This is a genomic window from Curtobacterium sp. VKM Ac-2889, from assembly GCF_015350855.1.
GTDB classification, from domain to species: Bacteria; Actinomycetota; Actinomycetes; order Actinomycetales; family Microbacteriaceae; genus Curtobacterium; species Curtobacterium poinsettiae.
Window position 1 is genome coordinate 458,747 of the sequence record NZ_JADKSC010000003.1, and the last position, 114,870, is coordinate 573,616.

The 114,870-nt window shown below is 71.2% G+C and carries 105 protein-coding genes, 1 pseudogene and 1 riboswitch (2 of these 107 only partly in view); of the genes and pseudogenes, 23 read left to right on the forward strand and 83 right to left on the reverse strand.

Going from position 1 to position 114,870, the window contains the following annotated elements; genetic code table 11:
- The 8 genes in view from era to hrcA are tightly spaced (at most 38 nt apart) and all read right to left on the reverse strand, a layout consistent with a single transcriptional unit that may run on beyond the window.
- Positions 1-220, reverse strand: partial view of a GTPase Era gene (gene era / locus ITJ50_RS12345; RefSeq protein ID WP_042540163.1) — the beginning only. Its footprint begins 719 nt before the window's first position; only the first 220 of its 939 coding nucleotides appear in the window; it begins with the start codon at positions 218-220; its stop codon lies off the left edge, out of view.
- Positions 217-1,539 (reverse strand): hemolysin family protein, encoded by a 1,323-nt coding sequence (locus ITJ50_RS12350; protein ID WP_017886676.1) that lies wholly within the window; start codon positions 1,537-1,539, stop codon positions 217-219. The genes era and ITJ50_RS12350 overlap by 4 nt, the downstream gene beginning before the upstream one ends.
- A 3-nt stretch (positions 1,540-1,542) precedes the next feature.
- A complete protein-coding gene (ybeY, locus tag ITJ50_RS12355) occupies positions 1,543-2,004 on the reverse strand; it encodes an rRNA maturation RNase YbeY (RefSeq protein ID WP_017886675.1) in 462 nt (153 codons plus the stop codon).
- Positions 2,001-3,143, reverse strand: a complete 1,143-nt coding sequence (locus tag ITJ50_RS12360; RefSeq protein ID WP_042540165.1) for a PhoH family protein — start codon at positions 3,141-3,143, stop codon at positions 2,001-2,003. The genes ybeY and ITJ50_RS12360 overlap by 4 nt, the downstream gene beginning before the upstream one ends.
- On the reverse strand, positions 3,133-3,486 hold the full coding sequence (locus ITJ50_RS12365) for a histidine triad nucleotide-binding protein (RefSeq protein WP_017886673.1): 354 nt from the start codon (positions 3,484-3,486) through the stop codon (positions 3,133-3,135). Before ITJ50_RS12365 ends, ITJ50_RS12360 begins: the two co-directional genes overlap by 11 nt.
- Positions 3,487-3,524: 38 nt before the next feature.
- Positions 3,525-4,259 (reverse strand): 16S rRNA (uracil(1498)-N(3))-methyltransferase, encoded by a 735-nt coding sequence (locus ITJ50_RS12370; protein ID WP_194590604.1) that lies wholly within the window; start codon positions 4,257-4,259, stop codon positions 3,525-3,527.
- A complete protein-coding gene (gene dnaJ, locus ITJ50_RS12375; protein ID WP_017886671.1) occupies positions 4,259-5,371 on the reverse strand; it encodes a molecular chaperone DnaJ in 1,113 nt (370 codons plus the stop codon). The genes ITJ50_RS12370 and dnaJ overlap by 1 nt, the downstream gene beginning before the upstream one ends.
- Before the next feature lie 33 nt (positions 5,372-5,404).
- Positions 5,405-6,424: a heat-inducible transcriptional repressor HrcA gene (gene hrcA, locus ITJ50_RS12380; protein WP_017886670.1), complete on the reverse strand. Its 1,020-nt coding sequence runs from the start codon at positions 6,422-6,424 to the stop codon at positions 5,405-5,407.
- Between the two features lie 109 nt (positions 6,425-6,533).
- Here hrcA and ITJ50_RS17940 point away from each other — a divergent pair, with 109 nt between their 5' ends.
- Positions 6,534-7,079 (forward strand): DUF4870 domain-containing protein, encoded by a 546-nt coding sequence (locus tag ITJ50_RS17940; RefSeq protein ID WP_307359225.1) that lies wholly within the window; start codon positions 6,534-6,536, stop codon positions 7,077-7,079.
- A gap of 37 nt (positions 7,080-7,116) precedes the next feature.
- Here the strand turns inward: ITJ50_RS17940 and hemW are convergent, their stop codons facing one another.
- A complete protein-coding gene (hemW, locus tag ITJ50_RS12390; protein WP_031259452.1) occupies positions 7,117-8,370 on the reverse strand; it encodes a radical SAM family heme chaperone HemW in 1,254 nt (417 codons plus the stop codon).
- A 29-nt stretch (positions 8,371-8,399) separates the two neighbouring features.
- Between hemW and ITJ50_RS12395 the strand changes: the two genes are divergently transcribed.
- Positions 8,400-9,092, forward strand: coding sequence for an HAD family hydrolase (locus ITJ50_RS12395; protein WP_052481883.1), 693 nt, complete (start codon positions 8,400-8,402; stop codon positions 9,090-9,092).
- 83 nt (positions 9,093-9,175) lie between these two features.
- Here the strand turns inward: ITJ50_RS12395 and ITJ50_RS12400 are convergent, their stop codons facing one another.
- Positions 9,176-9,823 (reverse strand): DUF1990 family protein, encoded by a 648-nt coding sequence (locus ITJ50_RS12400; RefSeq protein ID WP_017886666.1) that lies wholly within the window; start codon positions 9,821-9,823, stop codon positions 9,176-9,178.
- Between the two features lie 131 nt (positions 9,824-9,954).
- On the opposite strand from ITJ50_RS12400, the gene ITJ50_RS12405 reads away from it, so the two are divergent.
- Complete coding sequence (locus tag ITJ50_RS12405; RefSeq protein ID WP_194590605.1) at positions 9,955-10,452, forward strand: hypothetical protein; 498 nt, start codon at positions 9,955-9,957, stop codon at positions 10,450-10,452.
- A gap of 7 nt (positions 10,453-10,459) precedes the next feature.
- Here ITJ50_RS12405 and lepA read toward each other — a convergent pair whose 3' ends face one another.
- Positions 10,460-12,307, reverse strand: coding sequence for a translation elongation factor 4 (lepA, locus tag ITJ50_RS12410; protein ID WP_056068283.1), 1,848 nt, complete (start codon positions 12,305-12,307; stop codon positions 10,460-10,462).
- A gap of 289 nt (positions 12,308-12,596) precedes the next feature.
- The gene (locus ITJ50_RS12415; protein ID WP_071251390.1) at positions 12,597-13,763 is read right to left on the reverse strand and encodes a pyridoxal phosphate-dependent aminotransferase; all 1,167 of its coding nucleotides are present in this window, start codon (positions 13,761-13,763) and stop codon (positions 12,597-12,599) included.
- A 222-nt stretch (positions 13,764-13,985) separates the two neighbouring features.
- On the opposite strand from ITJ50_RS12415, the gene rpsT reads away from it, so the two are divergent.
- Positions 13,986-14,246: a 30S ribosomal protein S20 gene (gene rpsT, locus ITJ50_RS12420; protein ID WP_017886662.1), complete on the forward strand. Its 261-nt coding sequence runs from the start codon at positions 13,986-13,988 to the stop codon at positions 14,244-14,246.
- A gap of 211 nt (positions 14,247-14,457) precedes the next feature.
- On the opposite strand, the gene holA is transcribed toward rpsT, so the two are convergent.
- The 13 genes and pseudogenes from holA to ITJ50_RS12490 all read right to left on the reverse strand — a co-directional run bounded on the left by holA (position 14,458) and on the right by ITJ50_RS12490 (position 31,518).
- A complete protein-coding gene (gene holA / locus ITJ50_RS12425; RefSeq protein WP_194590670.1) occupies positions 14,458-15,477 on the reverse strand; it encodes a DNA polymerase III subunit delta in 1,020 nt (339 codons plus the stop codon).
- A gap of 547 nt (positions 15,478-16,024) precedes the next feature.
- Positions 16,025-17,935, reverse strand: a pseudogene (locus ITJ50_RS18000) (ComEC/Rec2 family competence protein); the annotation flags it as partial.
- A complete protein-coding gene (locus ITJ50_RS12440) occupies positions 17,892-18,644 on the reverse strand; it encodes a ComEA family DNA-binding protein (RefSeq protein ID WP_082509344.1) in 753 nt (250 codons plus the stop codon). The pseudogene ITJ50_RS18000 and the gene ITJ50_RS12440, both read right to left, overlap by 44 nt.
- 107 nt (positions 18,645-18,751) lie before the next feature.
- On the reverse strand, positions 18,752-21,313 hold the full coding sequence (gene leuS, locus ITJ50_RS12445) for a leucine--tRNA ligase (protein ID WP_139179704.1): 2,562 nt from the start codon (positions 21,311-21,313) through the stop codon (positions 18,752-18,754).
- Positions 21,314-21,363: 50 nt separating this feature from the next.
- The gene (gene cydC, locus ITJ50_RS12450; protein WP_194590606.1) at positions 21,364-23,052 is read right to left on the reverse strand and encodes a thiol reductant ABC exporter subunit CydC; all 1,689 of its coding nucleotides are present in this window, start codon (positions 23,050-23,052) and stop codon (positions 21,364-21,366) included.
- Positions 23,049-24,755 (reverse strand): thiol reductant ABC exporter subunit CydD, encoded by a 1,707-nt coding sequence (gene cydD, locus ITJ50_RS12455; RefSeq protein ID WP_194590607.1) that lies wholly within the window; start codon positions 24,753-24,755, stop codon positions 23,049-23,051. The genes cydC and cydD overlap by 4 nt, the downstream gene beginning before the upstream one ends.
- Positions 24,756-24,765: 10 nt before the next feature.
- Entirely contained in the window at positions 24,766-25,770 is a 1,005-nt protein-coding gene (gene cydB, locus ITJ50_RS12460) for a cytochrome d ubiquinol oxidase subunit II (protein WP_017886655.1), read from the reverse strand.
- A gap of 16 nt (positions 25,771-25,786) precedes the next feature.
- Complete coding sequence (locus ITJ50_RS12465; RefSeq protein ID WP_017886654.1) at positions 25,787-27,199, reverse strand: cytochrome ubiquinol oxidase subunit I; 1,413 nt, start codon at positions 27,197-27,199, stop codon at positions 25,787-25,789.
- Positions 27,200-27,472: 273 nt separating this feature from the next.
- The gene (locus ITJ50_RS12470; RefSeq protein WP_017886653.1) at positions 27,473-28,396 is read right to left on the reverse strand and encodes an ABC transporter substrate-binding protein; all 924 of its coding nucleotides are present in this window, start codon (positions 28,394-28,396) and stop codon (positions 27,473-27,475) included.
- Positions 28,393-29,121, reverse strand: a complete 729-nt coding sequence (locus tag ITJ50_RS12475) for an ABC transporter permease (RefSeq protein ID WP_017886652.1) — start codon at positions 29,119-29,121, stop codon at positions 28,393-28,395. The genes ITJ50_RS12470 and ITJ50_RS12475 overlap by 4 nt, the downstream gene beginning before the upstream one ends.
- Entirely contained in the window at positions 29,118-29,834 is a 717-nt protein-coding gene (locus ITJ50_RS12480) for an ABC transporter permease (RefSeq protein ID WP_017886651.1), read from the reverse strand. Before ITJ50_RS12480 ends, ITJ50_RS12475 begins: the two co-directional genes overlap by 4 nt.
- Positions 29,831-30,757 (reverse strand): ABC transporter ATP-binding protein, encoded by a 927-nt coding sequence (locus ITJ50_RS12485; RefSeq protein ID WP_017886650.1) that lies wholly within the window; start codon positions 30,755-30,757, stop codon positions 29,831-29,833. The genes ITJ50_RS12480 and ITJ50_RS12485 overlap by 4 nt, the downstream gene beginning before the upstream one ends.
- Before the next feature lie 230 nt (positions 30,758-30,987).
- Positions 30,988-31,518 carry a TetR/AcrR family transcriptional regulator gene (locus tag ITJ50_RS12490; RefSeq protein WP_052481628.1) on the reverse strand — a complete coding sequence of 177 codons (531 nt, stop codon included), beginning with the start codon at positions 31,516-31,518 and terminating at the stop codon, positions 30,988-30,990.
- A 270-nt stretch (positions 31,519-31,788) separates the two neighbouring features.
- On the opposite strand from ITJ50_RS12490, the gene ITJ50_RS12495 reads away from it, so the two are divergent.
- On the forward strand, positions 31,789-32,853 hold the full coding sequence (locus ITJ50_RS12495) for an App1 family protein (RefSeq protein ID WP_194590608.1): 1,065 nt from the start codon (positions 31,789-31,791) through the stop codon (positions 32,851-32,853).
- Between the two features lie 78 nt (positions 32,854-32,931).
- The gene (locus ITJ50_RS12500; protein ID WP_017886647.1) at positions 32,932-34,833 is read left to right on the forward strand and encodes a glycoside hydrolase family 15 protein; all 1,902 of its coding nucleotides are present in this window, start codon (positions 32,932-32,934) and stop codon (positions 34,831-34,833) included.
- A gap of 210 nt (positions 34,834-35,043) precedes the next feature.
- Here ITJ50_RS12500 and ITJ50_RS12505 read toward each other — a convergent pair whose 3' ends face one another.
- The 6 genes from ITJ50_RS12505 to ITJ50_RS12530 all read right to left on the reverse strand — a co-directional run bounded on the left by ITJ50_RS12505 (position 35,044) and on the right by ITJ50_RS12530 (position 41,819).
- Entirely contained in the window at positions 35,044-36,417 is a 1,374-nt protein-coding gene (locus ITJ50_RS12505; RefSeq protein ID WP_017886646.1) for a glucose-6-phosphate dehydrogenase, read from the reverse strand.
- 158 nt (positions 36,418-36,575) lie between these two features.
- Positions 36,576-36,992 (reverse strand): cytochrome c oxidase subunit 4, encoded by a 417-nt coding sequence (locus ITJ50_RS12510; RefSeq protein ID WP_017886645.1) that lies wholly within the window; start codon positions 36,990-36,992, stop codon positions 36,576-36,578.
- 4 nt (positions 36,993-36,996) lie between these two features.
- Positions 36,997-38,733: a cytochrome c oxidase subunit I gene (ctaD, locus tag ITJ50_RS12515; RefSeq protein ID WP_017886644.1), complete on the reverse strand. Its 1,737-nt coding sequence runs from the start codon at positions 38,731-38,733 to the stop codon at positions 36,997-36,999.
- Between the two features lie 11 nt (positions 38,734-38,744).
- Positions 38,745-39,647, reverse strand: coding sequence for a cytochrome c oxidase subunit II (gene coxB / locus ITJ50_RS12520; RefSeq protein WP_031259441.1), 903 nt, complete (start codon positions 39,645-39,647; stop codon positions 38,745-38,747).
- 293 nt (positions 39,648-39,940) lie between these two features.
- Entirely contained in the window at positions 39,941-40,309 is a 369-nt protein-coding gene (locus tag ITJ50_RS12525) for a HesB/IscA family protein (RefSeq protein ID WP_017886642.1), read from the reverse strand.
- 58 nt (positions 40,310-40,367) lie between these two features.
- Positions 40,368-41,819, reverse strand: coding sequence for a dipeptidase (locus ITJ50_RS12530; protein WP_017886641.1), 1,452 nt, complete (start codon positions 41,817-41,819; stop codon positions 40,368-40,370).
- A 52-nt stretch (positions 41,820-41,871) separates the two neighbouring features.
- On the opposite strand from ITJ50_RS12530, the gene ITJ50_RS12535 reads away from it, so the two are divergent.
- Complete coding sequence (locus ITJ50_RS12535) at positions 41,872-42,447, forward strand: DUF3043 domain-containing protein (protein ID WP_140447944.1); 576 nt, start codon at positions 41,872-41,874, stop codon at positions 42,445-42,447.
- A gap of 233 nt (positions 42,448-42,680) precedes the next feature.
- On the opposite strand, the gene ITJ50_RS12540 is transcribed toward ITJ50_RS12535, so the two are convergent.
- From ITJ50_RS12540 to ITJ50_RS12660, 25 genes are all read right to left on the reverse strand, one after another.
- Positions 42,681-43,757: a quinone-dependent dihydroorotate dehydrogenase gene (locus tag ITJ50_RS12540; protein WP_082509342.1), complete on the reverse strand. Its 1,077-nt coding sequence runs from the start codon at positions 43,755-43,757 to the stop codon at positions 42,681-42,683.
- Positions 43,754-44,254, reverse strand: a complete 501-nt coding sequence (nrdR, locus tag ITJ50_RS12545; RefSeq protein ID WP_017886638.1) for a transcriptional regulator NrdR — start codon at positions 44,252-44,254, stop codon at positions 43,754-43,756. The genes ITJ50_RS12540 and nrdR overlap by 4 nt, the downstream gene beginning before the upstream one ends.
- Before the next feature lie 13 nt (positions 44,255-44,267).
- Complete coding sequence (hisD, locus tag ITJ50_RS12550) at positions 44,268-45,575, reverse strand: histidinol dehydrogenase (protein WP_194590609.1); 1,308 nt, start codon at positions 45,573-45,575, stop codon at positions 44,268-44,270.
- The gene (locus tag ITJ50_RS12555; protein WP_056068265.1) at positions 45,572-46,414 is read right to left on the reverse strand and encodes a hypothetical protein; all 843 of its coding nucleotides are present in this window, start codon (positions 46,412-46,414) and stop codon (positions 45,572-45,574) included. The genes hisD and ITJ50_RS12555 overlap by 4 nt, the downstream gene beginning before the upstream one ends.
- A 10-nt stretch (positions 46,415-46,424) precedes the next feature.
- Entirely contained in the window at positions 46,425-49,904 is a 3,480-nt protein-coding gene (dnaE, locus tag ITJ50_RS12560) for a DNA polymerase III subunit alpha (protein ID WP_042537439.1), read from the reverse strand.
- A 687-nt stretch (positions 49,905-50,591) separates the two neighbouring features.
- The gene (locus ITJ50_RS12565) at positions 50,592-51,521 is read right to left on the reverse strand and encodes an RluA family pseudouridine synthase (protein ID WP_031259437.1); all 930 of its coding nucleotides are present in this window, start codon (positions 51,519-51,521) and stop codon (positions 50,592-50,594) included.
- Positions 51,518-52,204 (reverse strand): signal peptidase II, encoded by a 687-nt coding sequence (lspA, locus tag ITJ50_RS12570; protein WP_228500353.1) that lies wholly within the window; start codon positions 52,202-52,204, stop codon positions 51,518-51,520. Before lspA ends, ITJ50_RS12565 begins: the two co-directional genes overlap by 4 nt.
- 2 nt (positions 52,205-52,206) lie before the next feature.
- The gene (locus ITJ50_RS12575; RefSeq protein WP_031259434.1) at positions 52,207-52,887 is read right to left on the reverse strand and encodes a DivIVA domain-containing protein; all 681 of its coding nucleotides are present in this window, start codon (positions 52,885-52,887) and stop codon (positions 52,207-52,209) included.
- A 185-nt stretch (positions 52,888-53,072) separates the two neighbouring features.
- Complete coding sequence (locus ITJ50_RS12580; RefSeq protein WP_017886631.1) at positions 53,073-53,369, reverse strand: YggT family protein; 297 nt, start codon at positions 53,367-53,369, stop codon at positions 53,073-53,075.
- Between the two features lie 68 nt (positions 53,370-53,437).
- Positions 53,438-54,022 (reverse strand): cell division protein SepF, encoded by a 585-nt coding sequence (locus ITJ50_RS12585; RefSeq protein WP_056068260.1) that lies wholly within the window; start codon positions 54,020-54,022, stop codon positions 53,438-53,440.
- A 41-nt stretch (positions 54,023-54,063) separates the two neighbouring features.
- On the reverse strand, positions 54,064-54,786 hold the full coding sequence (locus tag ITJ50_RS12590) for a YggS family pyridoxal phosphate-dependent enzyme (RefSeq protein ID WP_194590610.1): 723 nt from the start codon (positions 54,784-54,786) through the stop codon (positions 54,064-54,066).
- A 7-nt stretch (positions 54,787-54,793) separates the two neighbouring features.
- Positions 54,794-55,954, reverse strand: a complete 1,161-nt coding sequence (gene ftsZ / locus ITJ50_RS12595) for a cell division protein FtsZ (RefSeq protein WP_017886628.1) — start codon at positions 55,952-55,954, stop codon at positions 54,794-54,796.
- 145 nt (positions 55,955-56,099) lie between these two features.
- Positions 56,100-57,488 carry an FtsQ-type POTRA domain-containing protein gene (locus tag ITJ50_RS17945; protein WP_194590611.1) on the reverse strand — a complete coding sequence of 463 codons (1,389 nt, stop codon included), beginning with the start codon at positions 57,486-57,488 and terminating at the stop codon, positions 56,100-56,102.
- Positions 57,485-58,906, reverse strand: coding sequence for a UDP-N-acetylmuramate--L-alanine ligase (gene murC / locus ITJ50_RS12605; RefSeq protein WP_017886626.1), 1,422 nt, complete (start codon positions 58,904-58,906; stop codon positions 57,485-57,487). The genes ITJ50_RS17945 and murC overlap by 4 nt, the downstream gene beginning before the upstream one ends.
- Positions 58,903-60,000: an undecaprenyldiphospho-muramoylpentapeptide beta-N-acetylglucosaminyltransferase gene (murG, locus tag ITJ50_RS12610; RefSeq protein ID WP_194590612.1), complete on the reverse strand. Its 1,098-nt coding sequence runs from the start codon at positions 59,998-60,000 to the stop codon at positions 58,903-58,905. Before murG ends, murC begins: the two co-directional genes overlap by 4 nt.
- The gene (gene ftsW, locus ITJ50_RS12615) at positions 59,997-61,262 is read right to left on the reverse strand and encodes a putative lipid II flippase FtsW (RefSeq protein WP_017886624.1); all 1,266 of its coding nucleotides are present in this window, start codon (positions 61,260-61,262) and stop codon (positions 59,997-59,999) included. Before ftsW ends, murG begins: the two co-directional genes overlap by 4 nt.
- Positions 61,225-62,772, reverse strand: coding sequence for a UDP-N-acetylmuramoyl-L-alanine--D-glutamate ligase (gene murD, locus ITJ50_RS12620; protein ID WP_228500354.1), 1,548 nt, complete (start codon positions 62,770-62,772; stop codon positions 61,225-61,227). Before murD ends, ftsW begins: the two co-directional genes overlap by 38 nt.
- Positions 62,765-63,868: a phospho-N-acetylmuramoyl-pentapeptide-transferase gene (gene mraY, locus ITJ50_RS12625; RefSeq protein ID WP_017886622.1), complete on the reverse strand. Its 1,104-nt coding sequence runs from the start codon at positions 63,866-63,868 to the stop codon at positions 62,765-62,767. The genes murD and mraY overlap by 8 nt, the downstream gene beginning before the upstream one ends.
- Positions 63,865-65,373: a UDP-N-acetylmuramoyl-tripeptide--D-alanyl-D-alanine ligase gene (locus ITJ50_RS12630; protein ID WP_194590613.1), complete on the reverse strand. Its 1,509-nt coding sequence runs from the start codon at positions 65,371-65,373 to the stop codon at positions 63,865-63,867. The genes mraY and ITJ50_RS12630 overlap by 4 nt, the downstream gene beginning before the upstream one ends.
- The gene (locus ITJ50_RS12635) at positions 65,370-67,022 is read right to left on the reverse strand and encodes a Mur ligase family protein (RefSeq protein WP_194590614.1); all 1,653 of its coding nucleotides are present in this window, start codon (positions 67,020-67,022) and stop codon (positions 65,370-65,372) included. Before ITJ50_RS12635 ends, ITJ50_RS12630 begins: the two co-directional genes overlap by 4 nt.
- 14 nt (positions 67,023-67,036) lie before the next feature.
- A complete protein-coding gene (locus ITJ50_RS12640; RefSeq protein WP_052481631.1) occupies positions 67,037-68,806 on the reverse strand; it encodes a peptidoglycan D,D-transpeptidase FtsI family protein in 1,770 nt (589 codons plus the stop codon).
- A 49-nt stretch (positions 68,807-68,855) separates the two neighbouring features.
- On the reverse strand, positions 68,856-69,548 hold the full coding sequence (locus tag ITJ50_RS12645) for a hypothetical protein (protein WP_017886618.1): 693 nt from the start codon (positions 69,546-69,548) through the stop codon (positions 68,856-68,858).
- 1 nt (position 69,549) lies between these two features.
- The gene (gene rsmH / locus ITJ50_RS12650) at positions 69,550-70,515 is read right to left on the reverse strand and encodes a 16S rRNA (cytosine(1402)-N(4))-methyltransferase RsmH (RefSeq protein WP_017886617.1); all 966 of its coding nucleotides are present in this window, start codon (positions 70,513-70,515) and stop codon (positions 69,550-69,552) included.
- Between the two features lie 106 nt (positions 70,516-70,621).
- A complete protein-coding gene (gene mraZ / locus ITJ50_RS12655; RefSeq protein ID WP_017886616.1) occupies positions 70,622-71,053 on the reverse strand; it encodes a division/cell wall cluster transcriptional repressor MraZ in 432 nt (143 codons plus the stop codon).
- An 813-nt stretch (positions 71,054-71,866) separates the two neighbouring features.
- Positions 71,867-72,271 (reverse strand): DUF3040 domain-containing protein, encoded by a 405-nt coding sequence (locus tag ITJ50_RS12660; RefSeq protein WP_031259427.1) that lies wholly within the window; start codon positions 72,269-72,271, stop codon positions 71,867-71,869.
- A gap of 96 nt (positions 72,272-72,367) precedes the next feature.
- Here ITJ50_RS12660 and ITJ50_RS12665 point away from each other — a divergent pair, with 96 nt between their 5' ends.
- A complete protein-coding gene (locus ITJ50_RS12665) occupies positions 72,368-73,486 on the forward strand; it encodes a polyprenyl synthetase family protein (protein WP_159556499.1) in 1,119 nt (372 codons plus the stop codon).
- Positions 73,487-73,556: 70 nt separating this feature from the next.
- Here the strand turns inward: ITJ50_RS12665 and ITJ50_RS12670 are convergent, their stop codons facing one another.
- Positions 73,557-73,913, reverse strand: a complete 357-nt coding sequence (locus ITJ50_RS12670; protein ID WP_017886613.1) for an Rv2175c family DNA-binding protein — start codon at positions 73,911-73,913, stop codon at positions 73,557-73,559.
- Positions 73,914-74,085: 172 nt separating this feature from the next.
- On the opposite strand from ITJ50_RS12670, the gene ITJ50_RS12675 reads away from it, so the two are divergent.
- A complete protein-coding gene (locus ITJ50_RS12675; RefSeq protein WP_259496078.1) occupies positions 74,086-75,372 on the forward strand; it encodes a LysM peptidoglycan-binding domain-containing protein in 1,287 nt (428 codons plus the stop codon).
- An 82-nt stretch (positions 75,373-75,454) separates the two neighbouring features.
- Positions 75,455-77,530: a Stk1 family PASTA domain-containing Ser/Thr kinase gene (pknB, locus tag ITJ50_RS12680; protein ID WP_194590615.1), complete on the forward strand. Its 2,076-nt coding sequence runs from the start codon at positions 75,455-75,457 to the stop codon at positions 77,528-77,530.
- A 229-nt stretch (positions 77,531-77,759) separates the two neighbouring features.
- Here the strand turns inward: pknB and ITJ50_RS12685 are convergent, their stop codons facing one another.
- The 3 genes from ITJ50_RS12685 to ITJ50_RS12695 form a co-directional block, all read right to left on the reverse strand.
- Positions 77,760-79,145, reverse strand: coding sequence for a class II 3-deoxy-7-phosphoheptulonate synthase (locus ITJ50_RS12685; protein WP_194590616.1), 1,386 nt, complete (start codon positions 79,143-79,145; stop codon positions 77,760-77,762).
- Between the two features lie 104 nt (positions 79,146-79,249).
- Positions 79,250-79,975, reverse strand: coding sequence for a lysophospholipid acyltransferase family protein (locus ITJ50_RS12690; RefSeq protein ID WP_017886609.1), 726 nt, complete (start codon positions 79,973-79,975; stop codon positions 79,250-79,252).
- 111 nt (positions 79,976-80,086) lie between these two features.
- Positions 80,087-81,040 carry an ROK family glucokinase gene (locus tag ITJ50_RS12695; RefSeq protein ID WP_017886608.1) on the reverse strand — a complete coding sequence of 318 codons (954 nt, stop codon included), beginning with the start codon at positions 81,038-81,040 and terminating at the stop codon, positions 80,087-80,089.
- Positions 81,041-81,161: 121 nt separating this feature from the next.
- On the opposite strand from ITJ50_RS12695, the gene ITJ50_RS12700 reads away from it, so the two are divergent.
- A complete protein-coding gene (locus ITJ50_RS12700; RefSeq protein WP_194590617.1) occupies positions 81,162-83,099 on the forward strand; it encodes an AMP-dependent synthetase/ligase in 1,938 nt (645 codons plus the stop codon).
- A 178-nt stretch (positions 83,100-83,277) separates the two neighbouring features.
- Here the strand turns inward: ITJ50_RS12700 and ITJ50_RS17665 are convergent, their stop codons facing one another.
- The 3 genes from ITJ50_RS17665 to ITJ50_RS12710 all read right to left on the reverse strand — a co-directional run bounded on the left by ITJ50_RS17665 (position 83,278) and on the right by ITJ50_RS12710 (position 87,468).
- Positions 83,278-83,409 (reverse strand): hypothetical protein, encoded by a 132-nt coding sequence (locus tag ITJ50_RS17665; RefSeq protein WP_017886606.1) that lies wholly within the window; start codon positions 83,407-83,409, stop codon positions 83,278-83,280.
- 143 nt (positions 83,410-83,552) lie between these two features.
- Complete coding sequence (locus ITJ50_RS12705; RefSeq protein ID WP_194590618.1) at positions 83,553-84,056, reverse strand: peptide deformylase; 504 nt, start codon at positions 84,054-84,056, stop codon at positions 83,553-83,555.
- A gap of 1 nt (position 84,057) precedes the next feature.
- Complete coding sequence (locus tag ITJ50_RS12710) at positions 84,058-87,468, reverse strand: pyruvate carboxylase (RefSeq protein WP_194590619.1); 3,411 nt, start codon at positions 87,466-87,468, stop codon at positions 84,058-84,060.
- Between the two features lie 60 nt (positions 87,469-87,528).
- Between ITJ50_RS12710 and ITJ50_RS12715 the strand changes: the two genes are divergently transcribed.
- Positions 87,529-88,341: a ParA family protein gene (locus ITJ50_RS12715; RefSeq protein ID WP_027465232.1), complete on the forward strand. Its 813-nt coding sequence runs from the start codon at positions 87,529-87,531 to the stop codon at positions 88,339-88,341.
- 501 nt (positions 88,342-88,842) lie between these two features.
- On the opposite strand, the gene ITJ50_RS12720 is transcribed toward ITJ50_RS12715, so the two are convergent.
- The 5 genes from ITJ50_RS12720 to ITJ50_RS12740 all read right to left on the reverse strand — a co-directional run bounded on the left by ITJ50_RS12720 (position 88,843) and on the right by ITJ50_RS12740 (position 92,982).
- Positions 88,843-89,403 carry a MerR family transcriptional regulator gene (locus ITJ50_RS12720; RefSeq protein WP_027465231.1) on the reverse strand — a complete coding sequence of 187 codons (561 nt, stop codon included), beginning with the start codon at positions 89,401-89,403 and terminating at the stop codon, positions 88,843-88,845.
- 184 nt (positions 89,404-89,587) lie between these two features.
- A complete protein-coding gene (locus tag ITJ50_RS12725; RefSeq protein WP_017886601.1) occupies positions 89,588-90,292 on the reverse strand; it encodes a MerR family transcriptional regulator in 705 nt (234 codons plus the stop codon).
- Positions 90,292-90,771 carry an FHA domain-containing protein gene (locus tag ITJ50_RS12730; protein ID WP_042537353.1) on the reverse strand — a complete coding sequence of 160 codons (480 nt, stop codon included), beginning with the start codon at positions 90,769-90,771 and terminating at the stop codon, positions 90,292-90,294. Before ITJ50_RS12730 ends, ITJ50_RS12725 begins: the two co-directional genes overlap by 1 nt.
- 181 nt (positions 90,772-90,952) lie before the next feature.
- On the reverse strand, positions 90,953-91,951 hold the full coding sequence (locus ITJ50_RS12735; protein WP_083389272.1) for a FecCD family ABC transporter permease: 999 nt from the start codon (positions 91,949-91,951) through the stop codon (positions 90,953-90,955).
- A complete protein-coding gene (locus ITJ50_RS12740; RefSeq protein ID WP_017886598.1) occupies positions 91,948-92,982 on the reverse strand; it encodes a FecCD family ABC transporter permease in 1,035 nt (344 codons plus the stop codon). The genes ITJ50_RS12735 and ITJ50_RS12740 overlap by 4 nt, the downstream gene beginning before the upstream one ends.
- A 159-nt stretch (positions 92,983-93,141) precedes the next feature.
- On the opposite strand from ITJ50_RS12740, the gene ITJ50_RS12745 reads away from it, so the two are divergent.
- On the forward strand, positions 93,142-94,635 hold the full coding sequence (locus ITJ50_RS12745; RefSeq protein ID WP_228500360.1) for a trypsin-like peptidase domain-containing protein: 1,494 nt from the start codon (positions 93,142-93,144) through the stop codon (positions 94,633-94,635).
- Between the two features lie 19 nt (positions 94,636-94,654).
- On the opposite strand, the gene ITJ50_RS12750 is transcribed toward ITJ50_RS12745, so the two are convergent.
- Both ITJ50_RS12750 and ITJ50_RS12755 read right to left on the reverse strand, forming a co-directional pair.
- Entirely contained in the window at positions 94,655-95,812 is a 1,158-nt protein-coding gene (locus tag ITJ50_RS12750; RefSeq protein ID WP_140447936.1) for a hypothetical protein, read from the reverse strand.
- A 567-nt stretch (positions 95,813-96,379) separates the two neighbouring features.
- Entirely contained in the window at positions 96,380-96,637 is a 258-nt protein-coding gene (locus ITJ50_RS12755) for a hypothetical protein (RefSeq protein ID WP_017886595.1), read from the reverse strand.
- A 33-nt stretch (positions 96,638-96,670) separates the two neighbouring features.
- Here ITJ50_RS12755 and ITJ50_RS12760 point away from each other — a divergent pair, with 33 nt between their 5' ends.
- A complete protein-coding gene (locus tag ITJ50_RS12760) occupies positions 96,671-97,033 on the forward strand; it encodes an RNA-binding S4 domain-containing protein (RefSeq protein WP_017886594.1) in 363 nt (120 codons plus the stop codon).
- Here the strand turns inward: ITJ50_RS12760 and ITJ50_RS12765 are convergent.
- The 4 genes from ITJ50_RS12765 to ITJ50_RS12780 form a co-directional block, all read right to left on the reverse strand.
- Positions 97,027-97,404 carry a hypothetical protein gene (locus ITJ50_RS12765; RefSeq protein WP_017886593.1) on the reverse strand — a complete coding sequence of 126 codons (378 nt, stop codon included), beginning with the start codon at positions 97,402-97,404 and terminating at the stop codon, positions 97,027-97,029. The genes ITJ50_RS12760 and ITJ50_RS12765 overlap by 7 nt on opposite strands.
- A gap of 66 nt (positions 97,405-97,470) precedes the next feature.
- Complete coding sequence (locus ITJ50_RS12770; protein ID WP_017886592.1) at positions 97,471-98,409, reverse strand: J domain-containing protein; 939 nt, start codon at positions 98,407-98,409, stop codon at positions 97,471-97,473.
- 119 nt (positions 98,410-98,528) lie between these two features.
- Positions 98,529-99,275, reverse strand: a complete 747-nt coding sequence (locus tag ITJ50_RS12775) for a phosphotransferase enzyme family protein (protein ID WP_194590620.1) — start codon at positions 99,273-99,275, stop codon at positions 98,529-98,531.
- A gap of 118 nt (positions 99,276-99,393) precedes the next feature.
- Positions 99,394-100,317 (reverse strand): NUDIX domain-containing protein, encoded by a 924-nt coding sequence (locus tag ITJ50_RS12780; protein WP_056068226.1) that lies wholly within the window; start codon positions 100,315-100,317, stop codon positions 99,394-99,396.
- Between the two features lie 68 nt (positions 100,318-100,385).
- A riboswitch (TPP riboswitch) is annotated at positions 100,386-100,481 on the forward strand.
- Here ITJ50_RS12780 and thiM point away from each other — a divergent pair.
- From thiM to thiD, 3 genes are all read left to right on the forward strand, one after another.
- Positions 100,470-101,336: a hydroxyethylthiazole kinase gene (gene thiM, locus ITJ50_RS12785; protein ID WP_194590621.1), complete on the forward strand. Its 867-nt coding sequence runs from the start codon at positions 100,470-100,472 to the stop codon at positions 101,334-101,336. Its footprint overlaps the riboswitch before it by 12 nt.
- The gene (thiE, locus tag ITJ50_RS12790; RefSeq protein ID WP_194590622.1) at positions 101,333-102,079 is read left to right on the forward strand and encodes a thiamine phosphate synthase; all 747 of its coding nucleotides are present in this window, start codon (positions 101,333-101,335) and stop codon (positions 102,077-102,079) included. The genes thiM and thiE overlap by 4 nt, the downstream gene beginning before the upstream one ends.
- Entirely contained in the window at positions 102,076-103,557 is a 1,482-nt protein-coding gene (gene thiD, locus ITJ50_RS12795; RefSeq protein ID WP_194590623.1) for a bifunctional hydroxymethylpyrimidine kinase/phosphomethylpyrimidine kinase, read from the forward strand. The genes thiE and thiD overlap by 4 nt, the downstream gene beginning before the upstream one ends.
- A gap of 59 nt (positions 103,558-103,616) precedes the next feature.
- Here the strand turns inward: thiD and ITJ50_RS12800 are convergent, their stop codons facing one another.
- The 4 genes from ITJ50_RS12800 to ITJ50_RS12815 form a co-directional block, all read right to left on the reverse strand.
- Positions 103,617-104,126 carry a metallophosphoesterase family protein gene (locus tag ITJ50_RS12800; protein WP_071251594.1) on the reverse strand — a complete coding sequence of 170 codons (510 nt, stop codon included), beginning with the start codon at positions 104,124-104,126 and terminating at the stop codon, positions 103,617-103,619.
- Positions 104,123-104,593: a MarR family winged helix-turn-helix transcriptional regulator gene (locus ITJ50_RS12805; protein WP_017886585.1), complete on the reverse strand. Its 471-nt coding sequence runs from the start codon at positions 104,591-104,593 to the stop codon at positions 104,123-104,125. The genes ITJ50_RS12800 and ITJ50_RS12805 overlap by 4 nt, the downstream gene beginning before the upstream one ends.
- An 83-nt stretch (positions 104,594-104,676) precedes the next feature.
- Positions 104,677-105,138, reverse strand: coding sequence for a VOC family protein (locus tag ITJ50_RS12810; protein ID WP_194590624.1), 462 nt, complete (start codon positions 105,136-105,138; stop codon positions 104,677-104,679).
- A 22-nt stretch (positions 105,139-105,160) separates the two neighbouring features.
- Positions 105,161-105,457 carry a GNAT family N-acetyltransferase gene (locus ITJ50_RS12815; RefSeq protein WP_042537463.1) on the reverse strand — a complete coding sequence of 99 codons (297 nt, stop codon included), beginning with the start codon at positions 105,455-105,457 and terminating at the stop codon, positions 105,161-105,163.
- Positions 105,458-105,534: 77 nt separating this feature from the next.
- Between ITJ50_RS12815 and ITJ50_RS12820 the strand changes: the two genes are divergently transcribed.
- Positions 105,535-106,170: an NADPH-dependent F420 reductase gene (locus ITJ50_RS12820; protein WP_017886582.1), complete on the forward strand. Its 636-nt coding sequence runs from the start codon at positions 105,535-105,537 to the stop codon at positions 106,168-106,170.
- A gap of 172 nt (positions 106,171-106,342) precedes the next feature.
- On the opposite strand, the gene ITJ50_RS12825 is transcribed toward ITJ50_RS12820, so the two are convergent.
- Positions 106,343-107,311 carry an aldo/keto reductase gene (locus ITJ50_RS12825; RefSeq protein ID WP_194590625.1) on the reverse strand — a complete coding sequence of 323 codons (969 nt, stop codon included), beginning with the start codon at positions 107,309-107,311 and terminating at the stop codon, positions 106,343-106,345.
- A 385-nt stretch (positions 107,312-107,696) separates the two neighbouring features.
- Between ITJ50_RS12825 and ITJ50_RS12830 the strand changes: the two genes are divergently transcribed.
- Positions 107,697-108,209, forward strand: coding sequence for a hypothetical protein (locus tag ITJ50_RS12830; protein ID WP_194590626.1), 513 nt, complete (start codon positions 107,697-107,699; stop codon positions 108,207-108,209).
- A gap of 179 nt (positions 108,210-108,388) precedes the next feature.
- Here ITJ50_RS12830 and ITJ50_RS12835 read toward each other — a convergent pair whose 3' ends face one another.
- Positions 108,389-109,246 carry a LysR substrate-binding domain-containing protein gene (locus ITJ50_RS12835; protein ID WP_017886578.1) on the reverse strand — a complete coding sequence of 286 codons (858 nt, stop codon included), beginning with the start codon at positions 109,244-109,246 and terminating at the stop codon, positions 108,389-108,391.
- 184 nt (positions 109,247-109,430) lie between these two features.
- Here ITJ50_RS12835 and ITJ50_RS12840 point away from each other — a divergent pair, with 184 nt between their 5' ends.
- Positions 109,431-110,753, forward strand: a complete 1,323-nt coding sequence (locus ITJ50_RS12840) for an MFS transporter (protein ID WP_017886577.1) — start codon at positions 109,431-109,433, stop codon at positions 110,751-110,753.
- A 177-nt stretch (positions 110,754-110,930) separates the two neighbouring features.
- Here the strand turns inward: ITJ50_RS12840 and ITJ50_RS12845 are convergent, their stop codons facing one another.
- On the reverse strand, positions 110,931-111,578 hold the full coding sequence (locus ITJ50_RS12845) for an NAD(P)-dependent oxidoreductase (protein WP_194590627.1): 648 nt from the start codon (positions 111,576-111,578) through the stop codon (positions 110,931-110,933).
- Positions 111,579-111,686: 108 nt separating this feature from the next.
- Here ITJ50_RS12845 and ITJ50_RS12850 point away from each other — a divergent pair, with 108 nt between their 5' ends.
- The gene (locus ITJ50_RS12850) at positions 111,687-112,049 is read left to right on the forward strand and encodes a winged helix-turn-helix transcriptional regulator (protein WP_017886575.1); all 363 of its coding nucleotides are present in this window, start codon (positions 111,687-111,689) and stop codon (positions 112,047-112,049) included.
- 67 nt (positions 112,050-112,116) lie between these two features.
- Complete coding sequence (locus ITJ50_RS12855) at positions 112,117-113,148, forward strand: NADPH:quinone reductase (protein ID WP_159556519.1); 1,032 nt, start codon at positions 112,117-112,119, stop codon at positions 113,146-113,148.
- 103 nt (positions 113,149-113,251) lie between these two features.
- Here ITJ50_RS12855 and ITJ50_RS12860 read toward each other — a convergent pair whose 3' ends face one another.
- Both ITJ50_RS12860 and ITJ50_RS12865 read right to left on the reverse strand, forming a co-directional pair.
- The gene (locus tag ITJ50_RS12860) at positions 113,252-113,437 is read right to left on the reverse strand and encodes a hypothetical protein (RefSeq protein WP_017886573.1); all 186 of its coding nucleotides are present in this window, start codon (positions 113,435-113,437) and stop codon (positions 113,252-113,254) included.
- A 41-nt stretch (positions 113,438-113,478) separates the two neighbouring features.
- Positions 113,479-114,288, reverse strand: a complete 810-nt coding sequence (locus ITJ50_RS12865) for a GAF domain-containing protein (RefSeq protein ID WP_140447925.1) — start codon at positions 114,286-114,288, stop codon at positions 113,479-113,481.
- A 113-nt stretch (positions 114,289-114,401) separates the two neighbouring features.
- Here ITJ50_RS12865 and ITJ50_RS12870 point away from each other — a divergent pair, with 113 nt between their 5' ends.
- A protein-coding gene (locus tag ITJ50_RS12870; protein WP_071251586.1) for a patatin-like phospholipase family protein crosses the window boundary here: on the forward strand, positions 114,402-114,870 show its 5' portion. 428 nt of this gene lie beyond the right edge of the window; 469 of the gene's 897 nt are visible here — the first part of the coding sequence; its start codon is at positions 114,402-114,404; its stop codon lies beyond the right edge, outside the window.

The window sequence follows — 114,870 nt, forward strand, 5'->3', positions numbered from 1 at the left end:
CCGGCGTGTCCACGATGATGACCTGCCCGTCGGGCCGGTGCACGATCCCGCGGATGGCACGCCTGGTGGTCTGCGGCTTCGACGACGTGATCGCGACCTTCTCGCCCACCAGGGCGTTGGTCAGCGTCGACTTGCCGACGTTCGGACGGCCGACGAACGAGACGAAGCCCGCGCGGTAGGGCTTGTCCGAGCCGGCTGGGGTGGTGTCGGGGTCGGTCATGCGTGCGTGGTTCCCGTCGTGGTGGTTTCGGCGTCGTCGAAGGCGTCCTCGACGTCGGCCAGGGCATGGGTGCGCTCGGCGAGCACGGTGATCAGGTGGCGGCGCTTGCCCTCGACACGGTCGGCGGTCAGGACGACGCCGGACACGGTGACGGTCTCACCGGAGACGGCCAGGTGTCCGAGCTCCTTGGTGAGCAGCCCACCGGCGGTGTCGACGTCGTCGTCGTCGAGCTCGATGCCGAACAGGTCGCCGAGCTCGTCGACCGGCAGTCGTGCGGAGATCCGCCACACACCCGGCTCGACCTCGGTGCGGTCGACGACGGCGCGGTCGTACTCGTCGGAGATGTCGCCGACGAGCTCCTCGATGAGGTCCTCCATGGTCACGAGTCCGGCGACTCCGCCGTACTCGTCGACCACCAGCACCAGGTGGTTCTTGGCGAGCTGCATGTGCCGCAGGGTGTCGTCGGCGTGCTTCGACTCCGGCACGAACTCGGCGGGGCGGAGCAGCCGGCTGACCCGCTCACCACGGGACGCGGGCCGCTCGTACAGCGACCGCGCGACGTCGCGGAGGTACAGGACACCGCGCACGTCGTCGCTGTCCTTGCCCGTGACCGGCATGCGGGAGACACCGGCGGCGAGGAACTGCTCCATGGCCACACCGAGGGTGTCCGCGCCGTCGACGGTGAGCATGTCCGTCCGCGGCACCATGACCTCACGCACCAGGGTGTCGCTGAACTCGAACACCGAGTGGATGAGCTCGCGGTCCTCGTCCTCGAGCACGTTGCTCTCGGTGGCCTCGTCGACCAGGGAGAGCAGCTGTTCCTCGCTCGACACCGTGGACGCGCTCCGGCCGCGGCCGGGGGTGACCCGGTCGCCGATGTGGACGAGCAGCCCGGCGAGCGGTCCGAGCACGATGCGCACCCCGCGGACGATGCCGCCGGTGGCACCGATGAGCCGCTCGGCGTGGGCCCGCCCGACACTCCGCGGGCTCGACCCGACCAGCACGAACGACACCGCGGTCATGATCGCGGCGGAGACGACGAGCGCCACCCACCAGCTGTCGAAGGCACGCACCAGGGCGATCGTGACGAGCACAGCAGCGGCCGTCTCGGCCAGCACCCGGAAGAAGTTCAGCGCGTTCACGTGCGCGCCGACGTCGTCCGCGATCGCCTCGATCGACCGACGGCGCTTGTTGCCCCTGGCGATCTCCTCGAGGTCGGCACGGGACACCACGGAGAGCGCGGCGTCGCTCGCGGCGAGGAGCCCGCCGAGCACGACGAGCCCCAGCGCCACCGCGAGGAGTCCGGCGACGACGACCATCGGCTACCGCCCTCGGTGCTGGGCGGCGAACGCGGTCAGGATCTCGCCCTGGATGCCGAACATCTCGGCCTTCTCGTCGGGTTCGGCGTGGTCGAAGCCGAGCAGGTGCAGGATGCCGTGGCAGGTGAGCAGGAGCATCTCGTCGGTGCTCGAGTGCCCGGCGGTCTTCGCCTGCTCCTCGGCCACCTGCGGGCAGAGCACGATGTCGCCGAGCAGTCCGGCCGGCGTCGGGTCGTCCTCGGTGCCGGGCCGCAGTTCGTCCATCGGGAAGCTCAGGACGTCCGTCGGGCCGGGCTCGTCCATCCACCGCACGTGCAACTGCTCCATCGCGCCCTCGTCGACCAGCACGATCGCGAGCTCCGCGTCGGCGTGGACGTGCATGGCGTCCAGGGCGAACGCGGCGAGCCGCTGGATCGCGGCCTCGTCCACCTCGACGCCGGACTCGTTGTTGAGCTCGATGCTCACCGGTTGCCTCCTCGGGCGTCGTTCTGGGGGTACGGGGGCCGTGCACGGTCCTGCGGCGGGCGCCCACGACGCTCGGCGCGGTTGGCGCCGTCGGGGTTGCCGACCGGAGCGGTTCCGCGGCCGCCGGGGCGCTGGCCGGCCTGCTCGGCGAGCCGCTCTTCGTCGTAGACCGTGTAGGCGTCGACGATCCGACCGACGAGGGTGTGGCGGACCACGTCCTCGCTGCCGAGACGGGCGAAGTGGATGTCCTCGACCTGGTCGAGGATGCGGGTCACGAGCCGGAGACCGGACACGTTGCCCGGCAGGTCGACCTGGGTGATGTCACCCGTGATGACCATCTTCGAACCGAACCCGAGACGGGTCAGGAACATCTTCATCTGCTCGGGCGTGGTGTTCTGCGCCTCGTCGAGCACGACGAACGAGTCGTTCAGGGTCCGACCACGCATGTACGCCAGCGGGGCGACCTCGACGGTGCCGGCCGCCAGGAGCTTCGGGACGAGCTCCGGGTCCATCATCTCGTTCAGGGCATCGTAGAGCGGCCGCAGGTACGGGTCGATCTTGTCGGTGAGCGTGCCCGGCAGGAAGCCGAGCCGCTCGCCGGCCTCGACCGCGGGACGCGTCAGGATGATCCGGTTGACCTCGCGCCGCTGCAGCGCCTGCACGGCCTTCGCCATCGCCAGGTAGGTCTTGCCGGTCCCGGCCGGGCCGATGCCGAACGTGATCGTGTGCTCGTCGATGGCGTCGACGTAGGCACGCTGCCCGTCGGTCTTCGGCCGGACGGACTTGCCGCGGCTCGAGACGATGGGGGTGCCGAAGGTGTCGGACGGCTTGCGGTCGTCGTCGAGGATCCGTGCGGACATCGGGATGTCGGACGGGCCGATCTCCTGCCCGCGCTTGACCATGCCGACGAGCTCGTCGACGAGCGCCTTCGCGCGGGCGACGTCGCGTTCGGGGCCGGTCAGCGTGACCTCGTTGCCACGGACGACCACCCGGACACCCGGGTACTGGCGCTCGACGGTCTTGAGCAGTCGGTCCTGGGGGCCGAGCAGCTGCACCATGGCGATGCCGTCGACCTGGAGCGAGACGGAGACGGGCTGTTCGTCGGCGGCGGTGGGCTGTGCTGGTTCGTTATCCGGCAAGGGTGCCTTCCTGCAGTTCACCTGCGAGTACGTGCGCGTGCACGTGGAACACGGTCTGACCGGCGGCTTCGCCGGTGTTGAAGACGAGTCGGAACTGGCCGTCGGCGCGCTCGTCGGCGATGCGCTGCGCCGTGGCGACCACGTGGGCCAGGAGGTCGGGGTCCCCCGCGGCGAGCTCCGCGACGTTCGCGTACTGCTCCGTCTTGGGCACGACGAGCACGTGGACGGGGGCCTTGGGCGCGATGTCCTCGATCGCGATGACACGGTCGTCCTCGGCGACGATGGTCGCCGGGATCTCGCGCGCGATGATCTTGGAGAAGACGCTGGGCGTGCTGGTGCTCATGGCTCCATCGTAGGACGCGTCCGACGGCGGGGTCCGGCTCACCAGCGGCCCAGTCGCGCCTGCAGGACAGCGAGTGCCGCCGGTCCTGCGGTGGAGGTGCGGAGCACGCTGTCGCCGAGTCGGACACGCACCGCACCGGCGGCCTCGAGCCGGTCGAGCTCGGCACCGTCGATGCCGCCTTCGGGTCCGACGACGAGCGCGATGTCCTCGGCGTCCGTCGGTGGTTCCCAGGTGGCGAGCCGCACGGTCGCGGTGGGGTCGAGCACGACGAGTGCGGTCCCTGCTCCGAGAGCCGACACGAGCTGGCCCGTCGTCGCGAGCGGTGCCACCACAGGGACGCGCGGACGGATCGCCTGCTTCGCCGCCTCGTGCGCGATGGCGGCCCACCGCGCACGACCCTTCTCGACCTTCGCGCCGTCCCACCGGGACACACTGCGCGCAGCCGACCACGGCACCACCCGGTCGACACCGATCTCGGTCGCCGCCTGCACGGCCATCTCGTCGCGGCCGCCCTTCGCCAGTGCCTGCACCAGCGTCAGCGACGGACGCGGTGCGTCGTGGCGCTCGAGGGTCTCGACCGCGAGCTCCAGCGTGTCCTTGCCGAGTGCCGTGACCGGCCCGGACACCACGGTGCCCCGACCGTCGGCGATCCGCAGGACCTCGCCGACCCGGACCCGCGCGACGGAGACCGCGTGCCGGCCCTCGGCGCCGTCGAGCGACACCGTGTCGCCGACGACGACGTCGAGCGAGTCGACGAGGTACAGCGACGCCATCAGTGGTTGAAGAACCGGTCGCGGAGCTTGCCGAACATGCCCTGCTGGAACCGGGCGAGCTGCGGAGCCGTCGTCTTGTGCGACTTCGCCAGCTGCTCGACCAGCTGCCGTTCCTTGTGGGACAGCTTGGTCGGGGTGACGACCTGCACGCCGACCCGCAGGTCGCCGCGCCCGTTCCCGCGCAGCTTCGTGATGCCGCGGTCCTTGATGACGAGGACGTCGGCGCTCTGCACACCGGGTCGGATCTCGAGCTCGACCGGACCGTCGAGGCCGTCGATGGTGGTGGTCGTGCCGAGGACGGCGTCGGTCATGCCGACCTCGAGCGTGGCCAGCAGGTCGTCACCGTCGCGGCTGAAGACGTCGTCGTGGCGCACGCGGATCTCGAGGTACAGGTCACCGGACGGGCCACCGGCCGGACCGACCTCGCCCTGGCCCGGCATCTGCAGCCGCAGTCCGGAGTCGACGCCGGCGGGGACGTCCACCGGCACGGTGCGACGGGCGCGGACGCGGCCCTGGCCCTGGCAGGTCGGGCAGGGGCTCGGGATGACGGTGCCGTACCCGCGGCAGGTGCCGCACGGGGCGCTCGTCACGACGTTGCCGAGGAGCGACCGGACCTGGCGCTGGATGTGCCCGGAACCGCCGCAGATGTCGCACGTGCGCGGGCTGGTGCCCGGTGCGCAGCAGGAGCCGTGGCACGTCTCGCACAGCACGGCCGTGTCGACCTCGACGTCCTTGTGGGTGCCGAAGACGACCTCGTCGAGGTCGACCTCGATGCGGAGCAGGGCGTCCTGCCCCCGTTCGGCACGGCTGCGGGGGCCGGAGCCACGTCCGCCGCCACCGCCACCACCGAAGAAGGCGTCGAAGATGTCGCTGAAGCCGCCAGCACCGCCTCCGAAGGGGCTGTCGGCCTGCGGTCCGGCGTCGTACCGGCGTCGCTGCTCGGGGTCGCTCAGCACGTCGTACGCGTGCGTCACGTCCTTGAAGCGCTCGGCGGCGTCGGGTGCCGGGTTCACGTCCGGGTGGAGCTCACGCGCCAGGCGGCGGTAGGCCTTCTTGATGTCGGCATCGGAGGCGTCTCGCTGGACGCCGAGGACGTCGTAGTGGTCTGCCACGTATCCCTCAGTCGGTTGGGTTCGGTCGGTTGGTCAATGTTCGCCCAGGAGTTTGGACAGGTACCGGGCGACGGCCCGGACGGCCGCCATGTTCGTGCCGTAGTCCATCCGGGTCGGTCCGAGGACGCCCAGTCGGGCCACCTCGCCACCGGCCAGGTAGCCGCCGGCGACGATGCTCGTGGCGTCGAGCCCGTACTCGGCGTTCTCGACGCCGATGCTGGCCGCCACCGCGATGTCGTCCACCTGCATCTCCCCGAACAAGCGGAGCAGGGTGACTTGTTCCTCGATCGCTTCGAGCACGGGGAAGAGGCCGCCGGAGAAGTCCTGCTCGCTCTTCGCCAGGTTCGCCGCACCGGCCATCAGCAGGCGGTCCTGCCGGTTCGCAGCGACCTGCTCGATGAGCGTGGCGACGACGACCCCGCCGAGCGTCTGGGCGTCGGGGCGGAGCTGCTGCGGCACGGCCCGGAGTGCGGTCGGGACGTCCTGCAGCAGGAGCCCCACCGTCGCGCCGTTCACCACGGTGCGGAGTTCGCCCAGCGAGTCCTCGTCGAGCGCGACGTCGGTCTCGACCACGCGCTGCTCGACCCGGGCGGTGTCGGTGATGAGCACCACCATCAGCCGGGCGTCACCGAGCCGCACCAGCTCGACGTGCTGCACCCGGGCGCGCACCATCGACGGGTACTGCACCAGGGCGACCTGGTTCGTGAGCTGGCTGAGCAACCGGACGGTGCGCCCGAGGACTTCGTCGAGGTCGTTCGGGGCGCCGAGGAAGGTCTCGATGGCGTGCCGCTGCGCGCTGGAGAGCGGACGGGCACCGGCGAGGTGGTCCACGAAGAGGCGGTAGCCCTTGTCGGTCGGCACGCGACCGGACGAGGTGTGCGGGGCCGCGATGAGCTGTTCGTCCTCGAGCAGGGCCATGTCGTTGCGGATCGTCGCGGCGCTGACCCCGAAGGCGTGCCGCTCGACGATGGTCTTCGACCCGACGGGTTCACGCGACGCCACGTAGTCGCGCACGATGGCCTTGAGGACCTCGAGGCTGCGTTCACTGACCACGAGCGTCTCCTTCCCGATCGACCTGGCACTCGGACGTGTCGACTGCTGATCCTACGCCCGACCACTGACGGCCCGGGACTTCCGGGCGGTCGGCCGATACGCTTCCGCCATGACCTACGGACAGCAGCCCGGCGGCCCTTCCGACCAGCAGCCCGGCGGGCCGCAGCAGCCCGGCGGGCCCCAGCAGCCCGGCGGGCCCCAGCAGCCAAGTGGCCCCCAGCAGCCCGGGGGCCAGTACGGCCCCGGCCCCGGCGGGCCGCAGCAGCCCGGCGGCCCCCAGTACCCCGGCGGGCCCCAGTACCCCTCCGGGTACACCCCGCCCCAGCCGATGAGCCCCGAGGACCAGCGCCTCTGGGCGACGCTGACGCACATCGGCGGCATCTTCTTCACCGTGGTCGCACCGCTGGTGGCCTACCTGGTCCTGCGCGACCGCGGCGGCTTCATCCGCGAGCACACCCGGGTCGCCCTGAACTTCCACATCACGATGGCGATCGCCTACGTGGTCGGTTCCCTCACCTCGGTGTTCGGGGTCGGGCTCCTGATCATCTTCGCCGCGGGCATCGTGTCGCTGATCTTCAGCATCATGGCCGCGATCGCCGCGAACCAGGGCCAGTTCTACCGCTACCCGCTCTCGATCGAGTTCATCAAGCAGTAAGCGGCACGCACTCGGCAGCAAGCAGTGCGAACGCCGCTCAGTCGAGCAGCTCCCGCACCACCGCGTCGGCGAGCAGCCGACCCTGCAGGGTCAGGTCGATGCGTCCCCGCACCGCGGCCGACCCGTCCACGAGCCCGCGTGCGATGAGGCCGGCGACCCGGCCACGGGCCTCCTGGCGGATCTCGCTCGTGGCGAGCTCCCCGCGGACCCGCGCGGCGAGCAGCAGGCGCTCGACGTACCGCGTCTCGTCGTCGATGGTCTCGCGGCCGGCGGCCGGCGACTCCCCCGACAGCACCCGGTTCGCGTAGGCGGCCGGGTGCTTGACGTTCCACCAGCGGGTACCGGCGACGGCGGAGTGCGCACCGGGGCCGACGCCCCACCAGTCGTGGCCCTTCCAGTAGGACAGGTTGTGGCGACTCGCGTGCCCGTCGCCGCGCGCCCAGTTCGACACCTCGTACCAGGAGTAGCCGGCGTCACCGAGCACCTGGTCGGCGAGCTCGTACATGTCGGCGGCCAGGTCGTCGTCGGGGGCGGGGAGCTCACCGCGGGCGACCATGCGGCCCATCGCGGTGCCGTCCTCGACGATGAGCGAGTAGGCCGACACGTGGTCGGGCTCGCACGCGATCGCGGCGTCGAGCGAGGTCCGCCAGTCGGCGAGCGACTCCCCCGGCGTGGAGTAGATCAGGTCGAGCGAGACGTCGAGCCCCTGCTGCTTCGCGAGGTCGACGACGACGGGGACCCGCAGGGGGTCGTGCGTGCGGTCGAGCGTGGCGAGCACGTGCGGCACCGCGGACTGCATCCCGTAGCTGATCCGGTTGAACCCGCCGGCCCGCAGCGTCTCGAGCGACGCCGCGTCGACGGAGTCGGGGTTCGCCTCGGTGGTGACCTCGGCCCCGGGCAGGATGCCCCACGTGTCGTCGATCGCCCGCAGGATCATCGCCAGGTCGGACGCCGGCAGCATGGTCGGGGTCCCGCCGCCGAAGAACACGGTCGACACCGGGCGCCGCGGCACGCCGGAACGGTCGAGCACGGTCGCGGCCCACTCGATCTCGCGCACGGCGTGGCCGGCGTAGTCGTCGCGACGGACGCCGCGGAGCTCGGAGGCCGTGTAGGTGTTGAAGTCGCAGTAGCCACAGCGCACACGGCAGAACGGGACGTGCACGTAGACGCCGAACGGGACGTCACCGGCGGCGGGAGCAGCGCCGGGGCCGGTGGCGGGGCCCGCTGCCGCCCACGGCGTGATCAGGCCGTCCGCGGGTGCTGGATCGGCGATCGGGAGAGCACTCGGCATGGAGTCCATTGTCCGTCATGATGGGAGCCATGGAGCACCATCCCGTCCCCACCACGGTCTTGTGGGACATCGACGGCACCCTCGTGATGAACGCGTCGTCCCCGGGCAACCTCTACCACCTGGCCCTCGAGCGGGCGGTGGGCCGCGACCTCACCCTGCGGGTGGGGCACCAGCACGGCCGGACCGACGCCGGACTCATCGCCGAGCACGTGCGCGCCCACGCGTTCGAGGACACCCTGATCCCCACGGTCAGTCGGCACCTGCACGACCTGACCGCCGAACGGCACGCCTCCGGCGACCACCGCAGCCCCGTCCCCGGAGCGAAGGCGCTCCTGACCCGGTTCGCCGAGCTCGGGTGGCGCAACGGGCTGCTCACCGGCAACTCGGAGTACCGCGCCCGGGTGAAGCTCACCGGCGCCGGGTTCGACCCCGACGGCTTCGACTGGGAGCACTCGTACTTCGGCGACACCGAGGTCGAGCGGGCGGGGGTCACCCACCGTGCCGCCGCCGACCTGGTCGGCACCCGGGCGGTGATCGTCGGCGACACCCCGCGTGACGGCGAGGCAGCCGACGCCGCCGGCATCCCGTTCCTCGCCGTGGCGACCGGCATCTACGACGTCGACGCGCTCCGGCACACGAACGCCGTGACGGTCGCGCGCGACTGCCAGCAGGACGCGGCGCTCATCGAGGACGCGATCGCCGCGCTCCCGCCGCTGCGCTGAGCAGTGGCCGGACGCGCCCGGCGCGACGGCCACGACCCCCGCGCGACAGGCGCGGCCCCGGCGCGACAGGCGCGCCCCGGCGCCTAGTCGCCCCGCAGTGCCGCCAGGTACTTCTCCGCCATGACCTTCTGCTGCCGGCGTACGAACGGCGCGACGAAACGCCACTTCGCGCTCGACGGCTGCGAGAACTGCCGGATCTGCAGCCACACCGAGCCGTCCTGGGTGCGCTCGACGACGAACGACTCCTCGCCGGAGAGCGGATGCCCCTCGAGCGTGCCGTACGCGAAGCCCTTGCGGTCGTGCTCGTCGATGATCGACACAACCCGCACCGGTGCCAGCACGGTCTGCCCGAAGGCGTGGATCGTCAGGGTCGCGCTCGTGCCCGCCGTCAGCAGCGGTGTGCCGTCCGGTGCGAACTTCTCGACCCGGGGCGTCCCGATGGACGCCGGAGCGATCGGCACGCCGTCGTCGTCGAAGGTCACCGGGTTGTACCGGACCTCGTCGTCGTCGGGCTGCTCCTCGACGCGGACCCGCACGCCGCTGCGCTCCTGGATCTGCCACGTCAGTGCCTGCACCACGGCGGTCTCGAACCGCTGGTCGCCGTGTCCGATCCGCGCGCGCGACTCGGCCGGGGTGAAGCCCTCGGGCGGGTAGGTCATGAGGTCCGACGCCTGGGTCGCCCCCACCGCGCCGTACGTCAGGGCGGTCCGGTAGCTCCCGCGGATGCTCATGCCGCCATGCTACTTGGGCGGGCCGCCCCGGATCGAACCGATCCCCTCTCAGCTCCGCCCGACCGGCGCGGCGCCGGTGCGCCCCGAACTGGAGGCCCGACAAGCGCCCGCCACGCGGCTATCGTCAGCAGGTGCCCCACACCACCCCCGCCCGCCCGCGGTCCGTCGACCGCCGGACCGCTGCCCTCGCCGTGCTCACGCTCGTCGCGTTCGGCCTGGCGGCCGCCGCCCGGGTGCTGGTGGACGTGACGACCTCGGCTGCGGCGTCCCCCGCCCGGTACGCCGCCGTCGCACTCGCCCCCGAGGCGTGGACCGGCTTCGACACCGCGAACGTCATCGCCGCCGTCGGGGCCAGCTGTGCCGGCGCCGGGGTGCTGCTGTTCGGTGCCGCACTGGTGTCCGCGGTGCGTCGTCACCCGGGCCGACGGCTCCCGCTCGCCCTCGCGGTGGTGACCCTCGCGATGGTGGTCGGCGCCGTGGCCGCCGGGGTCACCTCGGGCCGACAGACCGACTTCGACGCGGCTGCCCACTGGGCCATCCTGCGGACCGCACTGGCGGGACTGGCCGCGGCGAGCCTCCCGGCCCTCGGCCTGGCCGCCCTGCGGGCCCGCGCCCGCCGCACCGGCTGAACCGGCGCTACTTCTTCTTCTCTTCGACGTCGCCGGAGAGCGCCGCGATGAAGGCTTCCTGCGGGACCTCGACCCGACCGATGGTCTTCATGCGCTTCTTGCCCTCCTTCTGCTTCTCGAGGAGCTTGCGCTTGCGGGTGATGTCACCGCCGTAGCACTTGGCCAGGACGTCCTTGCGCATGGCGCGGATGCTCTCGCGGGCGATGATGCGGGCGCCGATGGCGGCCTGGATCGGCACCTCGAACTGCTGGCGCGGGATGAGCTTGCGCAGCCGCTCGGTCATGAGCGTGCCGTAGGCGTACGCCTTGTCGCGGTGCACGATCGCACTGAACGCGTCGACCTGGTCGCCCTGCAGCAGGATGTCGACCTTGACGAGGTCGGCGGCCTGGTCGCCGGTGGGCTCGTAGTCGAGCGATGCGTACCCCTGCGTCTTGCTCTTCAGCTGGTCGAAGAAGTCGAAGACGATCTCGCCGAGGGGCATCTCGTAGCGGATCTCGACGCGGTCCTCGCCGAGGTACTCCATGCCGAGCAGGGAGCCACGGCGCTGCTGGCAGAGCTCCATGATCGCGCCGACGTAGTCCTTCGGCGCCAGGATCGCGGCGCGGACCATCGGCTCGCGGACCTCGACGATGCGCCCGGTCGGGAACTCCGAGGGGTTCGTGACCTCGGTCACGGCGTTGTCCTCGGTCGTGACCTCGTAGATCACGCTCGGGGCGGTGGTGATGAGGTCGAGGCCGAACTCGCGGGACAGCCGCTCGGTGATGATCTCGAGGTGCAGCAGCCCGAGGAACCCGCAGCGGAACCCGAAGCCGAGCGCGACCGAGGTCTCCGGCTCGTAGACCAGTGCGGCGTCGGAGAGCTTGAGCTTGTCGAGCGCTTCACGGAGCACCGGGTAGTCGCTGCCGTCGATCGGGTACAGGCCCGAGAAGACCATCGGCTTCGGGTCGGTGTAGCCGGGCAGTGCCTGGGTCGCGGGCTTCTGCGCGCTGGTGACGGTGTCGCCGACCTTCGACTGGCGGACGTCCTTCACGCCGGTGATCAGGTAGCCGACCTCGCCGACCGACAGGCCCTTGGTGGGCTTCGGCTCCGGGCTCGAGACCCCGATCTCCAGGATCTCGTGCGTCGACTTGGTCGACATCATCTGGACCTTCTCGCGAGGCGAGATGGTGCCGTCGATCATGCGGACGTAGGTGACGACACCGCGGTAGCTGTCGTAGACCGAGTCGAAGATCATCGCGCGGGGCGCGGCCTCGGCGTCGCCGACGGGGGCCGGCACGCGGCGGACCACCAGGTCGAGGAGCTCGGACACGCCGACGCCCGTCTTGCCGGAGACCCGGAGGACGTCCTCGGGCTTGCCACCGATGAGCTGCGCGAGCTCGGCGGCGTACTTGTCCGGCTCGGCCGCGGGCAGGTCGATCTTGTTGAGGACCGGGATGATCTCGAGGTCGTTCTCGAGCGCCAGGTACAGGTTCGCGAGCGTCTGCGCCTCGATGCCCTGCGCGGCGTCGACGAGCAGGATCGCGCCCTCGCACGCCGCCAGGGACCGCGAGACCTCGTACGAGAAGTCGACGTGCCCCGGGGTGTCGATCATGTTCAACGCGAAGGTCTCACCGTCGAGTTCCCACGGCATGCGGACGGCCTGCGACTTGATCGTGATGCCGCGCTCGCGCTCGATGTCCATGCGGTCGAGGTACTGCGCACGCATCGCGCGGTCCTCGACGATGCCGGTGATCGACAGCATGCGGTCGGCCAGCGTCGACTTGCCGTGGTCGATGTGCGCGATGATGCAGAAGTTGCGGATCGCGTCGGCCGGGGTCGCTGCGGGCTCCAGCGGAGCGGATGCTTGTGGGCTCACGGTTCCTCAGGTGGGTCGGACGGTCGCAACAGTCTCCCACGCTTCACCCGCCCTGGAGGCACGGCGCGCATCCGCCACGCACGGTGCGCGGTTGATCCGCTTCCGGTGCGCTCTCGCGTCGGCGTGCTGGACCCCGCACGGTGCGAGGTCGGCGGGTCCGTGCGCCGTTGACCCCCCGGTGACCGGATGCTGCTCGGCACGGGGCGAGCAGCCTCGCACCAGGTGGAGGACTGCGTTCCGTGCGCCGTCCTGCCGACCGGCACCGGGCCTCCCCGCCGTGTGGACCGCGTCAGACGGCCGCGCGCGCCGGAGCCGGCAGCGCGCCCAGGCCGCGCCGCAGGTCGTCCGCGGTGGCTGCGAGGCAGACGCGGATCCACCCCTCGCCGGAGCGTCCGAAGGCGCTGCCCGGCGCGACGGCGACCCGTTCACGCTGCAGGAACCCGAGCGCCCACTCGGCGATGTCGCCGTCGGAAGCGTGCGACATGTCGATCCACAGGTAGAACGCCCCGCGCGGGTCGAGGTACCGGATGCCGGCGGCGTCGAGCGTCTCCTTCGCGACCTCGAGGTTCGCGCGGTAGTGCTCCCGGGCGTCGCGCACCGCGGAGTGGTCCCCCACGATCGCCGCGAGGGCCGCGTACTGGTCGGGTTCGGCGACGCAGCTGATCATCGCCTCCTGCGTGGTCCGCATCGTCGCACCGAGCCCCTTCGGCGTGACGAGGTACCCGACACGGACACCGGTCATCGCGTACGTCTTGCTGAGCGAGAACGCCGAGAACACGCGGTCGTCCTCGTCGAGCGCGGCCAGGCTGACGTGGCGGGTGCCGTAGGTGAAGTACTCGTAGACCTCGTCGCTGATCACCCAGAGGTCGTGCCGCTTCGCGAAGGCGAGGAGCGCACGGAGGGTCTCCTCGCCGAACACCGAACCGAGCGGGTTCGACGGCGAGTTCACGACGAGCACCCGGGTGCGTTCGGTGACGCTCGCCTCGAGGGCCGGCAGGTCGGGCTCGAACCCGTGCTGCGGCTCCAGCCGGTACGGCACCGGCGTCGCCCCGATGATGTGGGCGTTCATCGTGAACGTCGTGTAGCCGGGGTCCGGCACGAGCACCTCGTCACCCGGGCTCAGGGTCAGCGTCATCGCCTGGAACAGCGCCTGCGTCGCGCCGATCGTCATCCAGATCTGCTCGAGGTCGGCCTCGATCCGGTTCTCACGGCGGAGCTTGTCGCGGACGGCCTCGCGGAGCGGCGCGATCCCGCCGTTCGGGGTGTACCCGGTGCGGTCCTCGGTCCACGCACGACGGGCCGCCTCGCCGATGTGCGGCGCCACCGGGACGTCCGGCTCGCCGATCACGAGCATCGTGACGTCGGTGCCGCTCGACTGCAGCAGGGCCGCCTGCTCGAAGACCCTCCGGATGCCGGAGGCGGGCACGGTGTCGATGCGCGGTGCGAGGGAGGGCATGTCCGTCACGCTATCCGCTGCGTGTTGCCACGGCGTTTCGGCGCGGTCGGCCGCGGGCTTCCGCCGATCCGGCGGTGTTTCGTGCTTTGGTGGCGGCCCCGCGGCCTGGTAGTGTTGGTGGCTGGCTTCCGCGTTCCCCGCCCACGGGTGGAACGCGATGCGACCAAGGGCCCCTCTACCCTGCGGTCGCGCCCACCCGTACGAGACGAGCAGGAGCAATTCATGGCGAACATCAAGTCGCAGATCAAGCGCATCAAGACCAACCTCAAGGCCACCGAGCGCAACAAGGCGTACAAGTCGGAGCTCAAGACGCACATCCGTCGTGCCAACGACGCCGTCGCCGCCGGTGACAAGGACAAGGCCGTCGCGGCCCTGGCCCTGGCGTCGAAGAAGCTCGACAAGGCCGTGAGCAAGGGTGTCATCCACAAGAACCAGGCCGCGAACCGCAAGTCGGCCATCGCGAAGAAGGTCTCGTCGCTCTGACGCCCTGACCCTTCTGGTCCGAAGGCCCCGCACCGTTGGTGCGGGGCCTTCGTCGTGCGTGGGGCGCTGTGCGTTGGGTGCGTGCGCGGTGTGGGGTGCGTTGGGTTCGTTTCGTGAGCAGAAAGGGTCGGGTCGCGATGACGGACCCGACCCTTTCTGCTCACGAAACGCCGGCCGATCGGCGCGGGAAATCCGGGAGGCGCGACTCGCCTCAGCGGGGCTCGCCGCGTCGGGCGATGGTGCGGACCATGACCTCGAGCGCGTAGTGCGCGTCGCGCGAGCCGCCCTTCACCGCGGTGTCCGCCTCGGCGATGCTGATGATCGCGTTCGCCAACCCGGACTCGCTCCAGCCGGCGACGTCACGCTGTGCGCGCTGCACCTGCCACGGCGCCATGCCGAGCGCCGAGGCCGCCTGCCCGCTCGGGCCCCGGAACGCGCTGACCTTCGCCATCGTGCGGATCTTGCTCGCGAACGCGGCGACGATCGGCACGGGGGCTTCGCCGGTGGCCAGGGCGTGGCGCAGCTCGACGATCGCAGGTGCCGACCGACCCGCGAGCGCGATGTCGGCGACCTTGAACGCGTTCGTCTCGACGCGGCCGCCGTAGTACTTGTCGACGACCTTGTCGGTGATCTCATCGGCCTCGTCCGCCAGGAGCTGCCGGCACGCCGCGGCCAGTTCGGCGAGGTCGTCGGCGAACGCGGTCACCAGGGTACGGACGGCGGACGGGGCGATCCGGCGTCGTGCGGCCCGGAACTCGGCGTTCACGAAGTCGATGCGGTCGGTCTCGCGCTTGAGCTCGTCGCAGAGCACCTCGACCCCGCCGCCGACGCCGCTGCGGATCGTGTCGAGGAGCTTCTTGCCGCGCATGCCGCCGCCGTGCCGGAGCACCAGGGTGACGTCGTCGGCGGGGGCCTGCAGGTACGAGATCGTCTCGGTGATGAAGGCGTCGGTGCACTTCTCGACGTTGGTCACCTGCACCAGTCGCGGCTCGCCGAACAGCGACGGGCTGGCGAGGGTGGCGAGCAGCCCGGGGGCGTACTGGTCGGCTTCGAGGTCGTGCACCTCGAGCGCGGGGTCCTCGCCCTGCAGCAGGTCCTTCAGCACACCGCGGGCGCGGTCGGCGAGGAACGCTTCGGGCCCGGTGATGAGCACGACGGGCGCCGGACGGATCCCCGACCAGGGCACCTGGTCGATCTTCGCCGCGGCGCGCGCGGGCTTCTTGGCGGCCATGTGGTCCTTCCGGTGGTGCCGGCCCGGACGGTGCCGGGTCGAGTGGTGCACCGTCGATCCTACGGGCGGCCGCCGACGGCGAGCGTTCCGTCCACACCCGCACCTCGTCGGCGCCGGACCGAGCGAGCACGACGGTTCCGCGCTGATCGGTGCGGAGCGGCAGCGTGCCGGCGGCATCGAGCACGTCGAGGGCCGACGCGGTCGGGTGCCCGTACGTGTTGTCCGCGCCGACCCCGATCAGCCCGACGCGCGCGGCGAGCCCCCGGTAGAGCTGCGGGTCCTGGTCCGCCGAGCCGTGGTGCGCCACCTTCACGACGTCGATCGGCCCCGCCGGCAGTCCCCCGGAGTTCCGGAGCCGGCGTTGCGACGACTCCCCCAGGTCACCGAGGAAGACCCCGGTCAGACACGTGGCGCAGGCACTGCCGTCCGCCGGCCCGGTGACCAGCACGATGCTCGCGTCGTTGCCGGCGTCACGGCTGCCGGCCAGGGGCCACGCGACCCGCCAGGCGAGCGGCCCGAGGGTGCCGGAGACCCGGTCGTCGGCCGTCCGGACGTCCACGCCCGCACTCAGCAGGTCGTCGACCACCCGGCCGTCCGACGCGCGGCCGACGGGTCCGACCAGGGCGGTCTCGACCGTGTCCGCCACGGCTCCCACCGCGCCGACGTGGTCGCGGTCGAAGTGCGTCAGGACGAGCAGGTCGATCCGGCTGATCCCGAGCAGGTCCAGGCACGCCAGGAGCCGTTCCTCGTCGTCGCCGGTGTCCACGAGGGCAACGGCGTCGCCGCCGCGGAGCAGCACGGCGTCACCCTGCCCGACGTCGCACGCGGCCACCGACCAGTCGCCGGGGACGGAGCCGCGCACCACGAGCACCGGGACGGAGACCGCTGCGACACCGACCACGAGCACGGACCCTGCGGCGAGCAGCATTCGGGAGCCGATCCGGCCCCGGACCAGCACGGCCGTCGCGATGCAGCCGCACACCAGCACGGCGGCTGCCACACCGAGCACTCCGGCCGGCCACGGCGCCGAGGCGTGCGGCAGGGCGGCCGCCCCGTGCGCGATGCCCCCGACGGCAGCAGCGGGCACCCACGCGACGGCCGCGAGCGCCTGGGCACCCGCCGGCCACACCGGTGCGACGGTGCACGCGGCGAGTCCGATCACCGTGACGACCGGCGCGAACGGCTCCGCCAGCAGGTTCGCCGGCACCGCGTAGGTCGGGAGCGCTGCCGACAGTGGGATCGTCACGGGCCAGCACGCCACCTGGGCCGCCACGGGGATCGCCAGTGCGGCGGCGACCGGCGGCCACACGCGACGCGCCAGCAGCTCGGTGAGCGGTGGGCCGAGCACCACGATGCCGCTCGTGGCGAGCACGGACAGGGCGAACGCGAACGACCGCGCGAACCAGGGATCCACCACGAGCATGCCGATCGCGGCGAGTGCGATGAGCGGCACGCCCCGCACGGGTCTGCCGGCGAGGTGCACGACCAGCACCACGATCGCCATCACCGTCGCCCGGACGATCGAGGGGTCGGGCCGCACCAGGACGACGAACGCCAGGAGCACCACGACGGCCACCGCGGCCCGGAGCCCGCGCGGCAGCCCGCAGGCACGGCCGAGGACGACCACCAGCCCGACCACCACGGCGCAGTTCGCCCCGGACACCGCCGTCAGGTGCGTCAGCGCCGAGGTCTCCATCGCCGCCTCGGTCCCCGGGTCGAGGCCGGAACGGTCGCCGATCGCCAGCCCCCGCAGCAGTGCCGCCCCCGGCTGCGGCAGGTCGGCCGTGGCCCGGACGAACGCCTGTCGGGCGGTGTCGGTGGCGCCGAGCAGCCCGGTGGGGGGCTCCGATGACGGTGTCCCGCGCAGGAACGCCACGAAGGCGGTCGCCGATCCCGGTTGGTCGGGCTGCACGGCGGCGGACCCGGTGACCCGAGCCCCGGCCGCCAGCACGGCACCGGGTGCGTCACCGTGCAGGTCGGGCACGAGCCGGACCGGCGCGCGGAGCCCGTCGAGCCCGTCGGCACGCACGAGCGTGGCGGTGACGGAGCGGTCCCCCGGCACGAGGTCGCGGGACAGCACCGCCTCGACCTCGACGCGCCCGGCGTCCGGACCGGCGACGAGGGCACGCAGTCCCTCCGGGGCCCGTCGGGAATCCCCCACGGTGACCGACACCGCGAGCAGCGTGGCCAGCGCCCCGGCGACGAGGACCAGCCCGGCGACGCCCCGCACGGCCCCGCCGCAGCGTCGCGTGCGGAGCGCGATGCCGCTCACACCGGTCACGAGCACGGCGACCCCGGCGACCACCGGGGCGACGTGGGGCGCTCCGATGAGCAGGGCGGTCAGGATCCACACGACGGCGACGGGCGCCGCGACCCGCAGGTCGATCGCGCTCGGTGCGAGCTGCACGCGCGCCTCAGACCCGCACGCGGTCGCGCAGCTCGGCGAACCGCACGTCACCGATCCCGCTGACGTCGAGCAGGTCCTCGACCGAGCCGAACCGACCGTGCTCGTCCCGCCAGGCGATGATCCGTCCGGCCAGCCCGGGGCCGATGCCGGGCAGGGTCTCGAGGGCGGCCTGGTCGGCGGTGTTCAGATCGACGACCGACCCCTCGGCCCCGGTCTCGCCAGCCCCGGTGGCGGCGTCGGTGTCGCCTGCTGACCCGGCGGTGCCACCTCCCGTCACCGGTCCGAGCGCCTCGGGCACCTCCTGCTGGCCGACCCGCGGCACGTACAACCGCTCGCCGTCCGTCAGCACCCGGGCCAGGTTCAGGCGGTCGAGGTCGGCGTCGTCCGTCGCCCCACCGGCACGTCGGACGGCGTCACCGACACGACTCGCTGCCGGCAGCTCGACCACACCGCTCCGCCGCACCGCACCGAGCACGTGCACCACGACGTGCCCGGCACCAGGAGCGGACGGAGCAGCACCGGCAGACGCACCTGCAGACGGTGACGGCGCGGCTGACGCCCCACCCGCGCTGGCCGTCGGCGCCCCACGCACGACGACCCCACCGGTTCCCCCGGTCCCCTCGCCGCCACCCGACACCAGCGCCCCGACGAGCACCACGACGACGGCGACCACCACCACGACCGCCGCCAACACCACGGCTGCCCGTGGTGACAGCGCAAGGCGGGACCACCAGGGTCCGGAGGGCGACGGGGACGACATGCCCCGAACGCTACGGAACCCGGCCGGTCGGCCGGGCTCCGGAGGTCACACCCGTGGACGGGTGCCGCGAACGCCCCCGCTGTGAGGGACGATGCCAGCGACGGTCGCTACCCCTTGATGGCGATGTTCACGAGCTTCGGAGCCCGGACGATCACCTTCACGATCTCGCGGTCACCGATGTACCGCTGCACGTTCGCCGAGGACCGCGCCAGCTGCTCGAGCTCGTCCGCCTCGATCGACTTCGACACCTCGAACGAGTCACGCACCTTGCCGTTGACCTGCACGACGGCCGTCAGGGTCTCCTGCACGAGCAGCGTCGGGTCGGCCTTCCGCCAGCCGTACGTGGCGACGGTGGCCTCGTAGCCCAGCCGCTCCCACATCTCTTCGCCGGTGTACGGCGCGAAGACGCTCAACGCGAGGGCGATGGTCTCGACGGCCTCACGCACGGCGGGGTCGCCGGCGCCGGGGCCGCTGTCGATCGCCTTGCGGGTGACGTTCACCAGGTCCATCAGTCGTGCGATCACGACGTTGAACTTGAACGCCTCCATCATGCCGGGGGCGTCGGCGAGGAACCGGTGGGTGACCTGGCGGAGTGCCCGGTCCCCGTCGGCCCACACGGCGTCGCGCGACGACGTGACGTCGAGCGCCAGCCGGTACGCGCGCGCCAGGAACCGTGCCGACGCGGACGGGGAGACGTCCTCCCAGTTGATGTCGTCCTCGGGCGGACCGGCGAAGCCCATCACCAGGCGGATCGCGTCGACGCCGTTCGCGTCGAGCTCGTCACCGAGCGAGACGCCACCCTTCGACTTCGACATCTTCGAGCCGCCGGACAGCACCATGCCCTGGTTGAGGAGCGCCGAGAACGGCTCGGTGAAGTCGAGGTACCCGAGGTCGAACAGGACCTTCGTGACGAAGCGGGCGTAGAGCAGGTGCAGGATCGCGTGCTCGATGCCGCCGATGTACTGGTCGACCGGGGCCCAGCGCCGCGCGGCAGCCGGGTCGAACGCCTGGGTGTCGTCCTGCGCCGACAGGAACCGCAGGAAGTACCACGACGAGTCGACGAAGGTGTCCATCGTGTCGGTGTCGCGGAGGGCCGGGGTGCCGTCGACGGGGTTCGGGACGTTCACCCAGTCGGTCGCGCCGCCGAGGGGCGAGGTGCCCTTCGGCTTGAGGTCGAGGCCCTCGGTGTCGGGCAGCACGATCGGCAGCTGGTCCTCGGGCACCGGGTGCTCCGTGCCGTCGGCGCCGTGGATGATCGGGATCGGGGTGCCCCAGAAACGCTGGCGCGAGATGAGCCAGTCGCGCAGGCGGTAGGTCTTGGCGGCACGGCCGGTGCCGCGCTCCTCGAGCAGGGCGATGGCCGCGGTGATGGCGTGCTGCTTCGACATGCCGTCGAGCGGCCCGGAGTTGATCATCCGGCCTTGGCCGGTCAGCGCTTCGCCGGTGGCGACCGGGTCGAGGGTCGGCACGTCGAAGTCGTCGAGCGTCGCACCCTCGGGGATGACCGGGATCGCGCCGGTGACGGCGGCGTTGGTGTCGACGACGACCTTGACGGGCAGGTCGAACGCCCGCGCGAAGTCGAGGTCGCGCTGGTCGTGTGCGGGAACGGCCATCACGGCGCCGTGCCCGTAGTCGGCGAGCACGTAGTCGGCGGCCCAGATCGGCAGGCGCTCCCCCGTCAGCGGGTGGATCGCGGAACGTCCGAGCGGCACACCGGTCTTCGGGCGGTCGGCGTTCTGCCGGTCGATCTCGGACGTCTTCTGCGTCGCCGTCAGGTAGGCGTCGAAGTCGTCACGGACGGAGGACGGCACCGACGGGTCGGCGACCAGCTCAGCCGCCAGGTCGGAGTCCGGTGCGACGACCAGGAACGTGGCCCCGTGGATCGTGTCCGGGCGGGTGGTGAAGACCGTGACGGGCTCGTCACGGCCCTCGATCACGAAGTCGACGTCCGCGCCGACCGAGCGACCGATCCAGTTGCGCTGCTGCGCGATGACCTTCGCCGGCCACCGCCCCTCGAGCTGGTTCAGGTCGTCGAGCAGCCGGTCGGCGTACTCGGTGATCTTGAAGTACCACTGCGTGAGCTTCTTCTTGACGACGACGGCGCCGGAGCGGTCCGAGGTGCCGTCGGCGAGGACCTGCTCGTTCGCGAGCACGGTCTGGTCCACCGGGTCCCAGTTGACCCAGCTGTCCTTGCGGTAGGCCAGGCCCTTCTCGTACATCTTCAGGAACAGCCACTGGTTCCACTTGTAGTACTCGGGGTCCGAGGTGTGGATCTCGGTGGTCCAGTCGAACGACGGCGCGTAGCGCTTGAAGGACGCCTTCTGCTGCTCGATGTTCGCGTAGGTCCAGTCCTTCGGGTCCACCCCGCGCTTGATCGCCGCGTTCTCGGCGGGCAGCCCGAACGAGTCCCATCCGATCGGGTGCAGCACGTTGAAGCCCTGCTGGCGCCAGTAGCGCGCGACGAAGTCACCGAGCGCCCAGTTCTCGGCGTGCCCCATGTGCAGGTCGCCGGACGGGTACGGGAACATCTCGAGGATGTACTTGCGCGGACGGGTGTCGTCGAGGTCCGTGGTGAAGAGCCCGAGCGCTTCCCAGCGGGGCTGCCACTTCTCCTGGATACGACGGAAGTCGTAGGCGTTCGGGTCCTCGGCGTGCTGGTCGGTGGTCACGGTCGTCAACGATACAAGCCGGGAGGCCCGTCCCGCGTCCGCCCGTCGGCTCACCCGGCGAGCAGGCGTCCGTCCCGCATCCGCAGGGTGCGGTCGACCAGGTCCGGCGCCACCGGGACGTGCGACACGATGACGACCGACCGACCCGCTGCGCGGGCGGTGGTGACGAGGTCGCGGAGCACCGAGTCGCCGAGGTCGGGGTCGACGTCGGCGGTCGGTTCGTCGAGCACCAGCACCGGGAACGCGTGCAGCAGTGCTCGGGCCAGGGCGAGCCGGTGCGCCTGCCCGCCGGACACGAGCACGCCGCGTTCCCCCACCGAGGCGTCGAGCCCACCCCGTCGGACGACCCAGTCCCCCAGGCCGACCCGGTCGAGCACGGCGAGGAGCTCGTCGTCGGTGGCGGTCTCGCGGGCGAAGAGCAGGTTCTGCCGCACCGACTGGTCGAACACGAACGGGTCCTGTTCGATCAGGCCGACACGGGCCCGCACGGCGTCCGGGTGCATCGTCCGCGCCTCGACGCCGTCGAGCGTGTAGGAGCCGTCGTGCTCCACGAACCGGACGAGCGCGTCGACGAGCGTGGACTTGCCGGCGCCGCTCGGCCCCTGCAGGACGACGACCTCGCCGGGGGTGAGCGTGAACGAGACCCCGTCGACCGCCGGCTCGGCGGCCCCGGGCCAGCGGACGGTCAGGTCCTGCACGGCGAGCGTGACCGACCCCTCGACCACGAGCGACGCCGGGTCGGCGTCCTCGTCGGGCTCGGGGACGATGTCGGCGGGCACCTCGGCGGGCACCACCTGCTCGACCCGGTCGGCGGCAGCACGTACCCGGCGGAGCGTCAGGACGGCGAGCGGGACGGTCCCGACGACCTCGAAGAGCGCGAGCGGCACGAAGACCGCCAGGGCCCAGAGCGGACCGACGAGCGCACCCGACACGACGGCAGGGGCACCGACGGCGAGGATCCCGATCACCGCACCGCCACCGACCAGTCCGACCAGGGCACCGACGAGCGACTCGACCGTGCCGCGGCGCCGGACGGCCCGGGTGACGCCGGCATCGAGCCGGGCGATGTGCGCGAGCCGTTCGTCGAGGGTGCCGTAGGCGGCGAAGACGTCGAGCGTGCGGACGGTGTCGAGCACGAGGTCGGCGACACGACCACGATCGGCGGCGGTCTCGCGGTCCGAGCGCTCGGCGATCGACCGGGTGACGATCGTGCCGATCAGGGCAGCGACCGCCAGCGCGAGGACGAGCACGAGCGCGGCCGGCACCGACACGAGCGCCACGGCGACGACCGACAGCACCGCGACGACCCCGGCGGACACGAGCGGGCCGACGACGCGGATCGGCAGGTCCTGCAGCCGGTCGGTGTCGGTCACCAGGCGCGTCATGAGGTCTCCGCGACCGGTGCGGCCGAGCCCGGCGGGCGCGATCGACGCGAGCCGCCGGTACATCTCGGTCCGCACCACGGCCAGTTGCCGGAACGAGGCGTCGTGCCCGGCGAGCCGGTCGACGTAGCGCAGCACGGCGCGCCCCAGCGCGAACGCACGCACGCCGACCATCACGAGCGTCAGGTACAGGATCGGCGGGTGCTCGGCGGCGCGGGTGATCAGGTAGCCACTGGCGGCGAGGAGCGCGACGGCGCAGACGGCGCTGAGCGAGCCGGCGGCGACCGCCTTCGCCCAACCCGACCCGTGCGGCATCGCGAGCCGCAGGACGGAGCCGCCACGGGCCTCCCGGCTCATGCGCGCACCCCCCTGCGGACCGTCACGGATCCGCCGACCGCGATGTCCACGCGGACGTCGGCCGCGGCGACGACCGCCGGTCGGTGGCTGGCGACCACGACGACGGCGCCGCCGGCCGCCAGGCCACGGACGGCAGCGACGACGCGCGCCTCGGCCTCGGCGTCCAGTGCGGACGTCGGCTCGTCGAGCAGCACGAGGGGTGTGGCGGCGCGGCGTACGCGGTACAGCGCGCGGGCGACGGCGACGCGCTGCGCCTGGCCACCGGACAGTCCGCTGCCACCGGCGCCGACCGGGAGGCCCGGGTCGAGTCCCAGCCCCGCGTCGCCCAGGGCGGTGCGCACGTCGGCGTCGTCCGGGGTCGCGCTGAGCGCGACGTTCTCGGCGATCGTCCCGCGCACGAGACGTGGCCGCTGGTCGGCCCAGGTGGTGCGCTCGGCGACGGATGCGCTGGCCGGGCCGGGCACGGTGACGGTGCCGTCGTGGGGCAGGACACCGCGGAGTGCGGCGATGATGCTGGACTTGCCGGAGCCGCTCGGGCCGGCGAGCACGACGACGGTGCCCGGTTCGGCGTGCAGGTCGAACGGCCCGATCACGACGTCGGGGCGGCGGACGGTGAGCCCGCGGACGTCCAGGGCGGTGGCGGCTTCGGCGCCGTCGGTGTCGGTCTCGCTCCCGCCGCTGTGCACCCGGATGCTGCGGCCCGGGGCCGGGGCCGGGGCCGGGGCGTCACCGTCGTCGGCGTCGTCCGCCAGGACGTCGAGCACCGCGGCCGACGCCTCGACGCCGTCCTGGGCGGCGTGGAAGTCGGCGCCGACCTGGCGGATGGGGGCGAAGGCCTCGGGTGCCAGGACGAGCACGAACATCGCGGCGCCGAGGCCGAGCGAGCCGTCCACCAGGCGGATGCCGATCGAGACGGCGACCAGTGCGACGGACAGGCTCGCGGCGAGCTCGAGCGCGAAGCCGCTCACGAACGACAGCCGGAGCACGCCGATCGTGCCGCGGCGGTACTCGTCGGTGACCGCCCCGATGCGACCGACCTGGCGGCGCGCACGACCGAAGACCTTGAGCGTGGCGAGTCCCTCGACCGCCTCGGTGAAGGCGCCACCCAGCTTCGCGAGGGCGTCCGACTGCTTCCGCTGCAGCGACTGCGTGGCCAGGCCGATCAGGATCATGAAGACCGGGATCACCGGCAGGGCGAACAGGATGATGAGCCCGCTGGTCAGGTCGCCCACGCCGATCGCGACCAGGAGCACCGGCGTCGCGATCGCGGTGAGCGCGAGCTGCGGCAGGTACCGGCCGAAGTAGGCGTCGAGGGCGTCGAGTCCGGGGCCGAGCGTGGTGGCGAAGCCAGCGCTCGACCGGCCGGCGAGCCACGACGGACCGCGCTCGGCGGCACGGGCGAGCACCGTCGTGCGCATCTCGCTCTTCACCTTCGCCGCGGCGCGGGCTGCCAGGTCGTCGGTGGCCCACGCCGCCACTGCCCGCAGGACGAACGCCCCGCCGAGCAGGGCGAGTGCCTGCCCGAACGCGGCCGGCACCGTGCCGTCGTGCACGGCGTCGACCCCGAGGGTGACGGCCGCGGCGATCCCCCACGCGATCCCGATGGTCGCGAGCGTGCGCAGGACCCCCGTGCCGGCGGCCGCGACGATGAAGCCGCGCGCGGTCCGGGACAGCCGCAGGAGTCGGGGGTCGAGGGGCTTCATCGTCGGATGCCTAGTGCGCTGCCGCGGTGATCTGGGCGCGGGAGACGCGCTTGCGGAAGATCCAGTAGGTCCAGGCCTGGTAGGCGAAGACCAGCGGCACGAAGATCAGCGCGACCCAGCTCATCACGCTCAGCGTGTACGACCCGGACGAGGCGTTGTACACGTTCAGGCTGTTCGCGACGTCGTTCGAAGCGGGCATCACGTCGGGGAAGATCGCCGTGAACATCGCGAGCACGATCGCGGCGATGGTGACCGCCATCAGGGTGAAGGCGCGTCCCTCCTTGCCCCAGGCGTTGCAGAGCACCGCGAGCACCAGGGCCAGGGCGGCGACCACGGAGAGCACCAGCGAGGCCGGGGTGGCGCGGACGAAGGCCATCGACACCAGGAACGTGGCGCCGACGACGATCGTGACGATGCCGGCCCGGGTCGCCAGGCGCTTGGCGCGTTCGCGGATCTCGCCCTCGGTCTTCAGCGCGACGAAGACGACACCGTGGGTGAAGAACACCAGCAGCGTCGCGGCACCGGTCAGCAGGGCGAACGGGTTGAGCAGGTCGAAGAACGTGCCGGTGTAGTTGTGCCCGGCGTCCATCGGGATGCCACGGACGACGTTGCCGAACGCGACGCCCCACAGGAACGACGGCACGGCGCTGCCGACGATGATCATCAGGTCGAAGCGGCGCTTCCACTCGAGGTGCTTGTTCTGGTGCCGGTACTCGAACGACACCCCTCGGGCGATGAGCGCGGCGAGGATGAGCAACAGCGCCAGGTAGAACCCGGAGAACATCGTGGCGTACCACTCCGGGAACGCCGCGAACAGGCAGGCGCCGGCCACGATGACCCAGGTCTCGTTGAGGTCCCAGACCGGGCCGATGGTGTTGATCAGGACCCGACGGTCGGTGTCGTCCTTGCCGAGGAACGGCAGGGACATGCCGACACCGAAGTCGAATCCGTCGAGGACGAAGTAGCCGACGAAGAAGACGCCGACGATCGCGAACCAGAGAACGGGGAGATCCATCAGGCAGCGTCCATTTCTAGTAGACCGTCACTTCGTGCTTGACCTCGCCGGTCTCCTCGTCGACCTCGTCCGGGTCGGCGGGGCCTTCTTGCGCGACCTTCTTGATGAGCTTGAACTCGACGACGGCCAGCGTGCCGTAGATCGCGGTGAAGACCAGCAGCGAGATGAGGACCTCGAGTCCGGTCACGTTCGGGGAGACGCCGTCCTTCGTCCGGAGCAGCCCGAACACGAGCCACGGCTGGCGGCCCATCTCCGTGAAGACCCAGCCGACGATCATCGCGGCCATCGGCAGCGGCGCCGTCCAGGTGGCGATGCGCCACACCCAGCGCTGCGTCGGGAACCGGCCCTTGCGGGTCAGCCAGAGTCCGACGAGCGAGACCATGACCGCACCGACGCCCAGGGCGATCATCCAGCGGAACGACCAGTAGGTGACCCAGATGATCGGCTTGTAGTCGCCGGGGCCGTAGACCTGGGTGTACTGCGCCTGCAGGTCGTTGATGCCCTCGACCGTGCCGTTGAACGTGTGCGTCGACAGGAACGACAGCAGGTACGGCACCCGGATCGAGAACAGCTCGTGGACGCCGTCGGGGGTGCCCAGCGTGAAGATCGAGAACGATGCGTCCTTGCCGGTGGCCGTGTTGTACAGCGCCTCGGCCGACGCCATCTTCATCGGCTGCGTGTCGACCATGGTCAGACCGAGCTGGTCGCCGGTCAGGACGGTGAGCGCCCCGGCCGCGAGCATGGTCCACATGCCGAACTTCAGCGCCGGCATCATCGTCTCGAGGTTCTGGTTGCGGGCCAGGTGGTAGGCAGCGACCGAGATGATGACCGCCGCGGCGACCATGAAGCAGGCGAAGAGCGTGTGCGGGAACGCGGCCAGCGCGACCTTGTTGCCGAGCACCGCCCAGATGTCGGTGAGCTCGGCGCGCCCCTTGGCCTCGTTCATCGCGAAGCCGACCGGGTGCTGCATGAACGCGTTCGCCGCGATGATGAAGTACGCCGACATGATCGTGCCCGCGCTGACGCACCAGATGCTGGCCAGGTGCAGGGCCTTCGGCAGGCGGTCCCAACCGAAGATCCAGATGCCGATGAACGCCGCCTCGAAGAAGAACGCCAGGATGCCCTCGAGCGCGAGCGGTGCGCCGAAGACGTCACCGACGAAGCGCGAGTAGTTCGACCAGTTCATGCCGAACTGGAACTCCTGCACGATGCCCGTCACGACGCCCATGGCGAAGTTGATGAGGAAGATCCGCCCGAAGAACCGCGTGAGCTGCAGGTAGTGCGCACGGCCGGTGCGGTACCAGGCGGTCTGGAACACGGCCACCACGGCCGCCATGCCGATCGTCAACGGGACGAAGAGGAAGTGGTAGATGGTCGTCAGACCGAACTGCCACCGCGACAAGAGGAGCGGATCGAGGAGGTCGTTCATGCGGCGTTTCCGAGACGGGTGGCCGCGCGCTGTTCGTGCACGTCAGTTGCTTCCTGTGGAACGGATACATCAGGTGTCACAGCCCTTGGGACACCCCAACGCTATCGCGACGTCCGTCGATTCGACAACTTGTAGAACCCTCGCGTGCACAAACGTGCAAAGCCCCTGCACGGCACAACCGTGCGGCACGGATGTTCGCTTCGCCCGGTCCGGAAACGACGACAGGCGCCGGGTGGACACCCGACGCCTGTCGCTTCGTTCGTGGAGCTGTGGCTACAGCAGACCCTCGGCCTTGAGCCAGTCCTCGGCGATGGTGGACGCCTTCTCCTTGTCGGCCGTGCTCTTGGTGTTGAGCTCGATCAGGGCATCCGTCGTGAGCTTCTCGTTGACCGAGTCGATCGCGTCGGCAGCCTTCTCGTTGACCTTCTTCGAGACGACCGGCACCACGTTCTGCGGCAGGATCAGGTTCTCCGGGTCCTTCAGCGTGACGAAGCCGTTCGCCTTGATGCTCGGGTCGGCCGTGTAGATGTCAGCCAGCTGGACGGTGTCGTCCTTGAGCGCCTTGACGGTCAGGGCGCCACCGCCGTCCTCGATCGCCTTGAAGTCGACGTCGACGCCGTAGACCGACTTGAGCCCCTTCGGCCCGTACGGCCGGGTCTGGTTCTCAGAGTTGGCACCCACGGTGAGCTTCTCGTCGACGTTCTTCAGGTCGGCCAGGCTCGTGACGTCGTTGTCCTCGGAGAACTTCTTCGTGACGGTGTAGCTGTCCTGGTCGGTCGCCTCGGCCTCGTCGAGGACGCGGAGGCCCTTCGGCAGGGCCTTGTCGAGTCCGTCGTCGATCTGGTCGGCGGTCTTCGCGTCGGAGTCCTTGTCGAAGTACTGCAGCAGGTTGCCGCTGTACTCGGGCATGACGTCGATGGCGCCCTTCTCGAGCTGCGGGATGTAGACCTCGCGCTGCCCGATGTTGAAGTTGCGCTTGACCTCGAAGCCGTCCTTCTCGAGGACCTGGGCGTAGAGCTCGGCGATGATCTCGTTCGAGTAGTACTGCTGCGAGCCGACGACGATGGTCTTCGAGTCGGACGAGTTGCTGGAGCCGCTGTCGAGCGGGTCGCTCGACGCGCAGCCGGCGAGGGCGGCGACGACGCCCACCGCCATCGCGGCGGCGACTCCGGCGCGGATCTTGGGTGCTGTGATCACGAGGGATTTCCTTCCGGGAGTGGATTGCGGGCTCGCTCTCGCGACCCCTGACGCTGTCGGGCCGACGGGTCCGCGGTGCCCTTCGGCACCGCCGCCCGCTGCAGCACGGCGAACACGATCTCGAACGCGATCGCGAGGGCGATCACGAGGATGGAGGCGCCGAGCATCTCGGCGTAGTCCTGGGTCTTCAGGCCGAGGAAGAAGTAGCCGCCGAGGCCACCGGCCCCGACGTACGCGGCGAGCGTGGCGGTCGCGACGACCTGCAGCACCGCTGCGCGGATCCCACCGATCAGGAGCGGGAGCCCGAGTGGGATCTCGACCTTCCACAGGATCTGCCACCCGGTCATGCCCTGGGCCTTCGCGGCGTCGACGACACCGGGGTCGACGGACTCGATGCCGGAGTAGGCACCGGCGAGCACCGACGGGATCGCCAGGATGACGAGCGCGAGCAAGGGTGCCTGCAGCCCGATGCCGAGCAGCAGGCCGAAGAGCGAGAGCACACCGAGCGTCGGGAGCGCACGCACCCCGCCGGAGACGGCGATCGAGACGCCGCGTGCTCGGCGGGTGTGCCCGATCGCGTAGCCGACCGGCACCGCGATGACCGCCGCGATGAGCACCGCGAGCAGGGTGATCCACACGTGCTCCCACACGCGCGTGGGGATGCCGTTGTAGCCGCCGTAGTTCGTGGGGTCGAACACCCACGCGAAGGCCTGTCCGATGATCACGAGGAGACCTCCGCTGCTTGCAGGACCCGACGGGACTGACGACGCGACACCGAGCTCGTGCGGGTCCACGGCATCACCAGTCGCCCGAGCAGCACCAGCAGGCCGTCGATGGCGAACGCGAGCACGAGCACCATGACGATGCCGGAGAGGATCTCTTCGTAGATCCCGCGCCCCAGGCCGTCGGTGAAGAGCAGGCCGAGGCTCGGGATCCCGAGGACCGCGCCGACCGTGGTCAGCGAGATCGTGGAGACCGCGACGACCCGGAGCCCGGCCAGCAGCACCGGACCGGCGAGCGGGAGTTCCACCCGGAAGAAGCGCTGCGCCGGCGAGTAGCCCATGGCGGTCGAGGCGGACTTGGTCTCGGCGTCGACCGAGGTCAGCCCGTCGACCGTGGACCGCACCATGAGTGCGAGGCCGTACAGGGTCAGGCCGATGACGACGTTGATCGGGCTCTGCAGGCCGGTGCCGATGATGCCCGGCAGCGCCACGAACAGGGCGAGCGACGGGATCGCGTACAGCAGACCGGCGAGGGTCACGATGCTGCTCCCCACCCCGGACGCGAAGCGCGACCCACCGGGCCGCTGCAGTCGGACGACCAGCCACCCGATGGGGATCGACAGCAGGAACGCCACGATGATCGGCGGGATCGCGATCGCGAGGTGGGAGACCGTGTTGTCCCAGATCGTGTCGAGGTTCGCCAGCACCCACTTCACCGGGTGCCCCCACCCTGCGCCGGAGCACCCGGTGCGTCGTGCGACGCTCCGGCCTCTGCTGCTCGGGTGTCGGACTGGGGCACGGCCTGGGCGGCGTCGACGACCCCGACGGGGCCCGTCAGCACACCGGCTGCACGCCCTTCGCCGTCGACGACGATCGGACCGGTCGGGGTCTGCTCGACCCGCAGCGCACGGCGCCCGCGGCCTGCGCCGATGAACGTCGCGACGAAGTCGTCAGCGGGTGCGGCGAGGATCTCGGCCGGCGTCCCCTGCTGGGCGATCTCGCCGCCCTTCTTGAGGATGACGACCTGGTCGCCGAGCTTGAACGCCTCGTCGATGTCGTGCGTCACGAACACGACGGTCTTGCCGAGCTCGCGCTGCAGCCGGATGAGTTCGTCCTGCAGGTCGTTGCGCACCAGGGGGTCGACGGCCCCGAACGGCTCGTCCATGAGCAGGATGTTCGGGTCGACGGCGAGCCCGCGGGCGACCCCGACGCGCTGCTGCTGGCCGCCGGAGAGCTGCGACGGGTAGCGGTCGGCGAACGCGCGGTCGAGTCCGACGGTGTCCATGAGTTCGAGGGCACGCTTGCGGGCATCGGCCTTGGAGACGCCGGTCAGCAGCGGGACCGTCGCGATGTTGTCGACGACCTTGCGGTGCGGCAGCAGTCCGGAGTTCTGCATGACGTACCCGATGTGGCGACGGAGCTCAACGGGGTTGATCCCGGCGACGTCCGACCCGTCGATCTCGACGGTGCCGGAGGTGGGGTCGACCATGCGGTTGATCATGCGGAGCAGCGTGGTCTTGCCACAGCCGCTGGATCCGACGAAGACGGTGGTGGTCCGGGACGGGATGACCAGATCGAAGTGCTCGACCGCAGTCGTGCCGTCCGGGTAGGTCTTGCGCACCGAGCGGAACTCGATCATGGGGTGCCCTTCTGTTCGGAGGTAGCCCGACTTCGGATGAGAGTACCCGGGGGTGCCGACATCGGTTCGGTCACGACGCCGCGTGACGGGTTCCGGACGACCGGGAGATCGTGGGACCACCACCGGTTCAGCGCGATGTGTCGGGGGACGACGACGCCCGCGCCTCCTGTTCGGAGGACACGGGCGGGTCGGTTCGGTCACCGGCGTGTCGCGCCGGTTCGACGGGGTCGTCAGGAGGCGGCGATCACCGATTCGAGGTGGGCGCGGTTCATCCGGCGGTACTCCTCGATCAGCTCGGTGTCGGGGTGCTCACGGTCGCGGTGTGCCCGCGCCAGCACCGCGTGACCGGACTCGGCGAGGACGACCCAGGCACGGGTGACGTGCTCGTCGTCCGGCAGACCGAAACGGTCGCGCATGATCTGGCCCACGGCTGCGCCGAGCGCACCCATGCGGTCTTCCGCGTCACCGGTCCCGGTGTCCGCCGGGTCGCCGAACCGGATCGCCCGGAAGCCGGGCTCGGTGCGGTACATCTCGGCGGTCAGGTCGATGAGCGCGTCGTTGGCGTCCTGCCAGGTCTCGGCGCCGCTGGCGTCGAGCGCCTCGACGAAGCGGGCGGCGAGCCGCTGGGTGCAGCGGATCGCGAGCGCCTCGACCACGGCGATGCGGTCCGGGAAGTACCGGTAGACGGTGCCGATCGACGCCCCCGCGCGCTCGGCCACCATGGCGGTCGTGAGCCGCTCGAACCCGATCTCGTCGATCACCGCGGCAGCGGCATCGAGGAGGCCGGCGAGGCGCGCCGAACTGCGGGCTTGGACCGGCTCGTTCCTGAGCAGTGATGATCCCCCCGGCAGAGCGTTCGTTACCTCGGTGACGAGCACGTGTTCTCCTCTTGCGCTCCAGCGCGGTTCGTTGGCGTGACGGGGACAACTTTCGCAGAACGGACCTGGAACGTGGCTGCGACTCACCAGTTGCGACGCACCAGTTCTGTCCAGCGCGCGGGTTTCGTCAGCCGCCCGTGGGAGGATGACGCCATGCCCGACCCGACGCCCCACGAGCCGTCGTTGGCCGAGCCGCTCCTGCACCGCGCGGCCCGCATCGAGGACGCCGTCCAGGAGTTCCGCGAGCACCGTGCACGCCGCCGCGGCCTGGTCCCCACGGTGGTCCCGTACACCGGCTACGGCGCACCCGGATGGGTCCGCATCCTCTGCCGCGTGCTGCTGACGCGCCGCGGTCTCGCCTCCGACGTCTCCTACGCCGGCGTCCGCGGCTGGAAGAGCTTCACGAGCGTCGCCGTCGACCACGCCGAGGTCACCGTCACCGCCGGCGGGGTTTCGCACGTGGTGCAGACCGACCGTGGCGGCGTCGTCGACACTATCGTCCCGATCGACCTCGAGCCCGGCTGGCGCACGGTGCGACTCTCGGCGGGTGGCGGGCGTGACGTCGAGGCCGACGTGTTCGTGGTGCACCCGGACACCCGCTTCGGGCTGCTGTCCGACATCGACGACACCGTGATGGTCACCTCGCTCCCCCGCCCCATGCTGGCCGCCTGGAACTCCTTCGTGCTCACCGAGCACGCCCGCCGCCCGGTACCCGGCATGTCCGTGCTCTACGAGCGGATCCTGGCGCAGCACCCCGGTTCGCCGACCGTGTACCTGTCGACCGGGGCGTGGAACGTCGCGCCGACGCTGCAGCGCTTCCTGTCGCGCAACATGTACCCGTCCGGCACGCTGCTGCTCACCGACTGGGGCCCCACCCACGACCGGTTCTTCCGCAGCGGCCAGCTGCACAAGCAGCAGAACCTCCGGCGGCTCGCCCAGGACTTCCCGGACATCCGCTGGCTCCTGGTCGGCGACGACGGGCAGCACGACGAGAGCCTCTACGGCGACTTCTCGCGGGAGCACCCGCACAACGTCGCGGGCGTCGCCATCCGGCAGCTGTCCACGAGCGAAGCGGTCCTGGCCGGTGGTCGTTCGCGGGCGCAGGAACGCTCCCGCGACTCCTCGGCGCCGTGGGTCTACGCCCCGGACGGCGCCGGGCTCTGGAGCGAGCTCGCACGCATCGGCATCATCGATTCCGACGCCTCCGAACCGGCCTGAGCGACCCCTCACAACGGTCTCGGCCAGGGCCACCCGTCGCGGACCGCGGCGCACGGCCAGCGGGTGTTCGATCGGTCCATGAGCACCGAGCCGGAAGCACCGCCCACCCCGCCGAACCGCATCGAGGACCACGCCCTGATCGGCGACACCGGGACCGCTGCCCTGGTCGGCCGGGACGGCACGATCGACTGGGCCTGCCTGCCGCGCTTCGACAGCTCGTCCACGTTCGCCTCGCTGCTCGGCACCGAGGACCACGGACACTGGACCCTGCGCCCCGTCGACGGTGACGCCACCGCGCGGTGGCGGTACCGCGGGGACACGCTCGTGCTCTCCACCGTCTGGACCACCCGTGACGGCGTGGTCGAGGTCACCGAGTTCATGCCCGTCGGGGCGCACCGGCCGTCGATCGTGCGCCGCGTCCGCGGCCTCCGCGGCACCGTCGAGATGCGCCAGACCCTGCGCATCCGGTTCGACTACTCACGCGCCCTGCCGTGGATCCGGCAGATCGGGGACGACGACGAACCGGCGCTCCTCGCGACGGCCGGCCCCGGCTCGGTGATCGTGCGCGGGCCGCGGTTCCGTGCCGACGACCACCGGCACACCGCCGTCACGACGATCCACGACGGCGAGGTGCTCGACACCGTGCTCACCTGGTACCCGTCGCACCGCGAACCGCCGGAACCCCTCGACGTCGACGCGGCCCTCGCCCACACCCTGTCGTGGTGGACGGGATGGACCGCGCCCGCACAGACCACCGGCCGGTACGCGGCCGCCACCCGCCGGTCGCTGGTGTTCCTCCGCGCGATGACCCACGGTGAGACCGGTGGCGTCGTCGCCGCAGCGACCACGGGCCTGCCCGAGGACCCCGGCGGCGAACGCAACTGGGACTACCGCTACGTGTGGCTCCGCGACGCGTCCCTCGCGCTCGCCTCGCTCATCGCCCACGGGTACCGGGACGAGGCCACGCACTGGCGGGGCTGGCTGCTGCGGGCCATCGCGGGCGACCCCGCGGACGTGCAGATCATGTACGGGATCGCCGGCGAACGCGAACTGCCCGAACGCGAGATCCCCGAGTTGCCCGGGTACCTCGGGTCGACCCCGGTCCGCATCGGCAACGGCGCCTCGACGCAGTACCAGGGCGACGTCTTCGGCGAGGTCCTGTCCGCGCTGCACGACGCCCGCGAGCTCGGGGTCGAGGAGAACGCCGACTCGTGGGCGCTGCAGCGGGCCCTGCTCGGCTACGTCGAGGAGCACTGGCAGGAGCCGGACAACGGCATCTGGGAGATGCGCGGTCCGCGCCGCAGCTTCACACACTCACGGGTGATGATCTGGGCCGCCTTCGACCGTGGGGTCGCCGCGGTCGAGGAGTTCGGCCTCGAGGGTCCCGTCGACCGTTGGCGGACGTTGCGCGACACGGTGCGCGCCGAGATCGAGGAGCACGGCTGGAACGCCGAGCGCGGATCGTTCCGCCAGCACTACGACACCGACGAGGTCGACGCCAGCCTGCTCGTCCTGCCGCAGGTCGGCTTCTGCCGCGCCGACGACCCCCGGATGACCGGCACGGTGCGCGCGATCGAGGAGGACCTGCGGGTCGGGGACGACGGCCTCGTGCTCCGCTACCGCACGACCGCGGGCTTCGACGGCCTGTCGGGCGCTGAGCACCCGTTCCTGGCGTGCTCGTTCTGGCTGGTTGAGCAGTACGCCGCCTCGGGCCGCGTGGACGACGCCGAGCGCCTGATGGACGTGCTGGTCGGGTACGCGAACGACGTCGGCATGCTCTCCGAGGAGATCGACGTCGCCACGGGCCACCACATCGGCAACACCCCGCAGGTGCTGTCGCACCTCACCCTGGTGTCGGCGGCCGACGCCATCGAGCGCGCCCGGGGAGCCGCCGTCGGACACCGCACACGGTTGTCCGTGCACGACGGGGGCACCCGCTCGTGGACCGGCGAGGGTGAGCGAGCCGGCTCCCCCGCGTGACGCCTCGCTCCACCCCGCGAAGACGCCGTCGTCGTCGCACCACGCCTCGACAACGTCGAGACGCCGCCGGATCTCGCGGCGTCTCGCCGACACGACGGCGTCTCGCGGTGCTCTGCACGCGACCCACAGACGGACGGGAGGCCCGGTGCCAGCTGGCACCGGGCCTCCCGTCCGTCAGGGCGTCCGTTCAGGACGTCGAGAACGCGTCCGTCAGGACGACGACTCCCAGTCCGCCGGGCCGCGCGAACCGGCGCGGTACTCCTCGAGCGGGACCTCGTCGGCCTTCCAGGCGGCGACGACCGGCTCGACGATCTCCCAGCAGCGCTCGGCCACGTCGCCGCGGATCGAGAGCAGCGGGTCGTCGTGGAAGATGCCGTTCAGGACCTCGCCGTACGGGGTGAGCTCGCCGTCGCTGAACGACGACGACAGGGTGACCTGCCCCATCTCGAACGGGTTGCCGCCACCGTTGGCCGACACCGTCAGCTCGATCTCGTCCGGGTTCAGGACGATGCGGAGCGTGTCGGTCTTCGGGCGACCACTCAGGCCGGAGGGCAGGCGCGTGACCGGCTTGAAGGTGATCAGCACCTCCTTGCGGCTGGCGCCGAGGGCCTTGCCGGAGCGCAGCGTGAAGGGGACGCCGGCCCAGCGGGCGGTGTCGACCTCGACCGAGATCTCGGCGAGGGTCTCCGTCTGGCGCGACGGGTCGACGCCGTCCTCTTCCTGGTACGAGGGCAGTTCCTTGCCGTCGATGGTGCCGGCCGTGTAGACCGCACGGCGGGACGCGATCTTCGCGTCGTCGCCCTTCAGACGCGTGGAGCGCAGGACCCGGGCGAGCGACGAGCGGAACTCGACCGCGTCGATCGCGGACGGGGCGTCCATCGTGACCAGGCCGAGGATCTGCAGCAGGTGCGACTGGATCATGTCGACCATCGCGCCGGCCTCGTCGTAGTACTGGGCGCGGTTCTCGAGACCGAGGGTCTCGTCGTAGAAGACGTCGACCTTCTCGATGTTCTCGGCGTTCCAGATCGGCTCGAACAGGCGGTTCGCGAAGCGCAGACCGATGATGTTCAGCACCGTGGTGCGGCCGAGGAAGTGGTCGGTGCGGTGCACGCGGTCCTCGGGGACGAGCTTGAGCACCGTCTCGTTGAGGGCCTGGGCACTCGCGACGTCGGTGCCGAAGGGCTTCTCGAAGGCCAGGGTCGTGCCCTCGGGGAGCTCGACGTGCTGGAGCGCCTCGCAGATGTCGGAGGCGATCTGCGGCGGGAGCGCGAAGTACAGGATCGGCTCGGAGTCGGCCGCGGCCAACAGCGCCTCGAGGTGCTTCGGGTCGGTGGGGTCGCCCTGGATGAACTGCGTCGACTCGATGGTCGCGTCGACCTCCGGCCCCTTGACGTCCTGCGACGCGAAGGACTGCGTGACGATGTCCTTCCACTTCTCGGGGCTGCGCTCGCTGCGGCCCGTGCCGATCAGCTGCACGGGGACGGCACGGCCGCTCTGCAGGAACGTGCCGAGGCCCGGCAGGAGCAGGCGGGAGGCGAGGTCGCCCGTCGCGCCGAAGATGATGAGGGTGCGCTTGTCGGTCACCTGAGGTGACTCCTTTCGCTGTGGTGGGAGGTCCGCTCCAGTCAAGTCGCGGGCGGGCCCGTTTGTTCCGGATCCGAACCGGAGATCTGTGCCCGGACGCACTTCGGGCGGCACCGTTCTGGTGCCGCCCGAAGTGTCAGGTGCGCTGCAGCGCCGGGTCAGTGCCCGAAGTTGCCGCGGTAGTACTCGTAGACCCAGCCGACCAGGGTGATCGCCACGAGGACGAGACCGATCGGGACGATCCAGAGGCCGGCTGCCACGCCGAGGAAGCACACGGCGACCGCGGCGGCCAGCAGGATGGGCCACCAGGACCAGGGGCTGAAGTGCCCGAGTTCGGCGTCGCCGTCCTCGATGTTTGCGTCCGGGCGGTCCTCGGGCAGGACGCCGCCCTGGGACGACATCACCTTGCCGAGGTAGAAGGCGATGAACGCCGACATGATGCCCGTCAGGCCGATCGCAACGGTGCCGACCCACTCCGGGTGACCGTAGTAGAGCATCGCCCAGATCGTGTACGCGGCGTCCGCGAGGATGAAGAACCCGAAGAGGATCCAGAACAGGTTGGTGTTCGCGCGCATGGCGTTACTTCACCTCGCCCTTCGCGGCGTCGTAGGTCGGGGCATCGGGGGCGTCCTTCGCGGGACCGACACCGATCGGCACACCGGCCTCGGGGTGGTTCAGGTCGAACGCCGGGGACTCCGAACGGATGCGCGGGATCGACGTGAAGTTGTGGCGCGGCGGCGGGCAGGAGGTCGCCCACTCGAGCGAGCGGCCGTAGCCCCACGGGTCGTTCACGGCGACCTTCGGTGCGTTCCGAGCGGTCACGTAGACGTTGAAGATGAACGGCAGGAACGAGATCGCGAGGATCATCGAGCCGATCGTCGACAGCTGGTTCATCCACGTGAAGCCGTCGTTCGGCAGGTAGGTCGCGTACCGACGCGGCATGCCGATGACGCCCAGCCAGTGCTGGATGAGGAACGTGGTGTGGAACCCGATGAACAGGAGCCAGAAGTGGATCTTGCCGAGACGCTCGTTGAGCATCTTGCCGGTCCACTTCGGCCACCAGAAGTAGAAGCCGGAGAACATCGCGAACACGACGGTGCCGAAGACCACGTAGTGGAAGTGCGCGACGACGAAGTACGAGTCGGACACGTGGAAGTCGAGCGGCGGCGACGCCAGGATGACACCGGTCAGACCACCGAACGTGAAGGTGATCAGGAACCCGAGGGCCCAGAGCAGCGGGGTCTCGAACGTGACCGAACCGCGCCACATCGTGCCGACCCAGTTGAAGATCTTCACGCCGGTCGGGACCGCGATGAGCATCGTCATGAGCGAGAACCACGGAAGCAGGACGCCACCGGTGACGTACATGTGGTGTGCCCACACCGTGACCGACAGGGCCGCGATCGAGATGGTCGCGTACACCAGGGTCTTGTAGCCGAAGATCGGCTTGCGGCTGAACACCGGGAAGACCTCGGACACGATGCCGAAGAACGGCAGCGCGATGATGTACACCTCGGGGTGCCCGAAGAACCAGAACAGGTGCTGCCAGAGCAGGGCCCCGCCGTTGGCCGGGTTGAAGATCTGGGCGTTGAACACACGGTCGAGACCGAGGCCGAAGAGCGCCGTCGCGAGGACCGGGAAGGCCATCAGGACGAGGAGCGCGGTCACGAGGGTGTTCCACGTGAAGATCGACATGCGGAACATGGTCAGACCCGGGGCACGCATCGTGATGATCGTGGTGATGAAGTTCACCGCACCGAGGATCGTCGAGAAGCCGGTCATGCCCAGGCCGAAGACCCAGAGTGTCCCGCCGAGCCCTGGTGTGAACGTCGTGTCACTCAGTGGCGCGTAGGCGAACCAGCCGAACGAGGCAGCGCCCTGCGGGGTGAGGAAGCCGCCGACCGCGATGAGCGAACCGAACAGGTAGAGCCAGAAGGCGAACCCGTTGAGTCGCGGGAAGGCGACGTCCGGCGCACCGATCTGGAGCGGCATGATCGCGTTCGCGAAGCCCGAGAACAGCGGCGTCGCGAACATCAGCAGCATGATCGTGCCGTGCATCGTGAACAGCTGGTTGTACTGCTCCTTCGTCGCGACCACGTGCAGGCCGGGTTCGAAGAGCTGGGCACGGATCACGAGGGCCATCACACCTGCGAGCAGGAAGAAGACGAACGACGCGATCAGGTACATGTACCCGATGGTCTTGTGGTCGGTGGAGGTGATCCACCGGACGACGATGTTGCCCTTCCGGCCCACCTTCGACGCCTGGAAGTCCGGCGAAGCGGTCTGGGTCGGTTGGCCGACGAGTGACGTTGTCATCTGACGAGCCCCTACTTGTTCTCGCTGGACGCCTCGACCGGCGCCTTGTTGTTCGGTTCGTTGGTGTTGGTGTTGTACTCGTTGCCGAGCAGACCGACCTTGCCCTGGTCCTTCAGGGTGCCGAGGTACGCCTCGTACTGAGCGGGCGTGACGACCTTCACCTGGAAGAGCATCAGCGAGTGGTACTCACCGCAGAGCTCCGCGCACTTGCCCTGGTACGTGCCGAGCTTCTCCGGGATGAAGTACTCCCAGTTGGTCTTGCCCGGGAGCATGTCCTTCTTGTACAGGAAGTCGATGACCCAGAAGGAGTGGTCGACGTCGCGCGACGAGAGTTCGATCGCGACCTTCTTGCCCTTGGGCAGGTAGAGGGTCGGCAGCTGCGACTCGTCGATCGCCCCCTTGGCGTTCTCTTCTTCCTGGGCCTGGATGCCCTGGTAGTAGACGCTCTCTTCGGGGTTGTCCTTGTTGATGTAGTTGAAGTCCCACGCCCAGCGCTTGCCGTACACGTGCACGGTGGCGTCGGGGTCGGCGAAGGGCTTCTCGATCGCGGCCTGGTCCTTCGCGGTGAAGGCGAAGAAGCCGAGCACCAGGATCAGCGGCACGATCGTGTAGAAGATCTCGAGCGGCATGTTGTACCGCATCTGCACGGGCAGGCCGGTCTGGCCCTTCCGGCGGCGGTAGACGATCGCGGCCCAGATGATCAGGCCCCACACGATCAGACCGACGGCGAGGAGCACGACCCAGCTGGTGGTCCACAGGCCGACGATGCGGCTCGTGTGGTTGGTGACGTTCTTCGTCTCCTCCGTGCCGGGGAGCCATCCGTTCATCTGCTGCTGCGTGCAGCCAGCCAGTGCGATGACCAGACCGACGGCCACCGGGACGGCCGCCCAACGTATACGGCGATTCGAACGCACTGTTACCTCTCGCAAAAGACGTGAGCTTCGGAAGGTCAGCCCGTCGTGTCCGACGGCGAGCCGCACGAAGGCGGCGCTTGGCTGGCTCCCAGCTTGATTGGAACACTCCTAGCTTACTCGCAGCTCGCCACCGCTCGCGCACACACGCCACGGTTCTGGCCTCGATCCGCACGTCGGCGGGCACGATTCCCCCCGGTTCCGCCGCGCCCCGGCGCGCCACGTCCGGTCACACGAACGCGAGCGGGGAGCGACCGTTCCGGTCGCTCCCCGCTCGCGTGTCGGATCGCTGGCGATCAGTGGAAGCTGTCACCGCAGGCGCAGCTGCCCTGCGCGTTCGGGTTGTCGATCGTGAAGCCCTGCTTCTGGATCGTGTCCTCGAAGTCGATCGTCGCGCCGTCGAGGTACGGGACGCTCATCTTGTCGACGACGACCTCGACCCCGTCGAACTCGGCGGTGACGTCACCGTCGAGCATGCGCTCGTCGAAGTACAGCTGGTAGATCAGGCCCGAGCAGCCACCGGGCTGGACGGCGAGGCGCAGGCGCAGGTCGTCGCGGCCCTCTTGTTCGAGCAGGCTCGCCACCTTGCCGGCAGCGGCGTCGCTCAGGAGGACGCCGTGCGACGGGGTCTCGGTCGCCGGTGCTTCGGTGATGGTGTCGCTCATCGCGCGTCTCCCTCCGGGCGGTGCTGGTCACCGCGCCTGGCCTCGATTGTAAGCACCCTCAGCTGCGCGTCGCGAGCCTGGCGAGCAGGATCGTCTCCGACGCGATGGCACGGTGCAGGACGCCGAGGTGCTGCGACTCGTTCGGGCTGTGCGCACGGGTGTCCGGGTCCTCGACGCCGGTGACCAGGATCTGCGCGTCCGGGAACTCCGCAGCCAGGTCCGACACGAACGGGATCGACCCGCCGATGCCCTGCTCGACCGCCTCGGCACCCCAGCCCTCGCGCATGGCCGTGCGGGCCTCCTGCACGGCCCAGCCGGCGGTGTCGACGAGGAACCCGTCGCCGCTGTCCGGCTCGGTGACCTCCATCCGTGCGCCGAACGGGACGTGCTCGCGCAGGTGCCGTTCGACGGCAGCGGCGGCCTCGCGGGCGTCCTGGCCGGGGGCGACGCGGACCGAGACCCGTGCCGAGACCGTGGGCAGCAGGGTGTTCGAGGCGTTCGCGACGCTCGGCACGTCCATGCCCGTCACCGTGATCGACGGCTGGAACCACATGCGGGACAGCACGGCGCCGGTGCCGATCGGGCGCACACCGGGAACGAGTGCGGCGTCGACGGCGAGTTCGTCCTCGGTGCGCTCCGGCACGTCGGCTTCGTACGAGGCCAGCCCCTCGACGGCGACCGACCCGTCGGCGTCGTGCAGCGAGGCGAGCAGCCGCACCATCGGGATCATCGCGTCCGGGGCCGCTCCCCCGAACATGCCGCTGTGGCTGGCGTGCTCGAGCGTGGTCAGGGTGAGCTTGAAGGTGACGTTGCCGCGCAGCGACACCGTGATCGACGGCACCTCGGTCGACCAGTTGTCGCTGTCCGCCACGACGATGACGTCGGCGGCCAGGTGCTCCTTCTGCTCGCGCAGGAAGGTGCGGAACGAGCGGGAGCCGAACTCCTCCTCGCCCTCGACGAACAACACGATCCCGAGGTCGAGGTCATCGCCGAACTGGGCGTGCACCGCGCGGAGCGAGGCGATGTGGGTCATCACGCCGGCTTTGTCGTCCGAGGCGCCGCGACCGTACAGGCGGTCACCGCGGAGCGTCGGCTCGAACGGCGGGGTCTCCCACAGGGCCTCGTCGCCCTGCGGCTGCACGTCGTGGTGGGCGTAGAGCATCACCGTCGGCTTGCCGTTCCGCGCCGGGCGCACCGCGAGCACCGCCGGCTGGCCGAGCTCGGTCTCGGCGTCCGCCTCGGCGACGTCGGCGGTCGAGCCGGACACCGCCGACCGCACGATCCGGACGTCGTCCGGGCCGAAGACCCCGGTCGACCGCGCCAGGTCCGCGACGGCCTCGGCGCTCGCGCGCACGTTCGACGGGTCGAAGGCCGACCAGGAGACCGACGGCAGGCGCACCAGGGCGGACAGGTCGGCGATCGTCGTGGGCAGGGCCCCCTGGACGTGTTCGCGCAGGGCGTCGAGGAGCGCGGGGTCGGTCGCGGGGCTGTGCTGTTGGCTGTCGGTCATGCCCGGTAATCTAGAGGAGATCCCGCACGCACACCGCCGTTAGGAACGCACCGTGGCGAAGGCAGCCCCCAAGACCAACACGACCGTCAACCCGACCGAGGCCGAGCTCCTCGAGCAGGGCAAGGGCCGCCCGACGCCGTCCCGCCGCGAGCGAGAGGCAGCGAACCGCCGCCCCCTCGTCGGCAACACGCCGGTCGACAAGAAGGCAGCCCGCGCACGCCTCAACTCCGAGCGCGAGCGTGCCCGGGTCGGCATGGCCAACGGCGAGGAGCGCTACCTGCCGGCGAAGGACCGCGGTGAGCAGCGACGCTTCGTCCGCGACTGGATCGACGCCCGCTGGAACGTCGGCGAGGTCATGATGCCCGTGCTCGTGCTGTTCCTCATCGTCGGGTTCGCCGCCGCGCAGACGGTCATCGCGTCCTACTCGCTCCTGCTGGTGTGGGCGTTCGTGGCGCTGTTCGTCATCGACTGCGTGGTGCTCTGGCTGTCGCTCCGCCGCAAGCTCACCACCAAGTTCGGCGACTTCCAGCGCGGCACGTTCCTCTACATCCTGACGCGGGCGTGGCAGCTGCGGTTCCTGCGGCTGCCGAAGCCCCAGGTCCGGCGCGGCGAGTACCCCACGCTCTAGCCACACGCACACGAACGAAGCGCCGCCCGGCAGGCCGGGCGGCGCTTCGTCGTTCCCGCTCCCCTGTTCCCCGCTCCCCCGCTCCGCATCGGTGATCGAGTGAGCAGAACACGACGGGTCGACTGGCGAGCCACGGCGCGTTCTGCTCACCCGATGGCGCAGGCGCGCCCCAGGACGGACGGGAGGCCCGTGGCGGCGTCGCCACGGGCCTCCAGTCCGGATGGTGGTCGCGACTAGCGCGCGGCGCGACGCAGCCGACGTCGGCGCAGCCGGTTGATGCGCGCCGCCCAGGTCGGCCCCTCGTAGAGGAACGCCGTGTAGCCCTGCACGAGCGTCGCCCCGGCGTCGATGCGGTCCTGCACGTCCTGCTCGGTGGTCACGCCACCGACGGCGATGACGCAGAAGTCCGCCGGCACGGCGGCGCGGACCCGACGCAGGACCTCGAGCGAACGCGCGGCGACCGGCGCCCCGGAGAGTCCACCGGCACCCATCGCCTCGACGTCGGACGGGTCGGCCGTCAGTCCCTCGCGCGCGATCGTCGTGTTGTTCGCGATCACGCCGGACAGCCCGAGCTCGACCGCCAGGCCCGCGATCGCGTCGATCTGCTCATCGGTCAGGTCCGGTGCGATCTTGACGAGCACCGGGGTGCGCCCCGCGCCGTCGCGCACCGCGGAGAGCAGCGGTCGGAGCTGGTCGAGTTCCTGCAGTCCGCGCAGACCGGGCGTGTTCGGCGAGCTGACGTTGACCGCCAGGTAGTCCGCGAACGTCGCCAGGCGGCGGGTGGACTCGAGGTAGTCGTCGATGGCGTCCTCGACCGAGACGACCCGGCTCTTGCCGATGTTCACGCCGATCACGGGCCGACCCGGGTTGCGGCGGGCGCGCTCGAGGCGTCGGGCGGCCGCTGCGGCACCGTGGTTGTTGAAGCCCATGCGGTTGATCAGAGCGCGGTCGCCGATCAGGCGGAACAGGCGCGGGCGCTCGTTGCCGGGCTGCGGCTTGGCGGTGATGGTGCCGACCTCGACGTGGCCGAAGCCGAGCAGACCGAGCCCGGCGATGCCGCGGGCGTCCTTGTCGAAGCCCGCCGCCAGGCCGAAGCGCGACGGGAAGTGGATGCCCATCGTGGTGATGCCGTCGGCTGCCGACGGGCGGCAGTACCGTTCGACGACCCCGCTCAGGAACGGCACGCGGGGCAGCCCCGCGATGACGGCGAAGGCCAGGTGGTGGGCGCGTTCCGGGTCCATGTTCGCGAACACGGAGCGGAACACGACGCGGTACCCGCCGCGCACGATCCGTTCGGCGATGCCGCTCACGCGCGTGTGCCGGACGGTGCGGACGAGCCGGCGGCGCTGTCGGCCGTCCCGTGGTGGTCGCGACGGAGCTGGCCGATGGCGTCCTCGAAGTCCTCGAGTGAGTCGAACGCCTGGTAGACGCTCGCGAAGCGCAGGTACGCGACCTCGTCGAGCTCCCGCAGGGGCGCGAGGATCGCGAGGCCGATGTCGTTCGCGTCGATCTGGCTGGACCCGGAGGAGCGCACGGTCTCCTCGACGCGCTGCGCGAGGACGGCCAGGTCGCCGTCGGTGACCGGGCGCCCTTGGCACGCCTTGCGCACGCCGGAGACGATCTTGTCGCGGCTGAACGGCTCGGTGACGCCGTTGCGCTTCACCACGTTGAGCGATGCGGTCTCGGTGGTCGAGAACCGTCGACCGCAGTTGGGGCACTGTCGACGGCGGCGGATGGAGGTTCCGTCGTCGCTCGTCCGTGAGTCGACGACGCGGGAGTCCGGGTGGCGGCAGAAGGGGCAGAACATGTCGTTCCCCAGGCTATCGGTTCGTGCGCTCCGTCACGGCGGCCCCGTGCGCGGGGAGCTGCTCCTCGGTGGACAGGGCGACGATGTGCGGCGCGACCTCGGCCAGGGCCTCGGGCGTGTACCGGACGATCTGCTGGGGTCGCAGGAACGTCGACGCGGACAGTCCGGACCCGAAGCGGGCCTGGCCGCCGGTCGGCAGCACGTGGTTCGACCCGGCCAGGTAGTCCCCCAGGCTCACCGGCGTGCTCGGTCCGACGAACACCGCACCGGCGGCGTCGACGTCGGCCAGCACGGCGTCGTCGTCGACCGTCTGGATCTCGAGGTGCTCCGGCCCGTACGCGTTGCTCACGGTCGCGGCGTCGGTCAGCGAGTCCACCAGGACGATCGCGGACTGCGGCCCGTCCAGGGCGGTCTGGAGGCGCGCAGCCGTCCCGAGCACCGCCGTGCGTTCCGGGATGGCGGCTTCCACCGCGTCGGCGAACGCCGCGGACGTCGTCACCAGCACGCTGCCGGCCTGCTCGTCGTGCTCGGCCTGGCTGATCAGGTCGGCAGCCACGAACCCCGCGTCGGCGGTGTCGTCCGCGATCACGAGGATCTCGGTCGCGCCGGCCTCGGAGTCGATGCCCACCACGCCGCGCACCAGGCGCTTGGCGGCGGCGACGTAGTTGTTGCCCGGCCCGGTGACCAGGTCGACGGGCTCGAGGTCGATCTCGGCGACGCCGTACGCCAGCGCGCCGACGGCTCCGGCACCACCCATCGCGTAGACCTCGTCGATGCCGAGCAGCCCCGCCGCGGCGAGGATCGTCGGGTGCACCGCGCCGCCGTGGTCGCGCTGCGGCGGCGACACGAGGGCGATCGAGGGCACGCCCGCGACCTGGGCGGCGACCACGTTCATCACGACGCTGGACGGGTAGACGGCCTTGCCGCCGGGCACGTAGAGCCCGACACGGCGCATCGGCTGCCAGCGCTGGTGGACCTCGGCGCCGTCGGCCAGGGTCGTCACGGACGGAGCGGGGATCTGCGCGGCACTCGCGGCACGGACGCGGCGGATCGCCTCGTCGAGGGCCGCCCGGACCTCGGGGGTGAGCCCGGCCACCGCGGCGGTGATCTCGGCGGTGGGCACCCGTACGTTCGCGGGGGCCCCACCGTCGAAGCGCTCGGCCTGGTCGCGCAGGGCCGCGGCCCCACGGTGTCGGACGTCCTCGATCAACTCGCGCGCGGCGTCGACCGCGTGCGACACGTCACCCGCGGCACGGGGCATGAGTCGGAGGAGTTCGGCACGGGCGGGGAGGCCGCCGCGGAGGTCGATTCGCTGCATCATGAGGCCTCCAGCGTACCGGCGGCGTGCTGCACGACCGCGTCGACCACGGGCCGGTGGTGGGCGACCTGGTCGGTGTCCCACGCGTCGAGCAGGTGCAGCGTGGCGATCCGGAACGCCAGCGCACGGACGAGCAGCTGCGGCCACTCCGGCACGCCGGTCCCGAGCACGCCGAGCCGGCCGACGGCGACCCGGTGCCAGGTCACGGCGTCGACCGCCGCGATCGCGGCACCGAGGCCCGCCGGACGCCAGTACGGCGCCCAGTCGAACACCGTGGGTGGCTCCCCCGGCGTGAAGAGCACGTTGCCGAGCAGGTCACCGTGGACGAGCTGGGACGGGGACGTCACCGGCCGGAACGTCGCCGCCAGGCGGTCCAGCGTCGGATCGTCCGGCAGGGGTGCGTTGCCCCAGACCATCCGGTCCGCCCGGCTCCAGGGGTCCTCACGCTGGTCGAGGACTTCGGGACGCGGCAGGTCCGCGACGGCCCGGTGGAAGGCAGCACCCGCGGCGATGACGTCGTCCACGCGGGTCGGGTCGGTCGAGCCGTCGACCCATCCCCAGGCCTCCCACCCGCCGTCGCCGGTGCCGGTGCCGGAGCCCACGATCCAGTCCCCGGACTCGGCGGCGACCGGACGCGGGGTCCGGAACCCGGCCGTGTGGACGAGCCGGGCCAGCGTGGCGGACCGCCACCGGGCCTCCAGGGGGTCGCCGGACGGCCGGAGCACGACGTCCCCGGCGCGCCACGTCAGCCCGCGGCCGCCGCCGAGCCGCTCGAGCGGGCGGTCGTGCACGCCGAACGCCCGCAGCACGTCCGGGCCCGGCGGCAGCGGCGGACCAGCCATGGCGACGCTCCTAGACCAGGCAGCGGGGTCCGAGCAGGCTCTTCAGCTCGCCGAACAGGTCCGGGGTGAGGTTCACCGGGAACGGCAGCTCGAAGGTGCGCGCCACGTCGTCCTTCAGCAGCTTCAGCCGGACCTCGGTGTCGCCCTGGTGACGGCCGAGCACGGCGGCGAGTTCCGTCACCGTGGTCGTCGTGGCCTGCCGTTCGGGCAGTGACAGGGTGAGCGGGCCGGAACCCATCGCGTCGCCGACGTTCGGCTGGAACATGCTCACCGCGTGCAGGGCCTTGCCGTCGTCGCGGACGTTGACGCGGCCGCGCAGGACGACGATCGAGTCGGCCACCAGGGACGGGCCGAACTCCTGGTACGTCTTGCCCAGGAACATCACCCCGATCTGCCCGCCGAAGTCCTCGATGTCGACGATGCCGTACGGGTTGCCGCTCGTCTTCGCCACCCGGTGCTGCACGCTCGTCAGCAGGCCGGCGACGGTGACCGTCTCACCCTCGATCGAGTCGTCGGCGGTCAGCAGGTCGGCGATGGTGATCGACTGGTGCTTCGCGAGTTCGATCTCGAGCCCGGCGAGCGGGTGGTCGGACACGTAGAGCCCGAGCATGTCCCGCTCGAACGCCAGCTTGTCGCGCTTGGACCACTCCGGCCGGTCCGGCACCTGGGACACCGCGGCGCTCGGGGTGTCCTCGGCGGCCTCGGCGAAGAGCGAGTCGAAGTCGAACCCGACGTTGCCGTGGGCCTCGTCACGCTTGACCTTCACCGCGCCCTCGACGGCGCCCTCGTGGATCTCCACCAGGGCACGGCGGGTGTCCCCGAACTCGTCGAACGCACCGGCCTTGATGAGCGACTCGACCGTGCGCTTGTTCGCCGACGAGATCGGGATCTTGCGCAGGAAGTCGTGGAAGGACTCGAACGCACCCTTCTCGGTCCGGGCCTTGACGATGTCGTCGACCACGTTGAACCCGACGTTGCGGATGGCACCCATGCCGAAGCGGATGTCGTCACCGACTGCGGCGAAGAAGCCGATCGACTCGTTGACGTCCGGCGGCATGACCTTGATGCCCATGCGCCGGCACTCGTTCAGGTACAGGGCGAGCTTGTCACGGGCGTCACCGACCGAGGTCAGCAGGGCCGCCATGTACTCAGCCGGGTAGTGCGCCTTGAGGTACGCGGTCCAGAAGGACACCACACCGTAGGCCGCCGAGTGTGCCTTGTTGAACGCGTAGTCGGAGAAGGGCAGCAGGATGTCCCACAGCGTCTTGATCGCCGCGTCGGAGTAGCCGTTGTCCTTCATGCCCTGCTGGAAGCCCGCGTACTGCTTGTCGAGCTCGGACTTCTTCTTCTTGCCCATCGCGCGGCGGAGGATGTCCGCCTGGCCGAGAGAGAACCCGGCGACCTTCTGCGCGATGGCCATGACCTGCTCCTGGTAGATGATCAGGCCGTAGGTCGTGCCGATGATGTCCTTCAGGGGCTCTTCGAGCTCCGGGTGGATCGGGGTGATCGGCTGCTCGCCGTTCTTGCGGAGCGCGTAGTTCGTGTGCGAGTTCGCACCCATGGGCCCCGGACGGTACAGGGCGATGAGCGCGGAGATGTCCTCGAAGTTGTCGGGCTTCATCAGCCGCAGCAGGCCGCGCATGGGCCCGCCGTCGAGCTGGAACACGCCGAGGGTGTCACCGCGCTGCAGGAGCGCGTACGCCTCGGGGTCCTCGAGCCCCATGTTCTCGAGGTCGAGCTCGGTCCCCCGGTTCGTCTTGATGTTGTCGAGGGCGTCGCTGATGATCGTGAGGTTGCGGAGCCCCAGGAAGTCCATCTTGATCAGGCCGAGCGACTCCGCCGCCGGGTAGTCGAACTGCGTGACGATCTGGCCGTCCTGCTCCCGCTTCATGATCGGGATGATGTCGATCAGCGGGTCGCTCGACATGATGACGCCGGCCGCGTGCACGCCCCACTGGCGCTTCAGCCCCTCGAGCCCGAGCGCCGTGTCGAAGACGGTCTTCGCCTCGGGGTCGGTCTCGACCACGGTGCGGACGTCGACGGCTTCCTTGTAGCGCGGGTGGTCCTTGTCGAAGATCCCGGTGAGCGGGATGTCCTTGCCCATCACGGGCGGTGGCATCGCCTTGGTGAGCTTCTCGCCCATGCCGAACGGGAACCCGAGGACGCGCGAGGAGTCCTTGAGCGCCTGCTTCGCCTTGATCGTGCCGTACGTGACGATCTGCGCCACGCGCTCCGACCCGTACTTCTCGGTGACGTACTTGATCGCCTCACCGCGGCGCCGGTCGTCGAAGTCGACGTCGAAGTCGGGCATCGAGACGCGGTCCGGGTTGAGGAACCGCTCGAAGATCAGACCGTGCCGGATCGGATCGAGGTCGGTGATGCGCATCGCGTACGCCACCATCGAGCCGGCACCGGAGCCACGCCCCGGACCGACGCGGATGCCGTTGTTCTTGGACCAGTTGATGAAGTCCGCGACCACCAGGAAGTAGCCAGGGAACCCCATCTGGTTGATGATGCCGACCTCGTAGTCGGCGCGGTCCTGGACCTCTTTCGAGATGCCGCCCGGGTACCGGTACTCCAGCCCCTTCGCGACCTCTTTCTCGAACCAGGAGTGCTCGGTCTCGCCCTCGGGCACCGGGAACTTCGGCATGTAGTTCGCCGAGGTGTCGAACTCGACGTTGCAGCGTTCGGCGATGAGCAGCGTGTTGTCACAGGCCTCGAGGTTGTCGCGGAAGACGTGTCGCATCTGCGCCGGGGTCTTCAGGTAGAACTCGTCGGCATCGAACTTGAAGCGGTTCGGGTCGTTCAGGGTCGAACCGGACTGCACGCAGAGCAGTGCCGCGTGCGACTTGGCGTCGTGGGCGTGCGTGTAGTGCAGGTCGTTCGTGCCGACCAGCGGGATGTCGAGGTCCTTCGCCAGGCGGATCAGGTCGCTCATGATCCGGCGCTCGATCTCGAGCCCGTGGTCCATGACCTCGGCGAAGTAGTTCTCCTTGCCGAAGATGTCGCGGTAGTCGGCGGCGGCCTGCACCGCTTCGTCGTACTGGCCGAGGCGCAGGCGCGTCTGGATCTCCCCCGAGGGGCAGCCCGTCGTGGCGATGATGCCCTGGTGGTACTCCTGCAGGAGTTCGATGTCCATGCGGGGCTTGAAGTAGTAGCCCTCGAGCGACGCCTTGGACGACAACCGGAACAGGTTGTGCATGCCGGTGGTGTTCTCGGCGAACATCGTCATGTGCGTGTACGAGCCCGCACCGGACACGTCGTCGCCGCCGCCGTCACCCCAGCGGACACGGGTCTTGTCGGAGCGGTGCGTGCGGGGCGTGATGTACGCCTCGGTCCCGATGATGGGCTTGACGCCACCGGCCTTGGCGGCCTTCCAGAACTCGAAGGCGCCGAACATGTTGCCGTGGTCGGTCACCGCCACGGCGGGCATCCCCTGCGCGGCGGTCTCCGCCACGAGGTCGGAGAGCCTGGCGGCACCGTCGAGCATCGAGTACTCGCTGTGCACGTGCAGGTGGACGAAGGAGTCGGAATCCGACACGGAACCTCCGGTTCGTACGGTGTGCTGCGGGGTGGGAACAGCCTAACTGCGGCCGCCCACATTCCCGCGCGCGTCGTGGCGGACGGGAGGCTCGGGGCGGGGCCGCACCGCGCCTCCAGACCGGCATCCGGTCGCGACACGCACGGCGGGGGCCGCCGAGGGCGCAGGACACGCCGCACGCGCGCCGCCGCGGGTGCAGAACGCGTCGCCTGGCGGCGCCGCAGCCGACAGTTCGCGACCCCTCGGCGAAAGAGACCGGGCGGGGCGTACGGGAGGCTCGGGGCGGGCCCGCACCGCGCCTCCAGACCGGCATCGGGTCGCGACACGCACGGCGCGCGCCGCCGCAGGCGCAAGACACGCCGCACGCGAGCCGCCGCGGGTGCAGCAGGCGTCGCCTGGCGACTCCGCAGCCCACACTTCGTGACCCCGCGGCGAAAGCGGCCGGGCGGGGCGGACGGGAGGCTCGGGGCGGCCCCGCACCGCGCCTCCAGACCGGCATCGGGTCGCGACACGCGCGGCGCGCGCCGCCGAGCGGGCAGGACACGCCGCAGGCAGCCCGCCACGGGTGCAGCAGGCGTCGCCTGGCGACTCCGCAGCCGACACGTCGTGACCCCTCGGCACGAGCGGCCGGGTGTGTCAGAGCGACGCGCTCCGGATCTGCTCCAGCGCTGCCTGCAGATCGTCCGGGTACTGCGCCTCGAACGACACCCACTCGCCCGTGCGGGGGTGGTCGAAGCCCAACCGGACGGCGTCGAGCCACTGGCGGGTCAGCCCGAGCTCGGCCGCCAGCACCGGGTCGGCACCGTACATCGTGTCGCCGACGAGCGGGTGGCGGGTCGCGGCCATGTGCACCCGGATCTGGTGCGTGCGCCCGGTCTCCAGGTGCACCTCGAGCAAGGTCGCGGAGCGGAACGCCTCGAGCGTCTCGTAGTGGGTAACGCTCGGCTTGCCCTCCGACGTGACCGCGAACTTCCAGTCGCTCGACGGGTGCCGACCGATGGGGGCGTCGATCGTGCCGGAGGTCGGGTCGGGGTGGCCCTGCGCGAGCGCGTGGTAGACCTTCTCGACCGTGCGCTCCTTGAACGCCCGCTTGAGGTGTGTGTACGCCAGCTCGGTCTTCGCGACGACCATCAGGCCCGAGGTCCCGACGTCCAGCCGGTGCACGATCCCGGCGCGTTCGGCGGCCCCGGAGGTCGCGATGGTGAACCCGGCGGCGGCGAGGCCCCCGGGCACGGTCGGCCCGTCCCACCCCGGCGAGGGGTGCGCGGCGACCCCGACGGGCTTGTCCACGACGACGATGTCCTCGTCGTCGTGCACGATCGTCATGCCAGGCACGGCTGCCGGCACGATGCGCGGCGGCTCCTTCGGGGTCCACTCGACCTCGAGCCAGGAGTCGGCGTGCAGGCGGTCCGACTTGTCGACGGGGACGCCGTCGACGCGGACGCCGCCCGCGGCGACGACGTCGGCCGCGAACGAACGGCTGAAGCCGAGGAGCTTCGCGATGGCTGCGTCGACGCGCTCACCGGCGAGCCCGTCGGGCACGGGAAGAGAACGCGATTCGGTCACGTGGCGTCGTGGCCCAGCGTGTCGCGACGGTCGCCGTCGTTCGGCCTGGAGGCGCGGGTCGGCTCGTCGAGAGCAGCGTCGGTCGACGAGAACGCGGCCCCACCGTCGAGCGGCTGCGCCGGGTCGGCCGGCTCCGCCGCGTCGAGCTGCGCCTGGCGCTTGGCCGAGAGCGTGCGGGTGCCGTCGAGGTTCACCCCGAGGATCACCAGCAGCACGAAGACCACCATGCTGATGCAGATGAAGGAGTCGGCGACGTTGTAGATCGCGGGCATCATCCAGGGGGTCGAGATGAAGTCGACCACGTGCCCCCGACCGAAGCCGGGTTCACGGAAGAGCCGGTCGAGCAGGTTGCCCAGCGCGCCGCCGAGCAGCATGCCGAGCACGATCGCCCACCACATCGACCGGATGCGACGCGAGTACACGATGATCGCGACGACGACCGCGGCCGAGATGACCGAGAACACCCAGGTCATGTTCACCGCGAACGAGAACGCGGCCCCCGGGTTCCGGACGTACAGGAACTGCAACGCCCCGCCCAGGACCGGCACGGGGGTGCCGTACGGCAGGTTCGCGACGACCAGCGTCTTGGCGACCTGGTCGAACGCCACCACCACGACAGCGGCGAAGGCCAGTGCCGCGATAGCGCGGACACTGACCTTCGCTCGTGATGCTGGTCGCGACAACGTCAGTTGCCGAAGCCCTGCGCCGAAGCCGGCGCCGGGGTGAGACCGGACTGCTCGCCCGAGGAGTCGAGCTCGGAGAGCTGCCCCTGGATGTAGCTCTTGAGCTGCGCACGGTAGTCGCGCTCGAACGTCCGGAGCTCGTCGATCTTGCCCTCGAGCTGGCGCTGCTCCTGCTCGAGCACCGCGACACGCTGACGGTTCGTGTTCTCGGTGTCGGCGATGATCTGGCGCTGCTTCGCCTCGGCCTCGGAGACCAGGCGAGCCGCCTGGGCGGTGCCCTCGGCGATGAGCGCGTCGCGCTTCTCGATGCCCTCGCGCACGTGCTCCTCGTGGAGGCGACGCGCCAGGGTCAGGAGGTTCGTGGTGCCCTCGGTGTCCTCGTCGGCGGGGACCGTCGTGACCGGAGCGGCCGCGGCGACCGGAGCGGGCTCCGGTGCTGCCTCGACCGGTGCCGGCGTGGGCTCCGGTTCCGCTGCGGGAGCGGGCTGCTCGGCCTGCGCCGACTGCGGGGCCGACTCGGCCGCCTGCAGGCGCTGGCGGAGCTCGTCGTTCTCCGCGGTCAGGCGACGGAGCTCGACCACGACCTCGTCGAGGAAGTCATCGACCTCGTCCTGGTCGTAGCCCTCGCGGAACTTCGTCGGCTGGAACCGCTTGTTGACTACGTCTTCCGGCGTCAAAGCCATTGCCGTCACCTCAATAGAACTGCTGAACGTGTGGAACCGCATGCGGTGCGACCGAACTTACCAGTCGTACCGTGCGGTGCGGATGCGCCACCGGAGCGGGCATCGATCCCGACCACCGTACACCGACGATGGGGCGGATCCGTGCCGCGCGCCTGGCGTGGCGCGTGTCGCGGACGGGATTCCGCTCAGATACCGCGTGCCAGAGCGGCGACCACGAACCGGGCGATGATGACGACGAGCATCACGATCGTCCAGCCGAAGTCGAGCGCGACCGGCCCCAGGCGGAGCGGCGGGAGGACCCGTCGCACCGCTCGGATGGGCGGATCCGTGATCGTGTAGACGAACTCGGACACCACGAGCATGCCCCCGCGCGGACGCCAGGAGCGGTTGAAGCTCTGCACGAGGTCGAGCGCGAAGCGCCCCCACATCACGAAGAAGTACAGGAGCAACGCGAGGGAGATGATCCCTAGGATCACGGACACGATGGGGCTCGCTCGTCTCGGGCGAGCGTCGTCAGACGACGCTCAGGGGCGGGTGTGCCGGGTACGGCTCAGGACTGGGCGAAGAAGTTCGCCTCGATGTCGGACTCTACCTCAGCAGGCTCACCGCTCACTGCGACGTGCGCCGGCGACAGGAGGAAGACCTTGTTGGTGACGCGCTCGATCTTGCCGAACAGCCCGAGCGACAGACCGGAGGCGAAGTCGATCATGCGTCGAGCGTCACCCTCGGTCATCTGCGAGAGGTTGATGATGACGGGGATGCCGTCGCGGAAGCTCTCGGCGATGGACTGGGCGTCCTTGTACTCGCGCGGGTGGACGGTGAGGATCTCGTTCATTTCCTGGACCGGGGTCGCCTTCTGTGCGGTCGTGTGCGAGCGGCGGAGCGGAGTGACCTGGGCGCCGCGCTGGTGGGTGTGCGTCTTGGTGGGAGCCGGCGCCGCTGCGGGAACGGCCACCGGGGCTGCTGCCGCGGCGGGGGTCTCCTGCGGTTCGGCGGCCGCCGGAGCAGCCGCTGCGGCCTGGCGAGCAGGGGCTGCCTGCTGGCGCGCGGGCTCGGCCTGCTGCTCGTCCTCGTAGTCGAGTTCCTCGTCGGCGAGGCCGAGGTAGACCATCGTCTTCTTCAGCGGGTTGGCCATGGTTCCTCCGGGGTTCGTGCTCGTGGTGCCCTGCAACGAGGCTAGGGTGCGAGCGGCCGGTTTCCCGTGATTGCGGTGCCGATCCGCAGGTGTGTCGCGCCCTCGAGGATCGCCTCGGCGTAGTCCCCGCTCATGCCGGCCGAGATGTCGGTGGCACCGGGCTCGAGCGCCACGACCCGCTCGGAGATCGAACGGAGCCGGGCGAAGGCTGCACGGGGTTCCTCGTCGAGGGGTGCGACGGCCATCACACCCCGCAACCGGATCGTCCCGGTGGCCAGCACGCGCTCCACCATCGCCTCGACGTCGTCCGGCTGCACCCCACCACGGCCGGGGTCGTCGGTCAGGTTCACCTGCACGAACCCGTCGATGACCGGCGGTTCCGGCTCGGCCTCGGTCGGGGCGAACGCGTCGACGACGGAGCCACGGTCGAGCGACTGCACGACGTGGGCGTACCGACGGGCCTGCCGGGCCTTCTTCGACTGCAGCTGCCCGACGAAGTGCCAGGTCAGGTCGAGGTCGGCGAGTTCCGCAGCCTTGGCCTGTGCCTCCTGGTGGCGGTTCTCCCCCACGTCCGTCACGCCGAGTGCGGCCAGCTCGCGCACGAGGGACGCCGGGTGGTACTTCGTGACGACGACGAGCGTGAGTTCGTCGGGCGAGCGCCCTGCGGCTCGCGCCGCGTCGGCGATGCCCCTCCGGACGGACGCAACGCGCGCCTCCAGTCCGTCGTCGTGAGACGAGGCCTGGAGGCGCGTGTCGGCTACCACGGGTGGGTTACTTCAGGAAGTCGGGGACGTCGAGCTCGTCGTCGTCGTCGAACGCCGGGTCGGCGGCGCGCTGCACCGGCGGCTGGTGTTCCTGCGAGGCCCAGGACGGGCTCGACGTGGTGGAGTCCTCGATCGCGCCGGTCGAAGCGGCGACGGGTGCCGAGACACTCGACTCCGGGTCGACGTAGCTGGAGCGACGCTCCTTCTGCTGCTGCGCCGGCTCGCCACCGTCGAAGCCCGCGGCGATGACGGTGACGCGGACCTCGTCGCCCAGAGTGTCGTCGATGACCGCACCGAAGATGATGTTCGCCTCGGGGTGCACGGCTTCCTGGACCAGACGAGCGGCGTCGTTGATCTCGAAGATGCCGAGGTTCGAGCCGCCCTGGATCGAGAGCAGCACGCCGTGCGCACCGTCGATCGAGGCCTCGAGCAGCGGCGACGCGACGGCGAGCTCGGCCGCCTTGATCGCACGGTCGGCACCGCGCGACGAACCGATGCCCATGAGCGCGGAACCCGCACCCTGCATGACGCTCTTCACGTCGGCGAAGTCGAGGTTGATCAGGCCGGGGGTGGTGATGAGGTCGGTGATGCCCTGCACGCCGGCCAGGAGCACCTGGTCGGCCGTGGCGAACGCCTCGACCATGGAGATGCCGCGGTCGCTGATCTCGAGCAGGCGGTCGTTCGGCACGACGATGAGCGTGTCGACCTCGTCCTTGAGGCCAGCGACGCCGTTCTCGGCCTGGGACTGCCGGCGCTTGCCCTCGAAGCTGAACGGCTTCGTGACGACACCGATGGTCAGTGCGCCGATGGACTTCGCGATGCGCGCGACGACCGGAGCACCACCGGTGCCGGTGCCGCCGCCCTCGCCCGCGGTGACGAACACCATGTCGGCGCCGGCCAGGGCCTCTTCGATCTCCTCGGCGTGGTCCTCGGCGGCACGACGGCCGACCTCGGGGTCCGCGCCGGCGCCGAGCCCGCGGGTGATCTCGCGGCCGACGTCGAGCTTGACGTCGGCGTCGCTGAGCAGCAGTGCCTGGGCGTCGGTGTTGATCGCGATGAACTCGACCCCACGGAGACCGAGCTCGATCATGCGGTTGACGGCGTTGACGCCGCCGCCGCCGACACCGACGACCTTGATGACGGCGAGGTAGTTGTGGTTCGTGGTCACGTCAGTCAGGCCTCCGGTAGAACCCTCAACCTCTACTTGAAGTTCAGGGGCAATGCTGGTAGATGTGGTGCTGGCTTCGACGCTACGGGTGCGTTCGGCGCACTGTCGCCCCGCCACGCCGCGTGTCGCCGATCAGGTCGGCAATTCAGTCCTTCGCGCGGATCACGCCGTTGTCCGGTGCCGACACGTCGTACTCGACGACGACGCCCGGGTTCCGCGCCTCGTGGTCCTTGACCAACGCGGCGAGCAGCGCGGCCTTCGCGTCCGAGTCGTCCGGGCTCCCCCACACGACGGTCGAGCCGTCCTTGAGGGTCAGGGTGACGTCGTCGGCGGTGGACCCGGCGACGCGGGTGACCTGGGACCGGACCGTCGACGGCAACGCCAGCACGACCTCGGTCATCGTGCGGAAGCTCGAGGAGCCCAGGCGTGCACGGGCGATGTCGGCGAGCGGCATCGTGGCCGGACGCTTCGGCGACGACTGCACGACGATGCCGGCGGGGTCGACGAGGTCGAACGTGCTGCCGGACCGCACGGCGACCACCGGCGTGCGCTCGGTGACCGTGACGACGAGCGTGTGCGGCGGCGCCTCTTCGGTCACGTAGCTCTCGATCAGCGGGAACCCGGCGACGTCGCGCTTGATCGCGGCGAAGTCGAGCCGGGCCAGGGGTGTGCCGATCTGGTCGGACAGCGCCTGGCGCAGGGCCGTCTCGTCGACGCGGTTGGTCCCCTTGACCTCGATCGTGCGGAGCGCCATCAGCGGCGAGAACACCGCGACCAGGATCGAGACCCCGAGCACCAGGACGACGCTCGCCGCCGTGATCCAGGCGGCGCGACGGTGCCGGCTGCGCCGGGTGAACCGGCGGACCTCGGCACGCTCGAGCAGGCGACGGCGACGCTTCGCGATGCGCGCCTCGCGGGCGGTCTCCGCGGCGCGCACCCGCGCCCCGATGGGCGCCTCGGCGTGCTGCTCCGTCCGGGAGGCACCGGTCGCGTCGAGGACGTCGGTCACGGTCGAGTCGTGGTCGCGTCCACTGCCCGCCGCGCCCCCGGACGGTCGTCGCGCCCCGTCTCCTCGGGGCGCGTTGCCCGCGTCGGGGCGCGGGTCGCGGTGGTCCTCGTCCGGTGTGTACTCGCGCAGGCGGTCGGCGACCGCCCCGAAGCCGGCGCCGACGCGGCGGCCGGCCGCGCCCGCGAGGGCGCCGACGCGGTCGCGCGTCGAGTCGGCGGCATCGGTGGTCGGATCTGCGCCCGCGGACGGCCGTCGCGCCCCGACACTCGGGGGCGCACCGACCGCTGGGGGGCGCGTGCCCAAGGCACCGGGTGCCGGAGTGCTGCCCGGGGTGGTGGCGGCGGGGGTCTCGACGGCCGCAGCCGACTCGTCGGACGCGGGACGGGCCTCCCGGGCGTCGGCGACGCGGCCGCGGAACGGCAGCCGCGGCTTCGAGGGACCACGACGCTGCCGGGGCGCTTCCGCAGCCTCGGCCGGGGCGTCCTGGCGGGCGTCCCCCTCGTCGAACCCCTCGGGGCGCTTCACCGGGACGACGCTCCGTCGGTGCCCAGGGCGTCGAGCACCTGCGGGATGATCCGGTACACGTCGCCGCAGCTGAGGGTCATGATGATGTCGCCGTCCCGGGCGACCGCGGCCGCACGGGCCGCAGCGTCGTCCCAGTCGGGCAGGAACTCGACGCGCGACTGGTCGGCGAAGCGCTCCTGCACCAGGGCACCGGTCACGCCGGGCTCCGGGTCCTCGCGGGCGCCGTAGACGTCGAGCACGACCGTGTGGTCGGCGAGTTCCTCGTACACCTTGGCGAAGTCGCCGGCCATCAGACGGGTGCGGGAGTACAGGTGCGGCTGGTGGATCGCGATGATGCGGCCGTCCCCGACCACGTTGCGGGCGGCCTTGAGCGCGGCGGCCACCTCGGTCGGGTGGTGCGCGTAGTCGTCGTAGACCGAGACCCCGCGCTCGACCCCGTGCAGCTCGAAGCGGCGCTGGGTGCCGCCGAACGCCTCGAGCCCGCGGATCGCGTCGACCGGGGCGACGCCGAGACCGGTCAGCACCGCGAAGGCACCGACGGCGTTGATCGCGTTGTGCCGGCCGGGCACGCGGAGGGTCAGGTGGTACGCCTGACCACCGGCGCGGAAGTCGACCTCGACGCCGGCGGACTCGGTGATGCCCTCGATGCGGACGTCCGCGTCGGCGGCCTCGCCGAAGGTGACGATCTCGGGGGCGTCCGGGCGCTGGCGGATGCCGGCCGTGACCGTCTTCGCACCGGCGTCGTCGCTCGAGATGACGACGCGCTGGCTCGCCTTCGCGGCGAACTCGACGAAGGCCTCGGTGAAGGCCTCTTCGCTGCCGTAGTGGTCCAGGTGGTCGGCGTCGACGTTCGTGACGAGGGCCACCGCGACGTCGTAGAGCAGGAACGAGCCGTCGGACTCGTCGGCCTCGACGACGAACAGGTCGCTGGACCCCGGGGCCGAGCTGGTGCCGAGGGACTGGATGACGCCGCCGTTGACGAAGCTCGGGTCGAGACCGAGCTCGACCATGGCGGTGACGATCATGCCGGTCGAGGTGGTCTTGCCGTGCGCACCGGCGACCGCGACCAGGCGGTGCTCGGCGATCAGGGCGGCGAGGGCCTGCGACCGGTGCAGGACCGGCAGGCCGCGGCGCTGGGCCTCGAGGAGCTCGGGGTTGTCCGGCCACAGTGCGCTCGTGACGACGATGCTGTCCGCCTCGCCGACGTTCGCGGCGTCGTGCCCGATGTGCACCGTCGCGCCGAGGTCGCGCATCGTGCCGGTGGTCTCCGTCTCGCGGGAGTCACTGCCGGTCACGCGGTGGCCGGCCGCGAGGAACATCCGGGCGATCCCGCTCATGCCCGAGCCGCCGATGCCGACGAAGTGCACCGTGCCGAGGTCGTCCGGGATCGGCTGGGTCAGGTCCGGCTTGATGGTCATCGTTCCTCCGTGGTGCTGGGGGCCGCCTTCGCGGCGTCGAGGACCAGGTCCGTCATCCGGTCGGCGCCGTCGCGGTGGCCCACGCTGCCCGCCCGCACGGTCATGTCCGCGATGCGGGAGCGGTCCTGCAGGATGCTCAGCAACTGGAACGTCACCCAGTCGCGGTCGAATTCCCCGTCGGCCACCAGGACGGCTCCCCCGGCGTCGACGACGTCCTTCGCGTTGTGACGCTGCTCGCCGTTGCCCACCGGGTACGGCACGAGCACGCTCGGCAGTCCGACGGCCGTGAGCTCGCAGACCATGCCGGCGCCGGCGCGCGACACGACGAAGTCGCTCGCCGCGTAGGCCAGGTCCATCCGGTCGCAGTACGGCAGCACGTGGTAGCCGTCGAGGTCGCTCGGGCCGATGTCCGACGCGGCACCCACGACGTGCAGGACCTGCCAGCCGGCACCGACGATCGCGGCGGCCGACTGGTTGATCGTCCGGTTGATGCTCCGGGCGCCCGAGGATCCACCGGTGACGAGCAGGACCGGCCGGTCCGGGTCCAGCCCGAACTCGGCGAGCCCCTCGGCACGGGAGGCACGGCGGTCGAGTGACTCGATCTCGCGACGGAGCGGCATGCCCACGACGCGGCCGTGGCGCAGGCGCGTGTTCGAGAAGGTCAGGCCGACGTGCTCGGTGAGGAACGCGGCGAGGCGGTTCGCCAGCCCGGGCTTCGCGTTCTGCTCGTGCACGACGATCGGGGTGCCGGTGCGGCGGGCGGCGATGTACGCCGGAGCGGCCGCGTAGCCACCCACACCGAGCACCACCTCGATCTCGTGGTCGCGGATGATCTGCTCGGTCCGCTTGACCGCCGCCGCGAAGCGCTGCGGGAAGCGCAGGGCCGCACTGTTCAGCTTCCGCGGGAACGGCAGGCGCGGGATCGTCAGCAGCTCGTAGCCGCGCATCGGGACGAGGCGGGACTCCAGGCCCTCGGCGGTGCCCAGCACGAGGACCTCGGCGCCGGGCTCCCGCTCGGTCAGCCGGTCAGCGACCGCGAGCAGGGGGTTGACGTGGCCGGCGGTGCCGCCGCCGGCGAAGAGGTACTTGCTCACCGCAGTGATCCGTTCGTGGAGGTCCGGCCGAGTGGGGCGTTCGTCAGGCCGGGGTCGTTCTTGCCGGGCAGGTCGCGGGCGAAGGAGAGCACGACGCCGATCGCCACCAGGGTCATGATGAGGGCCGAACCACCGGCCGAGATGAGTGGCAGGGGCACACCGAGCACCGGCAGCAGGCCGAGCACGACCGCGATGTTGATGAGTGCCTGGCCGATGATCCACGCGAGGATGCCGCCGGTGACCGTCTTGACGAAGGGGTCGCGGGACTGCCGGATGATCTTGATCATGCCGACGGCGAGCACGACGAACAGGCTCAGCACCACGACGGCACCGATCAGGCCGAGCTCCTCGCCGATGATCGCGAAGATGTAGTCGTTGTCCGCCTCGGGCAGCCACGACCACTTGGCCTTCGAGTTGCCGAGGCCCACGCCGAACACCCCGCCGGACGCGAGCGCCCACATGCCGTGCACGGGCTGCCAGCAGATGTCCTGGTACTGGCTGGAGTCGGTGCACCCGGAGAGCCATGCGCTGATGCGCGTCGACCGCGAGGCCGACGCCATCGTGACGAAGGGCAGCATCACGGCGAACGCGGCCAGGCCGACGAGCAGGTGCCGGGCGCGGACGCCGCCGATGTACAGGGCGCCGAAGACCAGGATGAGCATGACCATCGCCGTGCCCTGGTCGCCACCCAGGACCACGAGCCCGAGCGACAGCATCGAGGCGATCCCGATCGGGATGAAGACCTCTTTCCAGTCGTCGAGCTTCTCCCGCTTGACGTAGAGGATCGCGCCGATGCCGAGCACCAGGCCGAGCTTGACGACCTCGGACGGCTGCGCGGTGAACGACCCGAGCTTGATCCAGTTCCGGTTGCCCTGGATGTCGAGACCGAGCGGGGTGAACACGAGCAGCTGCAGCACGAGCGCCGCGCCGAGCAGCCGCATCGCCCACTTCCGCCAGATCCGGGTCGGGACCCGGCTCGCGATGAGCATGAGCGGCACGCCGAGCACGGCGTACAGGCCCTGGCGGGAGGCCGCCCCGAAGAAGTCGTGGGTCGCCGCGTACTCCTCGACGCTCGACGAGGACAGCACCATGACGACGCCGAAGACGACGAGGAACAGCGTGACGCCGAGGATCGTGTAGAAGGTGCTGGACTCCGCGACGAAGACGTTCTTGACGGCGACGATCGCGCCGTTCGTCCGTCGTGGGGTCGACGCGGTCCGGCCGTTACGGCTGTTCGGAAGATCCGTCGGTGTCGTCGCCATCGACTTCTCCTCCCAGGTGTTCGTTGACCGCGGCCGCGAAACGCTGCCCCCGGTCGGCGTAGGAGCCGAACTGGTCGAACGACGCCGCCGCCGGGGCGAGGAGGACCGTGTCGCCCGGCCTCGCGACCGATGCGGCATGCCGGACCGCCTCGCGCATGACCTGATCAGTGTCCGTCGTCTCGACCTGGAGCACGGGGACCGCGGACGCGTGTCGCGCGAATGCCTCGAGCACCGGGGCCCGGTCGGTCCCGATGACGACGACGGCGCGGACGTCCGGACCGAAGCGCTCGACCAGGCCGTCGATGTCGACGCCCTTGAACAGGCCCCCGACGATCCACACGACGGTGTCGAAGGACGCCAGGGACGCGGTGGCGGCGTGCGGGTTCGTGGCCTTGGAGTCGTCGACCCAGGCGATGCCCTCGGACTCTGCGACGAGCTCGGTGCGGTGGTGGTCGGCACGGAAGGCCCGGACGGCCGTCTGGATGGCGCTCGGCTGGACGGTGCCGGCACGCGCCAGCGCAGCGGCGGCCAGGACGTTCATGGTCATGTGCGGGCTGGCGAGCCCGGCGGCCTCGAGGTCGGCGACCGTCGAGAGCTCGAGTGCGCTGTTGCGGCGGTCCTCGTTGAAGGCCCGGTCGCACAGGACGTCCTCGACGATGCCGACGTCACCGGGGGCGGGGACACCGGGGGTGAAGCCGACCGCTCGGCAGCCCTCCACCACGTCGGCCTCCTGCACCATCTGCCGGGTGACCTCGTCCGAGGTGTTGTAGACGCACGCCATCACGGTGCGCTCGTAGACCTTGGCCTTCGCCGCGCGGTACGCCTCGGCGGAACCGTGCCACTCCAGGTGGTCGTCGGCGATGTTCAGGCAGGCACTCGCGAGGGGCACCACGGCACCGTCGCCGGAGGTCGCCATGTAGTGCAGCTGGTGACTCGACAGCTCGACGACGAGCACGTCGTACCCGACCGGGTCGCGGACGACGTCGAGCACCGGCACGCCGATGTTCCCGCACGCCACGGCACGCAGGCCGCCGGCCTCGTACATCGCGGTCGTCAGCTGCGTCGTCGTGGTCTTGCCGTTCGTGCCGGTGATCGTGATCCACGGGGCCGCGACCGGGCCGCGGACGACCTTGTCGCGGACACGCCAGGCGAGCTCGATGTCACCCCAGACGGTGCTGTTCACCACCGACCACTGCACGGTGGCGTTGTGCGGGGGCAGCCCCGGCGACACGACCACGACGTCGGGCGCCTGCGCGACGAGCGCGTCCGGCACGGTGTCGAGCGGCGTCTGCAAGAACCGGGCACCGATGACGTCGAGCAGCTCGACGCTGTCGGCCGGGGCGTCGGACGAGTAGACCGTCACCTCGCTGCCGAGCTCGACGAGGGTGTCGGCGACCGAGAACCCGGTGGCACCCAGGCCGAGGACGGCGACGTTCAGCCCCTTCCACCCTTCGGCGTGCCAGCTGTCGAGGGACTCGAGACGGGACGACGAGGACACCGAGTCAACCAACGCTTGCGATCCATTCGAGGTAGAAGAGCCCGACCCCCGCCGCGACGAAGAGTCCGGCGATGATCCAGAAGCGGACGACGACCGTCACCTCGGCCCACCCCTTCAGTTCGAAGTGGTGGTGCAGCGGACTCATCAGGAAGATGCGCTTGCCGTGGGTGATCTTGAAGTACGCACGCTGCAGGATGACCGAACCGGTGACGATGAAGAACAGGCCACCGATGAGGACCAGCAGCAGCTCGGTGCGGCTGAGGATCGCGAGGCCGGCCAGGGCACCGCCGAGGCCGAGCGAACCGGTGTCGCCGAGGAAGATCTGTGCCGGCGAGGTGTTGTACCAGAGGAACCCGATGAGCCCACCGCAGACAGCGGCCGCGACCACGGCGAGGTCGAGCGGGTTCGCGACGGTGTAGCAGGCGTGTGCGGTGTCCGAGTCGAGCCGGGTCCCGCCGCAGATCTGGTTCGACTGCCAGAAACCGATGATCACGTACGAGCCGATCGCCAGGATGCTCGATCCCGTCGCCAGGCCGTCGAGCCCGTCGGCCACGTTCACGCCGTTCGACGTGGACACCGTCAGCAGGACGATCCAGCCGAGGAACAGCACCGTGCCGATGACGGTGCCGAGCGCCATGAAGTCGAGCCACGGCACGTCGCGGACGGCCGAGATCATCGTGGATGCCGGGGGCTTGCCGTTCGACGTGGGTACGACCAGTGCGATCGTGGCGAAGATGACGCCGACGATGACCTGGCCGAGGATCTTCGCCCAGCCACCGAGCCCGAGGCTCCGCTGACGCCGGACCTTGAGGAAGTCGTCGATGAAGCCGACGAACCCGAGCCCGACCATCAGGAACAGCACGAGCAGGCCGGACAGCGTGATCGAGTCGCCTCCGATCAGGTGGCCCACGAAGTACCCGATCACCGCACCGATGATGAGGACGATGCCACCCATCGTGGCGGTGCCGCGCTTGGTGTGGTGGGACTGTGGGCCGTCGTCACGGATGAACTGCCCCCACCCGAGACGGTGGAAGAGCTTGATGAAGAACGGGGTGAGCAGCAACGTGAACACCAGCGACGTGGCGCCGGCGATGAGGAGCGCGATCATTCGGTGACACCTCCGAGGCGGTCGCCGAGGAATCGCAGTTCGGCAGACTTCGAGGACTTGACGAGGACGACGTCGCCGGGGCGGAGCATCTCCTGCATGGCACGGACGGCGTCGTCGACGTCCTCGATGTACACGGACTCGCCGTCCCACGATCCCTCGAGGGTGGCGGCCTGGTGGATGGGCATCGCGCCGCGGCCGACGACCACGAGCTGTCCGATGCCGAGGCGGACGACGAGCCGACCGATGCGGTCGTGCTCCTCGACGGAGAACTCACCGAGCTCGGCCATCTCACCGAGCACGGCGACGGTCCGCTCGCCCGGGCGCACGATCTGCGCCAGGGTCCGCAGCGCCGCCGCGGTGGAGTCGGGCGACGCGTTGTACGCGTCGTTGATCACGGTGACGCCCTCGGGGCCGCCCTGGAGCAGCTCCATGCGCCAGCGCTCGGCGCGCGTCATCGACGCGAGCGCCGCGGCGCCGTCGGCGAGCGGCACGCCCCACAGGTGGGCGACGGTGAGCGCGGCGGACGCGTTCATCGCGTGGTGCTCACCCAGGATCGCGAGGCGCACGTCGACGTGATCCGGGCCTCCAGACAGGGTTGCGTCCGTCGGACGGTCGCCTTCGGGGCGGACGGGAGGAACGGTGAGGGTGAAGCGGGTGCCGCTGCGGTCCGTCTCGATGCCGGTGATGCGGTAGTCGGCCTCGGCCGACGTGCCGAAGCCCACCACGCGCGCGGCCGTCAGGTCGCGCATCGACGCGACGCGGTCGTCGTCGACGTTGAGCAGGGCCGTGGCGGTCTCGGGCAGGTCGGTGACCATCTCGGACTTCGCGCGCTGCGTCGCCTCGATGCCGCCGAACTCGCCGGCGTGCGCGAGGCCCACCTTGAGGACGACGCCGAGGTCGGGCTCGGCGATCGACACGAGCTTGGCGATGTGGCCGACGCCGCTCGCGCCCATCTCGACCACCAGGTACCGGGTGCCGTACGTGACGCGGAGCATCGAGATCGGTGCGCCGACGTGGTTGTTGAACGAGCCCTCGGGTGCGATCGTCGCGCCGTGCTGCTCGAGGATCGTGCGGAGCATGTTCTTCGTGCTCGTCTTGCCGTTCGAGCCGGTGATGCCGACGACCCGCAGGGGTGCCGGGCGACCGTCGGCGTCGACGCGGTCCGCGGTGCTCATGCGGACACGGGTGACGACCTCGTGCGCGAGCGCAGCGAGGGCCTCGTAGCCGTCCGTGACGACGATCTGCGGCGCGGTGGTGTCGACACGCTCCGGCGTGATCACCAGGGCGGCACCGGCGTCGACCGCGGCGGGCACGAAGCGCCGGCCGTCGGTGACCTCGCCGGGCAGGGCGAAGAAGACGCTGCCGGGACGGACCATGCGGGAGTCGGTCTCGACCGAGCCCTCGACGACCAGGTCGCCGGGCTCGGCGACGTCGGTCGCCTGGGCGCCGCCGATCAGCTCGCCGCTGACCGCGGTGGCGATCTCGGCGAGGGTCATGGCGATCATCGGACGTCCTCCGCCGGACCGGAGTTCGGCTCCCAGCCGGCCTCGCGGAGGGCCGCACGGGCCTCGTCGCGGGCGGAGTACGGCGTGCGGACACCCTGGATGTCGCGGTAGTCCTGGTGACCCGGGCCGGCCCAGAGGATCGAGTCCCCTTCACCGAGCAGGCCCACCGCGGTGCGGATCGCGGCCTCGGGCGGGCTGACCTCGTGGATCTCGTGGTCCGGGTAGGCGGCGCGTGCGGCGTCGACCAGGGTCTTCCGGATCGACGCGGCGTCCTCGAAGCGGGGGTGGTGGTCGGTGACGACGAGGATGTCGCTGCCGGCGGCGGCCACGCGGGCCATGTCGCCACGCTTCGTGGTGTCGCGGTCACCGTCGGCGCCGAACAGCATCAGCACCTTGCCGGCGGTGAACTGCCGGACCGCGGCGAGCGTGTTCTCGAAGGCGTCGGCGCTGTGGCCGAAGTCGACGTAGACGCTCGGCCCGTGCTCGCCGGAGACCCGCTCGGTGCGACCGGGCAGGTAGCACTCGATGGCGGAGACGCGCTCGGACGCACCGTCACGCTCACGGTCGCCCGATCCGTCCTCGTCGTGGTAACGGCGGTGGTTGCTCTCGAGCGCGTGCGCGATGGCACCGAGCTCGAAGCCGCCCTCGACCAGCATGACGATCGCCAGTGCGGCGTTCGCGGCCATGTGCCAGCCGATCAGGGGCACACGGGTCGTGAGCTCGCGACCCTCGGGACCCGTCAGGCGGAACTCGGTGTAGGCGGCGTGCGCCTCGACGATGTCGACGTGCCACTCGGCCTCGACGTCGGGGTGCACCGTGATGGTGGTGACCGGGATGCGGGAGTCCTGCACCACGCGGTGGCCCCAGTCGGTGTCCAGCGAGACGACGCCGCGGCGGGCGTGCTCGGGCTGGAACAGCGGGAGCTTCGCCTGGTAGTACTCCTCCATGTCGGCGTAGTCGTCGAGGTGGTCGTGCGACAGGTTCGTGAAGGCCGCGACGTCGAAGACGATGCCGTCGACGCGGTGACGGCTGAGGGCCTGGGCACTGACCTCGACGGCGACGGCGCGGACCTCGCTCTCGCGCATGCGAGCGAGGAGCGCGTGCATCTCGCTGGCCTCGGGCGTGGTCAGGCGGCTCGTCACGCTGAGCGAGCCGATGTGGCGCTCGGCGGTGGAGCTCAGGCCGGTCACCAGGCCGAGCTGCTTGAGGATGCCCTCGAGGATGTAGGACGTGCTCGTCTTGCCGTTCGTGCCGGTGACGGCGAACAGCTGCGGCAGGTCGGTGGCCTCGTCGGGGTGGGTGCGGTAGACCCACGCGGCGACGTCGCTCAGGGCTGCGCGGGGATCGTCGACGACGAGCACCGGCAGGCCGGACGGCTCGACGAGTGCGACGCCGTCCTGGTCGGTCAGGACGGCGACCGCGCCGCGCTCGGCGGCCTCGGTCGCGAACTGGGCGCCGTGCCGGTTCGCGCCGTGCACGCCGACGAACAGGTCACCCGGCTGCACCTCGGTGGCACTCAGCGTGATGCCGGTGGTCTCGAGGGTGTCGACCGAGCCGACGACACGCAGACCGAACGCGTTCGCGAGTTCGGCGACGGCCCTCGGGGTCGGGTGTTCGGGTCGGAGGACCGGGGGGATCCGTGCGGACAAGTGTTCCTTCTTCCTCACCACGTGGACGGGTAGAGCTTCGCCTCGGACGCGGAGGGGGCTACTCGGTACTTCTCGAGCACCTGGGACATGAGTGTGCGGAACGCCGGAGCCGCTCCGCTGGACCACTTGTTGGTCTGCGGCTTCGTGAACGTCACCGTGACAACATACTGGGGGTCTTCGGCGGGTGCCATTCCGGCCACCGACGTGATGCGCTGACCGCCGTAGCCCTGCGACCCCTCGGCCACCTCGGCGGTGCCGGTCTTCGCGGCGATGTTGTAGCCCGAGATCGGCTTCATGCCCACCAGCGTGCCGCCCGTGACGACGCTCTGCAGCATGTCGGTGACCTGCGTGGCGGCGGCTGCGGACACGACGCGCTGCTTCTGCACGTCGGGCGCGTCGATCGTCTTGCCGTCGGCCGTGGTGCAGCCCTTGACGAAGTGCAGCGGGATCCGGACGCCGTCGTTCGCGATCGTCTGGAACACGCTCGCGACCTGCACGGCCGTCGTCGAGATGCCCTGGCCGAACATCGAGTTGATGTTCGTCTGCTGGTCCCAGTTCGGGCTCGTGCCGTAGTCCATCGAGGGCTGGCCCGGGTAGTCGATGGCCGTCTCCGGCTCGAACAGCCCGAACTTCTTCATGTAGTCGAAGCGCTGCTGGGCCGTCAGCCGTGCCCCGAGCTCGGTGATGCCGACGTTCGACGAGTTCTGCAGGATGCCGGTCAGCGTCAGGTTCTCGGTGGGGTGGAACTCCGAGTCGTGGATCGTGCCGCCCCAGGGGAACGTGCGCGAGTACGGCACGACGGCCTGGTCGGTGGGAGTCGACTTGCCCTGGTCGATCAGCGCGGCGGCGATCGCGGCCTTGATCGTGGATCCCGGCTCGTACGACGCCGTCAGGGCCCGGGAGCCGAAGGCACCCTTGTCGGTCGTGGCGTCGACGTCGTTCGGGTCCACGGTCGGGTAGTCGGCGACCGCCAGCAGCTCGCCCGTCTTGACGCTCGTGACGGTGGCCGTCGCGGACTCGGCCTGCAGGGTCTTGGCGGCGGACGCGATGGTCTGCTGCGCCATGTACTGCAGGTCGCTGTCGATCGTCGTCTCGAGCGTGCCGCCGTCCTTGGCCTTCTTCGTGGTCACGGTGCTGCCGGGCAGCTGGACGCCGTCCTCGCCACGCTCGTAGGTCTCCGAGCCGTTGGTGCCGGCCAGGCACTGGTCGTAGGCGTACTCCAGGCCGGCCTGGGCGCCGTCGGTCCCCATGAACCCGGTCAGGTTGCCCGTCGTCGCAGCCGTCGGGTAGACCCGCGACGCCTGCTGCTCCTTGTAGATCCACGGGATGCCGAGGTCGACCACGGCCTCGTAGTGCCGGACGTCGAGGCCCTTGATCAGGTACGCGAAGTCGGACTTCGGGTTCGCGGCGATGTTCTTCCGCATGGTCGCGACGTCGCCGCCGGAAGCCTTCGCCAGGGCGTTGAGTGCGGTGCTGACGCTGACGTCCTTGATGCGGGTGCCGCCGAGCTTGCCCTTGAACTGCTTGACCAGGCGCGGCGAGGTCGTGATGTTGTACCGGGTCACGCTGTCGGCGAGTTCGGTGCCGTTGCGGTCCACGATCGCGCCACGGGTGCCGTAGATCGTCACGGGGATGCTGCGCTTCTGGGCCGACGCCTCGTTCAGCACCGATGCCTGGACGACCTGGATGTCGACGAGCCGGACCACGAACACCCCGACCAGGGCGATCACGGCGAGCATCACGATGCTGTAGCGCAGGCGTCGGTTGCGGATCGTCTTCGTCACGCGGTGCGGTCCTTCCCGGGCGGTGCTGAGGGTGCGGCGGACCCGCCGGTCACCGGGTGGAGGGTGCCTGGAGCGGGTTCGCGTCGGACTCTACGGACGACTTCGCCGTCCCCTGGTCCGACGCGCTGGCGCCGCTGGTCTTCTCAGACGCGGCAGGTGCGGACGTGTCAGCGGCGGTGCTGCCTGCGGCGGCACTGCCTGCGGCGGGGTCGCCGGTGTTGCCCGTCTCCTTGCTCGTCGACGTGGCGCCCGGCTGGGTGGCCAGCGGCACGTCGTTCAGCAGGGAGTTCGGCACCTGGTTCTCGGTGGACGCGGTTGCCTCGTCGGGCTTCGCCGGGGTCGGCGTGCCGTACACCCGGCCGGTCTTCGGGTCCAGGTACACCGGCGTGGAGTTCGCGATCATCCCGAGCGCCTGCGCGTTGCGGGCCAGGTTCTGCGGCGAGTCCAGCACCCGGAGTTCCTCGGACAGGGACTGCTGCGTGCGGGACAGGTTGGTCTGCTCCGTCGACAGCGAGTTGAGCGTGTAGGCGCCCTGGCTGAGCACCATGCTGATGCCGAGCTGGGCCAGCAGCAGGATCCCGAGCGCGGCGACGGCCACGACGGCGTACCCGATGCGGGGACGGGCCCGGCGCTGGGCCGCGGTGGGGGTGACCTCGACCAGCTCGGGGCGGTGCTGACGGTCGGGGCGCGGGGCCCGCGACGGGACGACCGCAGGGTCGACGAGTGCGAGGTTCGTGCTCATGTCAGTTCCGGATCCGCTCGGCCGCGCGCAGTCGCACGGGGGTTGCTCGGGGGTTGGCGGCGCGTTCGGCCTCGTCGGCCAGCTCAGCGCCCTTGACGATCAGGGAGAAGGTGGGGGCGTGCTCGGGCAGCTCCACCGGCAGGTCGGCGGGGGCGCTCGACTTCGTGCGCTCCACCAGGGCCCGCTTGACGATTCGGTCCTCGAGGGACTGGTAGGACTCGACGACGATGCGGCCACCGACCGCGATGGCGTCGAGGGCCGCCGGGATCGCCCGCTCGAGCACGCTCAGTTCGGCGTTCACCTCGATGCGGAGCGCCTGGAAGACGCGCTTGGCCGGGTGCCCCTGGCGCTGGACGGCGACCGGGGTCGCGTCGTGCAGCACCTGGACCAGGTCGCCGGACATCTCGAACGGCTTCGTCGCCCGCCGCTCCACGATGGCTCGTGCGTAGCGGCCGGCGAGCTTCTCCTCGCCGTAGCGCTGGAAGATGCGACGCAGTTCGCCCTCGTCGTAGGTGGCCAGGACGTCGGCGGCGGTCTGCCCCTCGGTCCGGTCCATCCGCATGTCGAGCGGGGCGTCCTGGCTGTACGCGAACCCGCGCTCGGCCCGGTCGAGCTGCAGCGAACTCACACCGAGGTCGAACAGCACGCCGTCGACCTTCGTGAAGCCCTCGCCCTGGATGGCGTCGACGATGCCGTCGTACACGGTGTGCACGAGCCGGACGCGGTCACCGAAGCGGGACAGACGGTCCCCCGCGATGCCGAGGGCGTCGGTGTCGCGGTCGAGTCCGATGAGCGTGAGCTCCGGGAACCGCTCGAGCAGGCCCTCGGAGTGACCACCCATGCCGAGCGTGGCGTCGACGACGACCTTGCCCGGGCCCTCGAGCGTCGGCGTGAAGAGGTCGACGATGCGCTGGAGCATCACCGGCGTGTGCGGGAAGCGTGGCGTCTCGTTGTCGTTGTCGGCCATGTGCAGCCCCTCGTCTCCTGGGCCGTGGGTCCGGATCCCCATCCATGCGACCTGACACCGGGGAAGTGATGTCAGGGCTTCACGGCTGGGAGTCCCGATCCGCGGATCAGAAGATCCCCGGGATCACCTCCTCGTCGTTGTCGGCGAATGCCTCTTCGGCTTCGGCGTAGTAGGCCTCCCACGCGGGGGTGGACCAGATCTCGGCACGGTCACCGCTGCCGATGACCGTGAGGTCCCGCTCGAGCCCCGCGTACTCGCGGAGGTTCTGCGGGATCGTCACGCGGTTCTGCTTGTCGGGCTGTTCCGCGCTGGCCCCCGAGAGGAACAGGCGCATGTAGTCCCGGGTGCGCTTCGACGTCATCGGAGCGGTCCGGATGCGCTCGTGGAGTTCCTCGAACGTCCGGGCGCTGAAGACCACGACGCAGCGTTCCTGGCCGCGGGTCATGACGAGCCCGCCGGACAGTTCGTCCCGGAACTTGGCGGGGAGGATCACGCGACCCTTCTCGTCGAGCTTCGGGGCATGAGTACCGAGCAGCACGTCGGGCCTCCCCTCCGCTCCACCGGACCGTTGCAAGCCCCACTTTACTCCACTCCCCTCCCCCGGACCAGGATTCCGCACCCTTTTCGGCCCTCGACACCCCTACTGGGGGCATGCGCCCAGGAATGCATCCCGCAGATGCAGCCCGAAAAGCCCGGATCCATGCGGTTCCGGGCGGCAGGAGCGGGCGTGGAGGAAAGTGGAGGACTTTCGCAGCCGGTGGAGCACGTCGGGGCGCGCCGCGGTCGCACGGTCGGCTCCACCACGCCCGGCCGCCGGTCGGCGTGTGGTCGCGACGTGCCGCCGCCGCGACGCCGAGTGGTCACGAACCGTCGCTCACGCGCTCCCCAGCCGACAGTTCGTGACCCCCCGGCGACCTCCGCACGGCATGTCGTGACCACTCGCGCGCACACCCCGCGTGCGGCGTCGGTCCACCCCGGCCGGGAGGCCCGCCCCACCTCCGCCGCGGCGCTCCCGCGGGCGCACGGCCGGCTCCACCACGCCCGGCCGCCGGTCGGCGCGTGGTCACGACGCGCCGCCGAGGCGACGGCGAGTGGTCACGAACCGTCGCTCGCGCGCTCCCCACCCGACAGTTCGTGACCCCCCGGCGACCTCCACGCGGCATGTCGTGACCAACCGCGCGCACACCCCGCACGCACACCTCGCGCGCACACCCCGCGGCTCCGGCTCCGCCCCGCGGCCCCGACCCCGGCCCCGGCCCGAACCCGCCCGCCCCCGGGAACACGAAACGGGGCCGGCCCGAAGGCCGACCCCGTGGAGGAGTGTGGAGGGAGCCCGACCGGCTCCGGTCAGCTACTGACCCTGGTCGTTCCGCTTGTCCCAGCGGTCGTTCATGCGGTCCATGAAGGACCCGCCGCCACCACCACCACTGGCAGACGGACGCGCCGACCCACCGGATGCGGGCTTGCCCGGCCGAGCGGGCTTCGCCTTCGGGGCACGCATGCCCGGGCGCAGCGCGAACAGGACACCGGCGAGCATCACGACGAAGCCGAGGATGCCCAGCAGCGGCGCCTTGATGACCAGGCCGACGATGACGACGGCGATCCCGGCGAGTGCGCCGAGGACCCCGAGGGTGATGGCTGTGTACGTCGGACGACCCTGTCGACGTGTGACACGAGCCACGAAATCGGAATCGTTCTGGTAGAGGCTGCGCTCCATCTCTTCGAGAAGGCGCTGCTCCTGTTCCGAGAGCGGCATCTTGGTTCCCTCTGTTCCTGGGATCGACGCGGGGTTGAAAAACGCGGGTTGGGTGGACCGATTCTATGCCTCGACCACTCCACTAGGGTAGGGATCGTGGCTGAGAGTACGCGATTAGTGGACCTCGTATCGGCGCGTATCGACCGGGCACTCGACGAGCAGCGTGAGCGGCTCCTCGCGATCAGCCCCGACCTCGCGCCGTTCGACCGGTACGCCCGAGACCTGTTGTCCGGCGGCAAGCGCTTCCGGGCCCTGTTCTGCTACTGGGGATGGCAGTCGGTGGCGGGCCGTTCCGGTTCGTTCGACCCGCTGGCCGAGGGGTCCCGGCAGACCACCGCCGAAGCGATCGTCACGGTCGCCGCCGCGCTCGAGGTCTTCCACGCCGCCGCCCTGGTGCACGACGACATCATGGACCGCTCGGACACCCGTCGTGGGCGTCCGGCCGCGCATCGCCGCTTCGAGTCCCTGCACGAGGAGTCCGGTTTCGTCGGCGACCGCGGGCAGTACGGCACGAACTCGGCGCTGCTCCTCGGCGACCTGCTGCTCTCGCTGAGCGACTCCGTGTTCGACGAGGGCCTCGCGCTCCTCGACCCGGTGCGGGCCCGCATCGTCCGCCAGGAGTTCCACGCGATGCGCCTCGACGTCACGGCGGGGCAGTACCTCGACGTGCACGAGGAGACCGCCTGGCCCGTCATCGACGAGTCCGAGCACCTGCTCCGCGCCCAGCGCGTCATCGTCTTCAAGTCGGCGAAGTACTCGATCGAGGCACCCCTGGTCATCGGTGCCCTGGTCGCCGGCGCGAGTGACTCCCAGCTCGAGGGCCTCCGCGCCTTCGGACTCCCCCTCGGCGTGGCCTACCAGCTGCGCGACGACATGCTCGGCGTGTTCGGTGACCCCGGGGTCACCGGGAAGCCCGCGGGCGACGACCTGCGCGAGGGCAAGCGCACCGTCCTCATTGCCTCTGCGCGCAAGACCCTGGCGAGTGGGCCGCGGCAGCTCCTGGACGAGCTCCTCGGCGACCCGGACCTCGACGAGGAGCAGGTGCGGATGCTCCGGGCGACCCTCACCGAGTCCGGCGCCGTGGCCGCCGTCGAACGGTCGATCGATCGGCACGTGCAGCGTGCCAAGGCGGCGCTCGACGCGTCGCCGCTGACGCCGTCGGCACGCGAACAGCTCGCGTCGCTGGCCGACACGGTCAGCCGCCGGTCGTCCTAGACACGGCCACAGGACGCAAGGGAGGCCCGGTGCCAGCTGGCACCGGGCCTCCTGTCCGACCGGAACGCGTCTAGAGCAGCGACTGGGCGACGCGACGCACCTCGGCCTTGCGACCGGCGCGCAGCGCCGCGATCGGCGTGGTGCCCATCGCGTCGTCGACGGTGAGCATCCAGCGCACCGCCTCGTCGTCGGTGAAGCCGTTGTCGCCGAGAACGATGAGCGTGCCGCGGAGTTCGGGCATCGGCTCGCCGTCCTCGAGGAACTCGACCGGCACCCGCAGCACACCGCCGACACGGGCGGCGAGGAGGGTCTTCTGCTCGAAGAGTCGGTGGATCCGTCCGGGGCTCGTGCTGAACATGTCCACGAGCTCGGGGACGGTCAGCCAGCGTTCGGAGAGGGTCAGGTCGTCGGCGGGTGCGGCACTCACACGCCCATGGTGCCAGAGTGACCGCCGGAGTGAATCGGTAACGTTCGTCACATTCGTCACATCCACCACATCTGACTCTCTGGTTGACTTGGGAATCAGGCCATGCCAGCGTTGTGGCACCTGTGAGTGCGCGCACGCGTGCGCACGCCTCAGTCGAGATCAGGAGAGACCCGTGGACCACGCTGCAGACGAAGTCGCCCGGCGCGCACGATCCGCCCGGTTCGCCACCATGCCCATCGTCCTCGCGGGCACGATCGCCGTGACCGCCGGCCTGACCGGTCCGGTCGCACACGCCGAGCCGCGGCACGACGACGCCGACGCGAACCACAAGCGTCACGTCGACCAGGACCGCGTCCTCACCGACCGCCCGGTGTTCGGCACCGCGGTCGCACGGCCGTCGCAGACCGTCGTCCGGACGGTCGCCGCCACCACGAAGGCCCCCACGACCGCTGTGCCCACGAACTACACCGTCCACCACGGCGACACGGTCTCGGGCATCGCCGCCCGGTTCGGCCTGTCGGCGCAGGAGATCCTCGTGCGCAACGGCCTCGGCTGGAACACGATCATCCACCCGGGCCAGACGCTGCACCTGGCGTCGACCCCCGCCGTGACCACCGCTGCCGTGCGGACGTCCGGGGCCACGAGCGGCTCCGGGTCGAACACCTCGAGCTACCACGTGAAGCAGGGCGACACGGTCTCCGCCATCGCCTCCCGCGTCGGCGTGTCGACCACGGCGCTCCTCCGCGCGAACGACTTGTCACAGCGCAGCGTCATCTACCCGGGGCAGACGCTCCGGGTCCCGCACGGCACGTCCTCGTCGACATCGGTGTCCACGGCGTCGGCGCCGTCGACCCGGTCGAGCGTCAAGATCAGCGCCGGTGACACGGTCGCCTCGATCGCCGCCGCCCACCACGTCTCCGTCAAGTCGCTCCTGTCGGCGAACGGCCTGTCGTACACCAGCACCATCTACGCCGGCAAGACACTCGTCATCCCGTCGTCGAACGCCACTGCCGCACCGGCGGTCGCCGCCAGCGCAGCCGTCAGCGGTGCCGTGGGCCTGAGCGCCGAGCAGCGACAGAACGCGGCGACCATCGTCGCCGTCGGTCGCTCCCTGGGCGTCCCCGACCGCGGCATCGTCGTCGCCCTCGCCGCCGCGATGCAGGAGTCGAGCCTGCGGAACATCCCACACGGCGACCGCGACTCGGTCGGTCTGTTCCAGCAGCGCCCGAGCCAGGGGTGGGGCCCCGCGGCGACGCTGCAGGACCCGGTGCACGCCACCAAGCTGTTCTTCGGTGGTCGGGACAACCCGAACGCCGGCAAGACGAGTGGGCTGCTCGACGTGCGCGGCTGGTCCTCGATGAGCATCACCGATGCGGCCCAGGCCGTGCAGCTCTCCGCCTACCCGAAGGCCTACGCCAACTGGGCGACGGCCGCCGAGGGCTGGCTGGCGACCCTCTGAGCCTCATCCGGAAGATCGAGATTGGGTCACGACCGGTGCGCCGGTGCGTCCGGCTGCCGTCTCGATTCGTAGAATGCCGCCGATGACCACCAACGCCGCCACGGACCCCATGATCGGTCGCATGATCGATCAGCGGTACCGCGTCCGCTCGCGCATCGCGCGCGGGGGCATGGCGACCGTCTACCTCGCGACCGACGTGCGCCTCGAGCGACGCGTCGCCATCAAGATCATGCACGGGCACCTGGCCGACGACCAGGCCTTCCGTGAGCGCTTCATCCAGGAGGCCCGGTCGGCCGCCCGGCTGTCGCACCCGAACCTGGTGGGCGTGTACGACCAGGGCGCCGAGGGCGAGACCGCCTACATCGTCATGGAGTACATCCCCGGCATCACGCTGCGGGACCTGCTGCAGGAACACCACGCCCTGACCCCCGAGCAGGCCACGGACATCCTGCGCGCCGTGCTGGCGGGCCTGGCGTCCGCGCACCGCGCCGGCATCGTGCACCGCGACCTGAAGCCCGAGAACGTCCTGCTCGCCGACGACGGCCGCATCAAGCTCGGCGACTTCGGCCTGGCCCGGGCCACGACCGCGAACACGGCGACCGGCGCGGCCCTGCTCGGCACGATCGCCTACCTGTCCCCCGAGCTCGTGACCCGCGGCGCCGCCGACTCGCGCAGCGACATCTACGCGCTCGGCATCATGCTCTACGAGATGCTGACCGGCGAGCAGCCCTACAAGGGCGAGCAGCCGATGCAGATCGCGTACCAGCACGCCAACGACTCCGTCCCGGCCCCGAGCGCCGCCGTGTCCGGGGTGCCGCCGGAGCTCGACGAGCTGGTCGCCTGGTCGACCGCGCGCGACCCCGAGGACCGTCCCCGCGACGCCCGCGAGATGCTCGACCACATGTCGGGCAACCAGCAGCGGGCGACCGGTCAGTACCGCACCGCCGTGCTCCGCCCCGAGAACGGGACCGCGATCCTGCCCTCCGGCGGCGGGGGAACGCTCGGCGCCGCAGCGGCCGCCGCCTCGGTCGGAGCCGCAGGTGCCGGTGCTGCCGACGAGACCGCCATCATCGACCGGGCGGGTGACCGCGACACCGGTGACGGCGTTCGGACGCCCGCGCGGGCCCGCACCAACGCCCCGGGGCCCCGTCGCACCGGTGCCCAGCCCGGCGTCCTGTCCCCCGCCGGCCAGCGGCTCGCCGACCAGTCGGCGAAGCGTCGGAAGCGCGGCTGGATCGCCCTGTCCGTGGTCGTCGTGCTCGCGCTGATCGGAGCCGGCTTCGGCTGGTACTTCGGCCCGGGGCCCGGTGGCAACGTGCGCATCCCGGAAGTCGCGGGCAAGTCGGTCTCGCAGGCCCGACAGCTGCTCGAAGCACAGGGCCTGCAGGCGGCGTCGAAGACCGGGACACGGTTCGACGCCGTCGTCGCGAAGGGGCAGGTCTCCACGACCGAGCCGGCTGCGAGGCGCGAGGTGCAGAAGGGCACGGCGGTGCAGATCGTCGTCTCGAACGGCCCCCGGATGATCCCGCTGCCGGCGATCGTCGGGCAGCCGCTCTCCACCGTGACGGCCGCGCTCGACGACGACTTCGAACTGCAGGACGACCGGTACCAGTTCTCGGCAGACGCGCCGAAGGACACCGTGATCGCGGCGACCGGTCGGGCGTCCGGCGGCAAGGCGCTCGACCTGACGACGGTGAAGGCGTACGGCGAGACCGGGCGGATCACCCTGACGGTGTCGCTCGGCCCCGTGCCCGACGTGGTCGGGAAGACCGTCGACGAGGCCTCCGCCGCACTCGACGACGTCGGGCTCGTCCTCGGCGCCCGGACCGAGGAGTACAGCGAGACCGTCCCGACGGGGCAGATCGTCTCCGCCGCCGTGCAGGAGTCCCCCGCCGTGCGCGGGTCGGCGGTGGACGTCGTCGTGTCGAAGGGCCCGACGCCGATCACCGTGCCGAAGGACGGAGTGGTCGGCAAGACCATCAACGAGGCGACGAAGACCCTCGAGGACCTCGGCCTCAAGGTCTCCGTGCCCGACTGCACGAACATCCTCTGCGGCTTCTACGACTGGAAGTCGACGCTGCCCGTCACGGGCACCGATCCGGGCTCCGGCGCGACCGTGTACCGCGGCGACACGGTCACCCTGTCCTACGACCAGTAGGGCCGGCGCAGGCGCTGCATGGGCGGTGTGTGTCGCCAGAGCGACACTGTCTCGCCCGATCGCGCCGACACCGTCGCGAGGGCGACGCTCCGCGGCCGTGGACGGGGCCCCGGGACGGACGGGAGGCCCGTGGCGGCGCCGTCACGGGCCTCCCGTCCGACACGCGAAAGCGACAGAACCCCGCGAACGTGCCGCGGGGTTCTGTCGCTTCGTCGAAATGGTTCCTGCGCTACGAGCGGTCGGGCTGGTGCGCGCCGAGTTCCTCGGCCACCAGGAAGGCGAGCTCGAGGGACTGCATGTGGTTGAGGCGCGGGTCGCAGAGCGACTCGTAGCGGGTGGCGAGGGTGGCCTCGTCGATGTGTTCCGAGCCACCGAGGCACTCGGTGACGTCGTCACCGGTGAGCTCGACGTGCATGCCACCGGGGTACGTGCCGACCTGGCGGTGCGCCTCGAAGAAGCCCAGGACCTCGTCCACGACGTCGTCGAACCGGCGGGTCTTGTAGCCCGTCGGCGTGGTCAGGCCGTTGCCGTGCATCGGGTCGGTGACCCACAGCGGATTGGCGTCCATGCCCTTGATCGCCTCGAGCAGCTTGGGCAGCTCGTCGCGGATCTTCCCGGCACCCATCCGCGTGATGAAGGTCAGGCGACCCGGCTCACGGTTCGGGTCGAGCTTGTCGACGAGCGCCTTCATGTCGTCAACGGTCGTCGTCGGGCCGAGCTTCACACCGATCGGGTTGCGCACCCGCGACAGGAAGTCCACGTGGGCACCGTCGATGTCACGCGTGCGCTCACCGATCCAGATGAAGTGGCCGGACGTGTCGTACGCCAGGCCTGAGCGGGAGTCGATGCGGGTCATCGGGCGCTCGTAGTCCATCAGCAGCCCCTCGTGCGAGGCGTAGAACTCGACGTGCTTGAGCGCTTCGAAGTCGGCACCGCAGGCGGCCATGAACCGGATCGCGCGGTCGATCTCCTTGGCGAGGTGCTCGTACCGGGCGTTCGCCGGGTTCGAGGCGAAGCCCTTGTTCCACGAGTGCACCTGCCGCAGGTCGGCGAAGCCCCCTTGCGTGAACGCTCGGACCAGGTTCAGCGTCGACGCAGCGGTGTGGTAGCCCTGCACCAGGCGGCGCGGGTCGGCTTCGCGGCTCTCCGGCGTGAAGTCGTAGCCGTTCACGATGTCGCCGCGGTAGGCGGGCAGCGTGACGTCGCCGCGGGTCTCGAAGTCGCTCGAGCGGGGCTTGGCGAACTGTCCGGCCATCCGGCCCATCTTGATGACGGGCGTCGAGGCGCCGTAGGTCAGCACGACGGCCATCTGCAGGATCGTCTTGACCCGGTCGCGGATGGAGTCGGCGGTGGCACCGGCGAAGGTCTCGGCGCAGTCACCGCCCTGCAGCAGGAAGGCCTTGCCCTGGGCGGCCGCGGCGAGCCGTGCGCGCAGCTCGTCGACCTCGCCCGCGAACACGAGCGGCGGGAGCGTGGCGATCTCGGCCGACGCCGCCTCGGCAGCGGCGGCGTCCGGCCAGGTCGGCTGCTGCTTGATCGGGAGCGTCCGCCAATAGTCGAGCCCCTCGATGACGTCCGGATTCTGCAGGGCGACGAAGTCGGTCGACTCGGGCAAGGGCGTTACCTCGGTGTTCTGTGCGGGCGGCCCGGCGACGCTGACCGGCACGTGGCCGCGCGTCGGCGATGGGCGTCCTGGCGGGGTGCCGGGACCATCAGAGCCTAACGTGCAGGCGTCGACTTCCGTTCCCGCATGACGGCCTCGCGCGCAGAGCTCGCGCGCTCCTTCACGCTGGTGGCGTAGACGTCGACGTACTCCTGACGGCTCAGCCCGGCGAGCTCGTGCATGACCTCGTCCGTGACGCTGCGCAGGATGAAGCGGTCCGTCTCGAAGCCCTGGAACCGCGAGAAGTCGAGCGGCTTGCCGAACACGACCCCGACGCGCTTGATCTTCGGGAACCGCTGCCCGATCTGCTGCACCTCGCGCGTGCCGACCATGGCCACCGGGACGACGAGCACGCGCCCCTCGAGGATCATCCGGGCGATGCCGGTGCGTCCGCGGTAGAGCTTGCCGTCGGGGCTGCGCGTGCCCTCCGGGTAGATGCCGAGCTGTTCACCGCGCGCCAGGACCTGCAGCCCGGTGCGCAGGGACGCCTCGGACGCCTTGCCACCGGAGCGGTCGATCGGCAGCTGGCCGATGGCGTTGAAGAAGGTCTTCGTCGCCCAGCCCTTCAGCCCCCGGCCGGTGAAGTAGTCGCTCTTCGCCAGGAACGACAGTCGACGATCGAGCACCGCCGGCAGGATCACCGAGTCGATGAACGAGATGTGGTTCGAGGCGAAGATGACCGGGCCCGTCGTGGGGACGTGTTCGCGCCCGACGACCCACGGCCGGAACAGGGTGAGGATGAGCGGTCCGAGCACGAAGTTCTTCAGCAGCCAGTAGGTCATCGACGACTCCAGGTGGTGAGAAGGTCCGGGTGGTGCACGGGTGTTCGCGGTTGCGTTTGCGTTTGCGTTTGCGTTTGCGTTTGCGTTTGCGTTTGCGTTTGCGCGCCGACCCTACGCCGTCCGGGCGTGGATGCGAGCGAGGTCGGCAGCACCGACGACGCCGGCGTCGTTGACGAGTTCGGCGATGACGAAGTCGGGCTCCGGGTGGTACCCGCGGGCCGGCAGGTTGTTGAGGTACGCCTGCTTGATCGGGTCGAGCAGCCGGTCCCCCGCGCTGGCGACGCCGCCGCCGAACACGAAGAGCTGCGGGTCGAGCACGGCGGAGAGCGACGCGCACGCCTCGCCGAGGTGCCGACCGAGCCGACGGAGTGCCGCGAGGGCACCCGGGTCGTCGGCCAGGATCAGGTCGCCGACGATCTTGCCGTCGAGCTGGCCACCGTTGTCGGCGCGGGCGTCGGCCAGGGCCGAACCGATCCCGCCGGCGTCGGCGACGTCGTTGGCCATGCGCTGCAGGGCGCGGCCGGAGCCGTACTGCTCGATGCAGCCACGGGCGCCGCACCCGCAGGGCAGGCCGTTCGGGACGATGCGCAGGTGCCCGATCTCGCCACCGGTGCCGAAGCCGCCGCGGAACAGCCGGTCCTCGGTCACGATGGCGCCGCCGACCCCCGTGCCGATGGTGAGCATCGTCATGTCGGACACGAGCCGACCGGCACCGAACCGGAACTCCGCCCAGCCAGCGGCGTTCGCGTCGTTGTCGACGGTGATGTGCAGATCGCCGAGGCGCTGCTGCAGCTTCTGCCGGAGTGGTTCGTTCCGCCACCGGATGTTGGGCGTGTAGTAGACGATCGACTGCGAAGCGTCGATGAACCCGGGGGCGGCGACCCCCACGGCGCCGACCTGGTGGAGCGAGCTGAGTCGCTCGACCATCGAGACGACGTCGTCGAGCATGGCGTTCGGGTCCGCAGCGTTGGTGGCCACGCGGTCCTCGGCGACGATCTCGCCCAGTTCCGTCACGACCGCACCCGCGATCTTGGTGCCCCCGATGTCGATTCCGATGGCGTGCACGAGCAACGAGCCTACCGGTTCGCCGCGAAGTCGAGGAACGCCCGGAGACGCGCCCTATGCTGGCGGTGTCGCCTCGGTGTTGAGGCGCACTCGAGTCGAACCGGCAGACAAGGGAGTCACCGTGAACGATCAGCGTCCTGCACGCAGCAGCGCCTCCACCGACACGTCCACCGCTGGCAGCGCCGCCACCGGGAGCACACCGTCGGCCGGGGAGCACCCCACCAGCCCCGACGCCGGCCCCGTCGCCCCGGACCACGGCTCGGCAGCGCGGCTCCTCGGCGACCGCGTCCGTCTGACGCCGGAACGTCCGATCCTCGCCCAGCGCCACGGCGACACCTGGACGACCTTCACCGCGGCCGAGACCCTGGCCCGGGTCCGGGGCATCGCGAAGGGCTTCGTCGCCGCCGGGCTCGAGCCGGGCGCGCACGTCGCGATCCTGTCGCGCACCCGGCTCGAGTGGACCCTGGTCGACTTCGCCGTGTGGACCGCCGGCCTGGTGTCCGTGCCCGTGTACGAGACGAGCTCCCCCGACCAGGTGCGGTGGATCCTGTCCGACTCCGAGTCGGTCGCCATCGTCGTCGAGCAGGAGGAGCACGCGCGCCGCGTCGCCTCCATCGCACCCGACCTGCCCGCCCTGGGCCAGCACTGGACGATCGACGGCGGCGGCCTCGACGACCTGACCCGGCTCGGCGAGGACGTCACCGACGACGAACTCGACGCCCGCACCGCCCACGTGCACGGCCACGATGACGCCACGATCATCTACACCTCGGGCAGCACCGGCCGGCCGAAGGGGTGCGTCCTGCGGCACGACAACTTCACCGCCACGGTCGAGGGCGCGAGCGAGGCGATGCCCGAGGTCGTCGCCGACGGCGCCTCGACCCTGCTGTTCATCCCGCTCGCCCACGTCTTCGCGCGGTTCATCGCCGCGATGTCGGTCTCCGCGGGTGTCCTCGTCGGCCACGAGCCGGACACCAAGGACCTCATGCGGGCGGTGTCGACCTTCCAGCCGACGTTCCTGCTCGCGGTCCCCCGGGTGTTCGAGAAGATCTACAACTCCGCCGAGCAGAAGGCCGACCTCGGCGGCAAGGGCAGGATCTTCCGCGCGGCCGCCGACACCGCGGTCGCCCACTCCGAAGCCCTCGCCGCCGGCCGGGTGCCGTTCCTGCTCGGCCTGAAGTTCAAGCTGTTCGACCGGCTCGTGTACGCGAAGCTCCGCGATGCCCTGGGCGGCCGGGTCGAGTACGCCATCAGTGGCTCGGCGCCGCTCTCCCCGCGGCTCTCGCACTTCTTCCGCTCGATCGGGGTGCTCATCCTCGAGGGCTACGGCCTGACCGAGACCACGGCACCCGCCACGGTCAACCGTGCCCGTGAACTCCGCATCGGCACGGTGGGTCGCGCCCTGCCCGGCATCGAGGTCCGGATCGCCGACGACGGCGAGATCCTGATCCGCGGCGTCGACGTCTTCGACCGGTACTGGCGGAACGACGAGGCGACCGAGCACGCCTTCGCCGACGGCTGGTTCCGCACCGGTGACCTCGGCCGGCTCGACGGCGACGGGATCCTCACGGTCACCGGACGCGCCAAGGAGCTCATCGTCACCGCGAGCGGCAAGAACGTCGCACCGGCACCGCTCGAGGACGGCATCCGCGAGCACCCGCTCATCGGCCAGGTGGTCGTCGTCGGCGAGGGCAAGCCGTTCGTCGCCGCGCTCGTGACGCTCGACCGCGAGATGCTGCCCGGCTGGTGCGAGTCCCGCGGGATCGCCCCGGCTCTGAGCGCACACGAGGCCGCCTACGACGAACGCGTGCTGTCCGCCGTCCAGGAGGCCATCGACACCGCGAACAGCCGCGTCTCCCGCGCCGAGTCGGTCCGGTCGTTCACGATCCTCGACACCGACCTGACCGAGGCGTCCGGGCACCTCACACCCAAGCTGACGATCAAGCGGTCGGTGATCCTGCAGGACTTCGCCGCCGACGTCGACCACATCTACTCCGGGTCGAAGGTGCAGACGACGGCGACCCCGGTCGTCGAGGGGCGGCGCCGAGGCCGCTCCTAGCGCCCGCCGGGCGTACCTGGTCACTTCGGGCGTACCGGGTCGGTTCTTCCGACCAGGGACGCCCGATCCCGCCAGGTGCGCGCGGTTGTGGACGCAACGGTCTGGAGGCCCGGATCGCGTCCGTCGGACGTGATCCGGGCCTCCAGGCGGTCCAGCGGGCGCCGGGGCGCCTGCGGGGTCAGGCCTCCTGCGGCTGCTCCGTCGCGGGGGCGTCGAGGACGGCGGTCGAACCGGTCGTGACGGTGGCCTCGGCCGGTCGACGGTTGGTGCGGGTGCGGTGCGAGCTCAGCTCGTCGTTCTGACTGGTCATGCGGGAGTCCTGGGGGGATCGGATGGGCCGTCGGTGGGAGGCCGACAGCAGCACGGTACCCCCTCGTCAGGACAAAGCGACAATCCCCCGTGGGGGTGTCACACCCGAGTTCACAGCCCGCGAACGCGGGCCTGTGGGACCGCTCAGTGGAACCAGTCCTGCGCGCGGATGTCGCGCAGCGCCTGACGGCGGATCTCGGGGTCGAGCGTCATCACGTAGACCGTGCCGTCGAGGTGGTCGCACTCGTGCTGGAGCGCCTCGGCCATCAGTCCGGTGCCCTCGAGGACGACCTCGGCGCCGTCGACGTCGACACCCCGGACCTTGGCGTACGGGTACCGACGCGTCGGGTAGCCGAGGCCGGGGACGGACAGGCACCCCTCTTCCATGAGCTCGGGCTCCCCGGAGAGCTCGACGACCTCGGGGTTCAGGACGTAGCCGACCTCGCCGTCGACGTTGTACGAGAACGCGCGGAGCCCCACGCCGATCTGCGGCGCGGCCACCCCGGCACGTCCGGGTTCCTTGACGGTGTCGACGAGGTCCTGCACCAGGTCACGGACTCCGGTGCTCCCGAGCAGTTCGGGTCGGATCGGATCGGCCGGCGATCGGAGGACGGGGTCGCCGAACAGGCGGATGGGACGAACGGTCAATTTACTGCAGCACCACCAGGAGGTCGCCGGCGTCCACCTGCTGGGTCACCGGGATCGCGAGTCGGCCGACGGTGCCCGACACGGGCGCCGTGATGGCCGCTTCCATCTTCATCGCCTCGATGCTCGCCACCGGCGTACCGGCCTCGACGACGTCACCGACGGCGACCTTGAGCGTCACCACGCCGGAGAACGGCGCGGCGACGTGCTTCGGGTCGGACGCATCGGCCTTCTCGGCCGCCTTCGTCTCGACCTCGACCGAACGGTCGCGGACGGCGACCGGGCGGAGCTGCCCGTTCATCGTCGCCATGACCGTGCGGATGCCCTTGGCGTCCACCTCGCCGATCGCCTCGAGCCCGACGAACAGGTCGACGCCCTTGCCGAGCGGGACGCTGTGCTCCTGCCCCGGGCGCAGCCCGTACAGGTAGTCGACGGTCGGCACGACGGACAGGTCGCCGTACTGCTCCCGCACACGCTGGAACTGCTGCGTCGGCTGCGGGAAGAGCAGGCGGTTGAGTGCCTGCTGCCGCTCGGGTCCGGGGGTCTCGAGGTGCGCACGCTCGTCCGCGGGCACCGGGGTGATCTCGAGTCGGACGTCACGCCCGGCCAGGACCTTCGAGCGGAACGGCTCCGGCCAGCCGCCGGGCAGGTCGCCCAGTTCGCCGGCCATGAACCCGACCACGGAGTCCGGGATGTCGTACTTGTCGGGGTTCTGCTCGAAGTCGACCGGGTCGGCACCGACGGCGGCGAGCTGCAGCGCGAGGTCGCCGACGACCTTCGACGACGGCGTGACCTTGGTCGGGCGCCCGAGGATCCGGTTCGCCTCGGCGTACCAGTCCTCGACCTGCTCGAACCGGTCGCCGAGCCCGAGGGCGATCGCCTGCTGCCGGAGGTTCGACAGCTGACCGCCGGGGATCTCGTGCTTGTAGACACGCCCGGTCGGACCGGCGAGCCCGGACTCGAACGGGGCGTACACGCGACGGACCGACTCCCAGTAGGGCTCGAGGTCACCGACGGCGTCGAGGGACAGACCGGTGTCGCGCTCGGTGTGCGCCAGGGCGGCGACCAGGGCGGACATGCTCGGCTGGCTGGTCGTGCCGGCCATGGGTGCTGCGGCCACGTCGACGGCGTCCGCCCCGGCGCGCGAGGCGGCGAGCAGGGTCGCGAGCTGGCCGCCGGCGGTGTCGTGGGTGTGCACGTGCACGGGCTGGTCGAAGCGCTCGCGCAGCGCGGTGACGAGCTTCTCGGCCGCACCGGCACGCAGGAGACCGGCCATGTCCTTGATGCCGATGACGTGCGCGCCGGCCTCGACCATCTGCTCCGCCAGGCGGAGGTAGTAGTCGAGCGTGTAGAGGTCCTCGGCGGGGTCGAGGAGGTCGGCGGTGTAGCAGAGCGCCGCCTCGGCGACCGCCGTGCCGGTCGCGAGCACCGCCTCCAGCGCCGGACGCAGCTGGCTGACGTCGTTCAGCGCGTCGAACACGCGGAAGACGTCGACGCCGGACCGAGCGGCCTCGTCGACGAAGGCGTCGGTGACCTCGGTCGGGTAGGGCGTGTACCCGACCGTGTTGCGGCCACGGAGCAGCATCTGGATCGGGATGTTCGGCATCGCTTCGCGCAGCGAGGACAGGCGCTCCCAGGGGTCTTCCCCGAGGAACCGCAGGGCGACGTCGTACGTCGCACCTCCCCAGGCCTCGACGCTGAGCAGCTGCGGGGTGAGCCGCGCGACGTGCGGTGCGACGGCGACGAGGTCCTTCGTGCGGACCCGGGTGGCCAGGAGCGACTGGTGGGCGTCCCGCATCGTCGTCTCGGTCACCGCCAGGGCCGTCTGGGCGCGGAGGGCCTTCGACCACTCGGCTGGACCCATCGCCAGCAGGCGGTCGCGCTGTCCCTCGGGCACGGGCGTCGTCAGGTCGGTGGCCGGGAGCTTCTCGGCCGGGTCGGTGACGAGCGGCGACCGCTCACCGTTCGGCTTGTTCACCGTGACGTCGGCGAGCCAGGTGAGCACCTTCGTGCCGCGGTCCTTCGAGACGTGGCCGCCGAAGAGCTGGGGGCGTTCCTCGATGAACTTCGTCGAGACGTCGCCGCGGGCGAAGTCCGGGTCCTCGAGCACGGCCTGCAGGAACGGGATGTTCGTGCTGACGCCGCGGATGCGGAACTCGGCGAGGGCGCGCTTGGCCCGGGACACCGCCGGCGGGAAGTCGCGGCCGCGGCACGTCATCTTCGCGAGCATCGAGTCGAAGTGCGGGCTGATCTGCGCACCGGTGGCGACCGTGCCGCCGTCGAGCCGGACGCCCGCGCCGCCGGGGCTGCGGTAGGTGCTGATCCGGCCGGTGTCCGGACGGAAGCCCTGCGTCGGGTCCTCGGTCGTGATGCGGGTCTGCAGCGCCGCGCCGTGCACGTGGACGGCGTCCTGCGACAGACCGAGGTCGGCGAGGGTCTCCCCCGCCGCGATGCGCATCTGCGACTGCACCAGGTCGACGTCGGTGACCTCTTCGGTGACTGTGTGCTCGACCTGGATGCGCGGGTTCATCTCGATGAAGACGTGCTGGCCGACGCGTTCGCCTTCGGTGTCGAGCAGGAACTCCACGGTGCCGGCGTTGACGTACCCGATCGACCGGGCGAAGGCCACGGCGTCGCGGTGCAGTGCCTGCGCGATCGCGGGGTCGAGGTTCGGCGCCGGCGCGATCTCGACGACCTTCTGGTTGCGCCGCTGCACCGAGCAGTCCCGCTCGAACAGGTGGATCGTGCCGGCGTCGGTGCCGGTCGCGTCGGCGAGGATCTGCACCTCGATGTGGCGCGGACGGATGACGGCCTGCTCGAGGAACATCGTCGGGTCGCCGAACGCACTGTCGGCCTCGCGCATCGCGGCTTCGAGGGCGTCGCGCAGCTCGGGCTTCGTCTCCACCCGGCGCATGCCACGCCCACCACCGCCGGCGACGGCCTTGGCGAACACCGGGAACCCGATCGCGTCCGCGCCGGCGATGAGCTCGTCGATGTCGCGGCTCGCCGGGGTGCTCGCGAGGACCGGGACGCCGGCCGCGATCGCGTGCTCCTTCGCGGTGACCTTGTTGCCGGCCATCTCGAGCACGTGCTCGCCCGGACCGATGAAGGTGATGCCGTTCGCCGCTGCTGCCGCGGCGAGCTCCGGGTTCTCGGACAGGAACCCGTACCCCGGGTAGATCGCGTCGGCCCCCGACTCGCGGGCGACGCGGATGATCTCGGAGACGTCCAGGTACGCCCGGACGGGGTGGCCCCGCTCCCCGATCAGGTAGGCCTCGTCGGCCTTCAGACGGTGCAGGGAGTTCCGGTCTTCGTACGGGTAGACGGCGACCGTTCGGGCCCCCAACTCGTAGGCGGCACGGAACGCGCGGATGGCGATCTCGCCACGGTTCGCAACGAGGATCTTCGTGAACACGACGTCCCTTTCAGCCCGGGTTGAGGTGAGACAACCCTAGTGGCGGTAACGTTGCTCAACGTGCATGTACTCAGCGTGAGCTCCCTCAAGGGTGGTGTCGGCAAGACGACGGTGACGCTCGGCCTGACCTCGGCCGCGTTCGCCAAGGGACTGCGCACGCTGGTGGTGGATCTGGACCCGCAGTCCGACGTCTCGACGGGCCTCGACATCAACCTCGCCGGCCACCTCAACGTGGCCGACGTCCTCGAGAACCCGAAGGAGAAGATCGTCCGTCAGGCGATCGCCCCCTCGGGCTGGACGAAGGGGTCGCAGGGCAAGATCGACGTCATGGTCGGGTCGCCCTCCGCCATCAACTTCGACGGGCCGCACCCGTCGATCCGTGACATCTGGAAGCTCGAAGAGGCCCTGGCCAACGTCGAGCAGGACTACGAGCTCGTCCTCATCGACTGCGCGCCGTCGCTGAACGCCCTGACCCGCACCGCGTGGGCCGCGTCCGACCGCGTCACCGTCGTCACCGAGCCCGGCCTGTTCTCGGTCGCCGCCGCCGACCGAGCCCTGCGCGCCATCGAGGAGATCCGCCGCGGACTCTCCCCCCGCCTGCAGCCCCTCGGCATCATCGTGAACCGTGCCCGCGTGCAGTCGCTCGAGCACCAGTTCCGCATCAAGGAACTCCGCGACATGTTCGGTCCGCTCGTGCTCTCCCCGCAGCTGCCGGAGCGCACGTCGCTGCAGCAGGCGCAGGGTGCGGCGAAGCCGCTGCACGTCTGGCCCGGCGAGTCCGCGCAGGAGATGGCGAAGAACTTCGACCAGCTGCTCGAGCGCATCATGCGCACCGGCAAGATCGGTCCGTACGCCGAGGGCGGCGCCGCGTAGGTCGGACCCGGCACGCCGACGGGTCACAACACCCCGCTCACGTCCGCCGACTGGTCACCAACGGTCGGCTCGGGCGCGCGCAGCCGACAGTTCGTGACCACTCGGCGATCCGCACGCGACGGTTCGTGACCTCCCTCGAAGGGCCTGGAGGCACGCCCCCGCCCCAGCGGACACGCCCGGCCCCGGCACGCCCAGCGGTCACAACACCCCGCTCACGTCCGCCGAGTGGTCGCCAACGGTCGGCTCGGGCGCGCGCAGCCGACAGTTCGTGACCAGTCGGCGACCCGCACACGACGGTTCGTGACCACGCCGCGACGGCCTGGAGGCGCGACCCGCCCGGGCAGACACGCCCGGCCCCGGCACGCCCAGCGGTCACAACACCCCGCTCACGTCCGCCGACTGGTCACCGACCGTCGGCCGGCAGCGTCGCAGCCGACAGTTCGTGACCACACGGCGACTCACACGCGACGGTTCGGGACCACAGGGCCCGAACGCGGGTGGTCAGGAAGCGCGAGAAGCGCGACGAGCGGCGAGCTCGTCGGAGGGGTCGGCCGCAGCGGTGGCGTCGAGCTCGACCAGGGAGCTCTCGACCTCGCGCAGGACCTTGCCGACCGCGATGCCGAAGACGCCCTGGCCGCGGGACACGAGGTCGATGACCTCGTCGTCGGAGGTGCACAGGTACACCGAGGCACCGTCGGACATCAGCGTGGTCTGCGCCAGGTCGGAGACGCCGGACTCACGGAGCTGGTTGACGGCGGTGCGGATCTGCTGCAACGAGATGCCGGTGTCGAGCAGGCGCTTCACGAGCTTGAGCACCAGGATGTCGCGGAACCCGTACAGGCGCTGCGAACCGGAGCCAGCGGCGCCGCGGATCGTCGGCTGCACGAGCTCGGTGCGGGCCCAGTAGTCGAGCTGTCGGTACGAGATGCCGGCTGCCCGTGCGGCGACGGTGCCGCGGTAGCCGTTCTGCTCGTCGTGCTCGGGCAGACCATCGGTGAAGAGCAGCCCGAGGTCGTACCGGGTCACATCAGACTCGGTGCCAGGGGTGTCGTTCCCACTCATGAGCTTGCCTTCCACGACGATCGAGCTCCCACCCGAAGCTTCAACGACGGGTTGAGAGTTGTTCCGAGGTCCACGGTAGCGACTCCGACCGCTCCCGCGCGGGACATCCGACCCGGCGCGTCCGGCGTGTCGAGGATACGCCCCGACCACTGACACACAAGCCCTGTCGGAGCACCGGACGGCGTCATGCGTCGAGACGACCGATGGCCTGGCGGATGAGGTTCGACCGGATGATCTCGAGGTGTCCCGCGATCTCGCGGGCGAGCTCGGTGGCCTTCGCGCGCGAGGTGGCGTCGCCCCGGCGGGAGACCGGCATGAGGGCGGACTCGATGAGACCGACCTCACGCTCCGCGGTACTGCGGAGCGTACGGAGGTGCCGCGGCTCGATGCCGGTGCGCTGCAGTTCGACCAGGGCCTTCAACACGGAGACGCCGTCGTCGCCGTAGGTGTCGGTGGGCGGCAGGAGCGAGGCCGAGACCGCGTCGGCCAGCAGCATCGGCGAGGCACCGGCCGCGCGGACGGTCTCGTCGCGGGTGTAGCGACGTTCACGACCGAGGATCGACGGCTTCGGCGCGTCTCCGCCGCCGGGCAGGACCGGTTCGCGCCCGGCGTCGAGGTCGGCGAGGTACTCCTTGATGACCTTGAGCGGCAGGTAGTGGTCGCGCTGCAGTCCGAGGATCACCCGGAGACGCTCGAGGTCGGCGGCGGAGAACTTGCGGTACCCGCTGGCCGTGCGGATCGGGGTGACGAGCTCGCGCTCTTCGAGGAACCGCAGCTTGGAGCTCGACAGGTCCGGGAACTCGGGCTTGAGGCGAGCGAGGACCTGCCCGATCGTGAGCAGGTCCGGTGCCGCGGACCCCGCCCGGGCCGCAGCGGACCGTGCGGCCACTACGCGTTCGCCAGGCGCGCCAGGTCGACCCGAGATGCGTAGAACGTCAGGCGGAACTTGCCGACCTGGACTTCGGCCCCGTCGGTGAGCAGCGCTTCGTCGATGCGGACACCGTCGAAGTACGTACCGTTCAGGGAACCGTTGTCCTTGACGCTGAAGCTCGTGCCGTGGCGCAGGAACTGCGCGTGCTTGCGCGACACGGTGACGTCGTCGAGGAAGATGCCGGCGTCGGGGTGGCGGCCGGCCGTCGTGACGTCGGAGTCGAGGAGGAACCGCGCACCCACGTTGGGGCCACGACGGACCACGAGCAACGCCGACCCGGAGGGCAGGGCGTTGACGGCTTCACGTTCTTCGGTCGAGACACCGGACTCGGCGGTGAGCGCCGCTCCCATGTCCATGCTGAAGGTCAGCGTGGTGTCGACCAGCCGCTGTTCCGGGGACTTCTGACCGCCCGGCTGCGGGACCACTGGATCTGGCATCGGTGGACCTCCTCCTCTTGGCCTACCAGCGTATCGGAAACGAAGCCCCGAGCGGCAGCCCCGATCTGGGACTGTGGAGAGACTTCCGCGATGCGCGAACGCACGACCGGCGTCAGCGAACCAGCATGACCCACGTCAACGAACCAGCTCGACCAGCGTCAACGAACCAGCACGACCCGCGTCAACGCCCCCGCGCGAGCAACCAGAGCAGGTACGGCGCGCCCACGACACCCGTCACGACCCCCACCGGCAGCGCGTTGCCGGGGATCGCGAACTGGGCGAGCAGGTCGCTGCCGAGCGTGATCGCGGCGCCGACGGCTGCCGCCGGCGCGAGGGCGACCCGACCGCCGCCGACCAGGCGTCGAGCGATCGGGGCTGCCATCAGCGCCACGAACGACACCGGACCCGCGGTGGCGACGGCTGCGGCGGTCAGGCACACGGCGGTGAGGAGCAGGAGCACCTTCGCGCGGTCCGGTCGGAGCCCCAGGGCGGCGGCGACCTCGTCCCCGAGGCTCAGCACCTGCAGCCGAGCGGACTGCAGCAGTGCGAGCACGCCGAGCACGACGAACGCGACACCGAGCACCCCGACCAGGTCACGGTCGACGGCGTTCAGGCTGCCGGAGAGCCACAGCAGTGCGGTTCCGGCCTGGGTGACGGTGCCGCTCGTGAGCATCCATCCGGTGATGCTCAGGCAGATCGCCGCGACACCGATGCCGACGAGGACGACCCGGTTCCCGGTGATCCCCCTCCGCCAAGCGAGCCCGGCGATGGCGATCGCGACCACCACGGCGCCGACGAGCACGACCGAGAACAGGGTGCCGCCGCTCGCGCCGAACAGCACGATGGCGGTGAGCCCGGCGGCGCTGGCCCCCGAGGTGATCCCGATGACGTCGGGGCTCGCGATGGGGTTCCGCACGACGCTCTGCACGATCGCGCCGGCGGCACCGAGGCTGGCGCCGACGAGGACCGCGCCGAGCACCCTGGGGCCGCGGAGCTGCCCGATCACGAAGTCCGAGATGCGGTCCCCCTGGCCGAACAGGCTGGCCAGCACCTGACCAGGCGTGAGCGGGATCGACCCCGCGCCGAGCCCGATCAGGACGAGGACCGAGATGACCACCACCACGGCGACGAGCACCGCGACCTCACGGCGCAGCCCGACGGAACGGAACAGCGACTTCACAGTCCCCGCACCGCCCTCGACCGCACGAGCGCGATGAACACCGGCGCCCCGATGAGTGCCGTGACGATGCCGACCTGCAGCTCCCCCGGGTACGCGACGACGCGGCCGATGACGTCCGCCACGAGCAGGAGTGCGGGGGCGACGATCGCCGACAGCAGGATGGTCCATCGGTGGTCCGGGCCGCTCAGGCGACGGACCGCGTGTGGCACGGCGAGGCCGACGAACGCGATCGGCCCGGCGGCGGCCACCGCGGACCCGGCCAGCAGGACGGCGACCAGACCGCCCACGGCACGGACGAGCACGACCCGCTGCCCGAGCGACGCCGCGAGCTCGTCCCCGAGCGCCAGGGTGTTGAGCGACCGACCGAGGCCGAACGCGATCACCAGCCCGACGAGCACCGGTGCCGTGATGACCCCAGCCGTGCCGAGGTCCTTGCCGGCGAGGGCTCCGACCTGCCAGAACCGCAGCTGGTCGAGCAGGCTCTGGTCGGTCACGAGCACCGCGGTGGTGACCGACGACAGGGCAGCGGCGACGACCGCTCCGGCGAGGGCGAGCCCGACGGGCGAGAGCCCGCGCCGGGCGACGGCCGCGATCCCGTAGACGAGCAGGGCCGCGAAGGCGGCCCCGACGAACGCGAAGGGCAGGTACGCGGCCGTCCCGCTCACGCCGAAGAGCGCGATCCCGGCGACGACGGCCAGGGTGGCGCCGGAGTTGATGCCGAGGACGCTGGGGTCGGCGAGCGGGTTCCGGGTCACGCCCTGCATGACCGCCCCGGCCACGCCGAGTGCTGCTCCGGCGAGCAGACCGACGACGGTGCGCGGCACGCGGTTGCCGAGGACGATCAGCCCGATCTCGTCGTTCCTGCCGGGGTGCAGCACCGTGTCGAGGACGGTCCCGAGCGGGATCGGCCGTGAGCCGTACGCGATCGACAGGGCACACGCCACGGCGAGGACGACGACCGCCAGCACGGTCGCACCGACGAGTCGGGGGACGGAGCTGGGAGCCGGGGGCGGGGACGTCGACGGAGGCATGGAGGTAAGGCCACCCTAACGCCGGAGCCCTGTTCGGCGTCCCCCGAGCAAGCCCGGAGCGTGCGCAGGGTTCGTTCATAGGCTCGTCATGGGGAAGCCCTCTGTACTGGTCTCCATCGACGCCCGACCGGGCCGTCGAGGGACGACCGGAGAGCACCGATGAACGAGACCCCGAACCCCGCCGCCGCCGACCACGACGAGAACGGCACCCCCGCCGCGCAGCAGCAGGCTCCCGGGATGCACTGGGAGGCACCGCACGCCGACCCGGCTTCCCTGCGCCCGGCGTACGCGTTCGACGGATCCGGCCCGTACCTGTACGGCCCGGACGGCACCGGCCCCTACGCCTACACGCCCGACGGCCGCGGCCCCTACCTGATCGGCGGCCCCGCCCTCGCCGGCGCGAACCACGCCTGGGCCTCCTCGGCGGCGACCGCGAACCACTACGGTGCCGCGAACCACCCCGGTCTGACGAAACGCCCCCGCCGGCTCGGGCTGATGATCGGCTCCGGCATCGCTGCCCTCGCGATCGTCGGCGCTGCGGGCGGCACCGCACTCGGACTGTCCTCGCAGGGCACCACCACCACGTCGAGCCAGTCGCAGGGCACCACCACGCTGCCCGGCACCGGTACCGGCAGCAGCAGCGACGGCACGAACGGCTTCACGGTGCCCGGCGACGGCAGCGGCAGCGGCACCGACGGCAGCAGCGACGGCAGTGGGACGAGCACGCAGTCCCCCGCCACCGCGGCGACGGCCGCCGACAAGAAGGGCGTCGTGACCATCAACACCGTCCTGAACTACGACGAGTCGTCACAGGCGGCCGGCACCGGCATGGTCCTGACCTCCGACGGCACGATCCTGACGAACAACCACGTGATCCAGGGCGCGACGAGCATCACCGTCACCGACGAGACCACCGGCAAGCAGTACAAGGCCGACGTGGTCGGGGCCGACGCCACGAACGACGTCGCCGTGCTGAAGCTCGAGAACGCCTCCGGGCTGTCCACGGTCACGCTCGACGACGACGGCGAGCCGAGCACCGGTGACACCGTGAAGGACGTCGGCAACGCCGAGGGCACCGGCAACCTCGTCTCCGCCGAGGGCACCGTCACGGCGACCGACCAGGACATCCAGGTGCAGAGCGAGTCCGGCACCGGCACCGAGTCCCTGACCGGCCTGCTCGAGATCTCGGCGGACATCGTCTCCGGTGACTCCGGCGGGCCGGTGCTGGACAGCGAGGGCGAGGTCGTCGGCATGGCCACCGCGGCGTCCTCGGGCACGGCCGACGTCACCGGCTACGCCATCCCGATCAGCACCGCGAAGACGATCGCCCAGAAGATCCTCGCCGGGGAGTCGTCGAGCAAGATCACCATCGGGCTCCCCGCGTTCCTCGGCGTCGAGGTCAGCAACACCGCCACCACCACGGGCGGCGTCCCGGTCGCCGGCACGGTCGAGGGCTCCGGTGCCGCCAGCGCCGGCCTCGGTGCGGGTGACACGATCACGAGCGTCGACGGCACCGCGGTCACGAGCTCGGACCAGCTGACCAAGGTCGTGCAGTCGCACTCGGTGGGCGACAAGGTCAGCGTCCGGTACACCGACAGCGCCGGCACCGCGAAGACGGTCACGATCACCCTGACCGCCGGCCCCGCCGCGTAGCGGCAGAACCCGGGCGCGCTCAGCCCAGCAGCGCCCGCACCACCGACCGGTACACGTTCGCCGGGGAGTCCGTCCGGAAGGCGGTCTCCCCGGCCTTCGTCGTCCCCACGCGCGCGAACCCGTGTCCCTCGGCCCGCACGATCGTGACCGGTTTCGGCTTGCCCGGTCGACGCAGGTGCGAGACCGTCCACGGCGCGGCCCAGAACCGCGCGAGGCGCGGGTCGGCCTCGGCCAGGGCCTCCGGCAGGTCCGGCACGTCCGGACCGCCGGCCAGCTTGCGGCCGAGCAGGTGCCCTGGGAGCGACCCCGTGCGGAACGGGAAGGTCCACGTCGGACCGATGCCGAGCCTCCCGGCCAGCAGCGCGACGGCCCGGTCCGGCGTGACGGAGGCGACCACGGCGCCCGCCGCGTCGGTCCCGTCGACGACGGTCTGCGACCAGGCCTGGAGGCGCGACTCGCCCCCGTCGGGCAGGTGCTGTTCCAGCGTGACCGGCTGGGCATCGCCCTGCCAGGGCTCGAGGAGGGTCTGGGTCGACTCCGGCAGGGTGCCGAGCCGGCCGACGAGGCCCGCCTCGATGAGTTCGCGGCCCGCGGCGGTGCGGAGGAGCGTCGGGTTCCACCGGCGTCCGGCGAGGCTCCGCAGGGTGCCGATCGCGTTCGCGCTGAGCCGGGGGCCGTCGAGCGACGGTGCCAGGGCGGGGGCCGGCAGGTGTTCGAGGTCACGCTCGGGGCGGACCGGGACCGTCTCGGTGGCGCGGACGCTCTCGAGGACTGCGAGCACCAGGTCGTCGGTCTCGAGCAGCCGGGCGAGCGGACGTTCGATCGTCAGGTCGACGCGGTGCCGACCGGTGACGAAGAGCAGGTGGGTGCCGGCGACGTCGCCGTGTTCGTCGGGCCGGACGTACTCCACGAGCCGAGCCGGGGCACCTGCGGCCGTCCAGGGGTCGCAGCCGACGAGCAGCAGCCCCTCGACGGAGCCGGGCAGCCGTGCGAGCAGACCGGTGTTCTCGTCGCCGATCGCGCGGTCGCTGGGACGGGATCGGACGGTGAGGACGACGTCGTCGCCGGTGACGCGCAGGTCCGCCTGGGCTGCGTCCTCGCGGCGCCAGGAGTCCGGGCGGCGGAGGGTGAGGCGGGCGGTGCGGTCCTCGGTGCCGAGCGGGACGGGGACTGCCATGGGATGAGCGTATGTCGGGAGCGGGGCGTGGGGGCCTGCGGCTCGCCGGGGTGGGCGGGGTGCGTCGGGTTCGCACGGAGGTGCTGGTTCGCACGGTGCGAGGTTCGTCAGCTGGTGCGAGGCTGGTGGCTCCGTGCGGCACCACAACCCCGCACCGAGCCTCCGGCCACGCACCCGCCGACGACTTCCGCACCGTGCGACCCCCGCTCCGCGAATCCCGCACGGTGCCGGCCGCGCCACACCGTGCGAGGCTGGTGGTTCCGTGCAGCACCACAACCCCGCACCGAGCCCCCGACGGCGCACCCGCCGACGAAGTCCGCACCGTGCGACCCCGGCTCCGCGAATCCCGCACGGTGCCGGCTGCGCCACACCGTACGAGGCTGGTGGCTCCGTGCGGCTCCGCGAATCCCGCACGGTGCCGGCCGCGCCACACCGTGCGGAGCTGGTGGCTCCGTGCAGCACCACAACCCCGCACCGAGCCCCCGACCACGCACCCACCGACGAAGTCCGCACCGTGCGACCCCGGCTCGACAGCACGACAAGTCCGCACCGTGCGAGCCGAGCGCGTCAGCGCCGCGCGGGCCGCGCGGGTGGGGGCGGCGGGACGGGCTTTGCGGCGACGACGTCGACGAGCCGGACCTCGACCGGGCCCCGGCGGGTCGAGATCGTCACGGCGTCGGACGTCCGGGTCACCAGGTCCCCGAGCGCGTCCTGCGCGCCGTCCCCGTGGTGTGCGCGGACCACCAGGCGGTCCCCGATGGCGGCGTCGCGGAGCACTCCGAGCGCACGGGCCCGCGCGATGGCCGCCTGTTCGTCCGCCTGCACCGCCCCAGGGTACGGGCCGCCTAGAGTGTCGGCATGGAGAAGGCCCGGGTCGACAGCTGGATCTGGGCCGTCCGGATCACGAAGACCCGGTCGGCCGCGACCGCCGCGTGCAAGGCCGGTCACGTCCGGGTGAACGGGGAACGCGCGAAGCCGGCGCAGCCGATCGGTCCCGGCGACGAGGTGCGGGTGCGGCAGAACGGCTTCGACCGGATCGTCATGGTGACGGGCATCATCCTGAAGCGCACGAGCGCCCCCGAGGCCGCGAAGCACTTCGAGGACAAGACCCCGCCGCGGCTGTCGAAGGAAGAGGCCGGGTTCGTCCCGATGCGGGAGCGCGGTGCCGGACGGCCGAGCAAGCGGGAGCGCCGCGACCTCGAGAAGCTCCGCGGCTACTGACGCTTCCCGGACCCGGACCCGGGCACGTAGACATCGACCACGATCTCGAACGTGTCGGACTCGACCTCGATCCGTTCTCCGGTCCACGGAGCCTCGAGGTGCCCGTCGTCGTCCGGGTCCGATCCGCCCAGCGCACGACCGGACGGGACGCGGTGGACGGGGATGCGGGTGCCGTCCTCGGCGATGACGAACAGGTCGGCCACCCGACCACGGAACTGCGTGATGCCGAACGGGTCGTCGTGGTGCCGGGACTCGGCGAACCGCGGCGTCCTGCCGTACGCGGAGAAGGCCGCCGTGGTCTCCCGTTCGTACGCGGGCCCGCAGCAGTCGTGCTCCCACCCGCCGACCACGACGACGACCTCTTCGCGCATGCCGTGATCGTACGACGCGTCGGACGGTGACGGTCGGAACCCGGGGTCGGGGCCAGCGGTCGGGGGTCAGACGAAGCGGACGGTCTGCTGCAGACGGTCGCGGATCTCGAACACGTCGACCGAACCGACCGGCGACCAGACGCCGTTCAGCACCTGGGGCAGCGCGCTCCGGCGGACGACGAGCGCCGTGGGCTTCTTCGGGGAGCCGACGAGCTGCACGTCCTCGGTGACGGCGGTGTCCGGCACGACGAGCAGCCGGCCGGAGAACCGCACCCGGGTCTGCTTCTGCACGGCACGGGCGGCGCGGACGAGTTCCTTGACGGGTCGCTCCCCCGGTGCGAGCGTCTCGCCGACGATCTCGCCGTGCTCGACGTGGACCGGCGCACCCCAGTCGATGGACTCGACGGCCCAGAGTCCGCTCGGGGTCAGGACGGCGTGGTCGAGCTTGCCCTCGGCCCCGGCGTCGAGGTCGTGCCACACCGTGACGCCGATCCCCATGTCGGAGACGATCAAGGCGGTCGCCTCTTCGGCCAGGGCCTCGGCGAGCAGCCGCCGGATGTGGCGGGGCGCGGAGCGGATGAGGGTGGGGTCGTAGGGGTCCTCGATGGGGTCGCCGAGGCCGACCCACTCGCGCTCGGCCTGCAGGAAGACCTCGCGTGACCGACCGCCGGGGTGTCCGTGGGACCGGGCCCGGGGGCGTGTGTCGCGACGCGCTGCCGGGGGCGCGTAGGCGTCGCGACCGGTGTCACCCCTGCCGGCGGTCGCCCCGGACGGACCGGACGCGCCGTACGCGCGGGACCCGATGTCGTACGCGCGCCGGGCTGCCGGCGTGCCGATGCGCTCCCATGCGAGCTGGACCTGGCGGAAGCGCTGGGCGTCGCCGCCGAGGTCGGGGTGCGTCTCGCGGGCCGCCCGCCGGTAGGCGCGGCGGAGCGCTTCGTCGTCAGCCGTCGCGGGGACGCCGAGGACTTCGTAGGGGGTGGCGTCGGCCGGGCTGTCCGTCATGGCCCTGCGACATTACCGGAGGCAGTGTCGGAGTCCGCCGCATGGTTGCTGGGTACGGTCTGGGCCCGTGCCGCTGGTCCTGCACCAACGCGCCAGCGGCGGATCGGCCGTGCCGGTGGTCACGCGACGGCGGCGGTGATGGCTGCTGCGTGCTGCTCCAGGTAGGCGACGTCGGCGCGGTACAGGTCGGCGTGGCCGTGCTGCAGGTCGCTGACGAACTTCGGGTTGCCGGCCGCGGCTTCGTGCTCGATCGTCGTGACGAGGGCGACCAGGGAAGCGATCATCGTCTCGGCGAGGACCCCGCGGGAGCGGTCGTCGAGGGCGTAGGCGCGGCAGAACTCCGCGGCCCGAGCGAGCCGCTCGTCGAGGTCGGGGGTGGTCGAGCCCTCGACCGCACCGGTGGTGAACGGTGCGAACCGGTAGACGGCACTCGCGACGTCCCAGACGCGGGGGCCGGGGTGCGCGGTGTCGAAGTCGATCAGGCCGACGGCGGCGATGCCGTCGTAGACGCAGTTGTGCGGGGCGAAGTCGCCGTGCACGATCGTCTCGACCGGGGCTCGGTCGGCTTGGGACCAGAGGTCGTCCTCGGCGCTGCGCGGGAAGCTGGCGGCGGCGTCGTGGAACTGGCGGAGCAGGCGGGCGCTGGTGACGAGGGCGGCCTCGCTGGCGATGTCTTCTGTCCAGGGGTACTCCCCCGCGACGCCGGGGACGAACGAGACCGTCTCGAGGGTGTCACCGAGGGCGATCGGTTCCGGGGCGGCGACGAACCCCTGCTCGTGCAGGTGGGCGAGCAGCCGGTGCACCGTGGGTGTCCACGGCCCTGCGGGGCGGTGGACTCGGTCGTCGGCCCTGGTGATGCGCTCCAAGGGGAACCTCCTGCTGTTGCGTCTCCGTTGACGGAGGGCCAGCGTACCGGCAAGCGAGCGACGGGCGCTCCGTCGACATCCGGAACACGGCGCGTCGGTCCCCGCGGCCGAGCTGGCCTCAGAGCTGGTCGCGCAACCAGGACGGCCCGTGGACGGTCGCGCCGAGGGCCTCGACGCGGTCACGGAGCTCGCGGTCGGCCGTCACGACGACGACCGGCCCGTCACCGGCCCGGACCGCTGCCCGGGCGGACTCGACGATCGCGTCGTCGCCGGAGGCAGGGGCACGGACGACGTCGACAGCACCGGTGGCGGCGCCAGTGCCAGCGCCGTGGTCTGGGTCCGGGTCGGCAGCGGCACGGGCCTCGCCCTCGAGCACCACGGTCCACCGGGGCCACCACCGTGCGAACGGCAGGTCGAGCAAGGTCGCGGACACCCCGCCCGCGGCGAGCGCCGACACCTGTGCCAGCAGCCGTGACGCGGCACCGGCTCGGTCCTTCCACCAGCCGTCGGGCACGCTGCCGACGACGTTCGCCGCGTCGACGACGACGTGCGGGGTGGTCGCGACGGTGGCGCGGAGCGCCGGCCACGACCTGCCGAAGCCGGGGTGCAGGGTCAGGTCGTCGACCTGGTCGATCGGGATCCAGGACAGGGCGAGGCTCTCGCGGTCGGCGATGACGGGTTCGAAGGGCCGGGAGGCGCGTGCCACGACGGTCGTGTAGGTCCAGAACCCCAGGTCGAGCAGTGCGGTGTGGCGCAGGGCGATCGCGTCGTCGGGGACGCCGGCTTCTTCGGCGGACTCGCGGAGGGCTGCGGTCACGGCGGCTTCGCCCTGGTGGCGTGCGCCGCCGGGGATGCCCCAGGTGCCGCCGTGGTGGCTCCACTCGACGCGGTGCTGCAGGAGCACGCGTCCGGCGCCGTCATCGACGAGCAGGCCGGCGGCGCCGAAGCGTCCCCACGCCTTGGTGCCGTCGGGGCCGACCGCCCAGGCGTCACCGGGGTCGCGGGGGCCGGTTGGGGGCCCGGGTGGCGTTGCATCTGGCACGGTCCAACCCTGGCACACCGTGCCCGGAGCGGGCCTCGAAGTGGTCACCGGGGGTCGTGTACGGTGTCGCTCGAGACACGGGGTGCCGCATCCAGCGGCTGAGATCACACCCGTCGAACCTGCTCGAGCTCGTACTCGCGAAGGGATCGTCCATGGAAACCGTTGCGCCCTCCCCTGATTGGGCCCACCGAACCGCCGAACTGCTCGAGGCCGTGCGTGCCCGGGCCCCGCTGGTGCAGTGCATCACGAACACCGTCGTGCAGAACGTCACGGCGAACGTGTTGCTCGCGCTCGGGGCTTCGCCCGCGATGGTGGACGTGGCGACTGAGGCCGGGACGTTCGCGCGGGTCGCCGACGCCCTGCTGGTGAACACCGGCACCCCGCACGCCGAACCGCGGGTCGCTGCGCTCGAGGCCGTGCACGCGGCCCGTGACGCCGGCACCCCGTGGGTGCTCGACCCGGTGGCCGTCGGCTCGCTGCCGGTGCGGACGGCCCTGGCGCGTGACCTGCTCGCGCTGCGCCCGACGGTGCTGCGGGGCAACGCCTCCGAGGTGCTCGCCCTGCTCGGTGACTCGGCCGGTGGCCGCGGGGTCGACAGCACCGTGGGCACGGAGGACGCCCGGGTCGCGTCCGTCGTTGCTGCGGACGGGAGGCTCGTGGCCGCGGTGGCGGTGTCGGGTGCGGTCGACCTGCTGGTCGCGCCGGGCATCGGTGTGGTGCGTGTCGCGAACGGCACCGACCTGTTGACGCGGATCACCGGTGGTGGGTGTGCGCTCGGCGCGGTCGTCGCCGCGTTCACGTCGGTCGCGCCGGAGGACGCGGGCGCCGCTGCCGTCGCCGCCACGGCCGTGCACACCGTCGCTGCGGAGCTCGCAGCACGGGACGCGGGTGGGCCGGGGACGTTCCAACCGCTGTTCCTCGACCGGTTGGCGTCGCTGACCCCGGAGGACGTCGTCCGCGAGGCGCGGATCACGGTCGAGACGATGCCCGAGGCCGACACCCGGGCGGTGTCGGCATGAGCGCGTCGCACCCTGCGGGGTTCGGCGTCTACCTGGTGACCGACGGCGCGCTGGCCGACCGGCACGGCATCGGGGTGCTCGGGGTCGTCCGCGCTGCCGTGCACGCCGGGGTCCGGATCGTGCAGGTGCGGGACAAGGACGCCTCGGCGCGTGACCTGTTGGCGCTCACCGCCGCGGTCGCAGACGCCGTCGGGGACCGTGCGACCGTGGTCGTCGACGACCGGCTCGACGTGGCCCTCGCCGCTCGGCACGCCGGACACCGGGTCGCGGGCGTGCACCTCGGCCAGTCCGACGTCCCCGTGGCCGTCGCCCGCGCCCTGCTCGGAGCGGACGCCCACGTGGGCCTCACGGCGAACACGCTTGCGCACCTGGCCGTCGTCGAGCGGCTCCCCCGCGGCACCGTCGACCTGCTCGGTGTCGGGGTCGTGCACCCCACGGCGACGAAGGCCGACCACCCGCCGGCCCTCGGCCACGACGGGTTCGCACGGCTGGCCGCCGCGACCGACGTGCCGTGCGTGGCGATCGGTGGGGTGACCCTCGACGACGTCGTGCCGCTCCGGGCAGCCGGTGCCGCGGGCGTCGCGATCGTGTCGGGCATCTGCGCCGCGGCCGACCCGGGGTCCGCGGCGGCGGCGTACGTGGCCGCCTGGGGCCCTGGAACCGGCCACGGGGCGGAGGCGGGGCGGCTCGCAGAAGGTGCACCGGTCCTCCCGGTCTTCACGCGGCGCGGGGCGGACGCATGAGCGTCCCGCGGGTGCTGAGCATCGCCGGGACCGACCCGACGGGCGGGGCCGGGATGCAGGCGGACCTCAAGGCGATCGCCGCACACGACGGGTACGGCATGGGCGTCGTGACGGCGCTCGTCGCGCAGAACACGCACGGGGTGCGGTCGGTGCACGTGCCGGACGTCGGGTTCCTGCGGGAGCAGCTCGACGCGGTGTCGGACGACGTGGTGGTCGACGCGGTGAAGATCGGGATGCTCGGCACCGTCGACGTCGTGCGGGTCGTGACGGACTGGCTGCGGGAGCACCGGCCGCCGGTGGTCGTCGTCGACCCGGTGATGGTGGCGACGAGCGGGGACCGGCTGCTCGACGAGGACGCGGCCGCAGCCATGGGGGCGCTGTTCGCGCTCGCCGACCTGGTGACCCCGAACCGGGCCGAGCTGGCGGTGCTGGCGGAGCTGGCCGAGTCCGGTGCGGCTGGTCCTGGTGCGGCTTCGTCGGCGGCTTCGTCGGATGCCGCGCGTGCCGTGGCGGCGCGGTGGGACGTCCTCGTGCTGGCGAAGGGAGGCCACGACGAGGGACCGACGTCGGACGACGTGCTCGTGGCGCCGGACGGCACCGTGCGGGTGTTCACGGGTCCCCGGGTCGCGACGACGAACACGCACGGCACCGGGTGCTCGCTGTCCAGTGCGATCGCGACGCTCGCCGCGCGGCACGGCGACTGGGAACTCGCGCTCGGGGTGGCGAAGGAGTGGCTGACGGCGGCGCTGCGCGGAGCCGACGCCCTGTCGGTGGGCAGCGGCAACGGTCCGATCGACCACGGCGCGCTGACTCGAGCCGCCCTGCCGGCGCTGTCGTACACGGACGTGTGGTGGGCGGACGCGGCGACGGTGCTGCAGGAGACGATCGACTGCGCGTTCCTGGTGGGGCTCCGGGACGGGACGCTCGAGCCGGAGGTGTTCGCCGGGTACCTGGCGCAGGACGTCCACTACCTGCGGGCGTACGAACGGCACCTGGCGGCGCTCGGGGTCGGTGCTACTGCTGCCGGTGCTGCTGCGTTCTGGGCAGCGGCTGCGCAGGGGTGTGCCGACGAGGCGCGCGACCTGCACCACCGTCGGCTGGCCGGCTCGCACGCCGACGATCCCGTGCACCCCACGTGCGCCGGGTACCTCGCGCACCTGCAGGAGGCCGCCGACGCCGGCTCTCAGGCGGTGCTGGCCGCCGCGGTGCTGCCGTGCTTCCGGGTCTACGCCTGGGTCGGCTCGCAGCTCGGCGTCGCGCAGGACGGGCACGCCTTCGCCGACTGGATCACGGCGTACGGGGACCCGGGGTTCGCGGCGTCGAGCGCCGAGGCGACCCGGCTCGTCGAGGAACTCGCCCGTGCGGCGACGCCCGACGAGCGGGGGCGGATGGCGCGGGCGTTCCGGCGGTCGACAGCATGGGAGCTCGCCTTCTTCCGGATGCCGACGGCCGCACACGACGCCCGGGTCTCGCGCTGACGGACGGTCCTCGGGCGACTTCCCCGAGGACACGCCTCGGGGCCGGGTCTCGGGTGGGACTAGCGGGCGACCGGGGGCAGCCGCACCAGCTCGACGGACAGCACGGCACCGCTGACCGTGCCGCGCATCCACGTGTGGTCGGGCTGGCGACGGCGGTCGGTCGGCGAGCCCGGGTTCAGCAGGCGCATCCCCGACGGCGCCACGGTGTCCCACGGGATGTGCGAATGGCCGAAGACGAGCACGTCGGTGTCGGGGTACTCGGCGTCCATCCGGCGTTCCCGGCCGGTCGACGCGCCGGTCTCGTGCACCAGGGCGAACCGCAGGTCCTCGACCCCGAAGCGGGCGACGAGCGGCAGGCGGTCGTCGAACTCCGGGCCGTCGTTGTTGCCCCGCACACCCTCGAACCGTCGGGACCGCGCCTGCACGGCGTCGAGGGTGGCGAGGTCGATCCAGTCCCCCGCGTGCACCACCAGGTCGGCGGCGTCGATGTCGTCCCACAGCCCGGACGGCAGGTCCTTCGCGCGCTTCGGCAGGTGGGTGTCGGACAGCAGGACGAACGACGTCGTCACGGCTCGGTGGGTGCTGGCATCGGGAGCCCGGCCTCGTCCGCGGCACCGAGGCGCTCCAGCAGCCCGGCGAGGAGCGCGATGTCGTCGTCCGACCAGTCGGCGAGCCGTTCGTCGAGCGCGTCGCGGTGCAGCTGCACGGACCGCTCGAGCGCCGCGCGGCCGGCGTCGGTCACCTCGAGGGGCTTCGCGTTGCCGCTGCCGCCGTCGGTCGTCCGCACCAGCCCGGTCGCCAGGAGCCCGGACAGCTGCCGCGAGATCGTCGAACGGTTCAGCCGCAGGTACCGGGCGATGTCGATGGCCATGCAACCCGGGTGCTGCACCACGAAGTCGACGAGGGACTGGTCGACGACGCTCAGCACCTGGTCCGAGCCCCGGGCACGGATGCTCGCCCGACGGGTGATGCGGGCGAGTTCGGTGTACGCCCTGCTGATGTCGCTGTTCCGGACCTTGGAGCTCGGGTGGTCCATGGTGGCTCCAGCCTGTCGGTGCCGGCGCCGGCCGGCGGTCTTCTCGTCCGGTCACCATACCGGCGGGTCGGCCTGGAGTGCGGTCAGTGACCGGCGGCCGCGGCCTGCAGCGCCGGGATGTCCAGCTTGACCATCTGCATCATGGCCTCGAAGACCCGGGCGTTGGCATCGGGGTCACCCGATCCGCTCATCAGCTCCCCCAGCATCGACGGGGTCACCTGCCACGCCAGACCCCAGCGGTCGGTGAGCCATCCGCACGCCATCGGGCTCCCGCCGTCGGCGAGCAGGGCGTCCCACAGGCGGTCGAGCTCGTCCTGGGTGTCCACGTCGATCTGGAACGAGACCGCGTCGGTGTGCGGGTGGCCGGGACCGCCGTTCATCGCGCGGTACGGGGTGCCGAGCAGGGTGAACTCGACGACGAGGGCGCGGCCGTCCGGCATCCGGCTGACGCTGTCGACGCGGCTGTCGGGGAACAGTCCGACGTAGTACTCGGCGGCTTGTTCGGCCTGGTCGTCGTACCACAGGAACGGTGTGATGGCGGGCACGGGGAGCCCCTTCGTTCGGTGTTCAGTCCGCGGCGCTGCGGCTGAGCAGTTCGGCCTTCTCGGGGTGGTCGTCGAACCACTTGCCGACGAACCAGCACATCGGGACGATGCGCTTCGTGGTCGTCGACTCGACGTCGGCGACCGCGTACTCGACGAGCTGCGCCGCGTAGCCGTGGCCGCGGTGCTTCGGGACCGTGTACGTGTGCGGGAACGCCACGGCGTCTCCGTTCACCCGGTAGTCGAGCACGCTCACGAGCTCGCCGCCGACGTACATCGCGTAGCGGTCCTGATCGGTCTCGTCGCGGAACTCGTGGTCCATGCCCGCCATCATGCTCCGAGCGGGCGCGGCGTGCCGTCAGGGGAATGGGCGGCGTCCGGCAGACGTTGCCCGGACACATGACAACCATCGGAATCATCGGCGCCGGCAACATCGGATCCCAGCTCGCACGACTCGCGGTACGGAACGGCCACCAGGTCGTCATCGCGAACTCCCGCGGCCCGGAGACCCTGACCGACCTGGTCACGGAACTCGGCGACTCGGCACGTGCGGCGACCCGCGACGAAGCAGCTGCAGCGGGCGAGATCGTCGTCGTGACGGTCCCCCTCGCCGCGATCGAGACTATCCCCGTCGAACCCCTGGACGGCAAGGTCGTCATCGACACGAACAACTACTACTGGGAGCGCGACGGCCACATCCCCGCACTCGACGACCAGTCCACCACCACCGCGGAGATGCTGCAGGACCACCTGCCCGGTGCCCTGGTCGTCAAGGCGTTCAACCACATCGCCGCCGACGACCTGACCGGCCACGCGACGCCCGCCGGCACCCCGGACCGCCGTGCCCTCGTCATCGCCGGCGACGACGACACCGCCAAGCAGACCGTCACCGAACTCATCGACGCGTTCGGCTTCGACGTCGTCGACGCCGGGCCCCTCGCCGAGGGCTGGCGCATCCAGCGGGACACCCCCGGCTACGGCCCGCGGCTGACCGTCGCCGAGATGCGCGACGCCCTGGCCGCCGCCACCCGCTAGTCCCGCTGGTCCACGGCTCGGCGCAGCAGCATCACCACCGCCGCCGCGCAGCCGCCGTTTCGCGCTGAGCGACACCTCACTGGCCCCACCGCCCGTGAGCGGTCGCTCAGCGCGAAACACCCAGCGCTAGGTACCCAGCGCGAAACACCCAGCGCGACCCGACCGCGCCCGCTCAGGCCCGGTCGAAGATCGTCGTCATGTCGGCGATGTCGTCCTCGGTCGGCGTCCAGGTGGTCCCCGCTTCGACGTTCTGCGTGATCTGCTCCGGCTTCGTCGCCCCCGCGATGACGCTCGACAGCCCCGGCTGCGCCAGGAGCCACGCGAACGTCGCCTGCAGCATCGTGACGCCACGGTCGTCGCAGAACCGCTGGTAGTCGTCGAGCACGTCCCACGGGGCGTCCTCGAGCACCTGCGGCTTCGAGGTCGTCAGCCGTCCGTCGGCCGGGCCGCCCGCCTTCGTGTACTTGCCGGTGAGCAGCCCGTTGTACAGCGGGAAGAACGGCAGGAACCCGAGCGCGTACGCCCGCACGGCCGGCAGGACCTCGGCCTCGGCAGCCCGGGCGAGCGGGCTGTACTCGTTCTGCGCGGACACGAACGCCGTGGTGCCGGCGATCGACGCCGTGAGCTCCGCCTCGGCGATCTGCCACCCCGCGAAGTTCGAGTGGCCGACGTACCGGATCTTGCCCTCGCGGACCAGGTCGTCGAGGACCGACAGGGTCTCCTCGATCGGCGTCACGTCGTCGGGCCGGTGCATCTGGTACAGGTCGATCCAGTCCGTCCCGAGGCGCCGGAGCGACGACTCGACGGCGAGCCGCACGTACCGGCGGGATCCGCGGACGCCCCAGTCCGGACCGTTCGCGCCCTGCATGTCCATGCCGAACTTCGTGGCGAGGACGATCTCGTCGCGCCGACCGCGGATCGAGCGCCCGAGCATCTCCTCGGACATGCCCGGCACGCCGCCGTAGATGTCGGCGGTATCGAAGAGCGTCACCCCGGCGTCGAGGGCCGCGGACACGACGGCGTCGGTGCCCTCCTGCGACTCGGACGCGGTGCCCCGCCGCCCGAAGTTGTTGCAGCCGAGGCCGACGGTGGAGACGACGAGCCCAGAGGGGCCCAGTGGACGGTGTTCGATTCCGGTCATGCCCCGAACGTACCGGCGACCCCGAACCGGGGCTGCGACCCCCGCAGCGGTTGCCGCTACGGCTGAGCACGGATCAGTCGACGGAGAGGAGCGCCGCAGTGGCAGCGCATCGCATGCCCGAATCGGACCGCCCCCGTCGGCCCGTCCCGGCTTGGGTGACCGCGCCGCCCGTCGACGAGGTCGCCCCCGAGCGGGTCGCCGCCGCCGGCCACGTGAACGCCTCCGGCCGGGAGGCCCGCCCCACCCCCGCCTCGTCGCGCGCCGCCCACGCGGCGCCGGTCCGACCGACCACGGTCACCGGGTCGGCCCGATCGGCTCCCGGACGCCCCGACGCTTCGCCCACCAGCAGGCCGCCGCACGGTCGGCCGACCCCGCCCCCGCACAGGTGCTCGGCCCCGCTCCCGCCCGGTCGTTCGACACCGTGCTGCACGCCGCGGCGTCCCCCGCCGACGCGACCACGGTCGTGACCGCGCCGACCCCGGTGCCGCGGTGTGGTGGCGGGGGCGATGCGTGCCTCCCGACCGAGCTGCTGGAACAGCCCGTGCCCGGAGCCGCCGCACCGGAGCCGCGCCGTGCACTCGGCGTGACCGCCGGGGCGGGGCTCGGTGCCGTCGCCGGCATCGCGACGATCGGTCTGGCCGCCTGGTGGTTCACCGCGCCGTCGACCGTGCACGGCGTCGGCGTGGTGCTCGGACTGCTCGCGCTGGTGGTCTCGATCGTGGCGCTGCGCGACCGGACGTCCACGCGGCAGCGGCCGGTCGCGCTGCTCGGCGCCGTGCTCGGTGGTGTCGGCACCGTCGTGCTGCTGTGGGCGGTCGCCGCGGCGCTGCTGCCGCTCGCGGGGGTGACGCTGCCGGACGTCACCGGAACCGGCGTGACCCCGACGCTCGCACCGTAGCGCCGCGACCGCTCAGACGCCGGCGTCTCGGTGCGACGCCCCGGGGACGTCGAGACGCCCCCGAAAGCCGCGGCGTATCGATGACTCTGCGGCGTCGACGGAACACGCCGGCGTCTCGCAGCACGCACCGGGGGCGACGCACCGGCGTCTGAGCGCTGGCGGACGCACGCCGCGACCGCTCAGACGGCGCGGACGACCCCGCGCGACAGGATCGCGTTCGTCAGGGCGTCGATCGGCTCCCGCTGCACCGTCGGGTTCGCGATGAGGACGTAGTCGACCGCGGGCAGGTCGGGCAGCCCGAGCCGCTGCGACACCTTCACCAGGTCCGCCGGGATGAGCGAGTGCGGGAACACCGCGACGCCGATGCCCGCGCGCACCGCGGCCAGCACCCCGTTCACGTCGCGGGTGTTGCAGGTGATCCGCCAGGTGCGGCCGGCGGCCTCGAGCGCGTCGATCGCCATCTGCCGGCTGATGCTCGGCGCCTGGTACGCGATGAGCGGCACGGGTTCGCCGGGTTCCAGGGCGATGCCGTCCTGCGCCATCCACACCATCTGGTCGGTGGCGACCCGGGTGCCCTCGGCCGACTCCCCCGCCGTCTGCTTGATGAACACCAGGTCGAGCTGACCGGCGTGCACCCGCCGGAGCAGCGGCGACGACTGGTTCACCGTGAGCTCGAGGTTCACCTGCGGGTGCAGCCGTCGGAAGTCCCGCAGGATCCGGGGCAGCTGGGTGATGGCGAGGTCGTCCGCAGCGCCGAACCGGAGCCGTCCGCGTGTGGCCGCGCCGGAGAAGTAGGCGTCGGCGGTGGCGTGTGCGGCGAGGATCGTCCGCGCGAACCCCGCCATCGCGTCCCCGTTGTCGGTGAGCGCGACGCCCCGGGTGTCCCGGGCGACCAGGGTGCGTGCCACCGCGGTCTCCAGACGCCGGACGTGCTGCGACACCGTCGGCTGGCTGATGCCGAGCCGGGTGCCGGCCTGCGTGAAGCTGCCGGTCTCCGCCACGGCAAGGAACGTCTGCAACAGGACCGGATCGAGCACAGGGCACCTCGTTCGTCCGCGCGGGCGTTCGAGCTGTCGTTCGAGCAGCCATCCATGCGGGCATTCGCGCGGTCATTCGACATCGCAATGGACTGATAGCCACCATAGGGGTATCGAATGGCTCGGCACCACGTAGTTTCGTTGGGGTACCAGATCCACACCGACGTCCGGAGAACCCCGCACCGTGAGCGCGTCACCGACGACCCTCCCCCCGCCCACCGAACCGCTCCCGATCCAGGCCACGCGACCGCCGTGGCGCCACACGCTCATCGCCCTGTCCGTGCCGAACTTCCGGCTGTTCACGGCGACGAACCTGGTCGCGATGACCGCCGGCTGGATGCAGCGCATCGCCCAGGACTGGCTCGTGCTGCAGCTGACCGGCTCGGTCGCGCAGGTCGGCATCACGGTCGCCTGCCAGTTCGCGCCGATGCTGCTGTTCGGGCTGCTCGGCGGCGTGCTGGTCGACCGGTTCTCGAAGCGCGCGCTCATGATGATCACGCAGGGGGTCTTCGCCGTGCTGTCCGCGCTGCTCGCCGTGCTGACGCTCGCCGGCGTCGTCGAGGCGTGGCACATCTGGGTGATCGCGTTCCTGGTGGGCATGGTCACCGTGATCGACAACCCGGCCCGGCAGGTGTTCGTCACCGAGATCGTCGGGCACAAGCACCTGCGGAACGCCATCAGCGTGAACTCGTCGGTGTTCCAGCTCGGCGGCATGATCGGTCCGGCCCTGTCGGGGGCACTGCTCGTCGCGGTCGGTGCCGGCTGGTCGTTCGGCGTGAACGCGATCGCCTGCGTCGCCGTCGTCGTGACGCTCGGGTTCCTGAAGGTCTCCGAACTGCACCGCACACCCCCGGCGCCGCGGGGCAAGGGGCAGCTCGTGGAGGGCCTCCGCTACGCCGTCAACAAGCCGACGATCATCGTGCCGGTGATCCTCGTGGCGTTCTTCTCGGTGTTCGCGTTGACGATGCCGGTGCTGCTGTCCGCCTTCGCGTCACAGGTGTACGACGTCGGCGCCGGTGGCTACGGGGTGTTCAACTCCGCCGTCGCGATCGGCGCCCTGGTCGGCGCGCTGCTGTCCACCCGTCGGGCCGTCGTGCGGCTCCGCACCATCGTCGGCGGGGTGTTCTGGACGGGCGTGCTGCTCGTCGTGTCGGGGTCGATCCCCGCGATCGCGCCGTTCACCGTCGCGCTCGTGGCCGTGGGGATGTCGCAGCTGCTGTTCCAGACCGCGTCGAACTCGCTCGTGCAGCTGTCGTCGAACGTGGCGATCCGCGGCCGGGTGATGTCGCTCTACGTCCTGGTGCTGCTCGGTGGACAGGCGATCGGCGGCCCGCTGATGGGCCAGGTCGTCGACCGCTTCGGTGCGCACGTGGGGATGATGGTCGCCGGTGGCGTGCCGGCTGCGGCCGCCGCGGTGATCGCGCTCGTGCTCGCCCGCCGAGGGGGCCTGCACCTGGCGGTGCGGATGCGACACCACCTGCCGGTGCCGGCGATCGTCGCGCACTGACGCGGGACTTCGCGGTGACCACCCGCCGGCCTGGAGGCCCGTGGCGGCCCCGCCCCGCGCCTCCCGTCCGCCCCTTGGTCGCGCCAGGCCGTACGCAAAACACCGGTGTCCACGCTCGACGCCGCGGAATCCCGCGGTGTGTTGCGCGAACACCGGTGTCCCTCGAGGGGCAGTGCCTCAGTAGGCGACGCCGAAGCGCGTCTGGTGGTGCGCCGGGGTGACGATCTCGTCGACGAACGCGATCGCGTAGTCGGCGCCGGAGATGTCCGAGTTGCCCTCGGCGTCGGCGAGCAGGACCTCGTCCGAGGCACGGTAGGTGCCGCGGCGCTCGCCCGGGTTGTAGCTGCCGAAGGCCGCGGCGGGGCTCACGTAGAACCAGTCGACCTGGGTGTCCGAGGCGCGGAGGGCGTCGAGGATCTGCGCGTGGCTCTTCGCCTCGCCCTTGAAGGCGTCCGGGAAGCCGTCGGTGTCGAAGAGGCGGGGGCCGTCCTCGGACACGCGCATCGAGCCGGCACCGCCGACGATGCCGAGCCGCGCGCCAGCCGCGGCGGCGGCGTCGACGAAGTGCTGGAACCTGTCCTTCAGCTCGCTGCCGTCGGCCTGCACGGCGTGGAGCGAGACGACGATGACGTCGGCACCCTTGGTGACCTCGGACACGAAGTCGGCGTCGAAACCGTCGCCCTGCGCCAGGGTGAGGCCCTCGGCCGGCTCGAGCTTGCTCGTGTCGCGGGCGACCGCGGTGACGGTGAGGCCGCGGGAGAGGGCCTCGTGGGTGATGGCGGAGCCGGCGTAGCCGGTGCCTCCGAAGACGACGATGTTGGTCATGGTGTTCCCTTCGTGGACGTGCTGGGCGTCGGTGACGTTGACAGTCACCGTACAAGAGTTACTCTCTTTGAGTAAGTAGGCACCTGGCGGTGCGTTTCGGAGGACACCATGTCAGCACTCGAGTACAGCCCCTACGCGGCGGACTGCCCCAGTCGGCAGCTGCTCGACCGCATCGGCGACCGCTGGAGCGTGCTGACGATCGGCGTCCTCGCCGACGGTCCCGCACGGTACTCGGCGGTGGCGGCCCGGGTGCAGGGGGTCTCGCAGAAGATGCTCACCCAGACCCTGCGGGCACTCGAACGCGACGGCATGGTCACGCGCACGGTGTTCCCCGAGATCCCGCCGCACGTGGAGTACGAGCTGACCGATCTCGGACGGTCCCTGCGCACGGTCCTCGTGCCGCTGGAGGACTGGGCGACCTCGCACATGCCCGACGTCGCGGTGGCGCGCGAGGGGTACGACGCGCGCTGAGCTCCGGCGCGCGCTGCGCTCCGGCGCGCTCGGAATCCCCGACGGTGACGCGTGGTTGCCTGGGGACATGCGATCGATCGTCTACACGAAGCCCGGTGCCAGCAACGTCCTCGAACTCGTCGAGCGGGAGATCCCGGAACCCGGCGCGGGCGAGGTCCGCGTCCGCGTCGTCGTCTCCGGCGTCAACCCGACCGACTGGAAGGCCCGCGCCGGCGGCACCTACGGCGACGGCCTGCCCTTCCCCGAGATCACGCCGAACCAGGACGGCGCCGGTGTGGTCGACGCCGTGGGCCCCGGTGTCGAGGGACTGGCCGTCGGTGACCGCGTCTGGCTGTTCATGGCGGCGGCGTCACGGCCGACCGGCACCGCGCAGGAGTACACCGTCGTCCCCGAGTCCCGCGTCGTCACGCTGCCCGACGGCATCTCGTTCGACGTCGGCGCCGCGCTCGGGGTCCCCGCGATGACGGCGCACCGAGCCCTCACCACCCACGAGGACGGCCCCGCCCGACTCGGCCCCGATGCCCTGGACGGCTTCACCGTGCTCGTCGCCGGCGGTGCCGGCGCCGTGGGGCACGCCGCGATCCAGCTCGCCCGCTGGGCCGGAGCGACCGTCATCACGACGATCAGCTCGGACGCGAAGGCAGCGCTGGCGACGGCGGCCGGCGCGCACCACATCGTCAACTACCGCGAGGAGGACGCCGCCGAGCGCATCCGGTCGATCGCGCCCGACGGCGTCGACATCGTCGTCGAGGTCTCGATCCCGCAGAACGCCACACTCGTCGCCGACGTGCTGGCGAACCACGGCGTCGTGTCGATCTACGCGAACAACGGCGGGGACGAGGCGAGCCTGCCGATCCGGCCGAACATGACCGTGAACGCCCGCTACCAGTTCCTGCTGCTCTACACGATCGGTGACGAGGCGCTGTCCGCTGCGGCCGAGGACGTCACCGAGGCGCTGCACGACGGCGTACTGCCGGTCGGCGAGGACGCCGGACTGCCGCTCACCCGGTTCGCGCTCGAGGAGACCGCCCGGGCGCACGACGCGGTCGAGCAGGACACGGTCGGCAAGGTGCTCATCGACGTGACCGAGGCGCCGTAGCCGCGACACCGGATCCCACTCCGGGTCCGGCTCCGGCTCGGCGGACGACGAACGGCTCCCACGCATGCGTGGGAGCCGTTCGTGGTGGACGGTGCGGGAGGGGTCAGCGCCCCAGACGCGCAGCGATGGCAGCGGTGACCCGGATCCGGGCTGCTGCGCGCTCGCGCTCGATGTTGGCGGCGATGACGTCGAGGTCTTCGTAGTCGGCGTCGGTGGTGGTGTCGTTCCAGTTCGGTGAGGAGATCCGGGCACGCCCGAACGACGGCGGAGCAGGGTTCACGGTCGTCATGGGGGCATCGTACGTCGAGCGTCCGACAGAGCGTGTGAGCATCACGGGCCTTTCCTTGGATTGCGGTCGCGCTCGGGGAACGAGTAGGTCAGCGAGAACGCGACGGCCATGAACGACGCCATCATCGCGATGTTCTTGGCGTCGAGTTCGGTGAAGGCGTCGGGCACCGGGGAGTCGACGGTGAGCATGCCGAACGAGTACTGGTCGGACCGGATCACCACCGACACGTACGAGGAGTACCGCGGTTCGAAGCCCGGCACGTCCTGGTCGACGTCGACGTCGGCGGAGCGGTCGCCGACGATCCGGGGTGATCCCCCGACCAACACCCACTCGAGGTTGCGGTCGCCGTAGGGCGTGCCCGCGCGGAAGACACCGGCGGTGTCGCCGGCGCCGGCGTGACCGATCGGCTCGAGCGCCCGCAGATCGGTGGACAGCTGGTAGACGTTGGCGCGGACGTCGGGCACCTTCGGCAGCAGGTAGAACGCCAGGGCCACGGCGACGCGGTCGGCGACGACGGAGAGTTCGCCGTGGCGCTCGGACCGGCGCAGTTCGGTGAACCGGACGAGCCGGGTGGCGATCTGACCGAACGCGTATCGGACGGCCGTCGACTGCTCGAGCTCCGCCGCGGTGGCGTTGTCCTCGGCCACCGAGCGCGCGGCGTCGCTGCGCCGGGTCCGGACCACCTGCACCGTCACCGCGGCGACGAGCACGACGAGCCCGAACGCGACGAGCGAGAGTCGGACCGCCGGGGCGACGAACAGGTTGGGCAGCTGGAACGCGGCGGTGGGCGCAGCAGCCACCACGATCGGCCACACGACCGTGCCGACCCGTCCTGAACGCTGATGCCCCATGACGACGACGCTAGGTCACGCCACCGACTCGGACGGAGTTGTCCACAGGTCGGTTCTCCACAGGATCCGACGGCCTCCACCAGCCCGTCGCACGCAGCTGGTAAGCAGGACCCATGACCGACGTCAGCACGCCCGTTCCCGGATCCAGAGCCCTCGTCCTCGGTGGCGGAGGTGTCGCCGGCATCGCCTGGGAAGTCGGCGTCCTCGTCGCCCTGCAGGAAGCCGGCGTCGACCTCGACGCCGCTGACCTGGTCGTCGGCACGAGCGCCGGCAGCGTCGTCGGCGCCTTCGTCCGGAACGGTGCCGTCCAGCAGGCCCACGACCAGCAGCACAGCCCGGCCCCCACGACCTACGAAGAGCCGGCACCGATCGACGTCGAAGCCGTGCAGCAGCACATCGGCGCAGCACTGCAGGGCGCGACCGACGAACAGGACGCCCGCGCTCGACTCGGCCAGGCCGCCCAGCAGGTCGTCGGCGGGCAGAGCGACGACGAGCGCATCGTGACCTTCGGCGAGACGCTCCCGTCCACCGAGTGGCCGGAGAAGCCCCTCGCCGTCACCGCGGTCGACGCCACCGACGGCA

What these genes read in the sequence shown, in the direction of transcription:
- ITJ50_RS12350 (WP_017886676.1), bottom strand. Translation starts at nt 1,539, where the DNA reads ATGGTCGTCGTCGCCGGACTCCTCGCGGTGGCGCTGGGGCTCGTCGTG.
- ITJ50_RS12365 (WP_017886673.1), bottom strand. Translation starts at nt 3,486, where the DNA reads ATGAGCACCAGCACGCCCAGCGTCTTCTCCAAGATCATCGCGCGCGAG.
- ITJ50_RS12370 (WP_194590604.1), bottom strand. Translation starts at nt 4,259, where the DNA reads ATGGCGTCGCTGTACCTCGTCGACTCGCTCGACGTCGTCGTCGGCGAC.
- ITJ50_RS17940 (WP_307359225.1), top strand. Translation starts at nt 6,534, where the DNA reads ATGACCTACGGACAGCAGCCCGGCGGCCCTTCCGACCAGCAGCCCGGC.
- hemW (WP_031259452.1), bottom strand. Translation starts at nt 8,370, where the DNA reads ATGCCGAGTGCTCTCCCGATCGCCGATCCAGCACCCGCGGACGGCCTG.
- ITJ50_RS12395 (WP_052481883.1), top strand. Translation starts at nt 8,400, where the DNA reads ATGGAGCACCATCCCGTCCCCACCACGGTCTTGTGGGACATCGACGGC.
- ITJ50_RS12400 (WP_017886666.1), bottom strand. Translation starts at nt 9,823, where the DNA reads ATGAGCATCCGCGGGAGCTACCGGACCGCCCTGACGTACGGCGCGGTG.
- ITJ50_RS12415 (WP_071251390.1), bottom strand. Translation starts at nt 13,763, where the DNA reads ATGCCCTCCCTCGCACCGCGCATCGACACCGTGCCCGCCTCCGGCATC.
- rpsT (WP_017886662.1), top strand. Translation starts at nt 13,986, where the DNA reads ATGGCGAACATCAAGTCGCAGATCAAGCGCATCAAGACCAACCTCAAG.
- holA (WP_194590670.1), bottom strand. Translation starts at nt 15,477, where the DNA reads ATGGCCGCCAAGAAGCCCGCGCGCGCCGCGGCGAAGATCGACCAGGTG.
- ITJ50_RS12440 (WP_082509344.1), bottom strand. Translation starts at nt 18,644, where the DNA reads ATGTCGTCCCCGTCGCCCTCCGGACCCTGGTGGTCCCGCCTTGCGCTG.
- cydC (WP_194590606.1), bottom strand. Translation starts at nt 23,052, where the DNA reads ATGAGCCGGGAGGCCCGTGGCGGCTCCGTCCTGCGGCTCGCGATGCCG.
- cydD (WP_194590607.1), bottom strand. Translation starts at nt 24,755, where the DNA reads ATGAAGCCCCTCGACCCCCGACTCCTGCGGCTGTCCCGGACCGCGCGC.
- cydB (WP_017886655.1), bottom strand. Translation starts at nt 25,770, where the DNA reads ATGGATCTCCCCGTTCTCTGGTTCGCGATCGTCGGCGTCTTCTTCGTC.
- ITJ50_RS12465 (WP_017886654.1), bottom strand. Translation starts at nt 27,199, where the DNA reads ATGAACGACCTCCTCGATCCGCTCCTCTTGTCGCGGTGGCAGTTCGGT.
- ITJ50_RS12485 (WP_017886650.1), bottom strand. Translation starts at nt 30,757, where the DNA reads ATGATCGAGTTCCGCTCGGTGCGCAAGACCTACCCGGACGGCACGACT.
- ITJ50_RS12495 (WP_194590608.1), top strand. Translation starts at nt 31,789, where the DNA reads ATGCCCGACCCGACGCCCCACGAGCCGTCGTTGGCCGAGCCGCTCCTG.
- ITJ50_RS12500 (WP_017886647.1), top strand. Translation starts at nt 32,932, where the DNA reads ATGAGCACCGAGCCGGAAGCACCGCCCACCCCGCCGAACCGCATCGAG.
- ITJ50_RS12510 (WP_017886645.1), bottom strand. Translation starts at nt 36,992, where the DNA reads ATGCGCGCGAACACCAACCTGTTCTGGATCCTCTTCGGGTTCTTCATC.
- ctaD (WP_017886644.1), bottom strand. Translation starts at nt 38,733, where the DNA reads ATGACAACGTCACTCGTCGGCCAACCGACCCAGACCGCTTCGCCGGAC.
- ITJ50_RS12525 (WP_017886642.1), bottom strand. Translation starts at nt 40,309, where the DNA reads ATGAGCGACACCATCACCGAAGCACCGGCGACCGAGACCCCGTCGCAC.
- ITJ50_RS12530 (WP_017886641.1), bottom strand. Translation starts at nt 41,819, where the DNA reads ATGACCGACAGCCAACAGCACAGCCCCGCGACCGACCCCGCGCTCCTC.
- nrdR (WP_017886638.1), bottom strand. Translation starts at nt 44,254, where the DNA reads ATGTTCTGCCCCTTCTGCCGCCACCCGGACTCCCGCGTCGTCGACTCA.
- hisD (WP_194590609.1), bottom strand. Translation starts at nt 45,575, where the DNA reads ATGATGCAGCGAATCGACCTCCGCGGCGGCCTCCCCGCCCGTGCCGAA.
- ITJ50_RS12555 (WP_056068265.1), bottom strand. Translation starts at nt 46,414, where the DNA reads ATGGCTGGTCCGCCGCTGCCGCCGGGCCCGGACGTGCTGCGGGCGTTC.
- dnaE (WP_042537439.1), bottom strand. Translation starts at nt 49,904, where the DNA reads ATGCTCGACGGTGCCGCCAGGCTCTCCGACCTCGTGGCGGAGACCGCC.
- ITJ50_RS12575 (WP_031259434.1), bottom strand. Translation starts at nt 52,887, where the DNA reads ATGGCTTTGACGCCGGAAGACGTAGTCAACAAGCGGTTCCAGCCGACG.
- ITJ50_RS12585 (WP_056068260.1), bottom strand. Translation starts at nt 54,022, where the DNA reads ATGGCCAACCCGCTGAAGAAGACGATGGTCTACCTCGGCCTCGCCGAC.
- murC (WP_017886626.1), bottom strand. Translation starts at nt 58,906, where the DNA reads ATGACCATCAAGCCGGACCTGACCCAGCCGATCCCGGACGACCTCGGC.
- ftsW (WP_017886624.1), bottom strand. Translation starts at nt 61,262, where the DNA reads ATGGCGACGACACCGACGGATCTTCCGAACAGCCGTAACGGCCGGACC.
- mraY (WP_017886622.1), bottom strand. Translation starts at nt 63,868, where the DNA reads ATGATCGCGCTCCTCATCGCCGGCGCCACGTCGCTGGTGTTCACGTTG.
- ITJ50_RS12630 (WP_194590613.1), bottom strand. Translation starts at nt 65,373, where the DNA reads ATGATCGCCATGACCCTCGCCGAGATCGCCACCGCGGTCAGCGGCGAG.
- ITJ50_RS12645 (WP_017886618.1), bottom strand. Translation starts at nt 69,548, where the DNA reads ATGAGCACGAACCTCGCACTCGTCGACCCTGCGGTCGTCCCGTCGCGG.
- rsmH (WP_017886617.1), bottom strand. Translation starts at nt 70,515, where the DNA reads ATGGCCGACAACGACAACGAGACGCCACGCTTCCCGCACACGCCGGTG.
- ITJ50_RS12660 (WP_031259427.1), bottom strand. Translation starts at nt 72,271, where the DNA reads ATGCCGCTCTCGGAACAGGAGCAGCGCCTTCTCGAAGAGATGGAGCGC.
- pknB (WP_194590615.1), top strand. Translation starts at nt 75,455, where the DNA reads ATGACCACCAACGCCGCCACGGACCCCATGATCGGTCGCATGATCGAT.
- ITJ50_RS12690 (WP_017886609.1), bottom strand. Translation starts at nt 79,975, where the DNA reads ATGACCTACTGGCTGCTGAAGAACTTCGTGCTCGGACCGCTCATCCTC.
- ITJ50_RS17665 (WP_017886606.1), bottom strand. Translation starts at nt 83,409, where the DNA reads ATGACCAGTCAGAACGACGAGCTGAGCTCGCACCGCACCCGCACCAAC.
- ITJ50_RS12720 (WP_027465231.1), bottom strand. Translation starts at nt 89,403, where the DNA reads ATGAGTGGGAACGACACCCCTGGCACCGAGTCTGATGTGACCCGGTAC.
- ITJ50_RS12730 (WP_042537353.1), bottom strand. Translation starts at nt 90,771, where the DNA reads ATGCCAGATCCAGTGGTCCCGCAGCCGGGCGGTCAGAAGTCCCCGGAA.
- ITJ50_RS12740 (WP_017886598.1), bottom strand. Translation starts at nt 92,982, where the DNA reads ATGCCTCCGTCGACGTCCCCGCCCCCGGCTCCCAGCTCCGTCCCCCGA.
- ITJ50_RS12745 (WP_228500360.1), top strand. Translation starts at nt 93,142, where the DNA reads ATGAACGAGACCCCGAACCCCGCCGCCGCCGACCACGACGAGAACGGC.
- ITJ50_RS12750 (WP_140447936.1), bottom strand. Translation starts at nt 95,812, where the DNA reads ATGGCAGTCCCCGTCCCGCTCGGCACCGAGGACCGCACCGCCCGCCTC.
- ITJ50_RS12760 (WP_017886594.1), top strand. Translation starts at nt 96,671, where the DNA reads ATGGAGAAGGCCCGGGTCGACAGCTGGATCTGGGCCGTCCGGATCACG.
- ITJ50_RS12765 (WP_017886593.1), bottom strand. Translation starts at nt 97,404, where the DNA reads ATGCGCGAAGAGGTCGTCGTCGTGGTCGGCGGGTGGGAGCACGACTGC.
- ITJ50_RS12770 (WP_017886592.1), bottom strand. Translation starts at nt 98,409, where the DNA reads ATGACGGACAGCCCGGCCGACGCCACCCCCTACGAAGTCCTCGGCGTC.
- thiM (WP_194590621.1), top strand. Translation starts at nt 100,470, where the DNA reads ATGGAAACCGTTGCGCCCTCCCCTGATTGGGCCCACCGAACCGCCGAA.
- thiE (WP_194590622.1), top strand. Translation starts at nt 101,333, where the DNA reads ATGAGCGCGTCGCACCCTGCGGGGTTCGGCGTCTACCTGGTGACCGAC.
- thiD (WP_194590623.1), top strand. Translation starts at nt 102,076, where the DNA reads ATGAGCGTCCCGCGGGTGCTGAGCATCGCCGGGACCGACCCGACGGGC.
- ITJ50_RS12805 (WP_017886585.1), bottom strand. Translation starts at nt 104,593, where the DNA reads ATGGACCACCCGAGCTCCAAGGTCCGGAACAGCGACATCAGCAGGGCG.
- ITJ50_RS12815 (WP_042537463.1), bottom strand. Translation starts at nt 105,457, where the DNA reads ATGGACCACGAGTTCCGCGACGAGACCGATCAGGACCGCTACGCGATG.
- ITJ50_RS12820 (WP_017886582.1), top strand. Translation starts at nt 105,535, where the DNA reads ATGACAACCATCGGAATCATCGGCGCCGGCAACATCGGATCCCAGCTC.
- ITJ50_RS12825 (WP_194590625.1), bottom strand. Translation starts at nt 107,311, where the DNA reads ATGACCGGAATCGAACACCGTCCACTGGGCCCCTCTGGGCTCGTCGTC.
- ITJ50_RS12845 (WP_194590627.1), bottom strand. Translation starts at nt 111,578, where the DNA reads ATGACCAACATCGTCGTCTTCGGAGGCACCGGCTACGCCGGCTCCGCC.
- ITJ50_RS12850 (WP_017886575.1), top strand. Translation starts at nt 111,687, where the DNA reads ATGTCAGCACTCGAGTACAGCCCCTACGCGGCGGACTGCCCCAGTCGG.
- ITJ50_RS12855 (WP_159556519.1), top strand. Translation starts at nt 112,117, where the DNA reads ATGCGATCGATCGTCTACACGAAGCCCGGTGCCAGCAACGTCCTCGAA.
- ITJ50_RS12860 (WP_017886573.1), bottom strand. Translation starts at nt 113,437, where the DNA reads ATGACGACCGTGAACCCTGCTCCGCCGTCGTTCGGGCGTGCCCGGATC.
- ITJ50_RS12865 (WP_140447925.1), bottom strand. Translation starts at nt 114,288, where the DNA reads ATGGGGCATCAGCGTTCAGGACGGGTCGGCACGGTCGTGTGGCCGATC.